Genomic DNA, 96,147 nt, shown 5'->3' on the forward strand with positions numbered 1-96,147 from the left:
CTGATCACCATCGCAAATGCAATCCTGAAAACAGGAGAGGTATGGCGTCAACAGCTCAATCAATAGACACAATTGCTAGAGGGCGAGCCGAACACTCTTTTCGCTGTGGGATGCGTGGGACCGGGCGCATGCATCCGGCGCTGTTGACCTTGTCTTAAATGTCGCCGGCGCGGCCCCGGATAATGGCACAAAGAACGATCGCCGGTTGCGCTTCGCCCCGGATCCCGAAAGCTGCCCTGGCCATGGCGCAGAGCGCAAAGTCAAGCATGGGCTCTCTCCGGCTTCACCTGTCCACCAGCCGCCTGCAAGCCAGGTCCCGGTGAGGGACGGGCCGAAGGCAGGCATTCACCGCATTTACCCGCGCGCCAAAGGCCACTGCACGCTTAAACAGCGCGATAGAGTCGCTTAGGATGCCATGCGCCAGCACGAGGTCGAGGGTCACGAACGGCATCGGAGATGCCCCTGGTCAGCCGTTTGATGAGCCGCAATCCCGGGTGGATTTAACGGAAGACCGTCGCCGCACCAGACGCTTCCCAGGTCAGTTGCAGGCCGCTCAAGCCCGAGGATCTGGCGGCGCGTCACTGGCTGTACCACCACTCGCGCAATACCGCCGGGATCCGGACCTGGCCCCTCGCGCGGGCCCGGGGGGGGCGGGTAAGCTGTCCTGCCCGAATGCATACGCATGAAAGGAGTTGAGCCGCCGGGGCGCTCGCGCGGCGCGGCCCTGGCATCGCCTGCCTGCTGCTTTTCCTTAACGGCGAGGAGCTGAAAGACGGGTACCTCCTGTCGATCCTGCCCCGCTGGGTCAGGGCGGAAAGATCCTTACTGCCTGCTCACTCCCGCCGGCCGCAAAATCGCAACAAAGCTTCGGATGCGCCTCGATGCCATGGCCGAACGCCTCGGGCCCCGGGCATACAGAAGCGAGGTCAGGCCAGGGCCACGGGTCTGCGCCTTTGCAGCGCCGCGTTCAGCGCTCTGTCAGTTTCAGCTCGATACGGCGGTTTTGCGCCCGCGCCTGTTCGCTGTCGCCGGGATCCACCGGGCGGAATTCGCCAAATCCGGCCGCCGCCAGATGGTCCGGCGGAAATCCAAGATCGGTCTGCATGAAACGTACCACCGACAGCGCGCGTGCCTGGCTGAGCTCCCAGTTATCGCGAAACGCGCCGCCGCCCGAAAGCGGCACATTGTCGGTATGGCCGTCGACGCGGATGATCCAGTCGATCCCGTCGGGGATCTGCTGGCGAATCTCGTTCAGGATCGCGACCACGCCGGCGATCTGGCTGCGGCCTTCCGGGGACAGGTCGGCCGAGCCGGGGCGGAACAGCACTTCGGATGAAAACACGAAGCGGTCGCCGACCACCCGGACGCCCTCGCGGTCCGAGAGCAGCGTGGAAAGCTGGCCGAAGAATTCCGAGCGGAAGCGCTCCAGATCCTGGTTCGCCGCTTCGAGCCGGAGACGCTCTGCCGCTTCCAGCTCGGCCCGGGCGCGCTGCTCGACCGCGACCTGGGCCAGCGCCGCATTCAGATCCTGGCCGAGCGATTCCAGCTGCAGCTGTGACGCCTCGCGCGCGGATTCGGCATCATCCAACACGGCCCGAAGCGCGCCGAGCTGGCTGCGCAACTCTGCAAGCTGCTGGTTCAACAGCTCCATTTCCTGCGCGGCCTTCAGAACCTTTTCCTGTTCCGCCAGCAAAGCCGTCTGCGCTGCCGACAGAACCGCCTCCTTTTCGCTTTGCGCTGCCGCACCGCTGGCAGCCGCAGTCCGGGCGGCGGCGAGCAGGGTCAGCGTCTCTTCCGCCCGCTTGCGTTCCGCTTCCAGCGCCAGCGTCATCGCGGTGAGTTCCGTCTGCGATCCTTCCAGACGCTGGCGCAGGGCCGCGAGCGCCGCGGCATCGGCCAGCGCCGCCGCTTCCTTCTCGTCAAGTTCAACCTTTGCGGCGTCCAGCGCAGCCTTATCCGCCGTATCCGACGCCTTCATCTCGGCCAGAAGTGCCTCCAGCGCCTCACGCCGCGCCGCATCGAGACGCGCGGCCTCGCTCGCAGCGTCAACCTCACTGCGGGCCGTCGCCAGAGCGAGGCGCATCGCCTCCGCCTCGGTCGCCAGATCAGCATGGTCTTCCTTCAGCGCCGCAGCTTCCGCCGCGCTGGCGGTGGCCTTTGCCTCTGCCGCCGCCCGGGCCACCATCAGCGCCGCGACCTGGGCCTCGAAATCGGTGATCCGCGAAGCAGCCGAGGCCAGCTCGCCCTCGCGGGCCGCGAGATCGGTGCGCAGACCGGCGATCACGCCCGCCTGCCGCTCACCCTGCGCCAGGGCCGAGGTCAGTGAGGCCTGGAGACCGCCGACCTCGCCCTGCAATTCGCCCACCCGCCGCCGCTCCATCCCGAGCGCCTCAGACAGCGCCGAAACCTGCTGGTTCAGCGAGGAAAGCTCGCTGTCCCGGACGGTGATCTGCTCCTGGAGCACCGATTGCATGACGGTGAAAATGGTGAGAACGAACATCAGCACCATCAGAAGCGTCGTCACGGCATCGACGAAACCCGGCCAGATCAGACTGGAATCGCGACGATTGCGGGAGAGCGCCATGGCTCAGCCCCGCGCCGGGGGCTGAGGCTGAGGCTGCGGCTGACGGGCAAGCTGCCGCACCGCCAGCGTCAGCTGTGCGAGATCATGGCGCAGATCGGCAAGGGTCTCCTGCCGGCCGGCGCTGACTTCCTCGAGCACCCGCAGCATCTGCACATCGATCGAGCGCAGCCGCATCCGGCTTTCGGGATCCTCGCCGGCAGGGCCGGACTTTGACAGCGCCGCCAGAAGCCGCTCCTGCCCCTCCGCCATCCTGCGCAGGAGGGTCAGCGTCTCTTCATCCGGGACATGCCGGGCCCGTTCGGCTGCGCGTTCGGCGGCCCGTTTCGCAGCCTGATCTTCCGCCTGTCGCGCCGCCGCCTGTTGCGCCGCCGCAAGCTGCGCCACGGCCAAAGACAATCCCTCCAGCCGCTGCTGCAGCCCCGCCCGCGCCTGATCGGCCTGGATGTAATGCGCCTGCATTCCCTCCATCTGCGTGGCCAGCTGATCGAGCACCATCACCGCCGCCGACTGATCGCCACCACCCGCATCGCCTTCTGCAAGACCGATCCGCGTGATCGAAGACAGCCATTCTTCCAGCTCTCGGTAAAACCGGTTCTGGCCATGGCCGGCGAAGAGTTCGAGCAGGCCCAGCACAAGCGAGCCGCCAAGACCCAGCAGGGACGAGGAAAACGCGGTCCCCATGCCGCCCAGCTGGCCCTCAAGCCCCTGCATCAGTTTGCCGAAAATCGCGATGCCGCTTTCGCCTTCTTTGGGCGAAAGGCTGCGAATGGTTTCGACCACCGAAGGCACCGTGGTGGCCAGCCCCCAGAAGGTGCCGAGAAGCCCGAGGAAAACCAGAAGGTTAATCAGATATCGGGTGATATCGCGCGCCTCGTCCACCCTTTGCGCAACAGAATCAAGGATCGACCGGCCCGAGCTGGACGAGATCGCAAGCCCCCGCCCGGTCCGCGATTTCAGAAGCGAGGCCAGTGGTGCCAGCAGCAACGGCGCCTGGGTCTCATCGACGCCAGGCGTCTCGCGGACAAAATTCTCGATCCAGCTGACCGATTGCGCAAGGATCCAGACCTGCCAGAAACAGGTGATCACCCCCAGGATGAAGACAAAAGCAATCATCCCGTTCAGCCAGGGATTGATCAGCATGATGTCTTCAAGACGTTTATGCATGAACCAGACGCCCACTGCCACCAGGGCGCAGACGATCAACATGGTCACAATGGCGCGGATCGGCTGGCTGAAGGTCGTGCCGACCGCCTCGCGCGACCGGGAACCCGGCGTTGCCTCGGGTCTTTGCATGAAGAACTGCCTGCCAGGTTGACTGCTTTTGTCAACCTTAGCAGGTTGCGCCGCGCTGCCAAATGAAATCCTGATGTCAGCCAGCAGATGTAAGCGCCGGAGCCTCCGGCGGGGATATTTAAGGACAGAAAATAATGCCTCGCAGCACCTGCGTCATTTTCTGTCTCTAAATATCCCGGGGGTCTCCGCCAGGAGACGGGGGCAGAGTCCCCTGCCCGGCCTTCAGCCCGCGATCCGGCGCACCCTTTCCGACAGCCAGTCAAGTTCAGGATCTGCAATACCCAATTCGGCCAGGTGCTGCGTTGTGGACCACAGATAATCGCGGTTCGGACCGCGCCCGCCATGGGCCTGGGCGATGATCCCGGCCTGCTCTTCCAGCCCGAGGGCTCCGGTATACTGGGCGTGGTGGCGGTCGACGACATAGGTCAGCGCCCCGATCCCGCCCGCCGCAGTCTCGAGCTGCAGCGAAACCTCGAGATAGGCGGAGGAGACCAGCTCCCGTTCGCGCAAAGCGGCAAGTGTCGTGGCTTCCTCGCCCGGCTCGACGCGGAAGGCGAGGCCGTCGCAATGGCCCGCCGCATCCGCATCCAGGGCCAGCACGAGGCCCGGATTTGCCTCGCTGCCGCGGTGATGGATCGACCACATGCAGAAACTGCGGCGCCAGCCCCGGGCACGCGCGAGGCGGCGTTCTGCCACCGGGAATTCCGGATTCCAGATCAGCGAGCCATAGCCAAAGATCCAGAGCGGGCCGGCAGTGAGGACGGGGTCGGCTTCGGGCAAGGCTGGCTCTCCTGTGTCTCAACCTGTAAACACTGAAACGGGCTGTCAGGAAAAGGGGCAAGCAATGCGCTGGCTGATCGGAATTGGTGCGGTATTCCTTACACTCTGGTGCGGCTGGTGGTTTGCCGGGCGCTATGTGATCCTCAGCCAGACCGAACAGCTGATCGCGGATCAGCGTGCTTCGGGGGCAATGCTGGATTTGCCGGGCTTTGGCCTGACCGGGTTCCCAAGCCGCTTTGACCTTTCAACCGCAAGCATCGCTTACAGTGATCCTTCGGGCGTGATCCGCTATCAGGGCGGCCCGGCCTATGCCTATGCGATGACCTGGAAGCCCTGGCATCTGGTTTTCTGGCTGCCGGACAGCCAGGTGATCACTCTGGGAGATCAGGTGTTTCAGCTCGACGGCAGCAAACTTCATGCCAGCCTGCGCGCGGCGCCCGCGCTGGATCTGCCGCTGGCGCTGGCAGCATTTTCGACCGAGACGCTGCGCGTGACCCAGGCCTCGGGCCTGTCGCTGGGCTTTGGCCCTTCGAGCCTGCGGATCGAGGCGGCAGACGCGCCGAACAGCTATCACCTCGGGGCCACCCTGACGGAGATCCGGCTGGATCCGGCATTCCTTGCCACGCTGGCGGCGGTCGAGCTGCCCCAGGCACCCGAAACCGCGCTTCCCGCCCAGATCGACCGGTTCCACTTTAACACCATTGTCACTCTGACCGCACCGCTTGACCGTCATGCCGGCGCGACAAATCCGCAGGTGGTGTCGGTCGGGATCACCGATATCTCGCTGACCTGGGGCGAGCTGCAACTGGTAACCTCTGGCAATATCGCGCCCGACAGCGAGGGTTTTGCGGCCGGGACCGTCACGCTGACGGTCCGGGGATGGGAGCAGCTGCCGCGCTTGCTGGTTGCGGCAGGCGTGATCGCGCCGAATATGGCCGGTTACCTGTCCAGCATGTTGCGGGGCATGGCCCAGCAGAATGCGGACACCCAGGAGGTCAGGATGGATCTGGTGCTGAAAGACGGGCTGATGAATTTCGGGCCGCTTCCGCTGGGTCCGGCGCCGAAACTTGGGGCCCTGCCTGCACCGCAGGGCTGAGGAGCCGGGACTGAGACTTGGGGCGCCTGAAAATTGCGGGCGCCTCAGCGGCAATAGGCGCCGTTGCGATGGCTGGCGGTATCGAAATGCATATGGTCTTCGTGATAGCCGTCCGAGCCCGGGCCAAGCGTGGTGCCAAAGATGCCGCAGGCGCCCTTATGGGCCTTGCGCATGGTCTGGTCAAACCCGCCCAGCACCCGCAGCACTTTGCCTGAAGCAAGCCGGATGCCCGAGATATCAACCGCCTTGCCGCGCCCATGTTCAGAGACCTTGGCGCCCTTTTTGTTGTTCCGGGGGCGGCATACATAGTGACCGGCAATCTGCAATTCGGCGATCTGATTGCCATAGGCCGGTTGTGCGACACGCTCGACCCAGGTGTTCAGCGCTTTGGCGGTGCCGCAGTCGATGGTCACCGCCATCGACAGCCGGACGCCTGAAACCGAAGTGACCCGCACCCCGTCCGGCAGGCCGCAGCCCTGAACTTTCGAGGTGATCGGTGCGATTTTCTCGCCCTTGATTGCGGCGACGCCACAGACCGAACCTTTGACGGAGGCCGGCTCTTTCGATTTCTTCTTACCCCTGCTGGTGTCTTTCTCCGGCACCACCTTTGGCATGGTGGCCGATACGGGGATTGCCGCCGAGGCCAGGCCGATGATTTTGGCCGGGCGCTGCTTTGGCCGCAGCGAGGTCGCAAGCCCTGCTGCACTCGCCTCTGCCACCGGGGGGGCAGCAGCAGTTTCAGGGGCAGGGGCGGATTGCGTCTGTGCCAGTTTCTCCACCGCCTTCGGGCGGGCTTTGGGGCGGGGGCCGGGGGGCGGAGCCGCCGCAGTTGCGACCACCGCAGTCGTCCCGGGGGCCGGTGACGGCGCTGCTTTTGCCACGGGGGCGACGCTCGCCGGGCCTGGACTTGCAGTCGGTTGCGGCAGCGGCATCGACGCCGGCAACATCTCTCCGATCAATGGCAGATGCGACGCGGCTTCGGCCAGAACCGGCCCAGCGACCGACCCAGCGACCGGCCCCATGAGCGGCTCAGCGACCGAACTGGCAACCTTATTGGAGGAGCTGAGCCGGATCACATCCAGCCGGGGATTGGCCGGCGGCGCCGGGATCGCCGGTTTTGCCGTGGCCACGGCGGGCGCGGGCAGGCCCGGACCAATCAGCGCGGGGACAGGGGGGGATAGGTTCGCGGGGCCCGTCGCAGGTGTGGAGACGGCAAGCACAGGATTGGCCAGCGGGCGCGGCGAGCGCTTCATCGGCTCGGCGAAGGCCGGTGTCATCGCCAGCGGGAAAAGCAGCAAAAGGGCCGCGAACCTGGGCTTCATCGCAATCTCCCCTCCGAACGGAACCGTCCGCGCCCCCGCAGGATGGCGCTCAGGTTACGGCCCTGTCCGGCGCGTCACTCTCCACCGGGCCAGCCTCTGTCAGACTGGCATCCGCCGAACCGGTCTCATCGCCCTTATGGCGCGCGGCCCGTCCGAAATCCGGTGCAGAAGTATCCTGACCTGCCTCGATGATGCCACGCCGGATTTCACGGGTGCGGGAGAAATAGGCATGAAGCTGCTCACCCTCGCCCATGCGGATCTGGCGCTGAAGCATGAACAGCTCTTCGGTGAAGCGCCCGAGGATATCGAGCACCGCTTCCTTATTGGTCAGGAAGACATCGCGCCACATGGTCGGGTCCGAGGCCGCGATCCGGGTAAAGTCGCGGAAACCGGAGGCGGAATATTTGATCACCTCTTCCTGGGTGACACGGCTGAGATGGTCCGCCACCCCCACCATGGTGAAGGCGATCAGATGTGGCGTATGAGAGACGACGGCCAGAACCAGATCATGGCGCTTCGGCTCCATCTCATCGACATTGGCGCCGATGGCCTCAAGCAACGCGCGCAGCCGTGCCAGCGGGCCGGGCGCCTGGCCTTCCAGCGGCGTGAGCAACCACCAGCGGTTTTCAAAAAGCGTCGCGAAACCGGACCGGGGCCCGGAATATTCGGTTCCCGCCAGCGGATGACCGGGGATGAAATGCACGCCCGCAGGGATATGCGGCTGAACCGCCTCGATCACCGCCTCTTTGACCGAGCCAACATCCGTAACCACCGCGCCCGGCTTCAGATGCGGCGCGATCTCGGCCGCGATCTCGCCCATGACCCCCACCGGGACCGCAAGCACCACCAGATCGGCCCCCGCGACCGCCTCGGCCGCGCTGTCCGTCACCCGGTCGCAAAACAGCTCCAGCGCGATGGCGCGGGTTTCGGCGGAACGGGCATAGCCGGTGATCTCGTTGCAAAGCCCTTTGGCCCGCAGCGCATGCGCCATGGAAGAGGCGATCAGCCCCAGCCCGATCAATGCAATGCGCGGAAAAGCGGCGCGCGAAGACCCGACCGGCGCGCCTGCGCTCATTTCTGCGCCTTGAACTGGTTCACCGCATGGGCCACGCGGCGACAGCTGGCCTCATCGCCCACGGTGATGCGCAGGCAATTGGGCAGCTTATAGCCCGAGACCCGACGCACGATCAGGCCTTCCTTTTGCAGCCAGGCGTCACAGGCCTCGGCCTCATCGGCGCTGGCGAATCGCGCAAGGATGAAATTCGCGGCGGAAACATCGGATGGAACCCCCGCCTCGGCCAGGGCACCGGCAAGCCAGGCCCGCATCCGGGTGTTTTCGCTGCGCGACTTTGCCACCCAGTCCTGATCGCGGACAGCCGCCTCCGCGGCCTCAAGCTGCGCGGTCGAGAGGTTGAAAGGCTGACGGATGCGGTTGAGCACATCGATGATATGTTTCGGCCCATAGCCCCAGCCAACCCGCAGGCCACCAAGGCCGTAAATCTTCGAGAAGGTGCGGGTCATCACCACATTCGAGCGCGCTTCGATCAGCGCGCGGCCGCCGTCAAATTCCTCGACATATTCGGCATAGGCGCCGTCAAGCACCAGGATCGCCCTTGCCGGAAGGCCGGCAGCCAGCCGCGCGACCTCGGCGGGCGCGATCATCGTGCCGGTCGGATTGTTCGGATTCGCGATAAAAACCAGCCTGGTACGCGGCCCGCATTCCCGCAGGATCGCATCCACATCGGTCATACGCTCGCGTTCCGGCACCTCGACCGGAGTTGCCCCGGCCGCAAGCGCGCAGATGCGGTACATGAGGAAACCATGTTCGGTAAAGATCACCTCATCGCGCGGGCCGGCATAGGCCTGAACCAGCAGATTGATGATCTCATCCGACCCCGCGCCGCAGATCACCCGGGCGGCATCAAGGCCATGGACTTCGGCAATCGCGGTCCGCAGCGCCGCATGATCGGTCGAGGGATAGCGGTTCAGCGTATGCACCGCCCGCTGGAATGCGTCTTTGGCACGGTCGGGCGCGCCGAAGGGGTTCTCGTTCGACGAGAGCTTCACGGCATTTGCCACACCCGCAACCGAAGCCTTACCGCCCTCGTAAAGGGCGATATCGAGGATTCCCGGTTGCGGAATGATCGCTTCGGACATCTGTCCCTCCTGCTGTCGTCCGGGTTCTAGCCTCAGGCCGGACGCAAAGCCAGAGGCGAGATGCTTATTTCCGGCTGGAATAGGATTTGGCCTGGAACCAGTCCATCAGCGCCATGAGCACACCCGAGATCACGAAAGTCACATGGATGACGACCATCCAGTAGAGATCGGTCGGGTTGAGCGGCTTGGCATCGCCGATTTCCATAAAACGCTTGAGCAGCGAGATGCCCGAGATCGCGACGATCGAGGCGATCAGCTTCATCTTGAGCCCGCCGAAATCGACCTTTCCCATCCAGCCGGGCCGGTCCTCACTGTCGACATCAAGGCGCGAGACGAAATTCTCATAGCCGGAGAACATCACGATCAGCACCAGATTGGCGGCGAGGGTGAGGTCGATCAGGGTCAGCGCGACGAGGATGACGTCTTCTGAGTTCATCGTCATCAGTTTGGGGAAATAATAGACAATGTCGCGGCCGAAGATGAAGACCAGCATGATCAGGCTGACCACCAGGCCGAGATACATCGGCGCCATCAGCCACCGGCTGCCGAAAAGCGTCTTCTCGAAAGCCTTCTCGATGGGATTCGGGGCGGTCATTGGGCGGAAACTCCTGTTTGCATCCGGGTTTCTTAGCGGGGCTTTGCGTAAAGAGAAGCACAAAGAAACCGGCTGAGCGAACTGTCGCAAGCGCCCGGGGGGTGCTGCCCCGCCTGCCGACCCGGCGGCTTGCGCATCCGGGCAAAGACCGGAGACCGGGCAAAAAGAAAGGCCGCACAGAAGCGCGGCCTTTCCGAAATCTTCGATCCTGGTGGGATCAGTTTTTCGCGTAATATTCGACGACCAGGTTCGGCTCCATGACGACCGGATAGGGCACGTCCGACAGGCCGGGGGTGCGGACCAGTTTCGCGGTCAGCTTCTGATTGTCGACTTCGACATAGTCCGGAACGTCACGCTCGCTCAGAGAGATAGCTTCGGCAATGATCGCGAGCTGGCGCGATTTTTCACGCACCGAGACCACATCGCCTTCACGCAGCCGGTAGGACGCGATGTTCACTGCCTTGCCGTTCACCAGCACATGGCCGTGGTTCACGAACTGACGGGCTGCGAAGATGGTCGCAACGAATTTTGCGCGGTAGACCAACGCGTCGAGGCGGCGCTCGAGCAGGCCCACAAGGTTCTCACCGGTATCACCGGTGACGCGCTCGGCTTCACCATAGATGCGGCGGAATTGCTTTTCGGTCAGATCGCCATAGTAGCCTTTCAGCTTCTGCTTGGCGCGCAGCTGGGTCCCGAAGTCCGACAGCTTGCCCTTGCGGCGCTGGCCGTGCTGGCCGGGGCCGTATTCACGCTTGTTGAGCGGCGACTTGGCGCGGCCCCAGATATTCTCGCCCATACGGCGGTCGATTTTATGCTTGGCAGCGGTCCGTTTGGTCACGCTGATCTCCTTCGGTTATCGCCCGTAGCCGGGCCTGTGAAGGGCGTTGTCCTTTCCCCCTTTTCCTTGCGGATGCCTTGCGGCGGGGGCGACAGGGTCTTTCTTGCAAAAGCCACCAACACCAATGAAAAGCCCCGAGCGTTAACCCGGGAGCGTGGCGGGCTTATACATCCCGTGATGGGGGAGTCAAGCGCGCGGCTGCCGCGTTTTCAGCATCCCGTCTCTCAGCCGCGCGCCTCATGGAGAAACAGCGCTGCTTCGGCCGGCGTCAGGCCGCGGCGGGCAAAGCCGCCATAGCTCATCGGATCCTCTGCAACCCCCGGCAGCCGTGCACAAAGGCTGCGATAGTCACTGTGATCGAGCTCCGCCGGTTCAGCCTCACCGGGATGGAAACTGTCAGCGCCCAGACCATTGGCAAAGAGGACCTCATGCCGGCCAAGCAAGATATGGTGGTAGGTCACCTCGCGCAACGCGAGATCTGCGCGGATGCGGTGATCATCGACCAGGTCGCCGGCCCTGACCAGTACCTCGGCGCAATTAAACAGCGCCTGCGCCACCTTTCCCTGCATCAGGATCCGGTGCGACGGAGAGACAAGCAGATCGCCGTCAGGCCGGCCTTCGCCAAAGCCCCCCTCTCCGAGGGCGCCATCGCAGATCCGGATCGGCCGCAGATGTGGCATGGCATGCAACCGTGCGCCCGACATATGGCGCTGCCCGGTCCAGATCACTTCCTGCGCGCCATTGTCGCGGGTGATCACCAGATCGCCGGGACGCAGGGTCTCGACCGCGACCTGGCCCGAGGGCGTCAGGATACGCGTGCCGCCGGTAAAACAGATCACGCCCGCCCTTGCGCGGGTGGTTTCCAGCGAGACACGGCTGCGCACCAGCCAGAGGTCACGATCCTTCGGCGGCATCGCACCCGCGAAGGCCAGGAGCCAGCCCGCCGGATCGGCCGGCGACAGATCGCTCTGACCCTGCAGCACGGTGGCCGTCCAGCACCTGACGCCATCGGTAACGACGAAGCACTGCCCCGCAAGACCGGGCTCGTCTGAAGCCTCGGCCCCGTGCAGGGCGGCGCGCAGCGCCCGGACCGGTCCGGGCACCGCCGGCATTCCCGTGAGCCGCCCGATAATGCGGGAGGCGCGCTGTCTGATTTCGGCCATCCCCAGGGCGCCTTCCAAAAGCAGGATGTCGCGCGGAGCGTCCACACGCATCGCATCCCCCGACCAGCGCCATGAGACCCCGGTCGTCATCAGCACCGGCAAGGCCGGTTGATCGCCATCTGCTTCCGTCTGTGCCCAGGAAATGACGAACGTAGCCCGTGAGCCCGTTGTCATGCCTGTCTGCCTGCTCGTTCTTTTGTTTTATGGCAACAGGATAGCAGGGCGCGAATCGTCACGCTACAGAAATCTGACGGTCAGTTTTGGGCAGGAACGGCGCGCGGAATCGGGTCAGGCGCCTCCGGCCTGCGCCCGGCCTGCCCCGCGCCCGGCTTCTTGCCTGACCAAAGTCACGCGCGGCCCGCAACCGGCGAAAGCGTCAGCGGATCGATTCCGTTCATCCGCATCGCCCGCCCCCATTTGCCGCCATCGACCGGGTCGAAGATCAGCTCTGGCCCGGCCTCGGCAATCAGCCAGTCATTCCGGAGGATCTCGCTTTCCAGCTGCCCCGCGCCCCAGCCCGCATAGCCAAGCGCCAGCAGCGCCTGTTCCGGCCCCGCGCCCCGCGCCAGTGCCTCGAGGATGTCGAGCGACACCGACAGGCGCAGGCCGCCCGGCAGCTCCATCACCGGGGTCTCGCCGCCCTGCCAGTCGGGCGAATGCAGCACGAAGCCGCGTCCGCGCTCGACCGGCCCGCCCTGACGGACCGAGATGGGCCGGGCCGATGCCGTGGGCGCAATGCCCAGATGTTTCAGCAGGTTATGGAAATCCAGATCTGCCGAGGGCTTGTTGATGATCAGCCCCATCGCGCTCTCTGGCCCATGGGCGCAGATCAGCACGACCGAATGAGCGAAGCCGGGGTCTTGCATCCCCGGCATGGCGATCAGAACCTTGCCTGCAAGTTCCATGGCACACCTCCAGCCTTAAGGATGGGGTGCAAAACGCCGCCGCTCAAGGGAAAGCACGGATAAGGGCTGTAAATTCCGCAGGAGCAGGGCAGCGGCGGTCAGGATACCCCGCACTTGTGGCATCCCGGTCGCTGACTGCGGCGCTTTGGCCACAGACACGGGCTCGTCGCCAGGTTGTGATTTCACACCGCCCGACCGCAGCCTATTTTGGGCGCCATGACCAGGAAACTCCCTTTCGCGCTTGCCGCCGCCTGCCTCGCAGCCCTGCCCTTTGCGGCTATGCCCATTGCGGCTCTGGCGCGCGATACATCGCAGGACCAGGTTCTGAAGGCCTCGGTTCTTGATGGCTGGACCACGGCCCAGGGCACCCGCATGGCGGCGCTGCGGCTTGATCTCGCGCCTGGATGGAAGACCTATTGGCGCAGCCCCGGCTCGGCTGGCATCCCGCCGCAATTCGACTGGTCCGGGTCAGAGAATCTGAAATCGGTTCGCATCCACTGGCCCGCGCCAAGCGTGTTCCATACCAACGGCATGCAATCCATTGGCTATAAAGAGCAGCTGGTCCTGCCGGTCGAGCTTATTCCAAAAGACCCGACCCGCCCGATCCGGCTTGAGGTGTCCCTTGATATGGGCATCTGCCGTGACATCTGCCTGCCCGCCGAAGTCGAGCTGAATGCCGGGCTGATGATGCCCGGCACGCGCGACCCGCTGATCGACGCGGCGCTGGCGCGACAGCCGAAGACCGGCAAAGAGGCCGGGCTCTCCTCCATCACCTGTGCGGTGGAGCCGATCTCGGACGGGCTGCGCCTGACTGCCACAATCGCCGTGCCCGTGCAGGGCAAGGCCGAGACCGTCGCCATCGAGACCGCAGACCGGACAATCTGGGTGTCTCAGGCGGTCAGCTCGCGCCAGGGCAAGGTGTTGACGGCCGTGGCCGATCTGGTGCCGCCCACCGGTCAGCCCTTCGCGCTTGACCGCTCGGGCGTCACCGTCACCGTCATCTCCGACAGCGGCGCGGTCGAGCTGCGCGGCTGCACCGGCGGTTAGAAGCGGCCATTTCCGTCATCTGTGGCCGGGCGCGCGCCGCAGTGATGGGGCTTGCGCCGGTTCTGTATGCGAGGTTCCTTTGCCGCCATGATCCGTTTTCCGCGCCTCTCCGCCCTTTTGCTTTCCGCGTTGCTCAGCCTCCCGTCGGGGCTGCGGGCCGAGACCGTTGCGGCGCCGCAGCTGTCTGGCAGGGTTGCTGCGGTGGAATGGGGCATTTTCTGCGCCCTGAAAGCGATGGACCGCGCCCCTGCGCCCGACACGATTGCGGGCTGGCTGCATGTACCGCGCGACCGGATCGAATTTCACTGGCCCGATGAGAATGTGGTCCCCGCAAGCATCGGGCTTGCCTTCGGCATCCGCGTGATCGCCGCCCCGGGCGAGGTGACTGCCAATGCCGAGGCCCGCATTTATCGCCCCGGCCGCGCGAGGCCCGAGACCTGGGTCACATCGATCACTGATTCGGGCGAAGTGAACAGCTTTTTCCGCTTTGACGAAGAGGACGAGCTGATCCCGGGCATCTGGGCTTTCGAAGCCTGGGATCAGGGCACGCGGCTCTACCGCGTCGAATTCGAGGTCGTCCCCGCCGAGGCGCGCCCGGATATCGCGAATGCCTGCGGTGCAACTTCATGACAGATTTCATCGCGACATTTTAGAACCTGCTACAGCTTCACGGCGAAATGATATTGCGCTGCGACTGCGAAGGCGCTAGGGATTCGGGCGAAACCGGACCTCATCCCAGCCAGTATCGGAGCCAGTCATGCCCCATGATGGTCAGCCCGCCACCCAGACCTCTGCCGCGATCCTGCTTCCCGATCTGAAGGCGCTGACCGCCGCGAGCCTGCCCGGGCTTGACCGGCTTTTCGCCGATGCGCGCGAGGCCCTGCGGGATAAGGTTAGCATCGGCGGCAAGATCAGCGCGGCCGCGCTCGAAACTCATCAATATGCCGCGCACGCGCTGTCCTGGCTGGCCACCTATGTCGAGGCGCTGCGCCAGCTGGATGCCTGGGCCGGGCGGCTGACCGACCAGGGCCGCTTTGGCGAGATTGAGGCCCTGATCCTGCAGATCGGGTTTGGCGAATACCTTGCGCAGATCCGGGGCGGCATCCCGATGAGCCAGACCGAGATCGCCCGGCTTGCAGATCTGGGGCTGGACTATGAGCCGGGGGCCGAGGCGCTGATGCTCGCCGCGCAGGGCAATACCCCGGCGGCGCGGGCGCGGCTGGTCACTTTGATGCGTGAAGACAAGGCACGGGCGACCTTTGGCGTCTCGGGTCTTGATGACGAACTCGAGATGATCCGCGACCAGTTCCGCCGCTATGCCGATGAAAAGGTAATCCCACGCGCGCATGACTGGCACCTGAAGGACGAGCTGATCCCGATGGAGGTGATCGCGGAACTGGCCGAAATGGGCGTGTTCGGGTTGACGATCCCCGAGGAATTCGGCGGCTTCGGCCTGTCGAAAGCCTCGATGGTGGTGGTGTCAGAAGAGTTGTCGCGCGGCTATATCGGGGTCGGATCGCTGGGAACGCGGTCAGAGATCGCGGCAGAGCTGATCCTGTGCGGCGGCACGCCGGAGCAAAAAGCGCAATGGCTGCCGAAGCTTGCAAGCGGAGAAATCCTGCCGACGGCAGTGTTCACCGAACCGAATACCGGCTCGGATCTCGGATCCCTGCGCACCCGCGCGACCCGCACGGATGAGGGCTGGGAGATCACCGGCAACAAGACCTGGATCACCCATGCCGCGCGCACCCATGTGATGACGCTGCTGGCGCGCACCGACCCCGACACCACCGACTGGCGCGGGCTGTCGATGTTTCTGGCCGAGAAGACGCCGGGCACCGATGAGGCCCCCTTCCCGACGCCCGGCATGACCGGCGGCGAGATCGAGGTGCTCGGCTATCGCGGCATGAAGGAATATGAGCTGGGCTTTGACGGGTTCAAAGTAAAGGCGGAAAACCTGCTGGGTGGTCAGCCCGGACAGGGGTTCAAGCAGCTGATGCAGACCTTTGAATCGGCGCGGATCCAGACCGGGGCGCGCGCGATCGGCGTGGCGCAGTCGGCGCTGGAGACGGGGCTGCAATATGCCGAAGACCGCAAGCAATTCGGCAAATCGCTGGTTGAATTTCCGCGTGTCGGCGGCAAGCTCGCGATGATGGCGGTCGAGGTGATGATCGCGCGGCAGCTGACCTATTTCGCGGCCTGGCAAAAGGATCACGACAAGCGCTGTGACCTTGAGGCAGGGATGGCGAAACTGCTGGGCGCGCGGGTGGCCTGGTCGGCGGCGGACAACGCGCTGCAGATCCATGGCGGCAATGGCTTTGCGCTGGAATACCGCATCTCGCGGATCCTGTGTGACGCGCGGATCCTGAACATTTTTGAAGGGGCTGCGGAGATCCAGGCCCAGGTCATCGCGCGGCGCCTTCTGGACTAGAAGTCCTCTGTGGTTGCCGCCCTCTGTGCATGACCTCTTCTCCTGGGGCAGGTGTTCGGGGCGGTCATCTGTCAGGCCTTGTTTCTGCGGCAGTTTTCAGAATCTGCGGGCCGCGGTGCTGATCAGCGAGGCGGGTCCATATCTGTGTCCTGAGCTGGATTGCCCGCAGGTGCTGACTGGTTATTCCGATCCATCCGAATCGTTCCTTTCCTCCGGAGGAATGCTGACCCGGCACCGCCGATAGCTCTGCATGTCCGGTCAAAGGCCTCGAATCCCAGACCTGTGACTGTGGCCGGCCACGGGATGCTCTCTCGATCTGCGAGCCGAGCCGTGGAAGGGTGTGCTGATCTCTGCCGCAAGCACGGGATGTCGCAAGGCAAATTCTGTGCATGGAAGATGAGGTACCCCGGACAGACGGTGTCACAGGCCAGGCGGTTGCTGGCCGCGATGACGCCCGTCATGAAGCGCGAGGCTGGCGCGGCCCATCATGGGCTGTCAGAATAGCAGGCGTCCCAGATTGCCTGGGCGGCTCATCGAAGGCTCGGGATTGTGGGCGCGTGAGACAACGCCGCCCGCTCCATGCTGGTGAACTGGCGCCTCCGGTCCGAATGGACCAGCCGATCACGCGCCGTGTACGGAGGTCGATGATCTGGCCATGGGAACGCCCTTGGTCCGGGAGATCATGGTGAGGCGCGCGAGCAGCAAAGCCTTCCAGGGGGCTGGATGCCAGTGATGTCGGTCCGCAGACCTGGCCGCTCTCTGCGCAGGCGTTCCGCAGCCTCTCAGCCTGGCGCCTGCCTTGCCTCATGCCCGCGCCATCATCGCAACATGTGGCCAGCCATGGAATCCGCTCAGCTGCAGGTGCAGGTGCAGGAACCGACACCTGGCCCGGACAGAAAACCGTCCCGGATGCTCAGCGACGAATGCCGCATCCTTCTCCGTGCCTCCAGCCGCCGCCTTCGCGAATCTGTGTTTCCAGACAAAGAGCGAGGGCTTGCTCACCGCAGGCCGGTCCGAACCATCGCCGACGGGATGGGGATCTGCGCCACCGCGTCGCGCCCCGTCAGTGAAATTGCCTGTGCCCATCATAGCCTCCTTGCCTCAAAATCACCGAAGAAGGCGTGCACAAAACATGGGGCAGTTCCGAGGGTCAGTCGCCGGCAAGGCCTGGCTCATCCAGCAATGTCCGTCCGGTGCGGTCCTCGATCTCGATGATCCAGAGGTCGGGGTCGCGGGCGCGGGCGCGGGTCAGCGCCTCATCGACCTCACGCTCAGGACCGCTGGCATAGGTCATCCACTGCCGTCCGCCGCTCATCAGATCGGTGCGGCGTTCAAAGGCCTGAGCCTCACCGTTCAGCGTGGCGAGCTTCACCATCACCGCCCCCGCCGTCGCATCCCCTCTGGCCATCACATAGGCCGGGATATCCGCAAGGTTAAGCCGGCGCAGATAGGCCTGGACCCAGAATTCGGCGGTGAGCCTCGTCATTTCGCGGGCCTTTCGCAAACCCCTGCTGGCAGGATACCTCTCCTGCCCTATATCCCTGATAACAGGCCATGAGGAGGGAGGCGAGACAATGAAATACCGCGCACCGGGTGGGGCCGTATTCGCCCTGATCACCGCAGCAATCGCCGCATTCGCCATGAAGCGCGATCCAAAGGGGCTGGGGCAGGACCGGCTCCTCGACAGCTCATCGAAGGCCATCGGCATCGGTGGCGTGATCTGGCTGGCCTGGTCGGCCTTGAAACGCGGGTTCAGGCGCGGCGCCTGAAACCGCTCAGGCGTCGCCGTCTTTGAATTCAAGCCCCATTTCGGAATAGCGCTCTTTCTCTTCCAGCCAGTTCGGGCGCACCTTGACCTGCAGGAAGAGATGCACCTCGCGGTCGAGGAATTCCTTGATCTCGGCCCGCGCCGCCTGGCCGATCGACTTGATCGTCTCGCCGCGATTTCCCAGCACGATGCCCTTATGGCCATCCCGCGCCACATAGACGATCTGGTCGATGCGGGTGGAGCCGTCCTTGCGGTCTTCCCATTTCTCGGTCTCGACCGTCAGCTGATAGGGGAGTTCCTCATGCAGCCGCAGCGTCAGTTTTTCACGCGTCATCTCAGCCGCGATCATCCGCAGCGGCAGATCGGCCAGCTGATCCTCGGGGTAGAACCAGGCACCTTCGGGCAGCTCTGCCGCCAGCCATTCGCGCAGATCATCGACGCCATAGCCTTTTTCGGCCGAGATCATGAAGGTCTTCGCGAAAGGAAAGGCCTCATTCATCCTGGCCGCAAGCGCCAGCAGCTTTTCCGAGCTGCCCTTGTCGATCTTGTTGATCGCCAGCGCCACGGGGCGGTCCTTCGGAAGTTCGCCCGCCAGCCGCTCGATGATCGCCTTCGCGCCCTCGGTCAGCCCGCGATGTGCCTCGATCAGCAGAACGACGATATCGGCATCGGCAGCGCCACCCCAGGCGGCTTTTACCATGGCGCGGTCAAGCCGGCGGCGCGGGCGGAAGAGGCCCGGCGTGTCGACAAAGACGATCTGGGTCTGGCCTTCCATGCAGACGCCGCGAATGCGGGTACGCGTGGTCTGGACCTTATGCGTCACAATGGAGACTTTCGCGCCAACCATGCGGTTGAGCAAAGTCGATTTACCGGCATTCGGCTCGCCGATCAGCGCGACAAAGCCGGCACGGGTGCCATCGGATTGGGGTTCGGTCATTGCCGGTATCTCAGTCATTTCCGGCCTCCAGCCGTTTCAGCAGCGCTGCTGCTGCAATTTGTTCCGCCGCGCGTTTCGAGCCGGCCTTCGCCACCTCTCCCGCACCATTGTCCAGCAAAACGCTGACCGTGAACAGCGGCTGATGATCAGGGCCAGAGCGGCCGGTCTCGGTATATTTCGGCGGCGCCATGCCGCGCGCCTGGGCCCATTCCTGCAGCGCCGATTTCGGATCGCGTGCATCAGGTTCAACCGCGCCGACGCGCCCGCCCCAGAGCCGGAGCACGAGATCGCGCGCCGCGTCGAACCCCGCATCCAGATAGACGGCGGCGATCAGCGCCTCGGTGGCGTCGCCCAGCAAAGCCTCTTTGCGGCGCCCGCCCGAAAGCATCTCGGACCGGCCAAGCCGCAGCACTTCGCCAAGCCCGATCTCGCGCGCCACCTCGGCGCAGGTTTCCTTGCGCACCAGCGCATTGAAACGCGGCGCAAGCTGGCCTTCGCTGGCAGCCTTATCGGCCGCAAGCAGCGCCTCGGACATCACAAGACCCAGCACCCGGTCGCCCAGGAATTCCAGCCGCTGATTGTCTGGCCGCGTCGGCGTGGCAATCGAGGGATGCGTCACCGCCCGCACAAGCAGCTCGCCACGCGCAAACTCATGCCCGATGCGGGTCTGAAAAGCCTTGAGATCGGCAGAGAGCCGCATGGGCTCAGTTGATCCCGAGGAAGAAGCGGTCAGCCCGCCATGTCCAGAAATACCACAGGCTGGCGCCGGCAGAAGAGAAGACGATGCGATCCGCACGGCCGATCAGATATTCTGCAGGCACCATGCCGATACCGCCCTGAAGGCCTGGCTGGAAGCGCGAATCCTGGCTGTTGTCGCGGTTGTCGCCCATGAAGAAATAATGCCCGTCGGGAACGGTATAGACATTGCTGTTATCGGGCAGGCCTGCGGTATCCTTGATGTTGAGCACCGGATAGGACCGGGTCGCATCCCCGTCGCCGGTCGGCAATGTCTCAATCGAGCGCGACTTTTCGCAGGTGCCATTCAGGCCGACCGCGCCGTTTTCGCATTGCGGGTAGTTCTTCATCGGGCCCTGGGGGCCATAGATTTCGGTGAAGATCCCGTCCGGCACCTGCGGCACTTCGGTGTCATTGAGGAAGACGCGGCCATCCTTCATCTGGACCCTGTCCCCCGGCAGACCGATCAGGCGTTTGATATAATCATCGCCGGTATAGGGGTTGCGGAACACGACCACATCGCCGCGCAGCGGATCAGAACCGAGAATACGGCCCTCGAAGGGGCAAAGACCGAAGGGGCAGGAATATTTGGAATAGCCGTAGGCCATTTTGTTGACGAAGAGGAAGTCACCCACGAGGAGCGAGCTTTTCATCGATTCCGACGGGATCCAGAAGGGCTGGAAGAAAAGCGTCCGGAACAGTCCTGCGATCACCAATGCCCAGAAGACGGTTTTGATCGTCTCGACGATGCCGCCGCTCTCGCCTTTTGCCTTCGCCATCTTCACAAGCCTTCCGCGCTGTATCGGGCCGCTTCTTGCGCCGGGGGGGCGGACCTGTCAAGCCGCGCCCGGGTTTGCCGGGGTCAATTGCCGGTGTAGAAGCCGGAAACGGGCGCGCGCGCGGCCTGCACCTCCGGCGGGAGTATCCGGATCAGGCGGAAGGACCTGCGACTTCCTCCTGAGTTAAATACCCATTCCTTGGCCATGACCTCTCAGCGCAGCGGTCGCGCCTCGATCACCACAAAGGCCTGAGCCCAGGGATGGTCATCGGTCAGGGTCACATGGATCAGCGCCTCATGGCCCGGTGGCGTCATCTGCGCGAGCCGCTCAGCCGCCCAGCCGGTCACCGCCATCACCGGCTGCCCGGTGGCAAGGTTCGAGACCGCCATGTCTTTCCAGGAAATCCCCATCCTGAGCCCGGTGCCGAGCGCCTTGGAACAGGCCTCTTTCGCGGCCCAGCGTTTCGCATAAGTGGCCACAGTCTCGCGTCGTGCCTCGGCTTTTTGCTGTTCCCCGGCGGTAAAGACCCGGTTGCGGAAACGGTCGCCATGGCGTTCCAGCACCTGGCCGATGCGCTCGATATTGGCGAGATCTGTGCCGATGCCAAGGATCATCATTGTCTCATTTCAGCAGTATTGTGACGTCACGGGTTTCGGGCGCCGTTCGCCGATGAAGCCAGTATCCCATGGTCAGCGCCCTGCGGCGAGAGCAATCCTCAATGCCCGGACCATTCGGTTTCAGCCGTTCAGGCCCGCGCTGTCACCACTGACATGCGGCATCGATGCGGCGGCGCATCTCCTCGATCGCGGGGCCGAGGCCGATATAGACCGCCTCGCCGATCAGGAAATGGCCGATATGCACTTCGCGCAGTTCGGGGATCGCCGCCACGGGGTCGATATTCTCATAGGTCAGACCATGGGCCGCCTGGGCTTCGAGCCCGAGCCCGGTCGCAAGCACTGCCGCCGCGTGCAGCGCGCAGATGTGGCGCTCTGCCTCTTCCTGGCGGCCCTCGGCATGGGCGATGGAATAGGCTCCGGTATGGAACACCACAATCTGCGCGCCACTGCGCGCGGCGGCTTCGATCTCTGCGCGCGTCTGGCCGATCAGAAGCGCGGTCCGGATCCCGGCCGCGCGCAAGGTGCTTATGGCAGCGCGCAGCCCCGGCTCATCGGCCAGAATGTCGAGGCAGATATCGGCCCGGCTCCCGTCCGGCGCCCCGGCAACAAGGCAGCAGGAGGCGGGCCGCAAACGCGTCAGCAGCCCGAGCATCGTGGGCACCGGCGCGGCATTCAGATGCAGCGGGATACCGAGCCCGGCGGCCAGCGCTTCGATATCGCTCTCCGAGAGATCGCCGCGCTTCGCGCGCAACCGCGCCGATATGCCATCTGCACCGGAGGCTTCGGCGAGCAGCGCGGCCCTCAGGGGATCGGGCCAGTCATTGCCGCGCGCATTGCGCAGCACCGCCACCTGATCGACACTGATGCAAAGCCTCAGCCTGTCGCGCGCTGCCATTACCCCTCCTGAACCCTGCCGGGCATATGCGCCCCGGCCGCCTGTGGTCTGTTGCCCTGGCCACGGGCCAGCAGCGCCGGCCCCAAGGCCCGGCTGGCAATCCCCGGGAGGTTAAGAACTTTTTCGCCTGCCTGCAATGCGGCGCGATGGAGTCAGGGTTTGCGTGACAGATCGCGGTGGCGCGAGATCTGCGCCACATCGGTATCGGCCTCCAGCGCGGTCATCACCATATGCAGATGCTCGACATCGCGCAGATCGACCTCGGCCAGCAGCCGGAAGAAATCCGGTTTGCGGTCGGTGAATTTCAGATCCGAAATATTGGCCCGCTGTTCGCCGATCAGAGTACAGACCCGTCCGAGCACGCCCGCATCATTGGAAATCGTCAGCTCCAGCGTCACCGAATGGATCGGCGCGTGGCGGCCGGTCATCCATTGCAGATCGACCCAGCGTTCGGTCTGACTTTCGAATTCCTCCAGCGCCGGGCAGTCGATGGCATGGGCCACAACGCCCTTGCCGCGATAGGTGATGCCGACGATGCGCTCTCCGGGCAAAGGCTGGCAGCAGGGGGCGCGACGGAAGGCCTGGTCATCTTCCAGCCCGACCACAGGGCGCTGGCTGTCGACCTGCGGCTCGCGATTGGTCACGAGTTCAGGATAGAGCACTTCGACAAGACGGCGCGCGGTGATTTCTGCCGATCCGACGCGCGACAGCAGTTCGCTGTCATCGGGGTAGCCAAGCAGCTTGGCCGCGGTGCGGATCGCTTTTTCGCTGGCCTTCTTTCCGACATGTTCAAAGGCCGCCCGCGCCAGCTCCTGGCCGAGTTTGACAAAGCGGCCACGGTCTTCTTCGCGCAGGGACCGCCGGATCGCGGCCTTGGCGCGACCCGTGGTCACGATATCCACCCAGGTCGGTTGCGGGCGCTGACCTTCGGCGGTGATGATCTCGACCGATTGTCCGTTTTTCAGCCGGGTCCAGAGTGGGACGCGAATGCCATCAACCTTGGCCGAAACGGTGGAATTGCCGATCCTGGTATGGATCGCATAGGCATAATCCAGCGGCGTCGCCCCGCGCGGCAGCTGAATCACATCGCCCTTGGGTGTGAAGCAGAAGACCTGATCGGAATACATCTCGAGCTTGACGTTTTCGAGGAATTCGTCGTGGTCTTCCTCGTCCAGACGCTCGGTCATCTGGCTGATCCAGCTTGCGGGATCGACAGCAAAGGGGTTCCGGCCCAGCACGCCCTCGCGATAGGACCAATGCGCGGCCACACCGGATTCGGCGACTTCATGCATCTCGCGGGTGCGGATCTGCACTTCGACCTTAGAGGCCGCGCGGCCCGAGACCGTGGTATGGATCGAGCGGTAGCCGTTGGATTTCGGCTGGCTGATGTAATCCTTGAACCGCCCCGGCACCGCGCGCCAGCGCTGATGGATCACGCCGAGGATCCGGTAGCAATCGGTGACCGAGCCGCAGATCACCCGGAAGCCATAGATATCCGAGAGTTGCGAGAAGGCGAGATCCTTCTCCTGCATTTTGCGCCAGATCGAATAGGGCTTTTTGGCACGCCCGTAAACCATCGCCTCGAGACCTTCGCGGTCAAGTTCCGTGCGGATATCGGCGGTGATCTTATGGACCACATCACCGGTTTTCTTCTGCAAGGTCACATAGCGGCGGATGATCGAGTTGCGCGCATCGGGGTTGATGACGCGGAAGGACAGGTCCTCCAGCTCCTCGCGCATCCATTGCATGCCCATGCGGCCCGCCAGCGGCGCGAAGATTTCCATGGTCTCGCGGGCTTTTTGCACCTGCTTTTCCGGCTTCATCGACTTGATCGTGCGCATATTGTGCAGACGGTCGGCAAGCTTGACCAGGATCACCCGCAGATCCTTGGACATAGCCATGAACAGCTTGCGGAAATTCTCGGCCTGTTTGCTCTCGGCGGAGGAAAGCTGCAGGTTCGTCAGCTTGGTGACACCATCAACCAGTTCGGCGACATCGGGCCCGAACTGATCGGCGATCTCGGTCCAGGTGGAGCGGGTGTCTTCGATCGTGTCATGCAGCAGCGCAGTGACAATCGTGTCATCATCCAGCCGCATCTCGGTGAGAATGGCGGCGACGGCGACGGGATGGGTGAAATAGGGCTCGCCGGATTTGCGATACTGCCCCTCATGCATCCGGATGCCGTAAGCATAGGCGCGGCGGATCAGATCAGCATCAGAGCGCGGATTGTAGTTACGGACAAGGGCGATAAGGTCTTCTACGTCAATCATTACCGCCTCGCGCATCCGTCGCAGAAGGCCTGCGGGGCCGGGGGCCCCGCCTGCTGCATCAGGACAGCTCAGGTTAGCTGCTCAGCCACCGCTTTTCAGACTCAGTTTTCGCCCTGGGCTTCCATGAGGGCGCGGAGCAGTTTTTCTTCCGACATGTCGTCTTGCTGCGGACGATCGATCTCGCCCGCCATCAGAAGCGCCATCTGGTCTTCTTCCGGCTCGTCAACCTCGATCTGGGTCTGGAACGATTCGATCATCCGCTCGCGCAGAACTTCGGCCGACTGGGTCTCATCCGCGATCTCGCGCAGCGACACGACCGGGTTCTTATCATTGTCGCGGTCAACAGTCAGCGGCGCGCCGGTGTTGATCTCACGCGCACGATGGGCCGCCAGCAGCACCAGTTCAAAGCGGTTCGGAACCTTGTCAACGCAATCTTCGACCGTCACACGGGCCATGGGTCAGTCACTCCAGGGTTCGGGCCCGGCAAAACCCGGGCGCAGCGCCGGCGGTCTTCGGATGTTTGCCCAAACAAGGACAGACACCTGAACGGGCCAGGCTCTCGGAAAAGGAACATTTAGGCGGATTTCGCCTTGCTGACAAGCGCTGTCAACAGGAAATCCCGATCACTTCTCACGTCACATCGATCCGCTTCACCGCCTCGCGGTCTTCTTCCGGCAAGGCGGCCAGCATCTCGCGCACGGTCAGCCCCAGCAAAGGATGGCGCCAGTCGGGCAGGATCTCGGCCATGGGCACCAGAACAAAGGCGCGATCCTGCATCCGCGGATGCGGCAGGATCAGCTGATCCGGCGCGCGCTGCGCCTGTTCGGCGGCAGAAAGAGTGCGCCAGAGCCCCTGGGTTTCCGTGTCGGGCAAAACCGAATCACCCCAGGCAATCAGGTCGAGATCAAGCGTCCTTCCACCCCACCTCTCCTGCCGTTCGCGCCCGAATTTCGCCTCAATTCGGTGCAAAATCGTCAAAACCTGGGCCGGATTGGTCCGCACATCCACGTGAGCCAAAATGATTGCGTTAACATAATCAGGGCCCGCACCCCGGGGGAAACAGGGGGTACTCCAGAAGCTGCTTGCCCCTGAAATCGTTAACGCATCCTCGCTGATTGCGGTCAGGGCAGACCGGAGTGTTTCCACCGGAAACATGTCTGCGAATGGCAGGTTTGCGCCGAGCGCTATAACAACAGGGGTTGCAGGTTTGTCGCCGATCAATTTCATACCGTATCGTTTACCAGTCGCATCACGTCTCGAAAACACTTTTCAGTCCGCGCCGGATCCATTGATTCATCGGGGTCGGCTGTCGGCGTTTTCGATACTGCTGTGACTGTTCGAGGGGAATGAGAATGTTTTACAAAGACGAACGGCTCGCGCTGTTCATCGACGGATCGAACCTTTACGCGGCTGCAAAGGCGCTTGGGTTCGACATCGACTACAAGCTTCTGCGTATGGAATTCATGCGTCGGGGCAAGCTGCTGCGAGCATTTTACTACACGGCACTTCTGGAAAACGAGGAATACTCGCCGATACGTCCGCTGGTGGACTGGCTGCACTATAACGGCTTTACCATGCGGACCAAACCGGCGCGGGAATATACGGACAGCCAGGGCCGCCGAAAGGTGAAGGGCAATATGGATATCGAACTGGCCGTCGACGCGATGGAACTCGCGGCGCGGCTGGATCATATCGTGCTCTTCTCGGGTGACGGAGATTTCCGGCCTTTGGTCGAAAGCCTCCAGCGCCAGGGCGTCCGCGTCTCGGTCGTCTCGACCATTCGCAGCCAGCCGCCGATGATCTCGGATGAATTGCGCCGTCAGGCGGACAATTTCATCGAGCTCGACGAGCTGCGCGATGTGATCGGCCGTCCGCCGCGCGAGCCGCGCCCCGCTGATGGCGAAGAGGTCACTGTCGGCGCGCGCTGAACCGCCACACTGATCTGGCCCGCATCCGGCCCTGTTCTGCTTTTCCCCGACCTGAGCCCTCGGGGGGAATGCCAGAAAAGCGCCACCATGCCGGGCGTTTGACACTTGCCATAGGGCGCGCTTCTCTCCAGAAGCGCGCCCTATGGATTTTCTGATGACCCTGGGTCTGGTCGGCCTCGCGCTGGCGGCCTTTATCGCGGCCACGCCGCTGCCGATGAATTCCGAACTGGTCTTCATTGCCCTGCAAGGCGCGGGGCATGATCCGGTTCTTCTGGTGCTGGTGGCCTCTGTCGCCAATATCCTCGGCTCCTGCGTCACCTATTGGTGTGGCCAGCAGGGCGAGCGCCTGCGCGGCAGCCGCTGGTTCCCCTTCACCGATCAGGGGCTGATCCGCGCCCGCGCCTGGTTCTCCCGCTGGGGATTGTGGTCCCTGCTGCTCAGCTGGGCGCCGGGCGGTGATCTGATCGTGGCGCTTGCCGGGCTGATGCGGGTCCATCCGCTGCTGTTCCTCACTTTGGTCACCATCGCGAAAACCGCCCGCTATATGGTGCTCGCGCTGATCGGGGCCGGGGTGTTCGACAGATTTTCCAGCGCTTTTCTCTGATGATTTTCTGGCGGCTGAGCGCCTGCGGGGGCTTGCGGCACTGGACCCGGGGACGCTTTGACACTACCTCTCATGCACGCCAGTCCACCGACAAGTCCGCTGTGCCATATCCGGAAATGCCCATGACCACCCGCCCGCCACTCATGCTATACCTCGCCGCGCCGCGCGGTTTCTGCGCCGGTGTCGACCGGGCGATCCAGATCGTCGAGATGGCGCTGCAGAAATGGGGCGCGCCGGTCTATGTCCGCCATGAGATCGTCCATAACCGCTATGTGGTCGACGGGCTGCGCGCGAAAGGCGCGGTTTTTGTCGAAGAGCTGAGCGAATGCCCCGATGACCGGCCGGTGGTTTTTTCCGCGCATGGCGTGCCGAAATCGGTGCCGGCAGAAGCGACGAGCCGGCAGATGATCGCGGTGGATGCCACCTGCCCGCTGGTCACAAAGGTCCATAGCGAGGCCGCGCGCCACCACACCAACGGCCTCCAGCTGATCTATATCGGCCATGAGGGCCACCCTGAAACCGTCGGCACCATGGGCCAGCTGCCCCAGGGCGAGGTGCTGCTGGTCGAGACACCCGAAGACGTGGCGGGCCTGAGCGTGCGCGACGAGACGAAGCTCGCCTTCGCCACCCAGACCACGCTTTCCGTCGATGACACGGCAGAGATTGTCGAGGCGTTGCGCGCCCGTTTCCCCGCCATCACCGGCCCTGGTCATGAGGATATCTGCTACGCCACCACCAACCGTCAGGCGGCGGTGAAGGCGATCGCGCCAAAGATCGACGCTTTGCTGGTCGTTGGCGCGCCGAATTCGTCAAACTCGAAACGCCTCGTCGAGGTCGGCCGCGCCGCCGGCTGTTCCTATGCGCAACTGGTACAGCGCGCCGGGGATATCGACTGGCGCGCGCTGGAGGGGATCACCGCGCTCGGCGTCACTGCCGGTGCCTCGGCGCCCGAAGTTCTGATCAATGAGGTGATCGACGCCGTCCGTGACCGCTTTGACGTCACCGTCGAGCTGGTCGAAACCGCCGTCGAGAATATCGAATTCAAGGTGCCGCGCATCCTGCGTGTGCCCGCAGCTTAAAGGCTGGCCATGGCGATCCTGAGCCCGGAATTCCTGCTGACCGCGTTTATCGTCTGCATCACGCCGGGGATTGGGGTGGTCTATACGCTTTCGGTGACGCTGGGCGGCGGCGCGCGGGCCGGGTTCTGGGCGACGGTGGGCTGCACGCTTGCAACGGTCTTCCATATGATCGTCGCGATGGCGGGGCTGGCGGCGGTGCTGCACAGCTCGGCCCTGCTGTTTCAGGCGATCAAATATGCCGGCGTCGCCTATCTGCTGTGGATGGCCTGGGCGGTGCTGCAATCGGGCGGCGGGATGGCGATCACGGCCGCGAAGGGCGGGACGCCCGCGCGGCTCGTCTGGCGCGGGATCCTGCTCAATCTGCTGAACCCGAAACTGCCTTTGTTCTTCCTCGCCTTCATTCCGCAATTCCTGCCGAAAGAGGCCGGGCTGGCGGATCTGGTCATACTCGGCTCTGGTTTCACGGCCATGACCTTCGCCACCTTCCTTCTCTACGTGATCCTGGGTGCGACCGGTCGCTCGCGCCTTCTGTCTTCCGCGCGCCTGATGACCTGGGTCAGGCGCGTCTTTGCGGCATCTTTCGCTGCGCTCGGCGCCCGGCTTGCGCTGGAGCGCGCGCCATGACATCACCCGGCCATGCCTGATCTTTTCGCCTATACCGACGGAGCCTGCTCCGGAAATCCTGGCCCCGGCGGCTGGGGTGCTTTGCTGATCGCACGCGATGGTGACACCGTGCTGAAAGAGCGCATGCTGTCTGGCGGCGAAGCGGATACCACCAATAACCGGATGGAACTGCTGGCGGCGATCCACGCGCTGGAAAGCCTGACCCGGCCCTCGACGCTGACCGTGGTCACCGACAGCGCCTATGTGAAAAACGGTGTGACCAGCTGGATCCATGGCTGGAAACGGAATGGCTGGAAGACCGCCGATAAAAAGCCGGTGAAGAATGCCGATCTCTGGCAAAGGCTGGAACAGGCGCAGACCCGGCATCAGGTGACCTGGCAATGGATCAAGGGCCATGCCGGCCATGCTGAGAATGAGCGCGCGGATGAACTGGCCCGTGCGGGCATGGCACCTTACAAAACCGCCGCAAAAGGGTCACAGGAAAAGGCTTGAATGCGGCCTCGGCCTCGCGCAGGCTGGGCCCATGCCACGCCGCAAGATCCTCTCTGACGCCGAAGTCCTGAAAGCGACCCGCCAGCTCTTTGCCACGGGGGGCGAAAAGGCGATCAGTTTTGGCAATCTGTCGCGCGCGACAGGTCTCGCAGCATCAACACTGGCGCAGCGCTTTGGCTCGGTCGAGGGTCTGCAGGGCGCGGCGGCACGAAATGGCTGGGAGGAAATCGGTGCCCGGCTTGAGGCCGCAGATCAGGCCAGCCGGGGCAAAGGGCCACAGGCGCTTCTGAAAGCGCTGGAGGATGGGCCTGAGGGTGGCTCAGTCCAGATCGCCGGCCTCATCCTGCTGAGCCAGCGCGACTCTGCGGCCCTCGAGGCCGCCACAACCTGGCGCTGCCAGGTCGAGATGCAGCTGGCTTTGCGGATCGGCCAGGGTGAAAAGGCGCGTCAGGCAGCACAGATCCTGTTTGCCGCCTGGCAGGGCAAACTCATCTGGGGAATCGGGGATCTGCGACTGAAAGATCTGGTGAAACGTCTGGGGTGAGATCCGGCGCCCGCCCCTTACCGCATCCAGGTCTTCCAGGCCCAGATCAGCGCCAGTGCCCCCAGAAATGCACCCACAAATCCCGCAGCGGCGCCCAGTGACCAGACAAGGAACCGCAGCGCAAATCCACCGATCAGGGCACCGAATACGCCGATCGCGATGGTGGTCGGCACATCTGTCTGCAACCGCATGACCCGTGTGGCCAGAAACCCGGCCGCAACCCCGATGATCAAAAGTCCGATGAACGGCACGCTTCCCTCCCCTGCTGTCCGTGAACATATGGGGGCGCCGCGCGCCTGACGAAAGACTGCGCCCCTGTTTTCCGGGGAAAGCCTCCGGCAGGGTTCCCCGAAAACGCTGAGGCGGATCTGCGCCGCAGGTTCACTACAGTGCCTCTGGACCTGCCTTCCACCGGAAATGCTCAGAGACCGGAGCCATCACAGGAGCGTCTCTTTGTCTGCCGTTGACTGTACCGGGTCAGTCTGCATCAGCAGACAGGGGCGTCGCTCCCTCTTGTCCCCGGACCGGCCACAGGCGAAACTCTGGCGATGATGGAATGGCATGATCAGGCCCTGGTTCTGGCGGCACGACCGCATGGCGAAACATCCGCCATCCTCACCGTTTTCGCACGTGAACATGGCCGGTGTTCCGGGCTGGTCAGGGGCGGCGCGTCCCGGCGCCTTGCCGCGCATCTGCAACCCGGCAACGAGCTCGACCTGACCTGGACGGCAAGGCTTGAGGACCAGCTGGGCAGTTTTCGTGTCGAACCGCTGCGCTCGCGTGCCGCGGTGCTGGCGGACCGGCTCGCGCTGGAGGGCCTCGGCGCGGTGACGGCGCTGCTGCAGCTCTGCCTGCCCGAACGCGAGGCCTATGGCATTTTGTGGCAGGAGACCCAGGATCTTCTGGATCAGATGACGCGGACCGGCCCGGTCAACGCCGGCTGGCCCGCCTATTATCTTTTGTGGGAGCTCAGATTGCTGACCGAGACCGGCTATGGCCTTGATCTGAGTTCCTGTGCGGTGACCGGCGAAACGGAAGGGCTGGCCTATGTCAGTCCCCGGACGGGCCGGGCGGTTTCGGCCCGGGGCGCGGGGGACTGGGCGGCGCGTCTCCTGCCGCTGCCGGCCTCGCTGGCGGCAGGCGGGATGCCGGGCGATGCCGACATCCTGCCGGGCCTCGCGCTGACCGGGCATTTCCTGACGCGTGAGCTTCTGAACGACAGGCCCCGACCCGCCGATGACAAAGCGTCGCCTATGCCGGCGGCCCTGCCCGCCGCGCGGGGCCGGCTTATCGACCTTCTGGCCCGCGCCGGGACGGCGCGCCCGGAGGCGGGGGCACCACCGGCCACCTGATGCCCGCGACACGCTCTGTCGCAAATGGTGCAGACCGGGCTTCTCTTTCGGAGTGTGGTCGGCGGCATGGGCCATTACGATCTCCCCCTTGCTCTCAAACACAGTCCGGTGCCGAAGGTTGAGCATTTCGCACTGCTTGCCGGGCTTGAGGCCGCTGTCCGCGGTATGCTGGTCTCGGCCATGCCCCTGGCGGTCTATCAGAGCCTTGGCGACGCGCAGAAGACCTCGGTCGCCTATCTGGCGGCGGGGTTTGTCGCGCTGTTTTGTGGGCTGATGGTGCCGGGGGTGACCCGTTTCCTGCCGCGCCGCTGGACTTATACCGGGGGGGCGGTGCTGTATCTTGTCGGCACCGCGCTGGCGGTCTGCGGCACGCCGCTGACGATCTCGCTCGCGCTGATCTGCAATGCGATGGCGACGGCGACGGTGTTCATCTGTCTCAACGCCTATGTGCTGGATTATGTCGAACGCACCCGGCTGGGTCACAGTCAGGGGGTGCAGATGGCCTATGCCGCTATCCCCTGGGCGGTGGGGCCGGTGCTGGGGGTCTGGCTGCATCACCAATGGGCGCCGGCGCCCTTCCTGCTCTCGGGCTTTTTTGCGCTGGTGCTGATCGGGGTCTTCTGGTGGCTGAGGCTGGGAAATGGCCGCCAGATCTCGCGGGCGCGCCGGCCGGCGGTCAACCCGCTGGGGTTTCTGTCGCGCTTTCTGCGCCAGCCAAGGCTGATCGCGGGCTGGACCTTCGCGGTGATGCGGTCCTGCGGCTGGTGGGTCTATATCGTCTATCTGCCGATCTATTGCGTCCAGTCGGGTCTGAGCGACAAGACCGGCGGCATCGTATTATCGGTCTCGAACACGTTCCTGTTCCTCGCGCCGGCCATCAACCGCGCCGCGCGCCGGTTCTCGGTGCGCCGCTCGGTGCGGCTGGCTTTTCTGGCGGGCGGCGGCCTCATGCTGGCGGCGGCGATGCTGTCGGTCCTGCCCTGGATCGCGGTTGCACTTTGCCTCGCGGCAAGCTTTTGCTTCGTGACACTGGATGTCGTCGGCGGGCTGCCCTTCCTGATGTCGGTCAAACCCTCTGAGCGTACTGAAATGGCAGCCGTCTATGCCAGTTTCCGCGATGTCTCGGGCATCCTGACGCCCGGGATCGCCTGGCTCATCCTGTTCTTCGCGCCAGTTCCCGGGATCTTTGTCGTGGCGGGCCTTGGCTTTCTCGGCTGCTGGTGGATCGCAGGCGCACTCCATCCGCGGCTGGGAGTGGAACGCCCCTCGCGCGGCGGTGGGGACCAAATTTCTTAAAAGAAATTTGTCCGGTTTTCGCTGCGAAAACCGGCCCCCCGGTCAGCCGCGAGCCAGCTTCCTGCAAAAGGTGGCTGGCCTCCGGTCTTAAAGACGGGGGGGCAAAGTGAGGCCTTTGAGCACCTCGGCGGCAGGCATCGGTTTCTTGCCCTCGCGCTGCGCCTCGGTCACCGTCACCGCCCCCTCACCACAGGCGATGGTGAAGCCGGACAGCACCTCGCCGGGGGCTCCCGCACCGGCTTCGATCCGCGAACGCAGCAGCTTCACCCGTTCCGCTCCCACCTGAGTCCAGGCCCCCGGAAAGGGCGAGAGACCGCGGATCTGACGGTCGACCGCATCGCAGGGGCGCGTCCAGTCGATCTTTGCCTCGGCCTTGTCGATCTTCTCGGCATAACTTACGCCCTCTTCAGGCTGGCGCGCCGGCACGAGCCCGTCCAGCTGGTCAAGCGCCGCGATAATCGTTCCGGCGCCCAGCGCGGACAGCCGGTCATGCAGATCGAGGGCCGTCTCCTCCGCACCGATCCGGGTTTCCTCACGCAACAGAACCGGGCCGGTATCAAGCCCCGCCTCCATCTGCATGATGCAAATGCCGGTCGCCGCATCCCCCGCCATGATCGCGCGCTGGATCGGTGCCGCACCGCGCCAGCGCGGCAAAAGCGAGGCATGGATGTTCAGACACCCCCGCGCAGGCATATCCAGAACCGCCTGGGGCAGGATCAGCCCGTAAGCGACCACTACCGCCACATCGGCCTTCAATGCCGCAAACACGGCCTGATCTTCCGGCCCGCGCAGCCGTTCGGGGGTGTGAACCATCAACCCAAGCGCCTCGGCCCGGGCATGGACCGGGGTTTTGCGCAGCTCTTTGCCGCGCCCGGCGGGCCGGGGCGGCTGCGACCAGACGCCGACAATCTCATGGCTCGCATGAAGCGCTTCGAGCACCGGCACCGAAAACTCCGGCGTGCCCATGAAAATCACCCGCATCCGCGCCTCCTCAGCCGCGTTTGCGGATCTTCTCCGCCTTCGCGATCAGCATTTTCCGTTTCAGGGGCGAGAGATGGTCGAAATACATCTTGCCCGCCAGATGGTCGATCTGGTGCTGCGCCGATGTCGCCCAGAGATGCACGAAATCGCGCTCTTCGATCTGGCCCTCTGCGTTCAGGAACCTTACCGTCACCGCGCGCGGCCGCGTTACCCTGGCTGAGACGCCCGGCAGATTGGGCGAGGCCTCTTCATGGTCGCGCGGCTGCACCGAGGCATGGATCACCTCGGGGTTCGCCATCAGCACCGCCTGGCCGCGCGCCTCGGAACAATCCACCACGGCAAGCCGCAAAGGCACCCCGATCTGCACAGCGGCAAGACCGTAGCCCGGCATCGCCTCCATGGTATCAACCATGTCGCGCCAGATCGCGCGCACCTCATCGGTGATCTCTGCCACATCCGCCGCCGGCGCCTTCAGCACCGGATTTGGGTAAGGCACGCAGACACGTACAGCCATCACATGCCTTCCGAACGCGCACGTTCGCGCTTCAGCTTTTCCATCTTGCGGGTAATCATCTGGCGCTTCAGCGGCCCGAGATAGTCAATGAACAGCCTGCCGTTCAGATGGTCGATCTCATGCTGGACGCAGGTGGCCCAGAGGCCTTCAAACGTCCGCTCATCGGTTTTGCCATCGAGCCCGGTCCAGCGCACAGTGACCAGCGCGGGGCGCTTCACCTCGGCATATTGATCCGGGATGGAAAGACAGCCTTCCTCATAGATGTTCAGATCTTCCGATGACCAGATGACCTCGGGGTTGATCAGCGCCATCGGCTCGGGCGTGCCCTCCTTGATGCAATCCATCACCAGAAGCCGCTTCATCACACCGATCTGCGGTGCCGCGAGGCCAACGCCCGGTGCGTCATACATGGTTTCCAGCATATCATCGGCCAGCCTGCGGATTTCGTCCGAGACCTCGGTCACGGGATCGCAGAGCTTTTTCAGGCGGGGATCGGGATGGATCAGGATGGAGCGCAACATGGAGGGGGATTTAGGTCATCCCCCCCCTTCCCTGCAAGGGATTTGCGCATATCTGCGTGAGGCCCGCAGACAGCCGCCTTGATCGCCTGGCCGTCACGGGCTAGCCATTCCGGGTATTGTGCAGAAAGACGCCCCATGACCCGCCCCGATTTCGATACGCCCATCAACCGTTTCGGCTCTCATTGCGTGAAATGGGACATGATGGAGACGCTTTACGGCATCCCGCATGACCGGGGCCTTGCGATGTGGGTCGCGGATATGGAATTCCCCCCGCCGGCAGCGGTGCAGGCTGCGCTGCAAAAGATGCTCGATCATGGGGTTTACGGCTATTTCGGCGATGAGCGCCCCTATCTCGAAGCCCTGGTCTGGTGGATGAAAACCCGCCACGGCTGGAAGCCCGATCCTTCGCATATCTTCACCACCCATGGGCTGGTGAATGCGGTGGGGCTCTGCCTGCAGGCCTTTACGCAACCCGGGGACGGCGTTGTCCTGATGACGCCGGTCTATCACGCCTTCGCCCGCACCATCCGCGCCTCGGGGCGTGAGGTGGTGGAATGCGCGCTGAAAAACACCTCCGGCCGCTATGAGCTGGACATCGCCGCCTGGGATGCGCAGCTGACCGGGCGCGAGACCATGCTGATCCTGTGCTCGCCGCATAACCCCGGCGGAAGGGTCTGGACCGGGCCTGAGCTGCGCGAGATCGCAGATTTCGCGAAACGCCACGATCTGATCCTCGTCTCGGATGAGATCCATTTCGATCTGACCTATCCCGGCCAGCGCCATATCGTCATGCCGAAGGCCGCGCCCGAGATCGCCGACCGGCTGGTGATGCTGACCGCGACAACCAAGACCTTCAACATCGCGGGCGCCCATATCGGCAATGTGATCATCGCGGATGAGGGGTTGCGGCGGAAATTCGCAAGCGTCATGGGCGCGATCGGCATCTCGCCCAATAGTTTCGGGATGCATATGGTCACCGCCGCCTGCTCACCCGAGGGGGCCGCCTGGGTCGATGCGCTGATGACCTATCTCGACGGCAACCGGCAGCTGTTTGACGCAGCGGTCAATGCGATCCCCGGGCTGAAATCCATGGCCCTCGAGGCGACCTACCTCTCCTGGGTGGATTTCTCAGGCACCGGGCTGAGCAAAGCCGAGATGCTGGCGCGGGTCGAGACCCAGGCCGCCATTGCGACCAATCACGGCGACAGTTTCGGCAAGGGCGGCGAGAGTTTCATCCGCTTCAATATCGCCGCACCCCGGGCGCAGATCGAAGAAGCAATCACCCGGCTGCAAAGCGTCTTTGCCGATCTGCAATGAGGCGGCTGGCGCGGGGTTTCACACTCCTCAGCCTCGGCGCATTGGCGCTGGCGGCCTGGATGCTCTGGCAACCAGTGCCGCCGCCCGTCATGCCGCCAGCGCCGCTGCCGCCGCTGACCGGCCAGATCGAGCGTATCGTGATCGAAAAAGCCGCAAGGCGGATGGCACTGATCCAGGAGGGGCGCGAGGTCCGCGTCTACCGAATCGCGCTTGGCTTTTCACCGACAGGCGACAAGAACCGTGAGGGCGATGGCCGTACCCCGGAAGGCGAATTCCGCATCGACCGCCGCAATGACCAGTCTGCCTATCACCTCTCACTGGGGCTCGATTATCCAAAGCCCGCAGATCGCGCGCGCGCCCGGGCCGGCGGCTATTCGCCCGGGGGCGATATCATGATCCATGGCCAGCCGAATATGGTTCCCGATGAAACACTTATCGCAACTGACTGGACCGCAGGCTGCATCGCCATAAGCAATGCGGAAATGCGTGAAATCTGGGCGGCGACGCCTGTTGGAACCATGGTCGAAATCCGACCGTGACGGCGCCTCTGGCCAGGTGAGGAAGCCTCCCGGGGGTGGAGGGGGCGGTGCCCCCTTACGCGGATGGCAAATACCCCGCCGGCCCTTCATCCTCGCGCCAGTAATCAAGTGCTGGGCGATTCGTCACGGGAGTCAGACGTTTGAAGTCGCAGACCAGCTCGCCATCAACGATTTCTGTGGCAACGATCAGGCACTGAAACACATGGCGCGGGCCATCGTAGATATCGACCAGCCCCCGCAGGCGCGCCGGCACCAGATCTGCATCAAGCGAAAAACCGCCCTGCCAGAACCGCAGCACCGGGTAGACCAGCAGATCGCCAAGTTCGACCCGCATCCGCGATTTGCGCCTTTGCTGACGCTTGCGGGCGGCATCGAGATGATCGCGCAACTCCTTGGGCAGATATTCCAGCATGTCCGTCCCCTCCTGAGCCCAGCACAAACCCGAAAGCCCGTGAAATCAAGCCCCTCTCACCATGCCAGCACTTTACCACAAAAAGATGAAGCCTTCGTGGCGACAATGCCGCAGGCGGGGGCCGCTCAATGCCCGCTTGCCCGCGCAGCCGATCCGGTTCACTTCCCTGTCAGATGATTCGCAACCACCAGCACGGGGTCCGGCATGGTTTTGGTTCTTGCCATGATTCTCGACGCCTCCTTTGGCGAGCCCGCCTGGATCTGGCGCCACCTGCCGCATCCGGCGGTGCTGATGGGCCGGCTGATCGGCCTGGCGGACCGGCGGTTCAACGAGGGGACGGCGCGGCGGCTCAAAGGGGTTCTGGTGATGGCCGCCCTGGTTCTTGGCGCGGGTCTTGCAGGCTGGCTCATTGGCAGGCTGCCATATCATGGCGTGATCGAGACCGTGATCGCCGCCATTCTGATCGCGCAGCGCTCGCTGGTTGATCATGTGCGGGCGGTGGCCGACGGGCTGCGCCGCTCGCTGGACGAGGGCAAGCGGGCGGTCGCGATGATCGTCGGGCGCGACACCAGGGACATGCGCGAGCCTGATGTCGCCCGCGCCGCGATTGAATCGGCGGCGGAAAATCTCTCGGATGGGGTGATTGCGCCGGTTTTCTGGTTCCTTATCGCCGGTCTGCCGGGCATTCTGATCTACAAGATCACAAATACCGCCGATTCGATGATCGGACATATGACACCGCGCCATCGCGAATTCGGCTGGGCCGCTGCGCGGCTTGATGACCTGCTGAATCTGATCCCCGCGCGGCTGACGTCTTTGTTACTCGCGCTGTCACATGGCTGGCTGGATCCGCGCCCGGTGCTGCGCGATGCGCCGCAGCATCGCAGTCCGAATGCCGGCTGGCCGGAATCCACCCTCGCGCCCATTCTGAATGTCGCGCTTTCCGGCCCGCGCAGTTATAATGGTGAAATGCGCTGGTACCCCTGGGTCTGGCCCGAAGGGCGCCGCGATGCCGGGCCCGAAGATATTGACGCCGCCTGCCGCGCGCTTTGGCGGGCCTGGGCACTGATGCTGGCAATTGCCCTCATGGCCGCGCTCGTCTAGCTTCGCGCCCATGCTGAGACCCCTGATCATAGCCGCAATGCTGGCCCCCTTTTCTGCCCGGGCAGAAACTCCGCCGCCCCTCCCTGAGGCCCCCACATCTGAGCCAGCAGCCCAGGTGCCCTGCGGTGGCAGCTTTCCCGGGTTCCTTGCGGGGCTGCACGATGAGGCCCTGGCCGAGGGCCTTCCTGAGGCGGCGGTGGAGGGCTGGCTTGCAGGGGCCCGTGCCGAGCCCGAGATTCTCAGGGCCGATCAGCGTCAGGGGGTGTTTCGCAAACCTTTCCTCGAATTCGCGCAGAGCCTGATCGGCGACACGCGCCTGCCCGATGCCATGCTCGCCTGGGACGCCCATCAGCCGCTTTTTGCGAAAGCCGAAAGCACCTATGGCATTCCGCCCGGGGTGATGCTGGCGATCTGGGGGTTTGAAACCGATTTCGGCCGCTTCCAGGGCAATTACAATACCCGCGCCGCGATCCTCACCCTCGCCTGGGATTGCAGGCGACCCGAAATGTTCCGCCCCCAGGCCTTTGCCGCGATGCGGCTTTTCGCGAATGGCGATCTGCCGCTCGACACGACAGGGGCCTGGGCGGGCGAGATTGGCATGGTGCAGATGCTGCCGAAGGACATTCTGGAACGCGGCATTGACGGCGATGGCGACGGGCATGTGCGGCTGAAATCCTCGGTCCCGGATGCGCTGCTGTCGGGCGCGAATATGCTGAAACATCACGGCTGGCGCGCGGGCGAGCCCTGGCTGACCGAGGTTGTGCTGCCCGAGACCTTCGACTGGGCGCTGAGCGGGCTCGACAAGGACCTGCCGGTCGCGCAATGGGCAGCGCTTGGCGTGGCGCCCCGGCGCGGCAATACGCTGCCGGCAGAGCTCGAGGCCTCGCTTTTGCTGCCGCAGGGCCGCAAGGGGCCGGCTTTCCTGGTCTTTCCGAACTTCCAGGTCCTGCTGGAATGGAACAAAAGCCTGACCTATGTGACCACCGCCGCCTATTTCGCCACCCTGATCGAAGGGGCGGAGCCGGCGCTGAACACTTCGCCCGACCCGCTGCTGCCCGATGAGGATATGAGGGCCTTGCAGGAAAAGCTGCAGGCGCTTGGATATGATGTCGGCAAGATTGACGGGGTTCTGGGCGCGGGCACCCGGCGCGCGATCCAGGCGGAACAACAACGCCTCGGCCTGCCGGCAGATGCCTGGCCGACGCGGGAACTTCTGGATCTCCTGTGAAACAGACCGCCAGCTGGGCGCTGGTTGCCACGGTGAAAGCGCCCGAGGAGAAGATCCTCGCCTTTCTTGCCTGGCATCTGGATCTTGGCGCGGATCAGATTACGCTCTGCTTTGATGACCCTGACGATCCGGCGCTGGCGGCGATTGCGGCGCGACGCCTTTCGCGGGTGCGGCTGATCGCCTGTAATGCAGGGCACTGGCGGGCGCTTGGCGGCCGGCCCGACCGGCATCAGAACCGCCAGGCGAAGAACGCGGGAATGGTCTACCGCGCGGGCGGCAGTGACTGGCTTGGCCATATTGATGTCGATGAGTTCATCTGGCCGGTGCGGCTGGTGGCCGAAGTGCTGGGCAGCCTGCCCGCCAGAGACATCCTGTGCCGGATCGAACCTTTCGAGGCGCTGCATGAACCGGATCTTTCCGATGACATCTATACCGCCCGCGTCTTTCGCGGCGCGCTGAAGCCGCGGCATAAGGGGCTGCGCGGGCCGACCTTAGGCGATTATGCCGATATCCTGCCCGAGGCGATGCTGTCGCATTCCGCCGGCAAGGTGTTTTTCCGCTCAGGCGTGCCGGGGCTGTCGCCGCGCCTTCATGGCGCGTTTATCGGCGGCGAGCGGCTGCCGGGGCCGGGCTTTCACCCCGGGCTCAAACTTTTGCATTTCCACGCCCAGGACCGGGAGGACTGGCTTTCGGTCCTGCCCTTCCGCCTGACGCGCGGCGCCTATCAATACCGGCCCGAAATGCAGGCCTGGCTGATGGCGGCCAGCCCCGGTCAGATCGCGGATTTCTACCAGGTGACCCAGATGCCGGGTCGGGGGACAGATCTTTTGCGCGAGGCCGGGCGGCTGGTGGAGGCTCGGCTTGACCTGCGCACCCGGGTCGCGAAACTGCCCGAAAGCGGATCGGAAGGGAGCGGGACATGACCCCAATGGAAAGCCTGATGGCAGCGCTCGGCCATGTGACCGCTGCACCGAAAGAGGTGACGGTTGCGCGGCAGCTGACCTTCCGCCCGGGGCGCAATCTGCGCGAACATCCGGACAACCTGACCCTGACCGTCGCGGGCGGCATTCCCGGCGAGCGCTGGTCGAAAGAGCCCTGGCTCCGGCTGGAAAATGGCGCGCCCAACCCCGCGATCCAGGTCTCGATCCTGCCGGCGCGGGTGCATGATCTGGTGCGGCCCGATCCGGAAGCGGTCGTCCATCCGGGCGATCCGGTGATCGCCGATCTCGACACATCCGAGGCCAATCTGCCGGTCGGCTCCCTGCTTGAGGCAGGAACGGCGGTGCTTCGGGTGTCGGACGTGTTCAATGATGGCTGCGTGAAATGGAAAGTGCGCTATGGCGCAGATGCCATGACCTGGGTGAACCTGCCCGAACATCGCGCGCTCAGGCTGCGCGGCATCCTGTGTTCGATCGAGCGTGACGGGGTTTTACACCAGGGGGATGCGATCCGTGTGATCTCGCGGGGCTGACCGGGGCTGTCCCGGGCGGGAGGGCCTACATCCCCTCGCCCCGCGCGCGTTGGGCGCGGCGGAAGCTGAGGCAGGTCTGGACCATATCCTCAGCCGCTTTGGCCCAGATATCGAGATCGGCAGTGGTCTCTGCCCCCATGCGCAGCCGGGTCTCGCCGCCGGCCAGATCGAGAAAGGCGCCGGGGTTCTGACTGTTCCAGCGGGCCATCGTGTTCGGGTCGAGCCGCACCGGCCAGAGCAGTGTCAGGATCCAGGCCGCGCCTTCCGGATCGGCGCGAAATTCGGGGCCAGAGGCGGAAAGCCGCGCCCAGATCGTATCGCCATCAGGCTCGATGCCGGGAAAGCCTGCTTTTTCGAGAAGAGACTGCATCAGGCGACAAGAGCCTCGGCTTTGCGCAGATCAACCGAGACCAGCTGACTGACGCCCTGTTCCTGCATGGTGACGCCGAAAAGCCGGTCCATCCGCGCCATGGTCACCGCATGGTGGGTGATGACAAGGAAGCGGGTCTCGGTGCGGCGGGTCATCTCATCCATCAGGTCGCAGAAGCGTGTGACGTTCGCATCATCAAGCGGCGCATCGACCTCGTCGAGCACGCAGATCGGCGCCGGATTGGCCAGAAAGACCCCGAAGATCAGCGCCAGTGCGGTCAGCGTCTGTTCGCCCCCGGAAAGCAGCGACAGCGTCGCAAGGCGTTTGCCGGGCGGCTGGCACATGATCTCCAGCCCGGCTTCCAGCGGATCATCGGATTCGACCAGCACGAGGCGGGCCTCGCCACCGCCGAAAAGATGGGTGAAAAGCATCGAGAAATTGCTGTTGACCTGTTCGAATGCCGTCAGCAAACGCTCGCGGCCTTCTTTATTCAGCCCCTGGATCCCGGCGCGGAGCTTGCGGACAGCTTCTTCGAGATCGGTTTTCTCGGTCGCAAGCTGTTGATATTCGGCGTCAATCGTTTTCGCGTCCTCTTCGGCGCGCAGGTTGACGGCGCCAAGCGCCTCGCGCTGGCGTTTCAGGCGCTGCACGTCCTGGTCAAGGCTGTCCGCATCCGGCATCTTCTCGGGATCGGTTTTCAGCGAGGCCAGCAATTCCTGCGGCGTGCGGTCTTCTTCTTCGGCGATACGCTCGGCGGCATGGGCCACCCCTTCGCGGGCGGCATCGAGACGCGCCTCGGCGCGGGCGCGGGTTTCGCGGGCCTCCCCGGCAAGGCGCTCGGCATCTCGTTCGGTGATCTGCGCTTCGCGCAGCGTGGTTTCGGCGGCTATCAGCGCGGTCGCGGCCTCGCTGCGGCGGGCTTCGGCCTCAAGGATCGCATCGCTGAGCTCTTCGCGCCTGGCGGCGATTTCCTCGGGAACCTCACTGGCCTCGGCCAGCTCCTCCTCGGCCTCGGCGCGGCGCTCGGTCAGCTCCTGGCTGCGCTTGCCGGCGGTCTCAAGCCGGTGATTCCAGCCGGACAATTCCTTCTGCGCCTCCTGGCGGCGACGCACCCGCGCCTCACCCTCGCGGCGCAACTCGTCATGACCCGAGCGCCGGGTCATCATGGTGATACGCGCCGCCTCGACCGTCATCCGCGTGGTCTCGACCGCCTCGCGGGCCTGTTCGAGATCCGGCAGCCCGGCCATGGCGGTATCGGCCTCGCGCAGCCGGGCGCGGGCGGCCATAGCGTCATCCTCATAGCGCGCGACCGAGATCCGCGCCGCCTCAAGCCGGCCGGTGGCAAGCGTGCGCTCGGCCTCGGATTTCGACAGCGCGCGGTCGGCCTCGGCAAGGCGCTGATCGGCGGAACGGCGGGCCTCCCGCGCCATCTGATCGGCGCGGGCCAGGTCCTGGAGCCGGGTTTGCAGCACCTCATGCGCTTGGGCTGCGCCCTCAGCCCGGGCGCTCGCCTCCTCAAGATCCTGCTTCAGCCGTTGCAGCCGGTTCAGCTGTTGCAGCCTGAGCGCCGCGGCTGAAGGCGCATCCTCGGCGCCCGAACGGTAGCCGTCCCACCGCCAGAGATCCCCTTCAAGGCTGACGAGACGCTGGCCCGGTTTCAGATCCGCCTGCAGCCGGAACCCGTCTTCGCGGCTGACCACGCCGATCTGGCCCAGACGGCGCGCCAGCACTGCCGGCGCCTCGACGCGCGTGCCCAGAGCCGCAGCCCCCGCCGGCAGCGGCTGCGGCGTGATATAGGGATCAAGCAGGCCCCAGCCAGTGCGCTCTCCCGCTGCAATTTCCGGCGCGCGCAGGTCATCCGACAAAGCCGCGCCAAGTGCCTTTTCATATCCAGGCTCGACCACCAGACGGTCCAGTAGCTGATGTCCGGCCTGGGCCTCACGATCAACGAGCTTTGCCAGAGCCGCGCGTTCGGCGCGCAGCGCATTGGCCTCGCCCTCGGCCCCCGAGCGCGCGGCGCGGGCCTCGGCCTCGCGCGACTGCGCCTCGGCGCGCGCCTCTTCGGCCAGTTCCAGCGCGGCCTCGGTCTGTTCCGTCAGCTCTGCCGCCGCCTCGCGCGCCTCTTCGGCGGCCTCGAAAGCCTCACCGGCCCCGGCCAGGGTTTCCTCGGCCCCCGCCACTGCATCGCGTGCCCGCAGCGCCTCGGCCTCGGCGCGGTCGACCGCTGAGCGGCTTTCCTGCACCAGCCGCACAGCCGACTGATGCCGCGCCGCCAGCCGCGCCGAATCCTCGGTCGCCTCGGACATCAGCGTCTCGCGGTCCGTCAGGATCGCCCCCGCCTCGCGCGCCGCCTCGACCGCCTCGGCGAGGCGCTCGTCATGGCCCTCATGCGCCTTTACGATCTGGTCGATTTCCCATTGCAGCCGCTGGATCACCTCGCCCGCATCACGGTTCAGCCCCGCCTCGCGTTCGATATCATTGCCAAGCTGACCGATCCGGCCTTGCAGGGTCTGGATCCGGGCAAGCGCCTGTCTCTCCTGATCGCCAAGCGCGTCGCGTTGCAACATGAGGCGCTGCAGGATCGCCGCCGCCACCGCCTCTTCCTCGCGCCGCGCAGGCAGCCCCTCTTCCGCCGCCTCGCGTGCTTTGGTGCCGTCACGCGCCGCCATCTCGGCGCGGCCCTGGGCGATCAGCCGGTCGCGCAGCGCGCCTTCCGCCTCGCCCCGCGCCAGATCCGCCTCGCGCCAGCGCCGGTATAAAAGCATGCCTTCCGATTGCCGCAGCTCATCGGAAATCTCGCGGTAGCGCGCGGCCTGGCGAGCCTGGCGGGTCAGCACCGAAAGCTGTTGTGCCAGCTGTTCCAGCACGTCATCGACCCGGGTCAGGTTGGTCTCGGTGCCGGTCAGCTTCAGCTCCGCCTCATGGCGGCGGGCATAAAGGCCCGAGATCCCGGCCGCCTCTTCCAGCACCCGACGCCGCGCCTTCGGTTTCGCATTGATCAGTTCGGAAATCTGGCCCTGCCGCACCAGCGCCGGGCTGTGCGACCCGGTCGAGGCATCGGCGAACAGCATCTGCACATCGCGCGCCCGCACATCCTTTGAATTCGCCTTATAGGCTGAACCGGCATCCCGGGTGATACGCCGCACGATCTCGATCGTATCGCTGTCATTGAACCCCGAAGGCGCCAGCCGGTCGGCATTGTCGAGCACCAGCGAGACTTCGGCAAAGTTGCGCGCGCCCCTGGTCGCCGCCCCGTTGAAGATCACGTCATCCATGCCCGCGCCGCGCATCGCGGTCGGACGGTTCTCGCCCATCACCCAGCGAAGCGCTTCCAGCAGATTGGATTTGCCGCAGCCATTTGGCCCGACCACGCCTGTCAGCCCCTCATGGATCACCAGATCCGTGGGGTCGACAAAGCTTTTGAAACCGTTGAGCCTGAGTTTACTGAAGCGCAAGCCGCGCCCTCACGAGTCGTTGTTCTGTTTTGGCCGGATATGCTCGGAATTTGAGCAGGCAAGGTCAATGCGTGTCGCGGCGATAAGCCGGATTTCCCGGGGTTATCCCCATAAAAGACGCATCCCTGCGGCAAAGCATCGGGGCGCTGCGCGAAAACATGGCGGCCCTGACCATTTCGCCACTGGTTCCCGGCCCCGCAAAATCGCAGCATGGCAAAGGCCCCTCACCCCCGGAAACAAGCTCCATGGTCCCGCCCACCATCCTCGCCATCCTCGCCATCCTCGCCTGCCAGCTGACCGGAGAAGTCATCTCCCAGGCGAGCCATCTGCCAATCCCGGGCCCCGTCCTTGGCATGGCGCTGATGCTGGCCGGGCTGATCACCTCCGAGCGGCTGCGCGATGTCATCCGGCCCATGGCGGGGACGATCCTCGGCAATCTGCTTTTGCTCTTCGTGCCGGCAGGCGTAGGGGCGATGTTGCAGCTCGGCAGCCTCGGAGGGAATACGCTGCCGCTTTTGCTGGCCATCGTGGTCTCGGCGCTGGCGGCGATTGCGGTGGCGGCATTGACCTTCGTGCTGGTGGCGCGGCTGACCGGAGATGTCAGCGGCAAAGAAGACAGCAAGGAGGGCAGCCTGTGACCGATATCTGGACCTATCTCGCCCGCGATCCGCTTTTGTGGCTGTCGATGACGGTGGCGGCCTATGCTTTCGGTCTCGTGGTGTTCAATTACACCGGACGGATGCCCGCCCTCAACCCGGCCATTGTCGCGATGGCGACACTGTCGCTTGTGCTGCTGACGACCGGCACCAGTTTCGAGACCTATTTCGAGGGCGCGCAATTCGTCCATTTCCTGCTGGGCCCGGCGACGGTCTGCCTTGCCCTGCCGCTCTATGACAATCTCGCCCGGGTCCGTCGCGCCGCGCTGCCGATTCTGACCGCACTGCTGGCGGGCTCGGTCACGGCGATACTGACCGCACTGCTGATTGCCCATGCCTTTGGGGTCGGTCCAGAGCTTCTTGCGGCGCTGGCGCCGAAATCGGCGACCGCCGCCGTGGCGCTTGGCATCGCCGAACAAAGCGGCGGCTCGCCCACCCAGGCCGCACTGATGGTCTTCCTGACCGGGCTTTGCGGCGCGGCCTGCGCGACCCCGCTTCTGACTGCCCTGCGGATCCGTGACTGGCGCGCCCGCGGCTTTGCCACCGGCCTCGCGGCGCATGGGTTCGGCACGGCGCGCGCCTTCCATGTCAACCCGACCGCCGGCGCCTTCGCCGGGCTCGGCATGGGTCTGAACGCGCTGATGACCGCGATCCTCGCCCCGCTCCTTTTGCGCCTTTTCGTCTGATCCCTGTTCCGGAGACCGATATGACCAGCCTCACCCTTCTCGGCATTGCCGGAGCCCTCCGCCAGGGATCGACCAACCGGATGCTCCTGCGCGAGGCCCGCGCGGCCTTCGGCCCGGCCCGCCAGCTCGAGGCCGACCTGAACCTGCCCCTTTATGACGGCGATCTCGAAAGCACTGAGGGCTACCCCGCCGGTGTCACCCGGCTTTACGACCAGATTGCCGAAGCGGATGCCGTGGTGATCTCCACCCCGGAATATAACAAAGCCCCGCCCGGAGTGCTGAAAAATGCCCTCGACTGGGTCAGCCGGATCAAAGGCAATCCCTGGGAAGACAAGCCCGTCGCCATCATTTCGGCCGCCGGTGGCCGGGGCGGCGGCGACCGGTCGCAATTCGCGCTGCGCCTGATGCTGACCCCGTTCCAGCCGCGCCTCCTGACCGGGCCCGAACTTCTCGTCGCAGACAGCTCGAACGCCTTCGACGACAACGGCCATCTCAAAGATCCGCGCTACCAGAAAGTCCTCGACCAGCTGATGGCCAAACTCCGCGCCGCCGCCAGCTGATATTTTCTGTCCTTAAATATCCTCGGGGGGAGGAAGCGGCCAAAGCCGCTTCCCGGGGGGCAGACAGCCCCCCGCCTGACCGCAGACCCAGATCCCGGCTCAGCCCATCCGCGCGAATGTATCCGCCCTGGACAGCGCCCAGGCCTCGGCAAAAGCCGGGACCGCGCGCGGATCGGCCAGCAATTGCCCCGGCTCCAGCTGGTCATAAAGCTCGGCAAAGGACCGCACCCGATCCGCATCGGCGCGGCGCAGGAAATGATGCGGCCGCAATTCCGACGGATGCGACAACCCCGCCGCACCGACCAGTTCCGCCAGCGCATGCAATGTGCCGCGCTGGAACGAGGTCACCCGTGCCGCCTTATCCGGCACCACAATTGCCCGCGCCCGCGCCGGGTCCTGGGTGGCCACTCCGGTCGGGCAGGCCCCGGTATGGCAGCTCTGGGCCTGGATACAGCCCACCGCGAACATGAAGCCCCGCGCCGCATTGCACCAGTCGGCCCCAAGCGCCATCACCCGCGCCATATCAAAGGCCGAGACGATCTTGCCGCTCGCCCCCAGCCGGACCCGATCCCTCAGCCCCACACCCAAAAGCGCATTATGGGCAAAGCTCAGCCCGTCGCGCAAAGGCGTCCCGATATGGTCCATGAATTCCATCGGAGCGGCACCGGTGCCGCCCTCTTTGCCGTCGATCACGATGAAATCAGGGGTGATACCGGTCTCAAGCATCGCCTTGCAGATCGCCATGAATTCCCAGCGATGCCCGATACAAAGCTTGAAGCCTGCCGGCTTCCCCCCCGACAGCTCCCGCATTCTGGCGACAAACTCCAACAGCCCCACCGGTGTCGAAAAGGCCGAATGCGAAGGCGGCGAGATACAATCCTGGCCCATCGGAATATGACGGATTGCGGCGATCTCTGGGGTGATCTTCGCGGCTGGCAACATACCGCCATGACCCGGCTTGGCGCCCTGGCTCAGCTTCAGCTCAACCATCCGGATCTGCGGATCAGAGGCGCCTTCGGCAAAGCGTACCGGATCGAAAGCGCCATCGCCGCCGCGCGCCCCGAAGTAACCGGAGCCAAGCTCCCACACGAGATCGCCGCCATTCTCGCGGTGATAGGGCGATACGCCACCTTCACCGGTATCATGGTAAAACCCGCCCGCCTTCGCACCCTTGTTCAGCGCGAGGATCGCGTTTGACGACAAAGAGCCGTAGCTCATCGCCGAGATGTTCAACAGGCTCGCCGAATATGGTTTCGCACAGCTGCCGCCAATCAGAACCCGTAATTCCTCATGCGTGACAGGAGGTTTTGGCGCCACCGAATGATGCAGCCATTCGTATTGCTCTTTATAAACATCATATTGCGTGCCGAAAGGCCGGGTCTCCAGCTCTTTCTTGGCGCGCTGGTAGACGATGGCACGTTTGTCGCGGGCAAAGGGCGTGCCGTCCTTGTCATCCTCGAAGAAATACTGCCGGATCTCCGGGCGGATCCCCTCAAACAGGAAACGCAGCCGCGCCGCCACCGGATAATTGCGCAATACCGCATGGCGCTTTTGGGTGATGTCGCGCAGCCCGAGCAGGACAAGGGTCAGCGCCCCCCCTGCCAGCACCAGAAACATCCAGCGCCAGGACGGGATCAGCAATGACAGCCCAATAAGCGGCAGGAAGAGGATCGCGGGCCAGGTCAGCAGGGCATAACGAACCTGAAACAGGGCGGGACTGACGTTCATCGCTGGCTCCGAAAGCGTAACTGCCGCAGCATTAGCCACGGATTTTGACATAGGGTTAACAGAACAACCGTGCGGTACCGGTTCAGAACGGCACCGGGGCCGCGAAATCCATCCATACGCCGGTCGCCGGATGGTGCAGACCCAGCGTTTCCGCATGCAGCATCAGGCGCGGCGCCTCGCGGGCGGGGCCCGCGGCATAGATCGGGTCGCCGAGAATCGGATGGCCCAGCTCCATCATATGTACCCTGAGCTGATGGCTGCGCCCGGTCCGGGGCCAGAGCCGCATCCGCGTCTCGCCGGGGGCGCGGGCCACCACCTCCCAATCGGTCTGGGCGGGGCGGCCCTCCGCGTGATTGACCATCTGGCGCGGCCGGTTCGGCCAATCGGCTGAAAGCGGCAGGTCGATATGGCCGGCCTCGCCGTCAACCTCGCCATATACCCTTGCGATATATGACTTCTTCGCACGGCGCTTTTCGAATTCCTGGCCCAGAAACCCCTGGGCGATCCTGGTGCGCGCAAAAATCATCACGCCCGATGTATCGCAATCCAGACGGTGCACCAGCAGGGCATCCCAATATTCCGCCTGCAGCCGCGAGACGAGGCAATCCTCACGCCCGGCAAGCTTGCCGGGCACCGATAAAAGCCCCGCAGGCTTATCGACGACCAGAATCTGCCGGTCCTCATAAAGAACCGACAGCGCCACGTCCGGCGGATCATAAACAAAATCGGGAAGGCTGGATGCGGTCACAGGATCTCGTGCCCCGCCGCGCGCAGGGCCCCGGCCAGGTGGCGGATATGGGCGGGGCCGACCTCGCAGCAGCCGCCGACGATGGTGGCGCCCTGCCCGATCCAGTCCAGCGCGAAAGCGGTGTATTTCTCCGGGCTCAGATCGTGACGGTGGGTGAGTTCTTTCACCGTCGGCGCGTTCTTCAGGAAATTCCCGGAAATATGTGTAAAGCCATTGGCATAGGCGCCAAAGGGCAGGCCGAAACCCCGGATCACATCCATCGCGGCCCCCATCGCCTCGGGGACAGAGCAATTCGCCAGCACCGCCGCCGGGCGGTATTTCGCAACCAGCGCCGCCAGATCTGCAACCGCCTCGCCCGAGCGCAGCCTCGCCCCGTCATGATCGTCGACCGAAACCGCGAGCCAGACCGGGATCCCGCCCTCTGCCGCCCCGGCCAAAGCGCCTTCGGCAAGGCCCAGCGAAGACATCGTCTCCAGCAGGATCACATCACAATAGGGCGCCAGCAGCCGCACCTTTTCCGCATAGGCGGCGCGCGACTCTGCCACCGGCGGCGTCAGATCGGGGCGGTAGCTGGCGCCAAGCGGCCCCATTGACCCCGCGATCATGCCGCGCCCGGCCTCGGCGCGGGCCTCATGCGCTTCGGACAAAGCACGGGCATGCAGCGCCTGGAACCAGGGCTCCAGCCCGAAACCCTGCAGCCGGTCGCGCAACACGGAATAGGTATTGGTGGTCGCAACCGAGGCCCCCGCCGCGAAGTAATCGGCATGGATCTCTTTCACGAGACCCGGATGGTCGATCATCACCCGCGTCGCCCAGAGCGGCGTCGGCTCGTCCCCCGAGCGCGCGATCAGCTCCTGGCCCATTCCGCCATCCAGCAGCGTGATCTCAGCCATCGTCCCGGGCCCCTTCATCCCAGACCTGCCATTGTGGCAGGTTGTCATCGAGCGTGTAGTAATCGCCCGCTTCGGCCATGAAAATATGCCCGGTCAACCGGCCGCCGGTGGGGCGGTCAAAGGCGCCGGCCTCCATCGAAAAGCTGCCATCTTTGGCGCGAAACCACAGCGAAGAGCCACATTTCGCGCAAAAACCACGCCGCCCGCCGCCCGGGGTCGCATATTCGCGGGTCTCACGCGCGGTCCAGGTCACGCTGTCTTCTGCGGCCCAGAAACTGGCGGAGTAATGGCCCGAAAGCTTGCGGCACTGGCCGCAATGGCAGGCACCGACATCCCCCATCGGGCCCGCAACACGGAATGCATTCGCGCCGCAAAGACAGGATCCGTGCAAGTCCTCTGCCGGTTGCGACGCGCAGGGCGGGCCCTCCGGCTCGTAATAATCGCCGCGATCTTCCTTATGAATATGGGCGATGGTCTTCAGCCCGGTCGGCCCGTCAAGCGCCCCGGCAGCAAAAGAGATCCGCGCTTCGCCCTCGGGTTTCCAGAACAGACTGGCGCCACAATCCCGGCAAAACCCGCGTTCCGCCGAAGGCGAGGAGCGATACCAGTCCAGGCCGCGATCTTCGATCAGGTGAAAACGTTCCAGCGGCACCGAACTTGCCGACCAGTAATGGCCCGAAGCCTTGCGGCACTGGCTGCAATGGCAGGCGACAACCTCGCGCAGCGGAGGATCGGCCTCGAACACCACAGATCCGCAGTGACAGGATCCACGCATTATTCTGCCCTTTCAAAGACTTGCGCCAAAAGCGGGATCAGCCAGTCTTCATCAGCCTGCGTAAAGGCCGCGGGGGTGTTACTGTCGAGATCCAGCACCCCAAGAAGCCGTCCTGCCCCGTTGCGGACCGGAATCACAAGCTCCGACCGGGTCGAGGAGGCGCAGGCGATGTGATCGGGAAAAGCATCGACATCGGGAACATTCTGCACCTCGCCCGTGCGCGCCGCCGCCCCGCAAACGCCGCGCGAAAACGGGATCACAAGGCAGCCATGGCCGCCCTGATAAGGGCCGATCTTCAACAGCTCCGGCGCGGTCACGCGGTAGAAACCGGTCCAATCTGACAGCGGATGGCGGGAATGGATCTCGCAGGCCAGCGTCGCCATCAGTGCCACGCTGTCCGTCTCACCATGGGTCAGTGCAAGAATGTCCTTCGTCGCGGTCTCGTAATCCATCTCAATACCCCAAAGCGCAGCCGTCTTTGCGCGGATCCGACCCGCCGGTCAGCACACCATCCTGGCCAATCACAATGGCCTGGGCGCCGCCCAGTGGTTGTTCAGGCGCGACGATCTTATGGCCCAGTTCCGCCAGCCGCGCGCGGGTGGCGTCGGAATAGCCGCGCTCGACCTCCAGCCCGCCCGGCCCTGCGAAAAGGCGCGGCGCGTCGATCGCCTGCTGCAACTCCATTCCATAGTCGCTGAGATTTGTGATGAGGCGGGCATGGCCGGTCGGCTGATAGGCGCCGCCCATCACACCAAAAGGCATGGTCACACGCCCCTCGCGGCGCAGCATGCCGGGGATGATCGTATGCATCGGCCGCTTGCCCGGCCCGGCTTCGTTCGGATGACCAGGGGTCAGGCTGAAACCCGCGCCCCGGTTCTGGAAGTTGATCCCGAATTTCTGCGAGGCCAGTCCCGAGCCAAACCCCCAGAAAATCGAGTAGATCAGCGAGATCGCCATCCGGTCGCGATCCACCACCGAGAGGCAGATCGTGTCGCGATGCACTGCTTCGGACAGGCGCACAGGATCAGCCATGGCGCGGTTCGGGTCGATCAGCGCGGCCAGACGCGCGGCAGCATCATCGTCGAGGAAAGTGGCAAGCCGCGCCGGATCCATATGCGCGGGATCGGCGATAAAGCGGTTCCTTGCATCATAAGCGAGCTTGGCCGCCTCGGTCTCGATATGCGCGCGCGCAGGCCCCAGCGGGTCCATTGCGGCGAGGTCGAAATGCGACAGGATCTTCAGAAGCAGAATCGCCGTCGCACCCTGGCCATTGGGCGGATGTTCGAGCAATTCAATGCCGGAATACTGGCCTGCGACCGGCTCCCCCCAGGTTGCGCTGGTCGCGGCAAGGTCTGCCTCGGTATGGCTGCCGCCAAGCGCGTTCAGCGAGGCGATCATATCCTCTGCGACCTCGCCCTCATAGAACCCGGCGCGGCCTTCGCGGGCGATGCGGCGCATGACCTCGGCCTGGCCGGGGGCGCGGAAGATCTGGCCCGGGCGCGGGGCGCGGCCATCAAGGCTGTAGAATTTCAGCGCATCGCCCCGAAGGATATTGATATCATCGGCCCAGTCAAACGCGGCGCGGGCCGCGACAGGGATACCGTCTTCTGCGTAACCAATTGCAGGGGCGAGGATTTCTTCCAGAGACAGGCGGCCATGTGCCGCATGCAGCCGGCAAAGCGCATCGACGCCACCCGGCAGCGTGACCGGCTCGATTCCATGGGTCGGGACGGTGTCATGCCCTGCTGCGCGCAACTTTTCGGCGGAATATCCCGCCGGTGCGCGGCCCGATCCGTTCAAGGCCAGCACGTCTTCCTGACCGGCAGGCTTGAGCAGGATGAAAGCATCGCCGCCAAGGCCGCACATCTGCGGCTCGGCGATATTTTGCACCATGGCTGCCGCAATGGCGGCATCGACCGCATTGCCGCCGGCCTGCAGGATTGCGATGGCGGTTTGCGAGGCCAGCGGATGCGATGTCGCCGCCATGCCATTCAAAGCCATGACTTCCGAGCGGCCGGGTGTTTCAAAATCGCGCATAGTCCCCCTCGTAACCTCCTGTCAGCCTGGTGTCTCCGGCTTCCGGGCTTTAAGGCCCTGTTTCCGGACTTATGGCTGGCGGCACGGTGCCACAGCGATCCCGCCGGGGCCAGAGCTGAGGCCGGACACTGACGCCCCTGAGCCGAATTTAGGGGAGGGCTGCGGCAAAGCCAATCCGCTGAAAAGGCCGAATTGCGGGGGGAGGCAAGCGGCGACGGCGGAGGAACAGAGGGTGTGGTGAGCCGCATGAGAAGATTGAACCCCGGTGCCGGAACTGGGTGGGGGCTGTTGATCCCGGCACCAGGGTGAAGCCTTATGCAGCTACACCTCAATCTATGGGTGCAGGACCTGGCAGTTTTAGGGGGAAATTGCGGCCAAACCGCGTCATTTTAACCCAGGCTAAAACAATGCCCCGGCAAAATCCCTATTGTTCGCAGGTCCTGGTGATATCCAGTCGGTTGGTTCTGCCCCGCCTGGCATAAGCAACGTCGCTGATGATGGCGCGAATCAAGAACCAGCCGAAGCCCCGTCCGGCAGGCTTGCCGCATCGGGCAGAGTGCCTGCGGGTAAGTCGCCACCGGGCATCGCCTCCCGCTCATCCTCGACCACAAGACAAAGCCGGCCGCTCTCCATCTGCAAAAGCAGTCTGATCCCGCCTTCGCCGCCGCAATTCGCCTGTTCGACGATAGTGTTCAGCACCTCGGCCAACAGGATTTCAGACCGGTCACGGTGACCGGCCCCAAGGTCGCGCAGCGGCGACGGCTTTGGCACCCGATCCAGCGCAGCTCGCCCTGAATCCGAATCGGATGGCCTGGTGACCAGGGCAAATCCCGCGCCTCCGGATGTGAAACAGCCCATGCCCGATGCAATCCGCCTTCAGCCATCATGTCGAGGACCTCTGGCCAGATCGGGATGAATGGTGAAAACCGAATCCATCAGAGACAGGCGAAGGACACTTTCAAGGGCGGGGCTTCCGCCGGTTCCCTTGACTGATTTTCGGCTGATTTGGGCCAGCAATTGCGCCAGCAGGTCGGTTTCGGGTTCGGTGAGACAGCCCAGGGCGGGTGGCTTTCGTCCCCGGATGGATCAGCCCCGGATGAACGGCATATCCGACACTGCACATACGCGCATTACAGCCTCCGGCGCCCAGGAGCCGCTCCACCGTAGCTGCTCTTATTCTTGTTCTGATTTCCCCGCCCCTGAAGGCCAGAAATCCTCAGATCACCGGTTCTGTAACGGTCCGATTTCTGAGGAACAGCCCGGCTGGCCTTCACAGACGGCTGGCCCTGACTGCTCTGATCCGCCTCAGTTCAGCTGGAACTGCAGCGGATAGCGCCCGTCCTCGAAATCGCCAAACAGATCGCAGAGATCAGGATGGCCCACCGGCTCGCCGGTATCATCCGGAATCAGGTTCTGTTCCGAGACATAGGCGACGTAATAGCTCTGATCATTCTCGGCGAGAAGATGGTAGAACGGCTGGTCCTTATCAGGCCGGCTTTCCTCGGGAATATTCTCATACCATTCATCGGTATTGGAGAACATCGCATCCACGTCGAAAACCACACCGCGGAAGGTGTGTTTGCGGTGCATCAGCACCTGTCCGATATGATATTTGGCGTGCGTCTTGAGCATCAGTCACAGTCCCCCAAAAAAATTCCTAACGCCGGGAGCGCGCCCTTGTCCACCAGTGAGACCGAATCAAAGGGAAACAGTCTGTGGAATGTATCCTCACAGTTCGCCTTAAACCCGCACGACTTTTGCTCGCGCAGAACTGAACAGAGGCCCCTGCCAACCGGTTTCCACCGGTTGCGGCTTGCGCTATAGTCGCAAAAAACAAGATGCACGAGGGGCAAATGAGCAGGTTTCTCCGTGCGGCGCTGTTGCTTTTGTTGCTTGCCTCCTGCGGGGGCGGAAAAGCGAGCTTTACGGCGCCACGCGAACTCGACAATGCTTGCGCGATCATCCGCGAGCGGCCGCAATATATGCGGGCGATGCAGGCTACCGAACGGAAATGGGGCATCCCCGTCCATGTGCAGATGGCCTCGATCCACCAGGAATCGAAGTTCATCGGCAATGCGCAGACGCCGCATCGCTGGGCGCTCGGGGTGATTCCGATGGGGCGGCAAAGCACGGCCTATGGCTACAGCCAGGCGCTCAACGGCACCTGGGAGGAATATCTCAAGGACCAGGGCGGGCGGCGCAAACGCGACGATATCCGCGACGCGACCGATTTCATGGGCTGGTATATGGACGGCTCTGCCCGCCGGCTTGGCATTCCCAAAACCGATGCCGAGAACCAGTATCTGGCCTATCACGAGGGCCGCGCCGGCTTTTCCCGGCAAAGCTATCTGGCCAAGCCCTGGCTGGTTGAAGTGGCCAGAAAGGTTGGCAATCGTGCGGAAATGTATCGTTCCCAGCTGGCGGATTGCCGCCGCTGATCCCGGTGTCCGGGTCGGACAGCTGACCGGCGCATGGCAAAAACGCGAAAAGGCGGGCCATTGCCCGCCTTTTTCCATTCTGTAACCGACAGCTCAGCGGGGCGGGCGGATCAGCCCTTGCGCTTGCTCATTTCGACCGGGATCGAGAAGAGGCTGTCACCAAGCCTGCCGCCCTTCTTCATCTCGCCAAGGATCACGGTGGTCTGCTGCCCGAGATCATCGGTAATCACCCATTGCCGCAGTTCGGTTGGGCTGCCGGTAAAGACCAGCTCGATCGTGCCATATTCCGGATGTTCCGGATCCTGGGCGGTCACCCTGGTCGAGGTTCCGTCCTCCTTATGGCCGATCACGGTCCGCGCCTTTCCCAGATCAATATTCTGCGCGAGGATCAGGTTCAGCGGCGTGCGGCGCAGCGGGTATTGCTCGGGCGCGGAGTTCGATTTGCCGTCAAAGATCGCGACATTGCCGCCGCTGGCGAGCACCAGCGACCTGTCGGGCGGCGCATATTGAAAACGCACGCGACCGGGGCGACGAATAAACAGCTTGCCCGTCGAGACGGAACCGTCGCCGTTGATCTGGGTGAAATCCGTCTCAACCGTGGACAGGTCGTTCAGGTATTTCGACAGCGTGTTGAGGGAGATCTTGTCCGCAAGGGCGGGCCGGCCGGCCATCACGACAGGCAGAGCAAGGGCGAGCGGGGCGAGAAGCGCGGTGCGACGATCCATAACAACAGTATAACCGCCCGCCCCGCCTGCGGAAATCCCTCTGCAACAATACTCGCGGCTTTGTGCCGGAGCTGTGAGCGGGGTGGTCTGAGCGGCGCGCCCTTTTCCGGATGCAAAATGCAACCCTGCCTTGCGGCCATGTGTCAGTTACAGGGCGGAAACCGGATCTTGCCGGACTTACCGCGCGACCTCCGGTCAGGCAATGCTTTGCCAGAACCGGCGATCCTCTGCCCTGATGCGACATCTAGTGCAGAACCAGACTTGACCTTGCTCAGGTCTCTGACAGAAATCGCGACTGAAAACCGGGCGTCAGGCCGGCGCGGATGATGGGGCAGCATCGGGCTTGCCGCAACAGATCGCACCGGTCAGCGCATATAACAAACCGGGCATGACCAACCAGGAGTCCTCCGCATGAAAGCCGCCGCCGTCACCTCCTCCTATAAACGCTGGGCGCCGGTCTATGATTCCGTCTTTGGGAAATTGCTGCATGAAGGCCGCAACCGCGCCGCCGCCCATGCCACAGCGCGTGGCGGCGACGTGCTGGAGGTGGGGGTCGGCACCGGCCTCGCCTTGCCGCTTTACGGGCCGGGGGTCAAAATCACCGGCATTGATTTCTCCGCCGAAATGCTCGCCCGCGCCGAAAGCAAGGTCGCAGAGCGCGGGCTTAAAAATGTCACGCTGCGGCAGATGGATGCCCAGGCGCTCGACTTCCCGGATGCGTGTTTCGACACAGTGTCGGCGATGCATGTGCTCTCGGTCGTGCCAGATCCCGAACGCGCTTTGTCAGAGATCGCGCGCGTCTGCCGTCCCGGCGCGCATGTGCTGATCACCAATCATTTCGCCGCCGAAAAAGGCGCGCTGAAAGTCGCCGAACGCCTGATCCAGCCGCTGCAGCATCATCTGGGCTGGCAGGCCGATTTCCCGATTGCCCGGGTGCTGGGCGACCCGCGCCTGCGCATGGTGGAACGCCGCCCGCTGCCGCCTATGGGGGTCATGACCTGGCTGGTGCTGGAGCGGGTATGAGGCAGCCCCCCCGGGGGAGAAGGGGGGCCGCCCGGGCCGTCAGCTCACGACCAGGTAAGCGGCCGGATCCGCCGAAGTGGCGAATTCTTCCATCCTGCTGATCAGCCCATCGGTGACGGTGTAAACCTGCACCCATTTATTGGACAATTTGCCCTCGATCCTATCCATGACATAGCTTTCCTCGCCAAGAACCACGACCTGGTCGCCCTGTTCGATAAAGGTCAGCGGGCGGAAATAATCGATCTTCATCGCGGCAAAGCTGGTGCCGAAGAATTTCGCAGCACCGCCTTTTCCCTCGAACCGGACCGAGGGCATTTTCTGCGATCCGTGATGGATCCAGAGCGTCTCCTGCGACACGGTGGCAAGGGCGCCGTCCAGGTCTTTGGCGTTGAAGGCGGTGAACATCCGGTCAACGACGGCGCGTGCAGTGGTCTGGGTCATGGCATCCTCTGTCCTGTCAAACTGGAAACGGGGGGTGGATCGGGAGCAGGCCCCCGATCCGGAAAACTGGTCACTCGTTACGGCACTGACTGGTCGGGGCGGGCGTCAGGCAAAGACCGATGCAAGCATCTGATCCAGCGATTTCGGCGCCCGTCCCAAAAGGATCTCAAGATCGCGCGAAGCGATGTTATACTGGCCGTCGCGGATATCCCTGATCGTGCCCAGCGTCAGCCAAATCACGAATTCGGGAATGCCGGCGGCGCGCATCCCCGCAGCCAGCGCCTCTTCCGGGATGTCCTGATACCCGATTGCATGGCCGGTCAGCCGCGACAGGCCCGCTGCAATATCCGCATAGGTCCAGGCATCGCTGCCGGTGATAGTATAGGTCTTGCCCTCATGCCCCTCGCTCAGCAGAAGGTTCGCCGCCGCCTCGCCCATCTCGGCGCGCAAAGCATAGGGCACCCGGCCCGTGCCGCCCGGCAGCGAAATCCCATCGGTCAGCGCCTTTGGCCCGGCGATCTGCGCAATCGCCTCGGCATACATGCCGTTGCGCAGAAAGGTCCATTGCATCCCCGAGGCGCAGATCCGGTCCTCGGTCTCGAAATGGCTGGCCATCAGGTCGCGCACAGCCGAGGTCGCGATGTCGCGGATCGCAAGACCGGTATAGACGATGTGGCGGATCCCAGCGGCCCTTGCCGCCTCGACGACACGGCTTTGCTGCGCGCCACGATCCTGCGACATGGTCGAAATGAACAGAAAGCGACTGATCCCGGCAAAGGCCGGACCGAGGCTATCGGGCGCATCGAAATCCCCCAGGCGCACCTCTATGCCCTGATCGGCGTAGATTTTTGCCTTCTGCGGATCTCGCGCCAGAACAGCAAACTGCCCCTTCGCCTTGCGGCGCAACAGCTGGGCCACAGCTTCTTTACCCAGCTGGCCGGTTGAACCACCGATCAGGATCATGACACACTCCCTTTGCTGCCCCGCCGGTATAGGGGCCGCAAAAGGTCAAAGAACTATCAACTTGTATAGTGCTGTGCGGCGCATGTGAGGAGCCACGGGATGAACAGGATGATCCACCAGATGGAGCTGGAGCCGGAAGATCACGAGCTCTGCAAGAAGGCCTTTGTGATGGCGATCCGCGACGCCCTGAATGTGGTGAGCGGCAAGTGGAAACTGGCGATCATCTGCACATTGCTGAGCGGCCCCAAAGGGTTCGCCGATATCGAGAGGCTTCTGGCGACGATCTCGCCCCGGATGCTTGCGCGCGAGCTGCGCGAACTTGAAGTCAATGGCGCGATCACGCGGCCAGATCCGGCGCAACCAGGCAGGGGCGGCAGATATGAGCTGACACCCTCGGGCAAGGCGCTCGAAAAGGTGGTGTTCATGCTGGCAGACTGGGGCAAGGAACACCGGGCGCTGTCGGCCAGCACGCCAGCCTCTGACCACGGGGTGTAACACCCCGCACGTTTTATTCTGATACAGTCGAGCGGGTGGGGAAAATGAAAACGCCGCGCGGGATTGCGCGGCGTTTTGGTCTGACCGGGCCGAGGCTCACGTTTCGGGGATCAGGATCTCGCGTTTGCCGACATGGTTTGCGGGCGTCACGACGCTGTTCTCTTCCATCTGCTCGACCAGTCGCGCCGCCTTATTATAGCCGATGCCCAGTTTGCGCTGAATGTAAGAGGTCGAGCATTTGCGATCCCGCGCAACAATCGCCACCGCCTGGTCGTAAAGCGCATCCTCGCCATCGGTATTGCCGCCAAGGCCCAGCACCTGGTCGATGTCAGACGCGCTGTCCTCATCCGGGCCTTCCACCACGCCCGACATATAAGACGGCGGGCCAAAGCTCTTGAGGTGGTTGACGATTTCCTCGACTTCCTCATCCGAGACGAAAGGCCCGTGGATCCGCGAGATGCGCTGGCCATTGCCCATATAGAGCATGTCGCCCTGGCCCAGCAACTGCTCGGCCCCCATCTCACCAAGGATCGTGCGGCTGTCGATTTTCGACGTCACCTGGAACGAGATCCGGGTCGGGAAGTTCGCCTTGATCGTGCCGGTGATAACGTCAACGGATGGGCGCTGCGTCGCCATGATCAGGTGGATGCCGGATGCCCGCGCCATCTGCGCCAGGCGCTGGATGCAGGCCTCGATCTCTTTGCCCGCGACCATCATCAGATCGGCCATCTCGTCGACCACGACCACGATATAGGGGAAGGGCTGCGGCGCGAATTCATCGGTCTCGAAGACCGGATCGCCGGTCTCATCGTCAAAGCCGGTCTGAATGGTGCGCTTGAACATCTCGCCCTTGGCCAGCGCCTCACGGACGCGGCCATTATAGCCCTCGATATTGCGCACGCCCATTTTCGACATGCGGCGATAGCGCTCTTCCATCTCACCCACGACCCATTTCAGCGCAACGACTGCCTTTTTCGGGTCGGTCACAACGGGGCTGAGCAGATGCGGGATGCCGTCATAAACCGAGAGTTCCAGCATCTTCGGGTCGATCATGATCAGCCGGCATTCATCCGGCGTCAGCTTGTACAAGAGCGACAGGATCATCGTGTTGATCGCGACCGATTTCCCCGAACCCGTAGTCCCGGCGATCAGGAGGTGGGGCATCTTGGCAAGGTTTGCCACAATCGGTGCGCCGCCAATGTCTTTGCCCAAAGCCAGCGGCAGGCGTTGCTGCCCGTCGCCGAATTCGCGGCTGGCGAAGATCTCGCGCAGGAAAACCTTTTCGCGGTAGGCATTCGGAAGCTCGATCCCGATGACCGAGCGGCCCGGCACTGTGGAAACCCGTGCCGACAAAGCCGACATCGAGCGCGCAATATCATCGGCCAGACCGATCACACGGCTGGCCTTCAGGCCCGGCGCGGGTTCGAGCTCATACATCGTCACAACCGGGCCCGGGCGGACCGAGACGATCTCGCCCTTGACGCCGTAATCATCCAGCACCGATTCCAGCATCCGTGCGTTTTCTTCCAGCGCCTCATCGGAAAGCTGCTGGCCGGAAGTGCCCGAGGGTGCCGACAGCAAGGCCAGCGGCGGCAGTTCGAAATCCTGATGTGTCTCGTCGAACCGCAGCGAGGGCTGCGCCTCGGCCTGGGCACGGCTTGACTGCACCACGGCTTTTTTCACCGGCGCCTGCACGATCGGGCGGCGATCCAGCACCGGCGCAAGGCGCGGCGCGGCAACCGGGGCCGGGTCGTAATCGGGCTCATAATCCTCATCGGGCTGCCAGTCATCTTCCGCGGGCTCATAGACCACAGGTTCGGCAGCGCGGCGCGCCATCAGCGGCGGCTCGACACGGCCGGCATTGGGAACAACAGGCGCGACAACACGCGCCTCTTCCTGCCAGGGCTCGTCACCGAGGGCTTCGCTGCTCCGGACCTCATTGCTCCAGGCCTCATCATCGCTGAATTCGTCCTGGCCATATGCGCGATATTCGTCGGAATAGTCGTAGCCGTTTGCAACCGCCTCATCCCAGGCCAGAGCATCGGTCTCTTCCATCTCACCCGCCTGAGCCAGCGCCTGAGAGGCGGTGAGCGGCGGCTCGGACATGTTTTGCAGGACACGCGGGCGCGTGTCGGCGATCAGCGGCGCCGGACGACGCGGGCGCAGCATCGGCGGCTCAGCACGGCGCGCGGCAATCGCGGCCTGCAACGGGGTCATCTGCGGCCCGGCAGGGACAGCCGCAGCAACCCCGGCAGCGCCACGGGCGCGCGCCCGGATCGCATCGGAAATCCGCGCGCGGATACGGTCATCGCCAGGGGCGGCGATGTCATATTGCTCGGCTGGGGGATGCGGTTCGACAAGTTCAGGCTCGGGATCGACGACGCGGCGCATCCGGGCAAGGAAGCCCAGCTTTTCCTTCGGCATTTCCTGGACCGGTGCAACAGGCGCGGAATAACGCTGATCCGCGCGCAGGGTCGCAGGCGCGTTCCAGGCCGCACCCGCCGCCAGCGGCGCCGGTTCCGGATCGGCGATCATCGCAGGTTCCGCACGGGGGATATCAGCACGGGCAACATCGGCGCGGCGCACCACGGAATTGCGGCTCTGCATCGGCTGCGGCGCACCGTAGGCCGAACTTTGTGCGGCCTGGCGCGGCTCGTGCCGGGGTTCGTGGCGCGGCTCGTGCCGCGGCGCTACCGGCGCCTCTTTTGCCATCCGGCGGCGTTCCATCATATCGCCCGCCACATGGCGCGCCCGGTCAAGCGCGCCCGAGGCCCCCTTGCCCATCAGCTGCATCAGCATCGAATAGAGCATGACCGAGCCATGCATCAGCACGAGGCGGATCGTCACCAGCTCGGCCCGGCTGAAACCGGTCACGAACAAAAGCGCCGCGATCAGGCCGAAAAAGCTGAGAAAAGACACCACACGCAGCGAAAACTCAATCGAGCCGGGCACGATGCCGACCAGGGCGCCGACCACGGTATCGCCGAAAAGCCCGCCATATCCAAAGGAATGCGGCCAGCCGGCCGGCACGGTCAGGGTAGAGGCCCAGGCCGAGGCCAGTGCCACACCGCCCACCGCAAAGACGATGCGGCCGATCACCCGATCCGCGCCGCAATGCAGGATAAAGCGCCCGCCCCAAAGGCCAAGGATCAGCGGGATCGACCAGGCGCCCTGCCCGATCAGGATCGTCAGGGTCGACGCCACAGCCGCCCCGAAACGTCCCAGAATATTGCGGGCCGGCTCCTGGGTGGAAACCATCCAGCCCGGATCCTCAGGCGAATAGCTCGACAGCATCAGCATGACCAGAAAAGCGGTCACGACCAGCGCGATGCCGATCAGCTCGCGGCCACGACGCTCCAGCATTGCCTGGGTGCCCTGATCGAGAAGGGGGTCTCGCTGTCTCATCTGAAAGCTCGCCATGCTTTAGCCGTCCCCTCAACCGAACAGGCAGTCACGAAGCTGAACCAGCCCGCGCCGCGTTTCTTCTTCGGGCGCAACAAGCGCCACTCTTACATAGCCCTTGCCCGGGTTCTCGCCCGCGACATCGCGCGAGAGATATTCCCCGGGCAGCACCCGCACCCCGGTCTGTTGCCAGAGCTTCAGCGTCGCCGCCTCGCCGTCCTGCACGGGCAGCCACAGGAACATGCCACCATCAGGCAGCCGGAAGCCCTGATGGCCAGCGAAGACCTCGGCGGCCATGCGGTATTTATTCTGGTAAAGCGCAAGGCTCGCAGCGACATGCGCCTCGTCGCGCCAGCAGGCCTCGGCCACCATCTGCAAGGGCAGAGGCAAAGGCGCCCCGGCGAAAGACCGCAACCGGCGGATCCGCGCCATCGACTCCGGCCCGGTCGCGACAAAACCCGAGCGCAGCCCGGGCATGTTCGAGCGTTTGGAAAGCGAATGGAAGACCGCGTATTTCTCGGGATCGGCGCCCTTCTGACCGGCCACATCCAGGAGACCCGGGGGCGGAGCCTCGCGCCAGATCTCGGAATAGCATTCATCGGCGAAGAGGCGGAAATCGTGTTTCTCGGCCAGGTCGAGCAGATCCGCGAGATAGTCACGCGGTGCCACAGCGCCCTGCGGATTGGCGGGCGAACAGATCCAGGCCAGAACGGCGCGGTCTAGAACCTCGGCCGGAAGTGCCGCATAATCAGGCAGAAAGCCCGTAGCGGCGGTGGCGGGCACATAGACCGGCTCGGCGCCCGCGGCCAGCGCGGCCACGGCATAAACCTGGTAGAACGGGTTCGGCATCAACACCACGGGGCGCTTGCCGTGCTTCATTTCGGGCGCCAGCGCCAGGGCCGCGTTGAACAGCCCTTCGCGCGTGCCGTTCAGCGCCATCAGCCGGTTTTCAGTAATTTCAACGCCGTAGCGGCGCAGGATCCAGCCGGAAATCGCATCGAGCAGCCCAGGCGTTCCGTCATTCGGCGGATAGACCGCAAATCCCCCGACATTCGCCGCAAGGATCCCGGCGACGAAATCGGGCATCGGATGCTTCGGCTCGCCGATGGACATGGCAATCGGTTCGCCGCCCGGAGCGTGCGCATCGAGAAGTTTCCGCAGGCGCGGAAACGCGTAATCCGGCAGGTTCGAAAACCGCTCAGGGAATGCCATAGACTGCCTCTGCCCAGGGTCGTTGATCGCCCCGTTTGACGGTCAGCATAACGCCCTATCCTGCGGCGGTCCAGAATTTATCAACCATCCCCAGGGGGTTAAGGGCATAGATTGTGGCTTTTATGCCCCTGAAACTGCCGGGTCGGTTCAGCCCAATGCGCGCTCTGCCGCCGACCCTACCCTGAGAAGCCGGTCCTCGCCCATGGCGGTGCCAAGAAACTGAATGCCGCAAGAGGGTTGCGAGGTCGGAAGCGTCAGCGCGGCAAGCCCCATCAGATTGCCGATCCTTGTGTTGCGCAGCGCAAGCAGGTTCTCGCCGATGTAATAAGCGCGGTCAGATTGCAGCCGTTCCGCATCGGGCGGCAGGATCGGCGCGGTGGGCGTCAGGATCGCGTCATAGCCCGCCATCCGGTCGCGCCAGAGCGCGCGGATCTCCTCCAGCCGCCGCCAGGCCGCGACATATTCTGCCGCCGTGATGGCCGCACCCGACCGGAAACGTTCCAGGATCGGCGCATACATCTTGCCGGGCGCGGCTTCGATGGTCTCGCGCCAGATCCCCCAGGCCTCGCCGGTGAACAATATCCCCGAAAGCGCCATCGCCTCTTTCAGCTCGGGCAGGTCCACCCGCTCGACCCGGGCCCGCGCCCGGGTCAGCGACGCGCAGGCATCCTGGAAGCCTTTGGCGGGCGCCTCGCGCAGATCGTCCAGCGCCACCGTCTCCAGCACCGCAAAGCGCATACCAGCGACCGCGCTGCCGGTCAGATCCGGGGCGCGCCGCCCTTCCAGCGCGGCAAGCAGCAGCGCGCAATCCTCGACGGAATGGGCCAGCGGGCCGACCGTGTCGAACCGCTCGCATAAAGGCACCACGCCCCGACCCGAGAGCCGCCCCGGGCTGGTTTTCAGCCCCGTCAGATCATTCCAGGCCGCCGGGATCCGCACCGATCCGCCGGTATCCGAACCGATCGCCGCCGGCGCCAGCCCGAAAGCCACCGAGGCCGCCGCCCCCGAAGAAGAGCCCCCCGGCACGGCGCGTTCGTCATTCAGGCAGGGCGGTGTCGCGGTGACCGGGTTCAGCCCCAGCCCGGAAAAAGCCAGTTCCGACATATGGGTCTTGCCCAGACAGACCAGCCCGGAAAGCGTTGCCATTTCAAGGGTTTCCGCATCACGCTCCGGCACACGGCCACGCAGCAGCGCCGATCCGGCTTCGGTCGCTGTGCCGGCGCTGTCGAAATTGTCCTTCCAGCTGACCGGCACCCCGTCAAGCGGTCCCTTGCGAAATCCGGTCCGCGCGCGGTCGGCGGCACCTGTGGCCTCGGACCGGGCCCGCGCCTCGGTCGCGCGGGCATAGATGCGCTTAGACAGCGGGTGGTTCGCGATCTGATCCAGGAAAGCCTCGGCCAGTTCGACCGGGTGGATGCGGCCTTCGCCGATGCTGCGCCCGAGATCCGCCGCCGTCATATTGAACCAGATGCCGCTCATGTCGCCTGTCTCTCCGCCAGTCTCGCCACCATTCGCGCCGACGCTAGCGACATGTCGCGCGGGCGACAATCCCGCGCATGGACAAACCGCCACGCCGGGTCTAGCCATGCCCTATGACAAAGCGGAACCAACACAGCGATGTGCTGATTGCGGGCGGCGGGCTGAACGGGCCGGCGCTGGCGCTGGCTTTGGCGCAAGGCGGGCTGTCGGTCACGGTGGTCGATCAGCGCCCGGCACCGGCACGCGCCGAGGTCGGGTTTGACGGTCGCGCCTATGCGCTCTCCATCGCCTCGAAACGGCTCCTGAGTGCCATCGGGATCTGGGATCAGGTGGCTGATAAATCGCAGCCAATCCACCGCATCAAAGCCAGCGACGGGCGACAAGGCGAAGGCCCCGCGCCGTTTTTCCTGAATTTCGACGCGGATGAGATCGAAGAAGGCCCGATGGGCTTTATGCTTGAGGACCGCTTCCTCTATGCGGCCTTTCTTGACGCGATGCGCGAGACGCCGGGGGTCACGCTGATCTCGGGCGAGACGGTCAGCGGTCAGGCGCCGGGCGCGGCCGGGGTGGGCGTGACGCTTGGGTCAGGCGAGACGCTGGCGGCGCGGCTGCTCGTGGGCTGTGACGGGCGCGGCTCGGGCGTGGCGGCGCGGGCGGGCATCCGCCGGCTGGGCGCAGGCTACGGTCAGACCGCGCTGGTAACGGCGGTGCGCCATGAGATGCATCACCAGGGCTGCGCGCAGCAATTCTTCATGCCGGGCGGGCCGCTGGCGATCCTGCCGCTTGCGGGCGGTCATCATTCCTCGATTGTCTGGAGTGAGGAGAGCAGGCTTGCCGCCCGGATCGCCGCGCTGGATGACGCGGATTTCCTGACCGCGCTGAAGCCCCGTTTCGGCGATTTCCTTGGCGAGATCAGCCTGGCAGGGGCACGGTTCACCTATCCGCTTTCCCTGTCGCTGGCCGAGCATTTCATGGCGGACCGCGTGGCCCTGGTTGGCGACGCCGCGCATGGCGTCCACCCCGTGGCGGGCCAGGGGCTGAACCTTGGCCTGCGCGATGTGGCGGCCCTGGCCGAGGTGCTGATCATGGCCCAGCGCCGTGGCGAAGACATTGGCGGCGGTGTCGCGCTTGAGGAATACCAGCGCTGGCGCCGGTTTGATTCGACGCTGCTGGCGCTTGGCATGGATGCGGTGACGCGGCTGTTCTCGAACGACAATCCGATCCTGCGGCTGGGCCGCGATTTGGGTCTGGGTGCGGTCAATGCAGCGCCTGGCCTCAGGCGCCGTTTCATCCGCCAGGCGGCGGGGTTGAGCGGCGAGCTTCCGAAACTGCTGACAGGCCGCCCCGTCTGAGGGGCCGTCTGAGCGACCCGCCTGAAGCGGCTCAGACGGGAACGAAAACGCCTTTCTCGGGATCAAACTGTTCCAGTTCTCCCTCGCCGGTATTGTTCCACATGCCGTGCAGCGTCAGCATGTCATTCTCGACCGCGTTTTTCACGAAGGGGAAGGTCATCAGGTTTTCAAGGCTGACCAGCACCGCCTCTTTCTCAAGCGCGGGCAGGATGACATCCTCGGGCAGATGGGCGACTTTCTCGAAGCCAGGGCGCAGAATATCCATCCAGCGGCCGACGAAACTGGTCTTTTCTTCCAGCTCAGGCGCATGGCCGGTGCACATGTCATGGCAGCCCTTGACGCCACCGCAATTCGAATGGCCGACCACCAGGATATGCGCGACCTTCAGCGCGGTCACCGCATATTCCACCGCCGCCGAAGTGCCGTGATTCTTGCCGTCCGGCGTATAGGGTGGCACGAGGCCCGCGATATTGCGGTGAATGAAGAACTCACCCTCATCCGCGCCGAAAATCGAGGTGACATGGACGCGGCTGTCGCAGCAGGAAATCACCATGGCGCGCGGGTGCTGACCGCTTTCCGCAAGGCGGCGATACCACGCCCGGTTGTTCTGATAGCTGGTCGCACGCCAGCCGTGAAAGCGCTGGACAAGGTATTGCGGAAGAATGCGGGCCTGGATCATGGGCTTGCTCCTTGGTTGCTCTGAGTACTTCGCATTTGCAGAAATTGCGAGGGGCAAAATCGCCACAAAACCGATGCGAGCCCTGCAGGTTTAGCGAAGTCGAAAGCAAATCGCTGCAAAGATCTGTGTGGGTAATGGGAAATTTCCGCCAGGGCGGCGCGCGTTTCCGGCCCGTCCTGCGGCGCTCAATGCCGCCAGGCAGGCCGGGCTGCGATCGCTCTGGTGGTGGTTTTGGGGGTTTGGCCTGGTGGGGCCACGGGGTAAGGCAATGGGGACCATACAAATACTGCATCCGCAGGAGCGGATTTTGCAGGATGGCGAAGTCATCGCATCGATCTATCGCAGCCTCGGCACGGCCGCGGCCGATCAGGTCGTAAGCCGCGCTTTGGGAGAGCTGGCGCAGGTGCTGGCGGGTCTGGCCAGTCAGATCCGCGATCACGAATTGCAGAGCGCGGACCGGCAGCTGCAAAAGCTCCGCGCCATGGCGGATAACCTCGGCATGCAGAGCCTGGAACGCGCAGCCTCGGATGCACGCCTGTGCCTGCAACGCGGCGATGGCACGGCTTTCGCTGCGGTCTGGGCCCGGATCCTGCGGATCGCGCGGCGCTCGCTCAACCCGGATCCGGAATTCGCCGATGGATCGCTGTAGCCACTGCTGCGGGCCGGGAAAGGTCTCGGGATCACCTGTGTGTTCCCCTCTCGCGAGCGCCCCTTGCAGCCGGAAGCCCGCCAGGCCAGTCTCGCGCAATCACTGACCGCGCGCACCAGGCCCCGGCCTGGCGGCGACATAGAACCGGACCCGATCATGGCAGAGCAGACCAGAACAGAGCCCCGTTTCCTCGAACCAGGCGGGGAGTCGCTGCCGCTCTATATCGTCACCCCTGCCGGCCTGCCGGAATTTCTGGCCGGAAAAGGCGCCGAATTCGCGCCCTGGCTGCGGGCCAGCGGCTTTGAGGCGGCGGCGGGCGAGCTGCGCCTCCTCCCGGGGGGCGATGGCATCCAGGGCGCGGTGGCGGGGCTGGGCACAGACCGCGCCCGGGCCCGGCAGCGCTTTGTGCTGGCCAAAGCCGCAAGCGCGCTGCCCGATGGCACCACCTGGCATTTCGCGACCGAACTCGCCGCCGATCTCGCCTCCGAGGCGGCGCTTGGCTGGCTCCTGGCCTCCTACCGGTTCGACCGCTACCGCCCCGGCAACCCCCCGGCGCAGCCTGCGCAACTCGTTGTGCCCGCCGGCGTCAATGCGCGGCAGATCGAGGCGATGGCGGCGGGCGAATTCCTCACCCGTGATCTGATCAACACCCCCGCTCGCGATATGGGCCCAGACGAGCTGGAAAGCGCCTTCCTCGCGCTCGCGGCCGAACATGGCGCCACCACACAGGTGATCCGGGGTGATGATCTGATCACGCAGAATTTTCCGCTTATTCATGCGGTTGGCCAGGCAAGCCCGCGCGCGCCGCGCCTGCTTGACCTTCGCTGGGGCAGCACGGGCCCGCGCCTCACCCTGGTCGGCAAGGGCGTCTGTTTCGACACGGGCGGCCTCGATATCAAACCGCCAAACGGCATGCTCCTGATGAAAAAGGACATGGGGGGTGCTGCCACCACCATGGGCCTTGCAAAGATGATCATGGCGCTGAACCTGCCGATCCGGCTGCGGCTGCTGGTGCCGGCGGTGGAAAACGTGATCGCGGGCAATGCCCAAAAGCCGAAAGACATCGTGACCAGCCGCAAGGGGCTGACGGTCGAGATCAATGACACCGATGCCGAAGGCCGCCTCGTGCTCGCCGATGCGCTGGCCTTTGCGACCGAGGAAGAGACGGATGCGCTGATCACTATGGCGACGCTGACCGGCGCCGCGCGGATTGCGGTCGGCCCCGACCTCGCCCCCTATTGGGCGCAGGATGATGCGATGGCCGCAGCTCTGGAACGCGGGGCAAAATCCGGCTTCGACCCGGTCTGGCGGCTGCCCTTTCACGAGGCTTATGAGCCGGTGATCGAACCCGGGATCGCTGATCTCGACAATGCGCCTGGCTTCGGCTTTGCAGGGGCGATCACGGCGGCACTTTTCCTGCGCCGTTTTGCCGATCACCCGCGCTATATGCATTTCGACATTTACGGCCATACGCCCTCCGACGCGCCGGCGCGGCCCAAAGGCGGTGCGGGCCAGGGGGCGCGGGCGATCCTGAACGCCTTGCCCGAAATCCTGGGGCTATAAGGATGGACCACTGACATGGACCGCCGGCTGACCCCGTTTTCCGGCCGGATCGGCCATATCTCGCTGAGGGGGCGCATCGCTGATGTCCCCCTGACCGAGGGGGAGCCTGCGCGGATCGGAACCCCACTGGCGCCGCTGCTGGCCGCACCGACAGGGGCGATCGACCGGCAGCTGATCTTTGGCGACGAGGTCACGGTGATCGACCGGCGGGAGGGCCGTGTCTTCGTGATGGCCGCGAAAGACGGCTATTGTGGCTGGGTGGCGGCAACCAGCCTCGCCCCGCCCCGCGCGGCCTCGCATCGCGTGCAAAGCCCGGCCACCCATCTTTATCCGGAACCCCGCGTCCAGGCTCCGCCGCTGATGCCCCTTTGGCTGAACGCCCGCGTCATGGTCACCGGCGAAACCGGCTCCTGGGCGGAAACCCCTGATGGCTTTATCCCGAAATCCCATCTTGCGGCGCTGGACCAGGCGGCGCGGGATCCGGTCACGGTCGCACAATCCCTTCTTGATGCCCCCTATCTCTGGGGTGGGAACTCCGCCGCCGGGGTCGATTGTTCGGGCCTTGTACAACTTGCCTTCCATGCCGCCGGCCTCGCCTGCCCAGGCGACAGCGATCTGCAACAGAACATCGGCCAGGCCATCCCCGACAGCGCCCCCCTGCACCGCGGAGACCTGTTGTTCTGGAAAGGCCATGTCGCGCTGATGACCAGCCCGACCCGGCTGATCCACGCCAATGGCTATACGATGTCGGTGGCCTATGAAGACCTCGCGGCCGCCATTGCCAGAATTCGGTCCCATTACGGGGGCGATCTCATCACCCGCCGCCGCCCCTGACGGCAGATCCGTCGGAACATTGCGCGGCGGCAATTTATCCCGTCAATAACATGCCAGGGTCCTGCGGGGCCGGCATCCATCCGGCAGCCAGGCTGAAATCGTTCCTCTCAGCCCTCAGCCGACGGGCCGGATCAGCTTGCGCTCCAGCACTCTGAGCACCTGCTCCAACTCATGTCCGCGCCGCAGCACCTGGCCGCCCTCGCCGAGAACGGCATAGATCCCCTGCTTCAGCCGCAGCTTCGGGCGCTTTTCGATGCGGTAAAGCGGGGTCTCGGCGCTGCGACGGAAGACCGAGAAAACCGCCGCCTCCCGCCCATGCGAAATGCCGTAATCCCGCCATTCGCCGGCGGCCACCATCATCCCGTAAAGCCGCAGGATTACAGAGAGCTCCTGCCGCTGGAACGCGACGATCTCCGGCTCTTTACCACCCGCCGGAAAGGGAAGGGGCGCTTCCATGTTCATGCAACCAGTCTGCCCGCCGCTTTGCCACAAATCAAGCGCTGCGCGACACAGCTTCGTTACACTCCGGGTCACGGCCCTTTCGCAGGCCGCATCTCAGGACGTGCCCCCTCACGCCGGGGTCAGGCCAATCCGGCGGCGGCCCGAACCTCACCGGTCACCAGCCCACGCCAGTTCTTTTGCACCGGGTTAAGCCAGCGCGACACCTGCGGATCGCCTGCCTCGACCACGCCCAGCCGCACCAGAAGCGCCGCAATCGCGGCTTCAGAGGCGCGGTGATTGCCGTCGACGGCCTTAATCGCGATGCCGATGCCCCGTTCCGGCAGGATGCCGATAAACACCCCTTCGGCGCCGGTCTTCACCGCAGCGCGGCCGCGCGCGGCCCGCATCAGCCCGGTACAGGCGCGGCCTTCGCCCGCGACCAGTTCCGGATGCGCCATCATCGCCTCGCGCAGTGCAACCATCGCTTCGGCCCTGGCGCCCTGCCCCGGTTTTGCATTGGCAAAACCGGCCATCGCGCGGCCAAGCCCTTCCAGGCTCAGCGCGAAATTCGGCGCCGAGCAGCCATCAATCCCCCAGCCCGAGATCTCCTCGCCCGCAACCTCAGAGGTCGCCTCGCGGATCGCACGCTGCAAAGGATGGTCGATCTCGTGATAGTCGGGCCCCCAGCCCTGATGCTGCACCACGGTCAGGAAACCACAATGTTTACCCGAACAGTTATTGTGCAGTTGGCAGGGCGCCTCTCCCTCGCGGATCAGCCGGTTGCGCTCCTCGCGGTCGGCGGGCTCATGTGCGCCACAGCGCAGATCCGGCTCGGTAAGATCCAGATCCGCCAGCCAGCGCCCGGTTTTTGACACATGCAGATGCGCGCCCTCATGGCTCGCGCAGGCAAGTGCCAGATGCCCGCTCCCCAGCCTGCGATCCGCTGCCGCGCCGGTCTCGATCAAAGGCAGCGCCTGGATCATCTTGCACGACGAGCGGGGAAAAATCACCGCCGACGGGTTCCCCCAGGCCTCAATGATCCCCTTGGCATCGCAGATCACCGCATGCCCCAGATGGGTGCTTTCCAACACGCCACCGCGCCAGAGTTCCGCCAGCGGAGCGGCTCCGCTATCGACCCTGCGACCGTCACTTCCTGTTTTCCGCGCCATTCCGTCCCTCACAGATGTGCGATTTTCTGCGCAGAGGGCTTTTACCCCCTGCCATTTTTAAGTATTTCTGCAATATCGGGTTCAGAAAGCGCCTGCCAGATCAGAATGGCCCCTATCAGAACGGCCGCAAGACTGAGGCAAGGCGTAAACAGAGGCAAGAGACAGCTTGGAGGCTGCGTCAGACATATGACTATCGCCCTTCGTCGCGCCATTGGCGTCTGCGCAATCATCCTGGCCGCCCCCTTCGCGGCATCGGCTCAGGAATCGACCAATCTCGTCACATCAATGACGGACTGGAACGTCTTTGTGGACGGCAATCCGAAAGAATGCTGGGGCGTCTCGAAACCGCGGGAATCCGTCAATACCAAGGATGGCCAGCCGGTTTCAGTGCGGCGTGGTGACGTTCTGCTTTTCGTGACCTACCGTCCGGGCGTCGCGCCGCAAGTGTCATTCACCGGTGGCTACCCCTTTGCCAGCGGCTCGACCGTGACGGTCGCCGTCGGCAGTTCGACCTTTAATCTGTTCTCGGATGGCGAATGGGCCTGGTCGGGTTCAGCCGAAGACGATGCCACCCTGATCCGCGCGCTGCGTGGCGGTGCCGATGCGGTGGTCTCGGCGCGTTCGGGCCGTGGCACCCAGACCCGCGACAAATTCAGCCTGCGCGGTTTCTCGGCCGCGATGGATGACGCGGCGGCGCGCTGCAAATAAGCCGCATCACCGGCAAATATTCCGCGCTCCGCCCCCCGGCGGGGCGCTTTCATTTTCGCCGCTTTCATATTTGGGGCCAATCGCGTATAGCGCAGCCTGACAATAGCCAGATCGCCTGTAGCAAGGCTCTATCCTGAAGGATCTGCCAGATGAACGACCTCACCCCCGCCCGCGCGGTTGATGCCCCGATCACACAAGATGTGATGACGATTCCGCGCAAACTGCCGGAGACGGACAAGGTCAATCTCGTCGGCCTGACCCGCGCCCAGCTGAAAGACGCGCTGATCGCTGCCGGCACGCCCGAGAAACAGGCGAAGATGCGGGTCGGCCAGGTCTGGCAATGGGTTTACTATTGGGGCGTGCGCGATTTCGCACTGATGACCAATCTCGCCAAAGACTACCGCGCGCTGCTGTCTGCGAAATTCGAGATCGCACTGCCCGAGATCGTGACGCGCCAGGTCTCGGCCGATGGCACCCGCAAATACCTTCTGCGCATCGCCGGTGGCCATGAGGTCGAGGCGGTCTATATCCCCGAGGAAGGCCGCGGCACGCTTTGCGTGTCGAGCCAGGTCGGCTGCACACTGACCTGTTCCTTCTGCCATACCGGCACGCAGAAACTGGTGCGCAACCTGACGGCGGGCGAAATCGTCGGCCAGGTCATGCTGGCGCGCGACGACCTGGGCGAATGGCCGGAACCGGGCCAGGGCTCGACCGGCGAGCGCCTTTTGTCGAATATCGTCCTGATGGGCATGGGCGAGCCGCTCTACAACTTCGACGCCGTCCGTGACGCGATGCTGATCGTGCGGGACGATGAAGGTATCGCTTTGGGGCGCCGCCGCATCACGCTTTCAACCTCGGGCGTGGTGCCCGAGATTGCGCGCTGCGCCGAGGAAATCGGCTGCCAGCTGGCGATCAGCTTCCACGCCACCACGGATGAGGTGCGTGACAAGCTGGTGCCGATCAACAAGAAATGGAACCTCGCGACGCTCCTGGGCGCGCTGCGCGACTATCCGCGCCTGTCGAATTCGGAACGCATCACCTTTGAATATGTGATGCTCAAGGGCGTGAACGACTCTGACGCTGATGCGCGCCGTCTGGTGAAACTGATCCAGGGCATCCCCGCCAAGATCAACCTGATCCCGTTCAATGAATGGCCCGGCTCGCCCTATGAGCGCTCGGACTGGGAGCGGATCGAGGCTTTCGCCGATATCATCTATAAGGCCGGTTACGCCTCGCCGATCCGCACCCCGCGTGGTGAGGATATCATGGCGGCCTGTGGTCAGCTGAAATCGGCGACCGAACGCGCGCGCAAATCCCGCGCGCAGATCGCGGCGGAAACCGCAGGCGCCTGAGAAATCCGCACTCTCTGCGATATTGCAACCGTAATGTCGCAGGGCTGAGACCTGACTGTCAGAAAGCGCCGCTACCTGTCCCGCCATGAAACGCGACGACAGGAGTTCGCCCATGCGCCCCGGCCTCACCCTTGCTTTGACCACTGCCCTGACCGGCCTCATCGCCCTGCCCGCCATGGCGGAAGAGAAATTTCCGGTCAGACTGGCCGGCCATGCTTTCCTGCCGGCCTTTACCATGGTGACCCCACCGGCCGACGCGCCGCGTGACCTCTGGGTCTCGGGGAAGTTCACCGGCAAGACCCGCAATGAGGCGCCGATGAGCGTGATGGGGGATGTCGGCAAGGCCTACGGCGCGCATCCGACCGGCATTTCGCTGCCCTTTATCGGCCAGCCTGTGCAGGGCTTGTCGGGCTTTGCGATGAACCGCGCGGAAGATGGCAGCTGGTTCACGCTGACCGATAACGGGTTCGGTTCCAGGCTGAATTCCCCCGATGCGATGCTGATGTTCCACCGCCTGGCGCCCGATTTCACCTCTGGCAAGGTCGAACGGCTGGAGACGGTGTTCCTGAAGGATCCCGGCCACGTCGTCCCCTTCCGCATCGCGAATGAGGGCACTGAAGGCCGCTATCTGACCGGCGCGGATTTCGACCCGGAATCGATCCAGTACCTGAATGACGAGATCTGGATCGGTGAGGAATTCGGCCCCTTCATACTGCGCGTCGGCCTCGATGGCGTGGTGAAATCGGTACATCAGACCATGATGGACGGCGTGGCGCTGACCGGCCCCGACACGCCCGGCACCGTGGTTCCTGCGGTTCCCGGCACCGATTACCGCGTCCAGCGCTCGGGCGGCTATGAAGGTATGGGGCTGCAGCCCGGCAGCAATCTGCTGTGGGGCATGCTGGAAAAACCGTTGCTGATCGAAGGCGGCGAGATCGAGGGCGATTTCCTGCGCGTCTTCACCTTTGACACGGCCAAAGCCGACTGGACCGGCGACAGTTTCAAATTCCGCCTGGCAGAGGGCGCGAAGGCGATCGGCGATTTCAACTTTATCGACGAGACCCGCGCTTTGGTGATCGAGCGCGACAATGGCGAGGGCGACGCCGCGCTGGCCTGTGCCGAGGGTGCCACTGATATGGCAGGCTGCTACCCGCAGCCGGCGCGGGTGAAGAATATCGTGCTGGTCGACACTGCCGCGACTGACGCTGATGGGTTCATCAAACGCATCGGCCATATCGACCTGATGGATATCCAGGATCCGGATGGCAAGGCGCTGGCTGGTCTGAAACCGGCAGAGGGGCCTTTCACCTTCCCCTTCTTCACCATCGAGGATGTGGCGCGGGTGGATGAGACCCATATCCTGGTCGCCAATGACAATAACCTGCCCTTCTCGGGCGGGCGCGAGATCGGTCGCGCGGCGGATAACGAGTTCATCCTGCTCTCGGTGCCGGAACTGCTTGCCGCACGCTGAAGCCGTTTCGGCCCCGGGGCGTGCACCCCCCGGGGCCGGGCGCCTTTCGCCATATATTCTTTCTAAAGGCCGGGCCCCTGCCCGGCCTTGTCCCATGCGCGCCGCTTGACCTCTGGCTGCGGCCTGCTACGCCTGTCACATGTCGCAGCCCGTGATTTCCAATCAGACCGCCCGCCGGATTTTTCTCGACCGACATGCGCTTGCCGAGGCGCCAACCGGCCCGGCCACCGGCGCCGCCCTTGCGGCCCTGATCGACCGCATCGGCTTTGTCCAGATCGACAGCATCGCCACGGTCGGGCGGGCGCATGACATGATCCTTTACGCGCGGCGGCAAAGTTACCGGCCGGACGGGATGAAGCCCCTGATCGAGCGTGACCGGCTTTTGTGGGAACACTGGACCCATGACGCCTCGATCCTGCCGGTCTCGATCTTCCCGCATTGGCATCACCGTTTCGACGAGAATCGGCGGACATTGGTAAAGCGCTGGACCGGCTGGCAAAAACCCGGTTTCGAAGCCGAATTCGACCGCATCTTGCAACATGTCTCGGACCACGGGCCCGTCAGTTCTTCGGATTTCACCAAAGACACGCCGCGCGAAAAGGGCGGCTGGTGGGACTGGCATCCGTCCAAGGCGGCCCTCGAATATCTCTGGCAGTCCGGCGCATTGGCGATTGCCCGTCGCGATGCCTTTCGCAAAGTCTATGATCTTGCGGAACGGGTCATACCTGCCGCGCTCCATCATCACAGGCCCCACCGGGAAGAAACGGTGGACTGGGCCTGCCGTTCAGCGCTGGACAGGCTTGGCTTTGCGACCAGCGGCGAACTTGCCGCCTATTGGAAGGCCATCAGCCCGGCAGAGGCACAGGGCTGGTGCGAGGCGGCACTTCGCCGGGGCGAGGTCGCGAGGGCGAAGATCGAGGGTTGGCAGGGGCAAAGTCGCGACGTCTTTCTCTGGCCAGACACCCTGAACGAAAGTCCGCCCGAACCTCCGGGCCGGATCAGGATCCTGTCGCCCTTTGACCCTGCCCTGCGGGATCGCAAACGCGCAGAGTTCCTCTTTGGCTTTTTCTACCGCATTGAAATCTATGTCCCGGAAGAAAAGCGGCAATATGGCTATTACGTCTTTCCGGTCCTCGAGGGTGACCGGATCATCGGCCGGATGGATGTGAAGGCCCATCGCTCCGGCGGGTGCCTGCGGGTCGCAGGGTTCTGGCCTGAGACCGGGATCCGGGCCGGAAGCGGGCGGCAGGCAAGACTTCAGGCCGAAATGGAACGGCTCGCGCGGTTTGCCGGCTGCACGACGATAGAATGGCTGCCGGGCTGGGATCGCTCCGCGCGCTGACTGTCCCTCCCGATCCGGCAAGCGATCCTTCTCCGATGGCAGGTCGCTTTACCGGGTCTCTCTGCGACGGGTGTCGCTTGGGGCAACGACTGTCCGACGACCTGATCCCGGTCACGGACAGTCAGCCGCCGCAGGGCAGATGCCGCTCCGCCTGCCCCCCGGGATCCCCATGAGCAGATGTTGTGGCATCCCCCCGGGAACTGACCGGGGGCCACATCTGATCAGAAGTCTTCCCATTGCTGCGCGCCGTCATGGGTGCCGGTACGGGCGATCGGGATCGGCTGGAACCCTTCGGGCGTGCGTGCCGGGGTGGGCAGACGGATCTCCGGCGCCCGTTTCGCTGCCTCCCTGGCTGCGGGCACCACAAAGCGCTGCAGCGTTTCACTCAGTTTCTGCGCATCATTATGCAAAGCGTCGGAAGAGGTTGTGCTCTGCACCACCACCGCCGCATTGCGCTGCGTGACTTCGTCCAGCTGTTTCACCCCGGTATTGATTTCCGAAAGCCCAAGCGACTGTTCCCGCGCCGAAGCCGCGATATCCGCGATCAGCGTGGTCACCGAATGGATGCGTTCAATCATCCGGTTCAGCGCAGATCCTGTTTCATGCACGAGGGCAGAACCCGCCTCAACCTGCTCGGTCGACTGGCTGATCAGCCGCTTGATCTCGCGCGCCGATTCGGAAGCCCGTTGCGCCAGCGACCTGACTTCGGACGCAACAACGGCGAAACCTTTGCCTGCCTCACCCGCCCTTGCGGCCTCGACCCCGGCATTGAGTGCCAGAAGATTGGTCTGGAACGCGATATCGTCAATCACATCGGTGATGCGGGTGATCTGGCGCGAGCTTTGTTCGATCTGCTCCATTGCGGTGATGGCGCGGTGAACAACCTGGCCGCTTTCCTCGGCCTGACGCCCGTTTTCAGCCATTTGCGTATCGGCATTGGCGGCATTCTCAGCAGTCGACTGCACGCTTGCCGTAAGCTCGTCCAGCGCGGCGGCGGTCTCTTCCAGCGTCGCCGCCTGAGTTTCTGTACGGTTCGACATATCCTGCGAGATCGTATTGAATTCTGCCGCACCGCTGTCGATCGAGCCGGCGATCTGTCGGATCATCACCATGGTTTCGGCCAGCATATCGACCACACCATTGAAATTCTGTCGCAACTCTTCGTAACGGACCGGGAAAGGATCCTCTGCCGGGTTCGAGATCGCCGCCGTCAGATCCAGCCCGGACAGCCGCGCCAGCGAATCCGACAGGTCCCGCACGACCCGGCTCTGCTCGGCCTCCCGACGGGTCGATTCTTCGCTCATCGCTTCGGTCTCAACCACCGACCGGCGCCAGTCTTCAAAGCCGCGGGCAAAGGTGCCGATCTCATCCTGACGGTTCAGCGCGGGCACCTCGACCGTGGCGTCACCGCTGCGGATCCGCTCCAGCACCTGCGAAAGCGATCCAAGCGGTCGCAGCAGCCCCCGATTGGCCAGGAACAATATAAGGGCACCGATCAGCGAGGCGATGCCAACCCCGATGATCCCCTGGATCTCGGCCGAACGCAGATCTCCGCGCAAGACGGTCTCGGGCACAAAATTACACAGGATCCCGATAACCGCTCCGCTCAGATCACGGATCGGGATCAGGTTGACCGAATAGGTTTCGCCGAAAAGCACCGCCGGGCCCATATAGCGCTCGCCCCGCAGGATATAGGGCCTGGCCGGGTGATCGAGGCCCAGCGGAGAGTCCACCCAGCGGCGCCCGGCCTCGTCAAAGATGCTGGTGGTCACCCGGAAAAAATCGCCGCGCGCGTCATCCCAGCGGAGGATCGAGAAATGCGTGCCGGCGGTCTTTTTCGCCTCATCCACCATAGTGTGGTTGCTGAAAGTCGGGATCCCGTCCCAGACGGCGTCGGTCACGTTGCCGCTTGCATCAATCTGATAGCTGAGCCCCGCGAAAGTGTCCTGCGTGATCTCGGCGGTCATACGCGTGGCCATCAGGATCAGCGTCTGCAGTCTTTCCTCAACCACCTGCGAAACTTTGTGACTGGCGAGCCAGACGCCGAGCCCCCCCACAAGCAGGAACATGACAAGCGAAAGGCCGGTCAGCTTGGTGACGAGGCCGAGTGAACGCAGCCGATTCATTAGATAAACCCCCGGGGTCAGACATGTTGCCCCGGCAGAATCGGACAAGCGGGTATAGATTCGGTTAGTGGAAATGGGGGTAATTCGATTTGTCGCTATTATTCCCTGACCGGCATGCCCCGGTCAGCCTCGACCGATCCGAATTCACGCGCCCACATTCACCCGGCCACTTTCCCCCGCCACTTTCCCCCGCCAGCTGCCGCGTCTGGTGCTTCCCGCCCCGGCGCCACCCGGCTATAAAGCGCGGATGCGACAGACCCTTTCCGAGATCTACGAGGCCCGTGTGGCCGATGGCAGCCTGCGCCCCGACCCGGCACAGCGCGATGTATTGCCCCTGCTCGAGAGCCTGCGCGACTGGCTCGAAAGCCATCCGCCGCGCAAAGGCGGCTTTCTGTCGGGCCTGTTCGGCAAGGCGCCTCCGGCGGCGCCGAAAGGGCTCTATCTCTGGGGCGGCGTCGGGCGTGGCAAGTCGATGCTGATGGATCTTTTCACCGAAATGACGGCGATCGAGGCGAAACGCCGCGTGCATTTCCACGCTTTCATGCAGGAAATCCATCACGGGATGCATGAGGCGCGCAAGACCGGCGTCGAGGATGCGCTGGCGCCGGTGGCGGCAAAGATCACGCGCGAGCTGCGGTTGCTGGCCTTTGACGAGATGCAGATCACCGATATCACCGATGCGATGATCGTGGGACGGCTGTTCGAGAAATTCTTTGCGGCGGGCCTGGTGGTTGTAGTGACCTCGAACCGCCCTCCCGAGGATCTGTACAAGAACGGGCTGAACCGGCAGCTCTTCTTGCCGTTCATCGACATCCTGCGCGAAAAGCTGGTGATCCATGAGATCGTCAGCGCCAATGATTATCGCCAGCACCGGCTGACCGGGGCACAGGTCTGGTTCCAGCCCGCCGGCAGCAATCACGGCCGGATCGATGCGATCTGGAATGACCTCACCGGCGGCGCTGCGGGCATGGCGTTGCGGCTGCCGGTCAATGGCCGCGAGGTCGAGCTGCCGCGCTTTGCCAGCGGTGTCGGGCGCGCGGGCTTTTACGATCTTTGCGCCCGCCCGCTGGGGGCCGCGGATTTTCTTGCGATTGCCAGCGCCTGCCGGGTGCTGATTCTGGAAGATATCCCGCAGCTCTCGGCATCGAACTATAATGAGGCAAAGCGTTTTGTGACGCTGGTCGACGCGCTTTACGAGGCAAAGGTGCGGCTGATCGCATCGGCGGCGGATGAGCCGGAGCGGTTATACCTCGAAGGCACCGGCGCCTTTGAATTTGAACGCACCGCGAGCCGGCTGCGCGAGATGCAGGACGCGACATGGGGATCCGATCACAGGGATCCCGGTGCAGAATAAGGTGCCTCCCGGTCCCCCGTCCGTCAGTATGACCCTGGGGGTCAGCCGTGGAATATCTGCCATATCAGACGCAATGCCATAGCGCCCGAGGTCACGACCAGCAGCGGTCGGATCAGCTGCGCCCCGATCCGCATGGCCAGCTTCGCCCCGATCCAGGCGCCGAGCGTCTGGGTCAGCGCCATGCCCAGCCCCACCAGCCAGAGCACATTTCCCGAAGGTATGAACACCGCAAGCGAGCCAAGATTTGACGCGAAATTCAGGAGTTTGGTATGGGCGGTGGCCCGCAGCACCCCATATCCAGCCAGCAGCACGAAACCCATCATGAAGAAGCTGCCTGTCCCGGGGCCGAAAAAGCCGTCATAGGCCGCGATGGCGGGCACGATGGTAAAGGCGAAAACCGCGGGCTTCATCCGCTGCACCCGATCCTGATCGCTCAGCCCTTTGCGAAAGGCAAAAAAGCCCGCCACCGCGATCAGCACGACCGGCATGATGATCCGCAAAAGATCTGCCGAAATCAGATGCGCCACCATCGCGCCCGCTGCCGCCGCCAGGGCCGAAATCACCGCCATCGGCAACTGTTCTGACAGGCGCACATGGCCCGCTTTGGCATAGGTCAGCGCGGCGGTGCCGGAGCCGAAGCTGCCTTGCAGCTTATTGGTGGCCAGCGCCTCGATCGGCGAGACGCCGGCAAGCAGCAAAGCAGGCACCGTGATCAGGCCGCCGCCGCCGGCGATGGAATCGATCATCCCCGCCACAAAGGCCGCAAGCATCAGAAGAAGCGCCAGATCCGTCGCGATTTCAAACATGTCAGAGGTCGAGCCGCCGGCTCACCCGCCCGACAACCGCGCCGCTTTTCAGCGCCCAGCCCGGATCTGCACTGTAATCCACAAAGCCAAGCCGCGCATAATAGGCAAGGCCAGGGCGGTTATCGGCGCGGATCGTGGCGTTCAGAACTGCCACACCTGCCGCGCGGGCGGCAGCGCCTGTGGCCGCGAAAAGCGCCTGGCCGATGCCGCGTGCCTGGACATCCGACGCAACGAATGTCCCGATTTCCGCCCAGCCTGCGGGCAGCGCCGGATTGGGAGAGACGACCTGAAAGCCGATCACCCGGCCCTCGAGCTCGGCAACATAGCAGCAAATGCCATCTTCCGGCGCGATATAGCGCGCGAGGATATCGGCCTCCTCGCGCTCATCCTCATAGGCAGTGGTGCCGCCCTCGCGGATGATGAGGTTTTGCAGCGCGGTCATCGCGGGTGCATCTGCTGGCAAAGCGCGGCGGACAATCATGCTACGAACTCCTCGCGCGTGTAGCCCTGCAGGTATAGCAGCGCCGTCAGATCCCCGTGATTGACACGGATCTTCGCCTCGGCCTGCACCTTCGGCTTGGCGTGAAGTGCTACCCCGGTACCGGCGCGCTGTAGCATCGGCAGGTCATTGGCGCCGTCGCCCACTGCGATCACCTGATCAGCGCCGATCCCGAGCCTCGCGGTGATCTCTTCCAGCGCCGTCACCTTGGCCTCTTTCCCGAGGATCGGATCGGCGACCATGCCGGTCAGCTTCCCCTCCTCAACCAGCAGCGTATTGGCGCGGTTCTCATCAAAGCCGAGCCGCGCCGCAATGGCGGCAGTAAAGGCGGTAAACCCGCCCGAGACCAGCGCCGTATAGGCGCCGTGCGCTTTCATGGTGTTCAGCAGCACCGCGCCGCCGGGCATCAGCGTGATCCGGTCCCGGATCACGCCCGCAATCACGCTTTCCTTCAGGCCTTTCAACAGACCCACGCGTTCGCGCAAAGCCGCTTCGAAATCCAGCTCGCCATTCATCGCCCGCGCAGTGATCCCCGCGACATGCGCGCCCACACCGGCCTCATCGGCCAGCTCGTCGATACATTCCTGGCGGATCATCGTGCTATCCATATCGGCGATCAGCAGCTGTTTCTTCCGCCCTGCCTCGGGCTGGATCGCCAGATCCAGCCGAAGCGACTGGAGGTCGCGCCAGACCTGATCCGCATTGTCCGGCACATTGGCCAAAGGGAACTCGGCCGCCACGCCAGGATCCAGCCAGCGCGCATCACCGCCCCCCCAGGCGTTGCGCAGGCTCTCGACCGTTTCGCGGTTCAGAATCGGGGTCTCGGGGCTGGTCAGCAAAGTGGCGACGAACATCTGGCCTCCGGGCGCGTCTGGGATCTCAGGCAGGGTTTCAGCCCGGGAATTACGCGCTTTCCGGGGCCAAATCCAGCGCGCTGGAGTTCTTTTGCACCTGCATCGCGAGCGCCGCATTGCAGCGATTGACATTGTCATTAAATAATCGATACCTCTATCAATGCGAAAGATTATTGCGCATGCAGAATTGGCGGCGCGTGACAGGTGAGGCGACCATGACCGAAGCAAAAGCTCCCACGGAGACCATCGCAGGCGCAAAGCCGGTGAAGGATAAGCCATGGCTCTTTCGCACCTATGCCGGCCATTCGACCGCCAGCGCCTCGAACGAGCTCTATCGCGGCAATCTCGCCAAGGGGCAGACGGGCCTCTCGGTTGCCTTCGATCTGCCGACGCAAACCGGTTATGACAGCGATCATGAGCTTTCGCGCGGCGAGGTCGGCAAGGTCGGTGTGCCGGTCTGCCATCTGGGCGATATGCGGTCCTTGTTCAAAGATATCCCGCTTGAACAGATGAACACCTCGATGACGATCAACGCGACGGCGCCCTGGCTGCTCGCGCTGTATGTCGCCGTGGCCGAAGAACAGGGCGCGGATATCACCCAGCTCCAGGGCACCGTACAAAACGACATCATCAAGGAATATCTCTCGCGCGGCACCTATATCTGCCCGCCGAAACCGAGCCTGCGGCTGATCACCGATGTCGCGGCCTGGACCGGGCAGCACTTGCCGAAATGGAACCCGATGAATGTCTGTTCCTACCATCTGCAAGAGGCCGGCGCGACGCCGGAACAGGAGCTCGCCTTTGCTTTGGCCACGGCCTGCGCGGTGCTTGATGATCTGAAAGGGAAGGTCGCGGAAAAGGACTTCCCCAAGATGGTCGGGCGGATTTCCTTCTTCGTGAATGCCGGCATCCGGTTTGTCACCGAGATGTGCAAGATGCGCGCCTTTGTCGATCTCTGGACCGAGATCTGTCGCGACCGCTATGGCATAACTGACGAGAAATACTCGCGTTTCCGCTATGGGGTGCAGGTCAACTCGCTTGGCCTGACCGAACCGCAGCCGGAAAACAATGTCTACCGCATCCTGATCGAGATGCTTGCCGTGACGCTGTCGAAACGCGCCCGCGCCCGCGCCGTGCAGCTGCCCGCCTGGAATGAGGCGCTTGGCCTGCCGCGGCCCTGGGATCAGCAATGGTCGCTCCGGATGCAGCAGATCCTCGCCTATGAAACCGACCTGCTGGAATATGACGACCTCTTTGACGAGAACCCCGCCATCGACCGCAAGGTCGAGGCGCTGAAACAGGGCGCGCGTGACGAGCTGGCGCAGATCGACGCCATGGGCGGCGCGGTCGCCTCGATCGAATATATGAAATCGCGGCTGGTCGAGGCCAATGCCGAGCGCATCGCCCGGATCGAGACCCAGGAGACCATCGTCGTTGGCGTGAACCGCTGGCGCGAAACCGAACCCTCGCCCCTGACAACCGGTGATGGCGCGATCATGGTCATCGATGAAGCGGCCGAGGCCGATCAGCTTGACCGCCTGCGCGCCTGGCGCGAGGCCCGCGACGAGGCCCGCGTCCGCGAGGCGCTGGAAGAGTTGCGCGAGGCAGCAACCCAGGGCCGCAATATCATGCCACCCTCGATCAAAGCCGCCAAAGCCGGTGCTACCACCGGCGAATGGGGCGAAACCGTCCGCAAGGCTTTCGGCCAGTATCGCGGGCCGACGGGTGTGTCGAAGAACCCCTCGAACCGCACCGAAGGGCTGGAGCCGATCCGCGAGGCGGTCTCGGCGGTCTCGGCCCGGCTGGGCAGGCAATTGTCCTTCCTGGTGGGCAAGCCCGGCCTCGACGGCCACTCGAACGGCGCCGAACAGATCGCCGCCCGCGCCCGCGATTGCGGCATGGAGATCCATTACGAGGGTATCCGCCTGACGCCTGCCGAGATCGTCGCCGCCGCCGCCGACCAGGACGTGCATGTCGTCGGCCTCTCGATCCTTTCCGGCAGCCATATCCCGCTGATCTCCGATATGATGGAGCGGATGCGGGCGGCTGGCCTCACCGTCCCGGTTGTCGTGGGCGGCATCATCCCCGAGGAGGACGCGGTGAAGCTGCGCGCCATGGGGGTCGCCGCCGTCTATACGCCGAAAGATTTCGAGCTGAACCGGATCATGATGGATATCGTGACCCTGGTGGACCCGGAGCCGGAGGCCGCGTGAGCGTCAGGTTTTCCGCAGGCGCCGCCCCGGGTCGCGACCTGTTTTCCCGGTCTGCATGGGCGGCATAGCGATTTTCCACCCCAGTCGCGCCGCCTTGCGGTTTGATGGTTACTCCGGCAGGTCAGTCAATATGACCGACCCATCCGGCATATTTTATGGTATATGCACCAATCGTCAGTCAGAGTGACGATATTTTGCCAAATTTTCAGGCAAAATGCCGTATTGCCCTTATACCTGTCCTCAAACTGCTTTATTTCGCGCCAATGTGAATAATCTTCAGGCGAATCGGCGGAACAAGAATGCCTCATCTGGACGAGAGACTTGAATCCATCCTTGCCGAGGTGATGCGGCGCAACCAGGGTGAGCCCGAATTCCACCAGGCGGTACGCGAGGTTCTCGAAAGCCTCGGTCGCGTGGTCGCCAAGCGCCCCGACCTTCTCGAAGACGCGCTGATCGAGCGCATTTGCGAACCCGAACGCCAGATCATCTTCCGCGTGCCGTGGATTGATGACGCGGGCCAGGTCCGCATCAACCGCGCCTTCCGCGTCCAGTTCAACTCGGCCCTTGGCCCTTATAAGGGCGGCATCCGGTTCCACCCTTCGGTGAATGTCGGGATCATCAAATTCCTCGGCTTTGAACAGACCTTCAAAAACGCGCTGACCGGCCTGCCGATCGGCGGCGGCAAAGGCGGCTCCGATTTCGACCCGAAGGGCAAGTCTGACCGCGAAATCATGCGTTTCTGTCAGTCCTTCATGCTCGAACTCCACCGCCATATCGGCGAATACACGGACGTTCCCGCAGGCGATATCGGCGTCGGCGGCCGCGAGATCGGCTATATGTTCGGCCAATATAAACGCCTGACGAACCGCTACGAGGCCGGCGTACTCACCGGTAAGGCGCTGTTCTACGGCGGCTCGCGCGCCCGCACTGAAGCCACCGGCTATGGCAATACCTATTTCGTGCAATCGATGCTGGGGACCAAGGGCACCTCGTTCGACGGCAAGAAAGTGGTGATCTCTGGCTCCGGGAATGTCGCGATCTACAGCCATGAGAAGGTCACCTCCTTCGGCGGCAAGGTCATCGCTATGTCCGACAGCTCGGGCTATATCGTTGACGAGAACGGCATCGACCTCGACCTGATCCAGGAAATCAAAGAGGTGCGCCGCGCCCGGATCTCGGAATATCTGCGTATCAAGGGCGAGGGCAAGGGCGTCTGGTTCGTCAAGGCGGGCGAAGGCTCGATCTGGGACGTGCCCTGCGACGTGGCGATGCCTTCGGCCACGCAGAACGAGCTGACCGGTAAGGATGCGAAAGCGCTGGTGAAAAACGGCGTGGTGGCGGTGGGTGAAGGCGCGAATATGCCCTCGACCCCGGATGCTGTGCGGATTTTCCAGGATGCGGGCGTCCTCTTCGCCCCCGGCAAGGCGGCAAATGCCGGCGGCGTGGCCACATCGGCGCTCGAGATGCAGCAAAACGCCAGCCGCGACAGCTGGACCTTTGACCAGACAGAAGCGCGTCTCGCCATCATCATGAAGAACATCCACGACACCTGCGCCGGCACGGCCGAGGAATTCGGCGCGCCGGGCGATTACGTGATGGGCGCGAATATCGCGGGCTTCGTGAAAGTGGCCGAAGCGATGCGGGCGCTCGGCGTCATCTGATCCTGACCGGATGTTTTAAAGCGAGGGGCGTGGCTGCAAGGCTGCGCCCCTTTTACGTGGCTGGCCGCGGTTCCGCTCTTGCATGAAGCAATTCGCTCCTGTTGTATGGCCACCCTCTCGTGACAGGAGCCTCCTCATGAAGACCCGTAAACTCGGCCGCCACGATGTCGGCACCATTGGCTTTGGTGCAATGTCTCTGGGCGGTATATTCGGCGCGACCGATGAGGCGACCAGCCTCAGGGCGCTGGATGCTGCCTGGGATGCCGGCATTACCCATTTCGACACCGCCAATATCTATGGCATGGGCGTCTCGGAAACCGTGATCGGCACATGGCTTCAGGCGCGCGGACATTCCCCGGTGATCGCCACCAAAGCCGCGATCGTCGACGGCACCCCGCGCCGGATCGATAATTCCGAACCCTATCTGCGAAGCGAGCTGGAGGCCTCGCTGAAGCGGCTGCGCCGCGATCATGTCGAGCTCTTCTACATCCACCGCCGCGAGGCCGAACGCCCACTGGAAGAGGTGATCGGAACCCTCTCGCGACTGATTGAGGAGGGAAAGATCGGCGGCTACGGCCTGTCGGAGATCGCGCCCGCCACCCTGCGCCGCGCCCATATGATCCATCCCTGCATGGCCGTGCAGAACGAATATTCGCTCTGGAGCCGTCAGCCAGAGCTCGGCATGATCCAGGCCTGCGCCGAACTTGGCACAACCTTCGTGGCCTTCTCGCCGCTGGCGCGCGGCATGCTGGGCGAAACGGCGCTGGCGCCGCCGACCGACGGATTCCGCGGGCGAAATCCGCGCTTTATTGAACCTGCGTTCTCACGCAATACAGCAACGATTGAAAGCTTCCGCGCCTTTTGCCGCGAGAGAGGCTGGACCACCTCCGCCACCGCCCTCGCCTGGACCTTGCAAAAAGGCGACCATATCCTGCCCATCCCCGGCACCCGCAGCGCCGCGCATCTGCAGCACTGGCTGGCAGCTGACGAGATCAGCTTCACGACTGAAGACCAGGCCCGGATAGACCAGTTGCTTCCCGCAGCTTTTGCCGAAGGCGACCGCTACGGCGATCACCAGCTGGCAGGCATCGAGCGCTACTGCTGACCGCGCCCGGGCCGAAGACAGGCATTCGGCGTGCGCCCCGGCCCGGTATCGGTTTTAGCCCCACAGGCCGCGCAGCGGTAATGATCGGGGCCAATATGGCGTTCAAGCCGCCATCGACAGGCGCGGGTCAGAGTTGACCCGCGCCTGTAATACCAAAGACCGAAAAAAAGCAGAGCAAGGCCAATGGGGAGAAACAGGATCATGGCGAAACAACTCCGGCACCTGCGCCACTGGCCAGCCTGCGCCTCCGGCGGGGATATTTAAGGACAGATGAAAAACACGGTCTCTTTCATCTGTCTCTAAATATCCCGGGGGTGAGCGCGGCACGCGCGAGGGGGCTGGCCCCCTCTGCCCGGCCAGATTCAGACGGCGCGCTCGACCATCAGGTTCTTGATTTCCGCAATCGCCTTTGCCGGGTTAAGCCCCTTCGGGCAGGTCTTGGCGCAGTTCATGATTGTATGGCAGCGATAGAGCTTGAACGGATCTTCCAGCCCGTCCAGCCGCTCGCCGGTGATCTCGTCGCGGGAATCTACGATCCAGCGATAGGCATGCAACAGCGCCGCCGGGCCAAGATACTTATCGGAATTCCACCAATAGCTCGGGCAGGAGGTAGAGCAGGACGCACACATCACGCATTCATAAAGCCCGTCGAGCTTTTTGCGGTCTTCGATCGACTGGCGCCATTCCTTCGCCGGGGTGTTCGAGCGGGTTTCCAGCCAGGGCATGATCGAGGCATGCTGGGCGTAGAAATGCGTCAGGTCGGGGATCAGGTCCTTGATCACCGACATATGCGGCAGCGGGTAAATCTTTACATCGCCCCTGATCTCATCAAGCCCATAGATACAGGCCAGATGGTTGCCACCATCGATATTCATCGCGCAGGAGCCGCAGATCCCTTCCCGGCAGGAACGGCGGAAGGTCAGCGTCGGATCGATCTCGTTCTTGATCTTGATCAGCGCGTCCAGAACCATGGGCCCGCATTTGTCCATGTCGAGGTAATAGGTGTCGACCCGCGGGTTCTCGCCGGTATCAGGATCCCAGCGATAGATGCGGAAGGCCCTGGTGTTCTTCGCACCGGCGGGCTTTGGCCAGGTCTTGCCGGTACGGACCTTGGAGTTCTTGGGGAGCGAAAACTGGACCATGGCTGTTCCTCAGGCTCTGGCTTTGTGCTTGGCGCCAAAATGAAATCCGCAGGGCGCCACAGGGCGCCGGGCGATGAAGGTACCGGGCAGGCCGGCGCATTTTCTGGTTGCGGGGCCTGGCCCCGGACGCGCCTGCATCCTGCCTATCCCCGCACCAGCATATTATAGGGGCGGCTCGGCGCCTGCCCCGATTTGGACATCACACAGGTCTCATAGACCACCGCCGGATCCCGGCGCATCAGCCAGTCTGACGAGATATTGAGTTCGAGATCGCCGCGCGGTCTGGTGCCCGAAGGGCCGGAGACGATGCCGATCCCTGCCGTCCCGGTCGGCCCCTTCGCCTCGCGGGCAGATTTGAGGCACATTTCTTCGGCACGGTGCACAGAAACCGGGCCACAGGCGGCAAGGAAGACCAGAACAAGCGGGGCAAGGTGCCGCATCAGCGCACCTGCGGGATGTTATGGGCGGCAAAACAGCTTTGCGCAGCGGGGCGCAGCGCGATGTTGCGGACATTCTCGCGGGTCAGCGAACCGGCCTCGACGCCGGTATCGCGTGCCAGTGCCCGGATCTCAGGCATCGAGGCCGCATTGAGAATGCACTCCGTTGCCTGGCCCGCCGGGGCTGCCGGCAGTTCCCGCGACACCACCGGCATCACCACGCCATACGCGATATTGCGGGTGGTCTTGTCAGCCAGCGCCTGCGGGTCGCAGGCCGCAACCAGCATCGCGGCCGGGATCAGCGCGAAACGGAAGATCACAGCGAAGCCCCCCCGACTTTTAGCAGATCCGTCGCGGTCAGCGACTGCATCAGACATTGTGTCGCCTCGGGCCGGCTCGCGATGCTGCGCACCACCGGCCAGGCCTGGGTCGCGCCATTGGCACCAGCCGAGGCATATTGCGCCAGCTGCATGAGTTCCCCCGTCTGCGCGTTGTTGATCACGCAATCCGTGTAGGGCGAAACATTGACACCCGGCAGATAGTGGTTTGCCGCCCCGTTCACAGCTGTACGCGCCAGCGAACGGGTGGTCTCCTGCATCATGCTCTCGCCAGCGACGCAGCCGGAAAGCGCGAGCGTGGCAATCGCCAACAGGGATTTAGTTCGCGATACAGGCATAGCCAGTCCCTCCGATCATGGTTTTCCGGCAGGTCTGATCCGGCCCGACCAGAGGTGCAACCGCTTGCACGCTGCCCCTTGACGGGGCCGCAGCTGTCGGGGCCCCGACAGAAACCGGGCTTGTGTTGCCCGGGCGCGTATTGATCGTCGGAATGGCCTTGCCGGAGGCGGCACGATCGGCGGCCGATCCGGCTTTGACCCAGGTCGTACTGCCATTCGGGCCGTCTATCCGCTTCACCTCTGTCCCGGTCAAAGTCGCCTGTTTGCGGACCTCCCGGTCAATGCAGTCGCGTGTTGCCGTATCCCGCGCTGCTTTCTGGCCCTCACCCGGATTGGCGTGGCCCGCAGCAAAAATACACGATGTCGCGGGATCACTATAGCCGCCGCCGCAGGCCGCAAGGCCCAGGGTCATCAGCGAGGCAAGCAATACACCACCGCGAATACGCATCAGAATTTCCGTTCTGCCGGGGCAATCTTCTTGAGACTGATTCCGCCCTCCGCCTCTGCGGTCAGCGGGTCCAGGTGGACGGGACGATAGGAGAGCGTAACTTTGTTGCCGTCAACATGGGCGAGGCTGTGCTTGCGCCAGTTCACGTCGTCGCGGGTCGGGTGGTCCTCATGCGCATGGGCGCCGCGGCTTTCGGTCCGGGCATGCGCGCCATAGATCGTCGCCAGCGCGTTTGGCATCAGGTTGGTCAGTTCCAGCGTCTCCATCAGATCGCTGTTCCAGATCATCGAACGGTCGGTGACCTTGATATCGGCCATCTTGCCGGCGATTTCGGTCATCGCGACTTCGCCCTCGGCCAGCGTCTTTTCCGTGCGGAAGACGGCGGCGTCACGCTGCATGGTTTTCTGCATCTCGAGCCGCAGATCGGCGGTCGGGGTCTGGCCATTCGCATGACGCAGCCCGTCGAACCGCGCCAGCGCCTGGTCGACGCTGGCCTTGTTCGTGGGCGGCACCGGCGATTTCGGGTCGACCACCTGACCGGCGCGGATCGCGGCGGCACGCCCGAAGACCACAAGGTCAATCAGCGAGTTCGAGCCAAGTCGGTTCGCGCCATGAACGCTTGCACAGCCCGCCTCGCCCACCGCCATCAGGCCGGGGAAGATCGCATCGGGGTTTTCCGGGGTCGGGTTCAGCACCTCGCCCCAGTAATTCGTCGGGATGCCACCCATATTGTAGTGAACGGTCGGCAGAACCGGGATCGGCTCTTTGTTCAGATCGACGCCGGCGAAGATCTTGGCGGATTCGGAAATCCCCGGCAGCCTCTCATGCAACGTCGCGGGTGGCAGATGGTTCAGGTGGAGGAAGATGTGATCCTTGTCGGCGCCGACACCCCGGCCCTCGCGGATCTCCATCGTCATACAGCGCGAGACATAGTCGCGCGGCGCGAGGTCTTTGTAATGGGGCGCGTAACGCTCCATGAACCGCTCGCCGTTGGAATTGGTCAGGTAACCGCCTTCGCCGCGCGCGCCTTCGGTGATCAGACAGCCCGAGCCATAGATCCCGGTCGGGTGGAATTGCACGAATTCCATATCCTGAAGGGCGAGGCCGGCGCGGGCCACCATGCCTCCACCATCGCCGGTGCAGGTATGGGCCGAGGTCGCCGAGAAATAGGCACGCCCGTAACCGCCGGTCGCCAACACCACCATCTTGGCGTTGAAGACATGCATGGTGCCGTCATCAAGCTTCCAGCACAGCACACCGGTGCAGCGCCCGTCGGTGATGATCAGATCAAGCGCGAAATATTCGATATAGAACTCGGCCTGTTCCTTCAGCGACCGGCCATAAAGCGTGTGCAGGATCGCGTGGCCGGTGCGGTCAGCGGCGGCACAGGTGCGCTGCACGGGCGGGCCTTCGCCGAATTCGGTCGTGTGACCGCCGAAGGGACGCTGATAGATCTTGCCCTCTTCCGTGCGGGAAAACGGCACGCCGTAATGTTCCAGCTCATAAACCGCCTTGGGGGCTTCGCGCGCGAGATATTCCATCGCATCGGTATCGCCCAGCCAGTCCGATCCCTTGACGGTGTCATACATATGCCACTGCCAGTTGTCGGGGCCCATATTGGCCAAAGACGCCGCGATCCCGCCCTGGGCCGCGACGGTGTGAGACCGCGTCGGGAAGACCTTGGTCACGCAGGCGGTGTGCAGCCCCTGCTCGGCCATGCCAAGCGTTGCGCGCAGGCCCGCGCCACCGGCACCGACAACCACGACGTCATATTCATGCGTCTCGTATTGGTATGCAGCCGTCATTTCCGTCTTTCCTTACCGCATCTCTTGCAGGGCAGCCCCATCCGGGCAGCCGCTTACAGCGCCAGTTTAACCAGAGCGAAAAGCCCCACCACAATCAGCGCCCAGGCGAGGCCCGTCACCGCGACCAGCGCCAGTTTCGCCTTTGCGCCATGCACATAGTCAATGATCGCCTCTTCGGCCTCGGCCTTGCAATGCAGCGTCACCACGATCAGCGTCAGCCCGGTGATGATCGCAGGCCAGGGCCGCGAGAACCAGGCCAGAACGCCTTCATGCGTGCGGCCAAGGCCATAGCCGAAGGTGAACACAAACAGCGGCACCAGCACGACCAGCAGCACCGAGCTGATCAGCATATGCCAGTGGTGATGGGTGCCGGCCCGAGCGGATCCAAGGCCATCAGCGGCTTTGCGGTCGGTGATGAAACGCATCTCTTGCTCTCCCTCAGACCACAAGAACGGTGATGATGGTCAGGATCGTGGCACCGAGGAACATGCCCCATCCCATGATCTCATTGGCCTTCACTTCAATGAAATAGCCCAGATCCCAGATCACATGGCGCAGCCGCCCAAGCGCGTGATACCAGATCGCCCAGGCCGCGAGCGTCATGATGATATCGCCGATCACCGAGGTCAGCAGCCAGTTGACACAGTCAAAAGCCGCAGGTGAGGTCACCGCCGCCACCAGCCAGGCCACGATCAGGAAAATCGTGCCCAGAGTCGCGATGCCGGTGATCCGCACCATGATCGACGAGATCGAGGTCATCTGCGGCCGGTAATAGGGGCCGATCATAAACGGGGAGAGGGGTCGCTCGACCCGCTTTGGTGCAGACATGGCTTGTCCCTTCGTCGCTGGCTTGCTCCTGCCCGCACACGCCCCGAAAGGGTTCGGCTGGGTGGATATGCGATGGAGCGCGCTTCGATATGCCAATCGTCATATCGCTTTTATCACCCGAGTCACGAGGGGCAATGCCGCAAACGCTAACTGTTCCCGCTAACCACCAAAGTTTTTGCAAATTTTGTGATCACGATATCAGAGGCTGTGATCACACACCCTGTCGCGAAGGCAAACAGCGGCCCTTTCCCTGGGCCGCCGCCGCAGTTTCGCCTCTCAGCGCGTCAGGAAAGTCGTGTTCCAGGCCAGTTCCAGCCGGAAATAATCGTCATAATCCTCGCCATTGTAATAGCGCAGGCCAAGGCTCACCTCGTCACTCAACATATAGTAGCCACCGACCTCCCATTCGGCAAAGCTGCCATAGCCCTCGTCATATTTCCCCCATGTGGCATCAAGGCCAAACCGGTCCCCTAACAGCATCGCTGCGGTAAGATAGGCGCTTCCGTTGCCGGTTTTTGGCTGGGTGTAAAGCTCGGTTCCGATGGTGAACTGATCGGTCAGCCCATAGCCCAGCACCAGACCAAGCTCGCCGTAATCGCCGCCCTTCACCTCGGGATAAACGTAGTAATAATAGTTAACATCGTAGCTCAGCCGGCCCGCCTCGCCGCGATAGCCGAAATAGAGATCAACCTCATTGGCATCTTCCCAATTGGTGATTTCGGCCCAGGCCCCGATATAGGCCCCGCGATAGTCAAGCTCGAGATAGCCGTTCAGATCGGATTTCGACGGGCCGTCATCATTTTTCGTATAATATTGCAGCGCGGTGCCGCCGTAGAGGTTGAGATCCTCGGCTTGCGCCAGACCAGAAAAAACAAACAAACCGAAAAAAGCAGACCCCGCGAGTCTCGTGACGAGTTTCGTCGCGCATCTCTTCGGGCCATTAAGAACGTGTTCAGACATCGTCATGACTCCTGGCTTGAGGTAGCCCGCCAAGCCTGGAATCACCGATGCGCATCACGCAAGCACTGTTTTACAAACGTACAACAAGATATTGAACGAGTGTATAACAAAGCACAGCTAAAGGCTAAACCTGCACCCGCCAAACAGCCCCCGGCCGCAGGGCCCTCACCCACCATCTGGTCTCGCCAGGCAGTTCGGCCGCCGCCTTACAGCGGCACCAGCGCCCAGTAATCCAGATCAAGCAGCACCTCGGGCAGATATTTGCCATCCGCGCCTTTCAGCGCGAAAGGCGCGGCCCCCTGTTTCACCGCCACCAGTCGCAACCGCAGCGCTCCAACCCCCGGTGCAGAGGTTTCCGCCCGGTCGAGCACCTCGGACCAGGCCCTGACCGTATCGCCCGAGAAACAAGGATTGGCATGGGCGCCGGCATTCAGCGCCACGATCATCTGCGCATTGGCGAGCCCGTTGAACGACAAGGCCCGCGCGAGGCTGATCACATGCCCGCCATAGATCAGCCGCCGCCCGTCTTCACGATTGGTCGCATCGAAATGCACTTTCGCGGTGTTCTGCCAGAGCCGCGTCGCGAGCATATGCTCGGCCTCCTCGACGGTGACACCATCGACATGGTCGATCTTCTCGCCGACCGCGTAATCTCCCCAGCGATGCGGCTCGCCGGCCAGACCAAAATCGTAGCGGCTGAAATCAAGCCCGGCCGGCACCACCAGCTCCGCGGCCGGCACCACCTTGCGCAAATCCGGCACCACCGGCTCCGGCGTCTCCACATCGCGCGCCTTTTTCACCATCACCCAACGGACATAATCAAGCACCACTTCGCCGCGCTGATTCAGGCCGCGCGTGCGCACATAGACCACGCCGGATTTGCCGTTGGAATTCTCCTTCAGCCCGATCACCTCGGACTCCGACCGCAGCGTATCCCCCGGCCAGACCGGCGCCAGCCAGCGCCCCTCGGCATAGCCCAGATTGGCCACCGCATTCAGCGAGATATCCGGCACCGTCTTGCCGAAGACCGTATGAAAGGCGATCAGATCATCCATCGGGCTTGCCGCCAGCCCCGAGGCCCGCGCAAATTCATCCGAGGAATAAAGCGCGCCCCGCGCCGGATAAAGCGCATGATACAGCGCCCGCTCGCCCCCCGACACCGTGCGCGGCACCGCATGGCGGATCACCTCGCCCATACGGTAATCCTCGAAAAACCGCCCCGGATTGGTCTTCATTCCTCTTCCCCCAATGCAGCCGGAAAGGCGCAAAGGCCCTTCTTCCTGACCAAAATACTGCGGGGAAGTCTGCCCGAGGCAGACGGAGGCAGTGCCCCCTTCCCCGGTCTCTATTGCTCGCCGAGCTTCAGATCCGGCGAATATTCCCCCGGCACCTCTTTGATCACCGCCTGGCCACAGCGCATCACCCCGTTCGAGGCGTCAAACGCATAGCTCGGCTCGCCATAAAGCTCCCACCCTTTCGCCAGCGCGGCCGAAACCTTGTGGCAAAAGGCGGAAGTGTCATCGCCGGACAGAAAGCGGTAAAGTCTCATCAGATCACCCGAATACAGCATAACCGAGCGCGTAATGCGCCGCGGCAATCGCGCCATAAACCACCAGAGTGCCGAAAATGGCAATCATCTCCATGCGCGCAGGGCTTTTGCCGGGGCGGGGTTCCGGCCGCAGCCATGGTCCCATGCGGTTGATCGCCAGCATCTGCAACAGCGCCCAGATCCCGATGCCGCCAAACAGCACGAAAGACGGGGTGTCACCATTGACGAGGATATGCGCAAGCGTCCAGATCACCACGCCCCAGAGCATCGGATGCCGGATCATCCGCCCGACCTTCGTCTTCATCCCCGCCGCTGCGAAGAGATAGACCGAGACCAGCATCAGGAGGTTATTGATCCCGGTCGTCATCGGGTCACGGCCCCAGTAAAACTCACCCTCCGCCGCGCGGTAGCCAAAGACCATCAGGGCCGTTGCGGTCAATGAGACCAGCCCCATCCCCGCCCTTCCGCCAAGCCGGTCCCGCAGACCCGGCGCGACCCGGCCCAGAAGATGGGCGAGGCTCCACAAAAGCACTCCGAGGGTGAGGATGATCATGGCGCGGGCTCCGATTCGGCTGGCAATAAAGGGTCAGGCAGGTTTCGCCCGATCAGCCGGCAGGCGCCAGCGCCGCTATCGCCGCAGCCCTGATTGCGGCGTCCTTCTCCAGAAGCGCCCGCGCGGTCACGATATGCAGGTTCTCGACGATGCGCCCGTCCACCACCGCAACACCGCCGCCCGAAGAGGCGACCTCTTCAAAGGCCGCGATCTGGCGGCGGGCGAGATCAAGCTCGGCCTCTGACGGCGCGAAAGCCGCATTGGCGATGTCGAGTTGCGCCGGATGGATCAGCGTTTTGCCATCAAAGCCCATATCGCGGCCCTGCTCGCATTCCGCCCGCAAGCCCGCCTCGTCTTTGAACGCATTATAGACGCCATCCACGATGATCAGCCCATAGGCGCGCGCGGCCAGCAGACAGTGCCCCAGCCCCGCCTGCATCGGCAGACGGTCGGGGCGGAAACGGCTCCCGAGCTCTTTCGCAAGGTCATTGGTGCCCATCACCATGCCCTTCAACGCGGGATGCACCGCAATCGCCGCTGCGTTCAGCATGCCGGCGCAGGTCTCCATCATTGCCCAAAGGCTGACCCCCGGCGCCACAGCGGACACCGCATCGAGATCAGCAGGTGCACTGACTTTTGGCACCAGCAGCGCGTCGATCTTCGCCCCGGCCGCGATTGCGCGCGCCATAGCCGCCGCATCTTCACGCCCCCATTCGGTGTCGAACCCGTTGATCCGGACCAGTTTCAGCCGGCGCCCATAGTCGGCCTCCGCCAGCACCCGCGCCAGCAGGGCGCGCGCGGCGGGTTTTTCCTCGGGCGCGACCGCATCCTCCAGATCAAAGATGATCGCATCACAGGCCAGATCCCGCGCCTTTTCCAGCGCCCGCTCGCGCGAGGCAGGGATATAGAGAACCGAACGGCAGGGCTGAGCCGGCTGCGAGCGGGACATGGCGGGCCTCCATGGCAATAATCTTGCGTGTCAAAGCACAAAATTGGCACATTCGGCAAGCCATGAAATGCCGCATTGCAGAAACTATTTCTGCACCGTCAGATCTCCGGCCCCGGTTACTGCCCCCGACATCTGTCCTCATGCCCTGGCGAAAACACGCCGCGGTGACATATCGTGATCCTGCCCCGGGGGAACCAGACGCAGCGTCGCGTGTTTTCCCCGCACTGATACGCTCAGGTTACAGATGTGGACGGCCCCTCTCTTGTCAGGATTGCAGAAGACTTTTGACCAAATCGTTTGCTATCAGATGTCCGGCCT

97 protein-coding genes and 1 pseudogene are annotated in these 96,147 nt (G+C 63.9%); 38 read left to right on the plus strand and 60 right to left on the minus strand.

Features of this window, described 5'->3' with window-relative positions; translation table 11 throughout:
• Nucleotides 1–967 precede the first annotated feature (967 nt).
• The 3 genes from AC4FS3_RS20660 to AC4FS3_RS20670 form a co-directional block, all read right to left on the minus strand.
• Nucleotides 968–2,584: a peptidoglycan -binding protein gene (locus AC4FS3_RS20660; protein WP_491022106.1), complete on the minus strand. Its 1,617-nt coding sequence runs from the start codon at nucleotides 2,582–2,584 to the stop codon at nucleotides 968–970.
• Nucleotides 2,585–2,587: 3 nt separating this feature from the next.
• Nucleotides 2,588–3,877: a biopolymer transporter ExbB gene (locus AC4FS3_RS20665; protein WP_491022107.1), complete on the minus strand. Its 1,290-nt coding sequence runs from the start codon at nucleotides 3,875–3,877 to the stop codon at nucleotides 2,588–2,590.
• 222 nt (nucleotides 3,878–4,099) lie between these two features.
• Entirely contained in the window at nucleotides 4,100–4,657 is a 558-nt protein-coding gene (locus AC4FS3_RS20670) for a gamma-glutamylcyclotransferase (RefSeq protein ID WP_491022108.1), read from the minus strand.
• A 64-nt stretch (nucleotides 4,658–4,721) separates the two neighbouring features.
• On the opposite strand from AC4FS3_RS20670, the gene AC4FS3_RS20675 reads away from it, so the two are divergent.
• Entirely contained in the window at nucleotides 4,722–5,753 is a 1,032-nt protein-coding gene (locus AC4FS3_RS20675; protein WP_491022109.1) for a DUF2125 domain-containing protein, read from the plus strand.
• A gap of 44 nt (nucleotides 5,754–5,797) precedes the next feature.
• On the opposite strand, the gene AC4FS3_RS20680 is transcribed toward AC4FS3_RS20675, so the two are convergent.
• From AC4FS3_RS20680 to AC4FS3_RS20710, 7 genes are all read right to left on the minus strand, one after another.
• On the minus strand, nucleotides 5,798–7,075 hold the full coding sequence (locus AC4FS3_RS20680; RefSeq protein WP_491022110.1) for an extensin-like domain-containing protein: 1,278 nt from the start codon (nucleotides 7,073–7,075) through the stop codon (nucleotides 5,798–5,800).
• A 49-nt stretch (nucleotides 7,076–7,124) separates the two neighbouring features.
• Nucleotides 7,125–8,150: a prephenate/arogenate dehydrogenase family protein gene (locus AC4FS3_RS20685; protein ID WP_491022111.1), complete on the minus strand. Its 1,026-nt coding sequence runs from the start codon at nucleotides 8,148–8,150 to the stop codon at nucleotides 7,125–7,127.
• A complete protein-coding gene (hisC, locus tag AC4FS3_RS20690) occupies nucleotides 8,147–9,232 on the minus strand; it encodes a histidinol-phosphate transaminase (RefSeq protein ID WP_283176955.1) in 1,086 nt (361 codons plus the stop codon). The genes AC4FS3_RS20685 and hisC overlap by 4 nt, the downstream gene beginning before the upstream one ends.
• A 64-nt stretch (nucleotides 9,233–9,296) precedes the next feature.
• Nucleotides 9,297–9,827 (minus strand): TIGR00645 family protein, encoded by a 531-nt coding sequence (locus tag AC4FS3_RS20695; protein ID WP_283176954.1) that lies wholly within the window; start codon nucleotides 9,825–9,827, stop codon nucleotides 9,297–9,299.
• A 217-nt stretch (nucleotides 9,828–10,044) separates the two neighbouring features.
• Nucleotides 10,045–10,665 carry a 30S ribosomal protein S4 gene (gene rpsD / locus AC4FS3_RS20700; protein ID WP_491022112.1) on the minus strand — a complete coding sequence of 207 codons (621 nt, stop codon included), beginning with the start codon at nucleotides 10,663–10,665 and terminating at the stop codon, nucleotides 10,045–10,047.
• A 224-nt stretch (nucleotides 10,666–10,889) separates the two neighbouring features.
• Nucleotides 10,890–12,002, minus strand: a complete 1,113-nt coding sequence (locus AC4FS3_RS20705) for a Hint domain-containing protein (RefSeq protein WP_491022113.1) — start codon at nucleotides 12,000–12,002, stop codon at nucleotides 10,890–10,892.
• Between the two features lie 173 nt (nucleotides 12,003–12,175).
• Nucleotides 12,176–12,733 carry a YqgE/AlgH family protein gene (locus AC4FS3_RS20710; RefSeq protein WP_198835988.1) on the minus strand — a complete coding sequence of 186 codons (558 nt, stop codon included), beginning with the start codon at nucleotides 12,731–12,733 and terminating at the stop codon, nucleotides 12,176–12,178.
• A gap of 216 nt (nucleotides 12,734–12,949) precedes the next feature.
• On the opposite strand from AC4FS3_RS20710, the gene AC4FS3_RS20715 reads away from it, so the two are divergent.
• The 4 genes and pseudogenes from AC4FS3_RS20715 to AC4FS3_RS20730 form a co-directional block, all read left to right on the plus strand.
• Nucleotides 12,950–13,780, plus strand: a complete 831-nt coding sequence (locus tag AC4FS3_RS20715) for a protein-disulfide reductase DsbD domain-containing protein (protein WP_491022114.1) — start codon at nucleotides 12,950–12,952, stop codon at nucleotides 13,778–13,780.
• A gap of 87 nt (nucleotides 13,781–13,867) precedes the next feature.
• The gene (locus AC4FS3_RS20720; RefSeq protein WP_491022115.1) at nucleotides 13,868–14,410 is read left to right on the plus strand and encodes a hypothetical protein; all 543 of its coding nucleotides are present in this window, start codon (nucleotides 13,868–13,870) and stop codon (nucleotides 14,408–14,410) included.
• Nucleotides 14,411–14,537: 127 nt separating this feature from the next.
• Entirely contained in the window at nucleotides 14,538–16,211 is a 1,674-nt protein-coding gene (locus AC4FS3_RS20725) for an acyl-CoA dehydrogenase family protein (RefSeq protein ID WP_491022116.1), read from the plus strand.
• Between the two features lie 303 nt (nucleotides 16,212–16,514).
• A pseudogene (locus AC4FS3_RS20730) lies at nucleotides 16,515–16,712 on the plus strand (transposase); the annotation flags it as partial.
• Nucleotides 16,713–17,361: 649 nt separating this feature from the next.
• Here the strand turns inward: AC4FS3_RS20730 and AC4FS3_RS20735 are convergent.
• Nucleotides 17,362–17,697, minus strand: a complete 336-nt coding sequence (locus AC4FS3_RS20735; RefSeq protein WP_491022117.1) for a DUF1491 family protein — start codon at nucleotides 17,695–17,697, stop codon at nucleotides 17,362–17,364.
• 88 nt (nucleotides 17,698–17,785) lie between these two features.
• Between AC4FS3_RS20735 and AC4FS3_RS20740 the strand changes: the two genes are divergently transcribed.
• Entirely contained in the window at nucleotides 17,786–17,980 is a 195-nt protein-coding gene (locus AC4FS3_RS20740; protein WP_283176946.1) for a hypothetical protein, read from the plus strand.
• Nucleotides 17,981–17,986: 6 nt separating this feature from the next.
• Here the strand turns inward: AC4FS3_RS20740 and era are convergent, their stop codons facing one another.
• The 8 genes from era to folK form a co-directional block, all read right to left on the minus strand.
• Entirely contained in the window at nucleotides 17,987–18,934 is a 948-nt protein-coding gene (gene era, locus AC4FS3_RS20745; protein ID WP_283176945.1) for a GTPase Era, read from the minus strand.
• Nucleotides 18,927–19,616, minus strand: a complete 690-nt coding sequence (rnc, locus tag AC4FS3_RS20750; RefSeq protein WP_198835996.1) for a ribonuclease III — start codon at nucleotides 19,614–19,616, stop codon at nucleotides 18,927–18,929. The genes era and rnc overlap by 8 nt, the downstream gene beginning before the upstream one ends.
• Before the next feature lie 4 nt (nucleotides 19,617–19,620).
• Nucleotides 19,621–20,430 carry a signal peptidase I gene (lepB, locus tag AC4FS3_RS20755; RefSeq protein ID WP_283176944.1) on the minus strand — a complete coding sequence of 270 codons (810 nt, stop codon included), beginning with the start codon at nucleotides 20,428–20,430 and terminating at the stop codon, nucleotides 19,621–19,623.
• A 212-nt stretch (nucleotides 20,431–20,642) separates the two neighbouring features.
• On the minus strand, nucleotides 20,643–21,044 hold the full coding sequence (acpS, locus tag AC4FS3_RS20760) for a holo-ACP synthase (RefSeq protein WP_491022118.1): 402 nt from the start codon (nucleotides 21,042–21,044) through the stop codon (nucleotides 20,643–20,645).
• Between the two features lie 145 nt (nucleotides 21,045–21,189).
• Complete coding sequence (locus AC4FS3_RS20765) at nucleotides 21,190–21,942, minus strand: pyridoxine 5'-phosphate synthase (protein ID WP_491022119.1); 753 nt, start codon at nucleotides 21,940–21,942, stop codon at nucleotides 21,190–21,192.
• A 152-nt stretch (nucleotides 21,943–22,094) separates the two neighbouring features.
• A complete protein-coding gene (locus tag AC4FS3_RS20770) occupies nucleotides 22,095–24,212 on the minus strand; it encodes a RelA/SpoT family protein (RefSeq protein ID WP_491022120.1) in 2,118 nt (705 codons plus the stop codon).
• Between the two features lie 101 nt (nucleotides 24,213–24,313).
• Nucleotides 24,314–24,667 carry a DNA-directed RNA polymerase subunit omega gene (gene rpoZ, locus AC4FS3_RS20775; protein WP_198836001.1) on the minus strand — a complete coding sequence of 118 codons (354 nt, stop codon included), beginning with the start codon at nucleotides 24,665–24,667 and terminating at the stop codon, nucleotides 24,314–24,316.
• A 175-nt stretch (nucleotides 24,668–24,842) separates the two neighbouring features.
• Nucleotides 24,843–25,439, minus strand: coding sequence for a 2-amino-4-hydroxy-6-hydroxymethyldihydropteridine diphosphokinase (gene folK / locus AC4FS3_RS20780; protein ID WP_491022121.1), 597 nt, complete (start codon nucleotides 25,437–25,439; stop codon nucleotides 24,843–24,845).
• Between the two features lie 125 nt (nucleotides 25,440–25,564).
• Between folK and AC4FS3_RS20785 the strand changes: the two genes are divergently transcribed.
• The 6 genes from AC4FS3_RS20785 (at nucleotide 25,565) to AC4FS3_RS20810 (ending at nucleotide 29,483) form a co-directional block, all read left to right on the plus strand.
• Nucleotides 25,565–26,140, plus strand: coding sequence for a LabA-like NYN domain-containing protein (locus AC4FS3_RS20785; RefSeq protein ID WP_198836003.1), 576 nt, complete (start codon nucleotides 25,565–25,567; stop codon nucleotides 26,138–26,140).
• Between the two features lie 142 nt (nucleotides 26,141–26,282).
• Nucleotides 26,283–26,744, plus strand: a complete 462-nt coding sequence (locus tag AC4FS3_RS20790) for a YqaA family protein (protein ID WP_491022122.1) — start codon at nucleotides 26,283–26,285, stop codon at nucleotides 26,742–26,744.
• Nucleotides 26,745–26,866: 122 nt separating this feature from the next.
• Entirely contained in the window at nucleotides 26,867–27,823 is a 957-nt protein-coding gene (ispH, locus tag AC4FS3_RS20795) for a 4-hydroxy-3-methylbut-2-enyl diphosphate reductase (protein WP_491022123.1), read from the plus strand.
• An 18-nt stretch (nucleotides 27,824–27,841) separates the two neighbouring features.
• Nucleotides 27,842–28,447 (plus strand): LysE family translocator, encoded by a 606-nt coding sequence (locus tag AC4FS3_RS20800; protein WP_491022173.1) that lies wholly within the window; start codon nucleotides 27,842–27,844, stop codon nucleotides 28,445–28,447.
• A 12-nt stretch (nucleotides 28,448–28,459) separates the two neighbouring features.
• Nucleotides 28,460–28,939 carry a ribonuclease HI gene (gene rnhA, locus AC4FS3_RS20805; RefSeq protein ID WP_491022124.1) on the plus strand — a complete coding sequence of 160 codons (480 nt, stop codon included), beginning with the start codon at nucleotides 28,460–28,462 and terminating at the stop codon, nucleotides 28,937–28,939.
• A gap of 31 nt (nucleotides 28,940–28,970) precedes the next feature.
• Nucleotides 28,971–29,483: a TetR/AcrR family transcriptional regulator gene (locus tag AC4FS3_RS20810; protein ID WP_491022125.1), complete on the plus strand. Its 513-nt coding sequence runs from the start codon at nucleotides 28,971–28,973 to the stop codon at nucleotides 29,481–29,483.
• 17 nt (nucleotides 29,484–29,500) lie between these two features.
• Here the strand turns inward: AC4FS3_RS20810 and AC4FS3_RS20815 are convergent, their stop codons facing one another.
• Nucleotides 29,501–29,734 carry a GlsB/YeaQ/YmgE family stress response membrane protein gene (locus tag AC4FS3_RS20815; protein WP_198836008.1) on the minus strand — a complete coding sequence of 78 codons (234 nt, stop codon included), beginning with the start codon at nucleotides 29,732–29,734 and terminating at the stop codon, nucleotides 29,501–29,503.
• A 297-nt stretch (nucleotides 29,735–30,031) separates the two neighbouring features.
• Between AC4FS3_RS20815 and recO the strand changes: the two genes are divergently transcribed.
• On the plus strand, nucleotides 30,032–30,835 hold the full coding sequence (recO, locus tag AC4FS3_RS20820) for a DNA repair protein RecO (RefSeq protein WP_491022126.1): 804 nt from the start codon (nucleotides 30,032–30,034) through the stop codon (nucleotides 30,833–30,835).
• Between the two features lie 66 nt (nucleotides 30,836–30,901).
• Nucleotides 30,902–32,131, plus strand: a complete 1,230-nt coding sequence (locus tag AC4FS3_RS20825; protein WP_491022127.1) for an MFS transporter — start codon at nucleotides 30,902–30,904, stop codon at nucleotides 32,129–32,131.
• Between the two features lie 87 nt (nucleotides 32,132–32,218).
• On the opposite strand, the gene fmt is transcribed toward AC4FS3_RS20825, so the two are convergent.
• The 3 genes from fmt to def (AC4FS3_RS20840) are packed head-to-tail and all read right to left on the minus strand — an operon-like array spanning nucleotide 32,219 to nucleotide 34,147.
• On the minus strand, nucleotides 32,219–33,112 hold the full coding sequence (gene fmt / locus AC4FS3_RS20830; protein WP_491022128.1) for a methionyl-tRNA formyltransferase: 894 nt from the start codon (nucleotides 33,110–33,112) through the stop codon (nucleotides 32,219–32,221).
• A gap of 10 nt (nucleotides 33,113–33,122) precedes the next feature.
• Nucleotides 33,123–33,626 carry a peptide deformylase gene (gene def, locus AC4FS3_RS20835; RefSeq protein WP_283176934.1) on the minus strand — a complete coding sequence of 168 codons (504 nt, stop codon included), beginning with the start codon at nucleotides 33,624–33,626 and terminating at the stop codon, nucleotides 33,123–33,125.
• Complete coding sequence (gene def / locus AC4FS3_RS20840; RefSeq protein ID WP_283176933.1) at nucleotides 33,626–34,147, minus strand: peptide deformylase; 522 nt, start codon at nucleotides 34,145–34,147, stop codon at nucleotides 33,626–33,628. Before def (AC4FS3_RS20840) ends, def (AC4FS3_RS20835) begins: the two co-directional genes overlap by 1 nt.
• A 135-nt stretch (nucleotides 34,148–34,282) precedes the next feature.
• On the opposite strand from def (AC4FS3_RS20840), the gene AC4FS3_RS20845 reads away from it, so the two are divergent.
• Together AC4FS3_RS20845 and AC4FS3_RS20850 are read left to right on the plus strand one after the other, a co-directional pair.
• Nucleotides 34,283–35,464 carry a MalY/PatB family protein gene (locus tag AC4FS3_RS20845; RefSeq protein WP_491022129.1) on the plus strand — a complete coding sequence of 394 codons (1,182 nt, stop codon included), beginning with the start codon at nucleotides 34,283–34,285 and terminating at the stop codon, nucleotides 35,462–35,464.
• Complete coding sequence (locus AC4FS3_RS20850; protein ID WP_491022130.1) at nucleotides 35,461–36,003, plus strand: L,D-transpeptidase family protein; 543 nt, start codon at nucleotides 35,461–35,463, stop codon at nucleotides 36,001–36,003. Before AC4FS3_RS20845 ends, AC4FS3_RS20850 begins: the two co-directional genes overlap by 4 nt.
• A gap of 55 nt (nucleotides 36,004–36,058) precedes the next feature.
• Here AC4FS3_RS20850 and AC4FS3_RS20855 read toward each other — a convergent pair whose 3' ends face one another.
• A complete protein-coding gene (locus AC4FS3_RS20855; protein WP_092895255.1) occupies nucleotides 36,059–36,415 on the minus strand; it encodes a hypothetical protein in 357 nt (118 codons plus the stop codon).
• A gap of 204 nt (nucleotides 36,416–36,619) precedes the next feature.
• Here AC4FS3_RS20855 and cbiB point away from each other — a divergent pair, with 204 nt between their 5' ends.
• Genes cbiB through AC4FS3_RS20875 form a run of 4 tightly spaced genes read left to right on the plus strand, consistent with a single transcriptional unit; the run spans nucleotide 36,620 to nucleotide 40,218 of the window.
• The gene (gene cbiB / locus AC4FS3_RS20860) at nucleotides 36,620–37,519 is read left to right on the plus strand and encodes an adenosylcobinamide-phosphate synthase CbiB (RefSeq protein ID WP_491022131.1); all 900 of its coding nucleotides are present in this window, start codon (nucleotides 36,620–36,622) and stop codon (nucleotides 37,517–37,519) included.
• A gap of 10 nt (nucleotides 37,520–37,529) precedes the next feature.
• The gene (locus AC4FS3_RS20865; RefSeq protein ID WP_491022132.1) at nucleotides 37,530–38,747 is read left to right on the plus strand and encodes a lytic murein transglycosylase; all 1,218 of its coding nucleotides are present in this window, start codon (nucleotides 37,530–37,532) and stop codon (nucleotides 38,745–38,747) included.
• Entirely contained in the window at nucleotides 38,744–39,670 is a 927-nt protein-coding gene (locus AC4FS3_RS20870; protein WP_491022133.1) for a glycosyltransferase family 2 protein, read from the plus strand. Before AC4FS3_RS20865 ends, AC4FS3_RS20870 begins: the two co-directional genes overlap by 4 nt.
• Entirely contained in the window at nucleotides 39,667–40,218 is a 552-nt protein-coding gene (locus AC4FS3_RS20875) for a hypothetical protein (protein ID WP_491022134.1), read from the plus strand. The genes AC4FS3_RS20870 and AC4FS3_RS20875 overlap by 4 nt, the downstream gene beginning before the upstream one ends.
• 25 nt (nucleotides 40,219–40,243) lie before the next feature.
• Here the strand turns inward: AC4FS3_RS20875 and AC4FS3_RS20880 are convergent, their stop codons facing one another.
• Nucleotides 40,244–40,588: a hypothetical protein gene (locus AC4FS3_RS20880; protein WP_491022135.1), complete on the minus strand. Its 345-nt coding sequence runs from the start codon at nucleotides 40,586–40,588 to the stop codon at nucleotides 40,244–40,246.
• Nucleotides 40,588–44,043 (minus strand): chromosome segregation SMC family protein, encoded by a 3,456-nt coding sequence (locus AC4FS3_RS20885; protein WP_491022136.1) that lies wholly within the window; start codon nucleotides 44,041–44,043, stop codon nucleotides 40,588–40,590. Before AC4FS3_RS20885 ends, AC4FS3_RS20880 begins: the two co-directional genes overlap by 1 nt.
• Nucleotides 44,044–44,288: 245 nt before the next feature.
• On the opposite strand from AC4FS3_RS20885, the gene AC4FS3_RS20890 reads away from it, so the two are divergent.
• The 3 genes from AC4FS3_RS20890 to AC4FS3_RS20900 are packed head-to-tail and all read left to right on the plus strand — an operon-like array spanning nucleotide 44,289 to nucleotide 45,945.
• On the plus strand, nucleotides 44,289–44,681 hold the full coding sequence (locus AC4FS3_RS20890; protein ID WP_491022137.1) for a CidA/LrgA family protein: 393 nt from the start codon (nucleotides 44,289–44,291) through the stop codon (nucleotides 44,679–44,681).
• Nucleotides 44,682–44,728: 47 nt separating this feature from the next.
• Entirely contained in the window at nucleotides 44,729–45,385 is a 657-nt protein-coding gene (locus AC4FS3_RS20895; RefSeq protein WP_491022174.1) for an LrgB family protein, read from the plus strand.
• Nucleotides 45,386–45,405: 20 nt separating this feature from the next.
• On the plus strand, nucleotides 45,406–45,945 hold the full coding sequence (locus AC4FS3_RS20900; RefSeq protein ID WP_491022138.1) for an NADPH-dependent FMN reductase: 540 nt from the start codon (nucleotides 45,406–45,408) through the stop codon (nucleotides 45,943–45,945).
• 99 nt (nucleotides 45,946–46,044) lie between these two features.
• Here the strand turns inward: AC4FS3_RS20900 and AC4FS3_RS20905 are convergent, their stop codons facing one another.
• From AC4FS3_RS20905 to hspQ, 8 genes are all read right to left on the minus strand, one after another.
• Entirely contained in the window at nucleotides 46,045–47,673 is a 1,629-nt protein-coding gene (locus tag AC4FS3_RS20905; RefSeq protein ID WP_491022139.1) for an FMN-binding glutamate synthase family protein, read from the minus strand.
• A gap of 82 nt (nucleotides 47,674–47,755) precedes the next feature.
• Nucleotides 47,756–48,421 carry an RluA family pseudouridine synthase gene (locus AC4FS3_RS20910; protein ID WP_283176920.1) on the minus strand — a complete coding sequence of 222 codons (666 nt, stop codon included), beginning with the start codon at nucleotides 48,419–48,421 and terminating at the stop codon, nucleotides 47,756–47,758.
• Nucleotides 48,418–49,314, minus strand: coding sequence for a homocysteine S-methyltransferase family protein (locus AC4FS3_RS20915; RefSeq protein WP_491022140.1), 897 nt, complete (start codon nucleotides 49,312–49,314; stop codon nucleotides 48,418–48,420). The genes AC4FS3_RS20910 and AC4FS3_RS20915 overlap by 4 nt, the downstream gene beginning before the upstream one ends.
• Nucleotides 49,307–50,089, minus strand: a complete 783-nt coding sequence (locus AC4FS3_RS20920; RefSeq protein WP_491022141.1) for a GFA family protein — start codon at nucleotides 50,087–50,089, stop codon at nucleotides 49,307–49,309. The genes AC4FS3_RS20915 and AC4FS3_RS20920 overlap by 8 nt, the downstream gene beginning before the upstream one ends.
• A complete protein-coding gene (locus AC4FS3_RS20925; RefSeq protein WP_491022142.1) occupies nucleotides 50,089–50,541 on the minus strand; it encodes a GAF domain-containing protein in 453 nt (150 codons plus the stop codon). Before AC4FS3_RS20925 ends, AC4FS3_RS20920 begins: the two co-directional genes overlap by 1 nt.
• A 1-nt stretch (nucleotide 50,542) precedes the next feature.
• On the minus strand, nucleotides 50,543–52,126 hold the full coding sequence (locus AC4FS3_RS20930) for a gamma-glutamyltransferase family protein (RefSeq protein WP_491022143.1): 1,584 nt from the start codon (nucleotides 52,124–52,126) through the stop codon (nucleotides 50,543–50,545).
• A 507-nt stretch (nucleotides 52,127–52,633) separates the two neighbouring features.
• Nucleotides 52,634–52,897 carry a hypothetical protein gene (locus AC4FS3_RS20935; RefSeq protein ID WP_491022144.1) on the minus strand — a complete coding sequence of 88 codons (264 nt, stop codon included), beginning with the start codon at nucleotides 52,895–52,897 and terminating at the stop codon, nucleotides 52,634–52,636.
• A gap of 534 nt (nucleotides 52,898–53,431) precedes the next feature.
• Complete coding sequence (hspQ, locus tag AC4FS3_RS20940; RefSeq protein WP_092895227.1) at nucleotides 53,432–53,758, minus strand: heat shock protein HspQ; 327 nt, start codon at nucleotides 53,756–53,758, stop codon at nucleotides 53,432–53,434.
• Nucleotides 53,759–53,979: 221 nt separating this feature from the next.
• Between hspQ and AC4FS3_RS20945 the strand changes: the two genes are divergently transcribed.
• A complete protein-coding gene (locus AC4FS3_RS20945) occupies nucleotides 53,980–54,564 on the plus strand; it encodes a transglycosylase SLT domain-containing protein (protein ID WP_283176917.1) in 585 nt (194 codons plus the stop codon).
• 110 nt (nucleotides 54,565–54,674) lie between these two features.
• On the opposite strand, the gene AC4FS3_RS20950 is transcribed toward AC4FS3_RS20945, so the two are convergent.
• A complete protein-coding gene (locus AC4FS3_RS20950; RefSeq protein ID WP_283176916.1) occupies nucleotides 54,675–55,289 on the minus strand; it encodes a LolA family protein in 615 nt (204 codons plus the stop codon).
• Nucleotides 55,290–55,700: 411 nt separating this feature from the next.
• On the opposite strand from AC4FS3_RS20950, the gene AC4FS3_RS20955 reads away from it, so the two are divergent.
• Nucleotides 55,701–56,312 (plus strand): class I SAM-dependent methyltransferase, encoded by a 612-nt coding sequence (locus AC4FS3_RS20955; protein WP_283176915.1) that lies wholly within the window; start codon nucleotides 55,701–55,703, stop codon nucleotides 56,310–56,312.
• Nucleotides 56,313–56,351: 39 nt separating this feature from the next.
• On the opposite strand, the gene AC4FS3_RS20960 is transcribed toward AC4FS3_RS20955, so the two are convergent.
• Together AC4FS3_RS20960 and AC4FS3_RS20965 are read right to left on the minus strand one after the other, a co-directional pair.
• Entirely contained in the window at nucleotides 56,352–56,753 is a 402-nt protein-coding gene (locus AC4FS3_RS20960) for a nuclear transport factor 2 family protein (RefSeq protein WP_491022145.1), read from the minus strand.
• A 105-nt stretch (nucleotides 56,754–56,858) separates the two neighbouring features.
• Complete coding sequence (locus tag AC4FS3_RS20965; RefSeq protein WP_491022146.1) at nucleotides 56,859–57,716, minus strand: SDR family oxidoreductase; 858 nt, start codon at nucleotides 57,714–57,716, stop codon at nucleotides 56,859–56,861.
• A gap of 99 nt (nucleotides 57,717–57,815) precedes the next feature.
• Between AC4FS3_RS20965 and AC4FS3_RS20970 the strand changes: the two genes are divergently transcribed.
• Complete coding sequence (locus AC4FS3_RS20970) at nucleotides 57,816–58,211, plus strand: winged helix-turn-helix transcriptional regulator (RefSeq protein ID WP_491022147.1); 396 nt, start codon at nucleotides 57,816–57,818, stop codon at nucleotides 58,209–58,211.
• A 96-nt stretch (nucleotides 58,212–58,307) separates the two neighbouring features.
• Here the strand turns inward: AC4FS3_RS20970 and AC4FS3_RS20975 are convergent, their stop codons facing one another.
• From AC4FS3_RS20975 to AC4FS3_RS20985, 3 genes are all read right to left on the minus strand, one after another.
• A complete protein-coding gene (locus tag AC4FS3_RS20975) occupies nucleotides 58,308–61,631 on the minus strand; it encodes a DNA translocase FtsK (RefSeq protein ID WP_491022148.1) in 3,324 nt (1,107 codons plus the stop codon).
• A gap of 15 nt (nucleotides 61,632–61,646) precedes the next feature.
• Nucleotides 61,647–62,825, minus strand: a complete 1,179-nt coding sequence (locus AC4FS3_RS20980; protein ID WP_491022149.1) for an aminotransferase class I/II-fold pyridoxal phosphate-dependent enzyme — start codon at nucleotides 62,823–62,825, stop codon at nucleotides 61,647–61,649.
• Between the two features lie 147 nt (nucleotides 62,826–62,972).
• Nucleotides 62,973–64,304 (minus strand): amidase, encoded by a 1,332-nt coding sequence (locus tag AC4FS3_RS20985; RefSeq protein WP_491022150.1) that lies wholly within the window; start codon nucleotides 64,302–64,304, stop codon nucleotides 62,973–62,975.
• A gap of 113 nt (nucleotides 64,305–64,417) precedes the next feature.
• On the opposite strand from AC4FS3_RS20985, the gene AC4FS3_RS20990 reads away from it, so the two are divergent.
• Complete coding sequence (locus AC4FS3_RS20990; RefSeq protein WP_491022151.1) at nucleotides 64,418–65,656, plus strand: FAD-dependent monooxygenase; 1,239 nt, start codon at nucleotides 64,418–64,420, stop codon at nucleotides 65,654–65,656.
• 31 nt (nucleotides 65,657–65,687) lie between these two features.
• Here AC4FS3_RS20990 and AC4FS3_RS20995 read toward each other — a convergent pair whose 3' ends face one another.
• Entirely contained in the window at nucleotides 65,688–66,335 is a 648-nt protein-coding gene (locus AC4FS3_RS20995; RefSeq protein ID WP_092901157.1) for a carbonic anhydrase, read from the minus strand.
• 268 nt (nucleotides 66,336–66,603) lie between these two features.
• On the opposite strand from AC4FS3_RS20995, the gene AC4FS3_RS21000 reads away from it, so the two are divergent.
• From AC4FS3_RS21000 to AC4FS3_RS21010, 3 genes are all read left to right on the plus strand, one after another.
• Nucleotides 66,604–66,984, plus strand: a complete 381-nt coding sequence (locus AC4FS3_RS21000) for a hypothetical protein (protein ID WP_491022152.1) — start codon at nucleotides 66,604–66,606, stop codon at nucleotides 66,982–66,984.
• A 156-nt stretch (nucleotides 66,985–67,140) separates the two neighbouring features.
• On the plus strand, nucleotides 67,141–68,547 hold the full coding sequence (locus AC4FS3_RS21005; protein ID WP_491022153.1) for a leucyl aminopeptidase family protein: 1,407 nt from the start codon (nucleotides 67,141–67,143) through the stop codon (nucleotides 68,545–68,547).
• Between the two features lie 15 nt (nucleotides 68,548–68,562).
• On the plus strand, nucleotides 68,563–69,381 hold the full coding sequence (locus tag AC4FS3_RS21010; RefSeq protein ID WP_491022154.1) for a C40 family peptidase: 819 nt from the start codon (nucleotides 68,563–68,565) through the stop codon (nucleotides 69,379–69,381).
• A gap of 114 nt (nucleotides 69,382–69,495) precedes the next feature.
• On the opposite strand, the gene AC4FS3_RS21015 is transcribed toward AC4FS3_RS21010, so the two are convergent.
• Nucleotides 69,496–69,837: a DUF2794 domain-containing protein gene (locus AC4FS3_RS21015; RefSeq protein ID WP_249496411.1), complete on the minus strand. Its 342-nt coding sequence runs from the start codon at nucleotides 69,835–69,837 to the stop codon at nucleotides 69,496–69,498.
• A 125-nt stretch (nucleotides 69,838–69,962) separates the two neighbouring features.
• The gene (locus tag AC4FS3_RS21020) at nucleotides 69,963–70,991 is read right to left on the minus strand and encodes an asparaginase (RefSeq protein WP_491022155.1); all 1,029 of its coding nucleotides are present in this window, start codon (nucleotides 70,989–70,991) and stop codon (nucleotides 69,963–69,965) included.
• A 186-nt stretch (nucleotides 70,992–71,177) separates the two neighbouring features.
• Here AC4FS3_RS21020 and AC4FS3_RS21025 point away from each other — a divergent pair, with 186 nt between their 5' ends.
• The 4 genes from AC4FS3_RS21025 (at nucleotide 71,178) to AC4FS3_RS21040 (ending at nucleotide 75,864) form a co-directional block, all read left to right on the plus strand.
• A complete protein-coding gene (locus tag AC4FS3_RS21025; RefSeq protein ID WP_283176905.1) occupies nucleotides 71,178–71,699 on the plus strand; it encodes an invasion associated locus B family protein in 522 nt (173 codons plus the stop codon).
• 149 nt (nucleotides 71,700–71,848) lie between these two features.
• The gene (gene rlmN / locus AC4FS3_RS21030) at nucleotides 71,849–73,051 is read left to right on the plus strand and encodes a dual-specificity RNA methyltransferase RlmN (protein WP_198836048.1); all 1,203 of its coding nucleotides are present in this window, start codon (nucleotides 71,849–71,851) and stop codon (nucleotides 73,049–73,051) included.
• Between the two features lie 112 nt (nucleotides 73,052–73,163).
• The gene (locus AC4FS3_RS21035; RefSeq protein ID WP_491022156.1) at nucleotides 73,164–74,522 is read left to right on the plus strand and encodes an esterase-like activity of phytase family protein; all 1,359 of its coding nucleotides are present in this window, start codon (nucleotides 73,164–73,166) and stop codon (nucleotides 74,520–74,522) included.
• A 139-nt stretch (nucleotides 74,523–74,661) separates the two neighbouring features.
• Nucleotides 74,662–75,864 (plus strand): winged helix-turn-helix domain-containing protein, encoded by a 1,203-nt coding sequence (locus AC4FS3_RS21040; RefSeq protein ID WP_491022157.1) that lies wholly within the window; start codon nucleotides 74,662–74,664, stop codon nucleotides 75,862–75,864.
• 221 nt (nucleotides 75,865–76,085) lie between these two features.
• Here AC4FS3_RS21040 and AC4FS3_RS21045 read toward each other — a convergent pair whose 3' ends face one another.
• Nucleotides 76,086–77,990 (minus strand): methyl-accepting chemotaxis protein, encoded by a 1,905-nt coding sequence (locus AC4FS3_RS21045; protein ID WP_491022158.1) that lies wholly within the window; start codon nucleotides 77,988–77,990, stop codon nucleotides 76,086–76,088.
• Nucleotides 77,991–78,237: 247 nt separating this feature from the next.
• Here AC4FS3_RS21045 and zapE point away from each other — a divergent pair, with 247 nt between their 5' ends.
• Nucleotides 78,238–79,344 carry a cell division protein ZapE gene (gene zapE, locus AC4FS3_RS21050; RefSeq protein WP_491022159.1) on the plus strand — a complete coding sequence of 369 codons (1,107 nt, stop codon included), beginning with the start codon at nucleotides 78,238–78,240 and terminating at the stop codon, nucleotides 79,342–79,344.
• 41 nt (nucleotides 79,345–79,385) lie between these two features.
• Here the strand turns inward: zapE and AC4FS3_RS21055 are convergent, their stop codons facing one another.
• From AC4FS3_RS21055 to serB, 3 genes are read right to left on the minus strand one after another with little or no spacing between them, the layout of a single operon-like run.
• Nucleotides 79,386–80,150, minus strand: coding sequence for a TSUP family transporter (locus tag AC4FS3_RS21055; protein ID WP_491022160.1), 765 nt, complete (start codon nucleotides 80,148–80,150; stop codon nucleotides 79,386–79,388).
• 1 nt (nucleotide 80,151) lies between these two features.
• Complete coding sequence (locus AC4FS3_RS21060) at nucleotides 80,152–80,631, minus strand: GNAT family N-acetyltransferase (protein WP_491022161.1); 480 nt, start codon at nucleotides 80,629–80,631, stop codon at nucleotides 80,152–80,154.
• Complete coding sequence (gene serB / locus AC4FS3_RS21065) at nucleotides 80,628–81,503, minus strand: phosphoserine phosphatase SerB (protein ID WP_491022162.1); 876 nt, start codon at nucleotides 81,501–81,503, stop codon at nucleotides 80,628–80,630. The genes AC4FS3_RS21060 and serB overlap by 4 nt, the downstream gene beginning before the upstream one ends.
• Nucleotides 81,504–81,718: 215 nt before the next feature.
• Between serB and AC4FS3_RS21070 the strand changes: the two genes are divergently transcribed.
• The 3 genes from AC4FS3_RS21070 to AC4FS3_RS21080 all read left to right on the plus strand — a co-directional run bounded on the left by AC4FS3_RS21070 (nucleotide 81,719) and on the right by AC4FS3_RS21080 (nucleotide 86,482).
• Complete coding sequence (locus tag AC4FS3_RS21070; protein WP_491022163.1) at nucleotides 81,719–83,716, plus strand: protein meaA; 1,998 nt, start codon at nucleotides 81,719–81,721, stop codon at nucleotides 83,714–83,716.
• A 299-nt stretch (nucleotides 83,717–84,015) separates the two neighbouring features.
• The gene (gdhA, locus tag AC4FS3_RS21075) at nucleotides 84,016–85,377 is read left to right on the plus strand and encodes an NADP-specific glutamate dehydrogenase (RefSeq protein ID WP_283176896.1); all 1,362 of its coding nucleotides are present in this window, start codon (nucleotides 84,016–84,018) and stop codon (nucleotides 85,375–85,377) included.
• A 136-nt stretch (nucleotides 85,378–85,513) separates the two neighbouring features.
• A complete protein-coding gene (locus AC4FS3_RS21080; RefSeq protein WP_491022164.1) occupies nucleotides 85,514–86,482 on the plus strand; it encodes an aldo/keto reductase in 969 nt (322 codons plus the stop codon).
• Nucleotides 86,483–86,844: 362 nt separating this feature from the next.
• On the opposite strand, the gene AC4FS3_RS21085 is transcribed toward AC4FS3_RS21080, so the two are convergent.
• The 13 genes from AC4FS3_RS21085 to AC4FS3_RS21145 form a co-directional block, all read right to left on the minus strand.
• Nucleotides 86,845–87,624 (minus strand): succinate dehydrogenase iron-sulfur subunit, encoded by a 780-nt coding sequence (locus tag AC4FS3_RS21085; protein WP_283176894.1) that lies wholly within the window; start codon nucleotides 87,622–87,624, stop codon nucleotides 86,845–86,847.
• 143 nt (nucleotides 87,625–87,767) lie between these two features.
• Complete coding sequence (locus tag AC4FS3_RS21090; protein ID WP_283176893.1) at nucleotides 87,768–88,064, minus strand: hypothetical protein; 297 nt, start codon at nucleotides 88,062–88,064, stop codon at nucleotides 87,768–87,770.
• Nucleotides 88,064–88,381, minus strand: a complete 318-nt coding sequence (locus AC4FS3_RS21095; protein ID WP_491022165.1) for a hypothetical protein — start codon at nucleotides 88,379–88,381, stop codon at nucleotides 88,064–88,066. The genes AC4FS3_RS21090 and AC4FS3_RS21095 overlap by 1 nt, the downstream gene beginning before the upstream one ends.
• On the minus strand, nucleotides 88,378–88,737 hold the full coding sequence (locus tag AC4FS3_RS21100; protein ID WP_491022166.1) for a hypothetical protein: 360 nt from the start codon (nucleotides 88,735–88,737) through the stop codon (nucleotides 88,378–88,380). The genes AC4FS3_RS21095 and AC4FS3_RS21100 overlap by 4 nt, the downstream gene beginning before the upstream one ends.
• Entirely contained in the window at nucleotides 88,718–89,185 is a 468-nt protein-coding gene (locus tag AC4FS3_RS21105; RefSeq protein WP_491022167.1) for a hypothetical protein, read from the minus strand. Before AC4FS3_RS21105 ends, AC4FS3_RS21100 begins: the two co-directional genes overlap by 20 nt.
• Nucleotides 89,185–90,990, minus strand: a complete 1,806-nt coding sequence (gene sdhA, locus AC4FS3_RS21110) for a succinate dehydrogenase flavoprotein subunit (RefSeq protein ID WP_283176890.1) — start codon at nucleotides 90,988–90,990, stop codon at nucleotides 89,185–89,187. The genes AC4FS3_RS21105 and sdhA overlap by 1 nt, the downstream gene beginning before the upstream one ends.
• A 53-nt stretch (nucleotides 90,991–91,043) precedes the next feature.
• Nucleotides 91,044–91,415 carry a succinate dehydrogenase, hydrophobic membrane anchor protein gene (sdhD, locus tag AC4FS3_RS21115; protein WP_198836064.1) on the minus strand — a complete coding sequence of 124 codons (372 nt, stop codon included), beginning with the start codon at nucleotides 91,413–91,415 and terminating at the stop codon, nucleotides 91,044–91,046.
• Between the two features lie 13 nt (nucleotides 91,416–91,428).
• Nucleotides 91,429–91,818 (minus strand): succinate dehydrogenase, cytochrome b556 subunit, encoded by a 390-nt coding sequence (sdhC, locus tag AC4FS3_RS21120; protein WP_491022168.1) that lies wholly within the window; start codon nucleotides 91,816–91,818, stop codon nucleotides 91,429–91,431.
• A gap of 276 nt (nucleotides 91,819–92,094) precedes the next feature.
• Nucleotides 92,095–92,778: a hypothetical protein gene (locus tag AC4FS3_RS21125; RefSeq protein WP_491022169.1), complete on the minus strand. Its 684-nt coding sequence runs from the start codon at nucleotides 92,776–92,778 to the stop codon at nucleotides 92,095–92,097.
• Nucleotides 92,779–92,984: 206 nt separating this feature from the next.
• Nucleotides 92,985–94,013 carry a MaoC family dehydratase gene (locus AC4FS3_RS21130; protein ID WP_491022170.1) on the minus strand — a complete coding sequence of 343 codons (1,029 nt, stop codon included), beginning with the start codon at nucleotides 94,011–94,013 and terminating at the stop codon, nucleotides 92,985–92,987.
• A gap of 110 nt (nucleotides 94,014–94,123) precedes the next feature.
• Nucleotides 94,124–94,327, minus strand: a complete 204-nt coding sequence (locus AC4FS3_RS21135) for a DUF1737 domain-containing protein (protein ID WP_283176886.1) — start codon at nucleotides 94,325–94,327, stop codon at nucleotides 94,124–94,126.
• A gap of 4 nt (nucleotides 94,328–94,331) precedes the next feature.
• Nucleotides 94,332–94,880, minus strand: coding sequence for an NnrU family protein (locus AC4FS3_RS21140; protein WP_491022171.1), 549 nt, complete (start codon nucleotides 94,878–94,880; stop codon nucleotides 94,332–94,334).
• A 52-nt stretch (nucleotides 94,881–94,932) separates the two neighbouring features.
• Nucleotides 94,933–95,829, minus strand: a complete 897-nt coding sequence (locus AC4FS3_RS21145; RefSeq protein WP_491022172.1) for an HpcH/HpaI aldolase/citrate lyase family protein — start codon at nucleotides 95,827–95,829, stop codon at nucleotides 94,933–94,935.
• Between the last annotated feature and the right edge of the window lie 318 nt (nucleotides 95,830–96,147).

Source organism: Pseudogemmobacter sp. TB195 (assembly GCF_058313095.1).

Excerpts from the sequence above, each read along its gene's own strand:
- AC4FS3_RS20660 (WP_491022106.1), bottom strand. The coding sequence starts at position 2,584 with ATGGCGCTCTCCCGCAATCGTCGCGATTCCAGTCTGATCTGGCCGGGT.
- AC4FS3_RS20665 (WP_491022107.1), bottom strand. The coding sequence starts at position 3,877 with ATGCAAAGACCCGAGGCAACGCCGGGTTCCCGGTCGCGCGAGGCGGTC.
- AC4FS3_RS20675 (WP_491022109.1), top strand. The coding sequence starts at position 4,722 with ATGCGCTGGCTGATCGGAATTGGTGCGGTATTCCTTACACTCTGGTGC.
- AC4FS3_RS20680 (WP_491022110.1), bottom strand. The coding sequence starts at position 7,075 with ATGAAGCCCAGGTTCGCGGCCCTTTTGCTGCTTTTCCCGCTGGCGATG.
- AC4FS3_RS20685 (WP_491022111.1), bottom strand. The coding sequence starts at position 8,150 with ATGAGCGCAGGCGCGCCGGTCGGGTCTTCGCGCGCCGCTTTTCCGCGC.
- hisC (WP_283176955.1), bottom strand. The coding sequence starts at position 9,232 with ATGTCCGAAGCGATCATTCCGCAACCGGGAATCCTCGATATCGCCCTT.
- AC4FS3_RS20695 (WP_283176954.1), bottom strand. The coding sequence starts at position 9,827 with ATGACCGCCCCGAATCCCATCGAGAAGGCTTTCGAGAAGACGCTTTTC.
- AC4FS3_RS20705 (WP_491022113.1), bottom strand. The coding sequence starts at position 12,002 with ATGACAACGGGCTCACGGGCTACGTTCGTCATTTCCTGGGCACAGACG.
- AC4FS3_RS20710 (WP_198835988.1), bottom strand. The coding sequence starts at position 12,733 with ATGGAACTTGCAGGCAAGGTTCTGATCGCCATGCCGGGGATGCAAGAC.
- AC4FS3_RS20715 (WP_491022114.1), top strand. The coding sequence starts at position 12,950 with ATGACCAGGAAACTCCCTTTCGCGCTTGCCGCCGCCTGCCTCGCAGCC.
- AC4FS3_RS20720 (WP_491022115.1), top strand. The coding sequence starts at position 13,868 with ATGATCCGTTTTCCGCGCCTCTCCGCCCTTTTGCTTTCCGCGTTGCTC.
- AC4FS3_RS20725 (WP_491022116.1), top strand. The coding sequence starts at position 14,538 with ATGCCCCATGATGGTCAGCCCGCCACCCAGACCTCTGCCGCGATCCTG.
- AC4FS3_RS20735 (WP_491022117.1), bottom strand. The coding sequence starts at position 17,697 with ATGACGAGGCTCACCGCCGAATTCTGGGTCCAGGCCTATCTGCGCCGG.
- AC4FS3_RS20740 (WP_283176946.1), top strand. The coding sequence starts at position 17,786 with ATGAAATACCGCGCACCGGGTGGGGCCGTATTCGCCCTGATCACCGCA.
- era (WP_283176945.1), bottom strand. The coding sequence starts at position 18,934 with ATGACTGAGATACCGGCAATGACCGAACCCCAATCCGATGGCACCCGT.
- rnc (WP_198835996.1), bottom strand. The coding sequence starts at position 19,616 with ATGCGGCTCTCTGCCGATCTCAAGGCTTTTCAGACCCGCATCGGGCAT.
- lepB (WP_283176944.1), bottom strand. The coding sequence starts at position 20,430 with ATGGCGAAGGCAAAAGGCGAGAGCGGCGGCATCGTCGAGACGATCAAA.
- acpS (WP_491022118.1), bottom strand. The coding sequence starts at position 21,044 with ATGATCCTTGGCATCGGCACAGATCTCGCCAATATCGAGCGCATCGGC.
- AC4FS3_RS20765 (WP_491022119.1), bottom strand. The coding sequence starts at position 21,942 with ATGGCAGCGCGCGACAGGCTGAGGCTTTGCATCAGTGTCGATCAGGTG.
- AC4FS3_RS20770 (WP_491022120.1), bottom strand. The coding sequence starts at position 24,212 with ATGATTGACGTAGAAGACCTTATCGCCCTTGTCCGTAACTACAATCCG.
- rpoZ (WP_198836001.1), bottom strand. The coding sequence starts at position 24,667 with ATGGCCCGTGTGACGGTCGAAGATTGCGTTGACAAGGTTCCGAACCGC.
- folK (WP_491022121.1), bottom strand. The coding sequence starts at position 25,439 with ATGAAATTGATCGGCGACAAACCTGCAACCCCTGTTGTTATAGCGCTC.
- AC4FS3_RS20785 (WP_198836003.1), top strand. The coding sequence starts at position 25,565 with ATGTTTTACAAAGACGAACGGCTCGCGCTGTTCATCGACGGATCGAAC.
- AC4FS3_RS20790 (WP_491022122.1), top strand. The coding sequence starts at position 26,283 with ATGGATTTTCTGATGACCCTGGGTCTGGTCGGCCTCGCGCTGGCGGCC.
- ispH (WP_491022123.1), top strand. The coding sequence starts at position 26,867 with ATGACCACCCGCCCGCCACTCATGCTATACCTCGCCGCGCCGCGCGGT.
- rnhA (WP_491022124.1), top strand. The coding sequence starts at position 28,460 with ATGCCTGATCTTTTCGCCTATACCGACGGAGCCTGCTCCGGAAATCCT.
- AC4FS3_RS20810 (WP_491022125.1), top strand. The coding sequence starts at position 28,971 with ATGCCACGCCGCAAGATCCTCTCTGACGCCGAAGTCCTGAAAGCGACC.
- recO (WP_491022126.1), top strand. The coding sequence starts at position 30,032 with ATGATGGAATGGCATGATCAGGCCCTGGTTCTGGCGGCACGACCGCAT.
- AC4FS3_RS20825 (WP_491022127.1), top strand. The coding sequence starts at position 30,902 with ATGGGCCATTACGATCTCCCCCTTGCTCTCAAACACAGTCCGGTGCCG.
- fmt (WP_491022128.1), bottom strand. The coding sequence starts at position 33,112 with ATGCGGGTGATTTTCATGGGCACGCCGGAGTTTTCGGTGCCGGTGCTC.
- def (WP_283176934.1), bottom strand. The coding sequence starts at position 33,626 with ATGGCTGTACGTGTCTGCGTGCCTTACCCAAATCCGGTGCTGAAGGCG.
- def (WP_283176933.1), bottom strand. The coding sequence starts at position 34,147 with ATGTTGCGCTCCATCCTGATCCATCCCGATCCCCGCCTGAAAAAGCTC.
- AC4FS3_RS20845 (WP_491022129.1), top strand. The coding sequence starts at position 34,283 with ATGACCCGCCCCGATTTCGATACGCCCATCAACCGTTTCGGCTCTCAT.
- AC4FS3_RS20850 (WP_491022130.1), top strand. The coding sequence starts at position 35,461 with ATGAGGCGGCTGGCGCGGGGTTTCACACTCCTCAGCCTCGGCGCATTG.
- AC4FS3_RS20855 (WP_092895255.1), bottom strand. The coding sequence starts at position 36,415 with ATGCTGGAATATCTGCCCAAGGAGTTGCGCGATCATCTCGATGCCGCC.
- cbiB (WP_491022131.1), top strand. The coding sequence starts at position 36,620 with ATGGTTTTGGTTCTTGCCATGATTCTCGACGCCTCCTTTGGCGAGCCC.
- AC4FS3_RS20865 (WP_491022132.1), top strand. The coding sequence starts at position 37,530 with ATGCTGAGACCCCTGATCATAGCCGCAATGCTGGCCCCCTTTTCTGCC.
- AC4FS3_RS20875 (WP_491022134.1), top strand. The coding sequence starts at position 39,667 with ATGACCCCAATGGAAAGCCTGATGGCAGCGCTCGGCCATGTGACCGCT.
- AC4FS3_RS20880 (WP_491022135.1), bottom strand. The coding sequence starts at position 40,588 with ATGCAGTCTCTTCTCGAAAAAGCAGGCTTTCCCGGCATCGAGCCTGAT.
- AC4FS3_RS20890 (WP_491022137.1), top strand. The coding sequence starts at position 44,289 with ATGGTCCCGCCCACCATCCTCGCCATCCTCGCCATCCTCGCCTGCCAG.
- AC4FS3_RS20895 (WP_491022174.1), top strand. The coding sequence starts at position 44,729 with ATGACGGTGGCGGCCTATGCTTTCGGTCTCGTGGTGTTCAATTACACC.
- AC4FS3_RS20900 (WP_491022138.1), top strand. The coding sequence starts at position 45,406 with ATGACCAGCCTCACCCTTCTCGGCATTGCCGGAGCCCTCCGCCAGGGA.
- AC4FS3_RS20905 (WP_491022139.1), bottom strand. The coding sequence starts at position 47,673 with ATGAACGTCAGTCCCGCCCTGTTTCAGGTTCGTTATGCCCTGCTGACC.
- AC4FS3_RS20915 (WP_491022140.1), bottom strand. The coding sequence starts at position 49,314 with ATGGCTGAGATCACGCTGCTGGATGGCGGAATGGGCCAGGAGCTGATC.
- AC4FS3_RS20920 (WP_491022141.1), bottom strand. The coding sequence starts at position 50,089 with ATGCGTGGATCCTGTCACTGCGGATCTGTGGTGTTCGAGGCCGATCCT.
- AC4FS3_RS20925 (WP_491022142.1), bottom strand. The coding sequence starts at position 50,541 with ATGGATTACGAGACCGCGACGAAGGACATTCTTGCACTGACCCATGGT.
- AC4FS3_RS20930 (WP_491022143.1), bottom strand. The coding sequence starts at position 52,126 with ATGCGCGATTTTGAAACACCCGGCCGCTCGGAAGTCATGGCTTTGAAT.
- hspQ (WP_092895227.1), bottom strand. The coding sequence starts at position 53,758 with ATGCTCAAGACGCACGCCAAATATCATATCGGACAGGTGCTGATGCAC.
- AC4FS3_RS20945 (WP_283176917.1), top strand. The coding sequence starts at position 53,980 with ATGAGCAGGTTTCTCCGTGCGGCGCTGTTGCTTTTGTTGCTTGCCTCC.
- AC4FS3_RS20950 (WP_283176916.1), bottom strand. The coding sequence starts at position 55,289 with ATGGATCGTCGCACCGCGCTTCTCGCCCCGCTCGCCCTTGCTCTGCCT.
- AC4FS3_RS20955 (WP_283176915.1), top strand. The coding sequence starts at position 55,701 with ATGAAAGCCGCCGCCGTCACCTCCTCCTATAAACGCTGGGCGCCGGTC.
- AC4FS3_RS20960 (WP_491022145.1), bottom strand. The coding sequence starts at position 56,753 with ATGACCCAGACCACTGCACGCGCCGTCGTTGACCGGATGTTCACCGCC.
- AC4FS3_RS20965 (WP_491022146.1), bottom strand. The coding sequence starts at position 57,716 with ATGATCCTGATCGGTGGTTCAACCGGCCAGCTGGGTAAAGAAGCTGTG.
- AC4FS3_RS20970 (WP_491022147.1), top strand. The coding sequence starts at position 57,816 with ATGAACAGGATGATCCACCAGATGGAGCTGGAGCCGGAAGATCACGAG.
- AC4FS3_RS20975 (WP_491022148.1), bottom strand. The coding sequence starts at position 61,631 with ATGGCGAGCTTTCAGATGAGACAGCGAGACCCCCTTCTCGATCAGGGC.
- AC4FS3_RS20980 (WP_491022149.1), bottom strand. The coding sequence starts at position 62,825 with ATGGCATTCCCTGAGCGGTTTTCGAACCTGCCGGATTACGCGTTTCCG.
- AC4FS3_RS20985 (WP_491022150.1), bottom strand. The coding sequence starts at position 64,304 with ATGAGCGGCATCTGGTTCAATATGACGGCGGCGGATCTCGGGCGCAGC.
- AC4FS3_RS20990 (WP_491022151.1), top strand. The coding sequence starts at position 64,418 with ATGACAAAGCGGAACCAACACAGCGATGTGCTGATTGCGGGCGGCGGG.
- AC4FS3_RS20995 (WP_092901157.1), bottom strand. The coding sequence starts at position 66,335 with ATGATCCAGGCCCGCATTCTTCCGCAATACCTTGTCCAGCGCTTTCAC.
- AC4FS3_RS21000 (WP_491022152.1), top strand. The coding sequence starts at position 66,604 with ATGGGGACCATACAAATACTGCATCCGCAGGAGCGGATTTTGCAGGAT.
- AC4FS3_RS21005 (WP_491022153.1), top strand. The coding sequence starts at position 67,141 with ATGGCAGAGCAGACCAGAACAGAGCCCCGTTTCCTCGAACCAGGCGGG.
- AC4FS3_RS21010 (WP_491022154.1), top strand. The coding sequence starts at position 68,563 with ATGGACCGCCGGCTGACCCCGTTTTCCGGCCGGATCGGCCATATCTCG.
- AC4FS3_RS21015 (WP_249496411.1), bottom strand. The coding sequence starts at position 69,837 with ATGGAAGCGCCCCTTCCCTTTCCGGCGGGTGGTAAAGAGCCGGAGATC.
- AC4FS3_RS21020 (WP_491022155.1), bottom strand. The coding sequence starts at position 70,991 with ATGGCGCGGAAAACAGGAAGTGACGGTCGCAGGGTCGATAGCGGAGCC.
- AC4FS3_RS21025 (WP_283176905.1), top strand. The coding sequence starts at position 71,178 with ATGACTATCGCCCTTCGTCGCGCCATTGGCGTCTGCGCAATCATCCTG.
- rlmN (WP_198836048.1), top strand. The coding sequence starts at position 71,849 with ATGAACGACCTCACCCCCGCCCGCGCGGTTGATGCCCCGATCACACAA.
- AC4FS3_RS21035 (WP_491022156.1), top strand. The coding sequence starts at position 73,164 with ATGCGCCCCGGCCTCACCCTTGCTTTGACCACTGCCCTGACCGGCCTC.
- AC4FS3_RS21040 (WP_491022157.1), top strand. The coding sequence starts at position 74,662 with ATGTCGCAGCCCGTGATTTCCAATCAGACCGCCCGCCGGATTTTTCTC.
- AC4FS3_RS21045 (WP_491022158.1), bottom strand. The coding sequence starts at position 77,990 with ATGAATCGGCTGCGTTCACTCGGCCTCGTCACCAAGCTGACCGGCCTT.
- zapE (WP_491022159.1), top strand. The coding sequence starts at position 78,238 with ATGCGACAGACCCTTTCCGAGATCTACGAGGCCCGTGTGGCCGATGGC.
- AC4FS3_RS21055 (WP_491022160.1), bottom strand. The coding sequence starts at position 80,150 with ATGTTTGAAATCGCGACGGATCTGGCGCTTCTTCTGATGCTTGCGGCC.
- AC4FS3_RS21060 (WP_491022161.1), bottom strand. The coding sequence starts at position 80,631 with ATGATTGTCCGCCGCGCTTTGCCAGCAGATGCACCCGCGATGACCGCG.
- serB (WP_491022162.1), bottom strand. The coding sequence starts at position 81,503 with ATGTTCGTCGCCACTTTGCTGACCAGCCCCGAGACCCCGATTCTGAAC.
- AC4FS3_RS21070 (WP_491022163.1), top strand. The coding sequence starts at position 81,719 with ATGACCGAAGCAAAAGCTCCCACGGAGACCATCGCAGGCGCAAAGCCG.
- gdhA (WP_283176896.1), top strand. The coding sequence starts at position 84,016 with ATGCCTCATCTGGACGAGAGACTTGAATCCATCCTTGCCGAGGTGATG.
- AC4FS3_RS21080 (WP_491022164.1), top strand. The coding sequence starts at position 85,514 with ATGAAGACCCGTAAACTCGGCCGCCACGATGTCGGCACCATTGGCTTT.
- AC4FS3_RS21085 (WP_283176894.1), bottom strand. The coding sequence starts at position 87,624 with ATGGTCCAGTTTTCGCTCCCCAAGAACTCCAAGGTCCGTACCGGCAAG.
- AC4FS3_RS21090 (WP_283176893.1), bottom strand. The coding sequence starts at position 88,064 with ATGCGGCACCTTGCCCCGCTTGTTCTGGTCTTCCTTGCCGCCTGTGGC.
- AC4FS3_RS21100 (WP_491022166.1), bottom strand. The coding sequence starts at position 88,737 with ATGCCTGTATCGCGAACTAAATCCCTGTTGGCGATTGCCACGCTCGCG.
- AC4FS3_RS21105 (WP_491022167.1), bottom strand. The coding sequence starts at position 89,185 with ATGCGTATTCGCGGTGGTGTATTGCTTGCCTCGCTGATGACCCTGGGC.
- sdhA (WP_283176890.1), bottom strand. The coding sequence starts at position 90,990 with ATGACGGCTGCATACCAATACGAGACGCATGAATATGACGTCGTGGTT.
- sdhD (WP_198836064.1), bottom strand. The coding sequence starts at position 91,415 with ATGCGTTTCATCACCGACCGCAAAGCCGCTGATGGCCTTGGATCCGCT.
- sdhC (WP_491022168.1), bottom strand. The coding sequence starts at position 91,818 with ATGTCTGCACCAAAGCGGGTCGAGCGACCCCTCTCCCCGTTTATGATC.
- AC4FS3_RS21125 (WP_491022169.1), bottom strand. The coding sequence starts at position 92,778 with ATGTCTGAACACGTTCTTAATGGCCCGAAGAGATGCGCGACGAAACTC.
- AC4FS3_RS21130 (WP_491022170.1), bottom strand. The coding sequence starts at position 94,013 with ATGAAGACCAATCCGGGGCGGTTTTTCGAGGATTACCGTATGGGCGAG.
- AC4FS3_RS21135 (WP_283176886.1), bottom strand. The coding sequence starts at position 94,327 with ATGAGACTTTACCGCTTTCTGTCCGGCGATGACACTTCCGCCTTTTGC.
- AC4FS3_RS21140 (WP_491022171.1), bottom strand. The coding sequence starts at position 94,880 with ATGATCATCCTCACCCTCGGAGTGCTTTTGTGGAGCCTCGCCCATCTT.
- AC4FS3_RS21145 (WP_491022172.1), bottom strand. The coding sequence starts at position 95,829 with ATGTCCCGCTCGCAGCCGGCTCAGCCCTGCCGTTCGGTTCTCTATATC.